This window comes from Janthinobacterium sp. OK676 (genome assembly GCF_900103595.1).
Taxonomy (GTDB): Bacteria; Pseudomonadota; Gammaproteobacteria; order Burkholderiales; family Burkholderiaceae_D; genus Janthinobacterium.
Genome location: NZ_FNHA01000001.1, coordinates 390,394 through 503,441, shown reverse-complemented (window position 1 = coordinate 503,441; position 113,048 = coordinate 390,394). Strand labels below are relative to the sequence as shown.

Sequence of the window (113,048 nt, the reverse complement as noted above, 5' to 3'; positions counted from 1 at the left end):
GCGCAGCGCAAGGTCAGCTTCAGCGGCGAGGCAGGCAGCCTGGACCTGAAGGTCGACGCCAGCGCGCTCAATACCCTGGGCAGCAAGGAAAAGCAGGCGAAGGCGCTGGGCAGCTACATGAAGCAGTTCGACCAGGCGGCGTCGCGCGGCCATGGCGATGCGGGCCTGGTGGCCATGCTCAAGGATAGCTTTACGGCCTTGCACAGCAATACCGCCGCACCGCAGGTGGCCACGGACAGTCCCGAGACGGGCAAGTGGCGCCTGGCCGCCGAAGACAAGTCCATCATGACGGGGCTGGCCGATTTCAGCGCTTCCGTGTCGCAAGCCGTCAAATTCAGCAACCCGATGCGCAGCTCGGAAAAGGACGGCTTCAATTATGAAGTGTCGCAAAAGACGTCGCAGACCGGCGCCAGCCAGGATGCGCGTTCGCTCAGGCAGCAGCAGCAATCGAAGCTGAGCGCCAGCTTCCATGAGACCTTGGTCCCCGGCGTGCCGCTGCGCCTGACGGCCGCCACGGAATCGCAGAACTATACCTACCACCAGATCGAGGATACGGCCAGCAGCGATGCGCAGGTGGCCTACAAGGATGGCAAGATGGTCAAGGCGAGCTTGCGGCAGGAGGGCAATCAGTCCGAACATGTCATGAAGTATTTCCTGGGCAAGCTGGAATCGGACAAGACCACGCCAGGCAACTATTCCGTGCTGCGCGACCTGCTGCCCGTGCTGGGGCCGTACAAGACGGACGAGCTGGGCATGACTCCAGAGAAAAAGGCGGAGCAGCGCCAGCAGGCGATGCTGGCCTTGAGCGACGACGTGCTGCTGCAGTCGTATGCGGGCATGACCATCAGTACGTGGCGGGCCGATGTGTCGCCGGAAGAGGGCGGGGCCGCCGCCGCTTAGAAACGGCTGCCTCCAATGCAAAAAGCCCGTCTGCGAAGACGGGCTTTTTGTTTGCCGATGGCAAAATACGGCGCAAGCCTATGCCTTGGCCTTGTTTTGCTTGATCCAGTAGCCGATGCCCAGCGCGGCCAGCCACACGGGGATCAGGTAGACGGAAATGCGCAGACCCGGCGTCAGGTACATGATCACCAGGATGCCGGCCAGGAAGACCAGGCACAGGTAGTTGGTGAACGGGTAGCCCAGGCTCTGGAACAGGGTCGTCTTGCCCTCGGCCTTTTTCTGTGCGCGGAAGCGCAAATGGATCCAGCTGATCATGGCCCAGTTGATGATCAGGGCCGACACGACAAGGCCCATCAGCACTTCGAACGCTTCGCCCGGCATGAAGTAATTGACCACCACGCAGGCGCCCGTCGCCAGCGCCGATACGCCCAGGGCCACCAGCGGCACGCCGCGGCGGTTCAGGTGCAGCAGCGCGCGCGGCGCATTGCCTTGCTTGGCCAGGCCGAACAGCATGCGTGTGTTGCAGTACACGCCGCTGTTGTACACGGACAGGGCGGCCGTCAGCACCACCACGTTCAGGGCCGTGGCCACCAAGTTGCTGTCGAGCGCATGGAAGATCAGCACGAAGGGGCTGCCGCCGGTGACGACGTTTTGCCACGGGTACAGCGACAGCAAAATGCCCAGCGCGCCGATATAGAAAATCAGGATGCGGTAGATGGCCTGGTTGGTGGCGCGCGGGATCGTCGTGCTCGGGTCATCCGCCTCGGCCGCCGTGATGCCCACCAGTTCCAGGCCGCCGAACGAGAACATGATGACGGCCATGGCCATCACCAGGCCCTGCCAGCCATTCGGGAAGAAGCCGCCATGCTGCCACAGGTTGGCCACCGACGCCTGCGGGCCAGCGTCGCCGGAAGCGAGCAGGTAGGCGCCAAAGACGATCATGCCGATGATGGCGACCACCTTGATGATGGCGAACCAGAATTCCATCTCGCCGAAGGCCTTCACATTGAGCAGGCTGATGGCGTTGATGGCGCAAAAGAAGACGAGGGCCGAGACCCAGGTGGGCACGCCCGGCCACCAGTACTGCACGTAGATGCCGACGGCCGTCAGTTCGGCCATGCTGACGAGCACATACAGTACCCAGTAATTCCAGCCCGACAAAAAGCCGGGCAGGTGGCCGCAGTACTTGTCGGCGAAATAGCTGAAGGAGCCGGCGACGGGTTCGTCCACCACCATCTCGCCCAGCTGGCGCATGATCAAAAAGGCGATGACGCCGGCGATGCCATAGCCGAGCAGCACGGAAGGTCCGGCCATCTTGATGGTTTGCGCGATGCCCAGAAACAGGCCGGTGCCGATGGCGCCGCCCAGGGCGATGAGCTGGATGTGGCGGCTTTTCAGGCCGCGCTTGAGCTCTTGTGGTTCGGTATTCCCGACTGCCGTCATATGTTTTATCCTGTTTTTACGGGGCTGAGGTCGCTGATTCTAAAGCATGGACGGGCAAAGCAGGAGCGAAATGCATGTTGCACTGCGGAGGCGCAAGAAATGCCCCGCATCTTCGCCGAACGGCGCGCAAAACGGTGGCCTAGTCGTCTGCGCGCAGCGCGCCGGCCGCGACGATGGCCGGTTCATACACGGCCAGGAATTCCGGCGGCAGGCGGCGCGCGCGGCCGCTGCTCAATTCGATGCAGATCAGTTCCCAGCGCCCGCGCACGACGGTGGCGCCGTCGCTGTCGCGCACCAGCTGGAAGCGCCGCTCCATGCTGGAACGGCCGTCGCTGGCGCACAGCCAGGTGGCCAGGGTCAGCGCTTCGCCGGCGCGCGTCGGCAGCAGGTAGTCGTATTCGCCGCGGCGTATGGCCATGGCGCGGTCCAGGCGCCGGTAATCATCGAGGTCCAGTCCCAGGCTGGCCGAATGGTGCCAGGCGATATGTTCGCACCAGCGCACGTAGACGGCGTTGTTCGTGTGCTGCAAGCCGTCGATGTCGCTTGGCTCCGGCGTGACGGGCAGGGTGTGGGCGTGCGGGTAATCCCAGTTCAAGTGCGTTCCTTTCGATACGGTGGCGGCTGATTGTACGTGCTTGCGCTGTTTTCTGCCTGTTCCTGCCTGCGGCGCACGCCTGGGAAAACACTGTTTTTTTCTCTTGATGTATGATGCATCATAATTTTTCGAACATCAAAAACAGCCATGAGCCACCAACTGGACAATCTGCTGCACGTCAACCTGGGCAAGTCCGTGTATGCGATGCTGCGCGACGCGCTGGCGGCCGGGCGCTACCAGCCCAACGACCGGCTGCGCATCCGCGACCTGGCGCTGCAGCTGGGCACCAGCGTCACGCCCGTGCGCGACGCCATGCTGCAGCTGGTGCAGGAAGAGGCGCTCGTGCTGCGCTCGCCGCGCGACTTCCGCGTGCCCGTGCTCAGCGTGGCGCGCTACCTGGAAATCCGCGCGCTGCGCCTGGAACTGGAAGGGCTGGGCGCATTCGAGGCGGCGCAGCGCATCGACGACGCCACCCTGGCCGACCTGGAACGCTTGCTGCAGGCGAATGAAGACGCTATTGCGCGCCACGACCTGGCGGCGGCACTGCAATGCAACCAGGCGTTTCACCTGGGCCTGGCGCAGGCGGCCGGCATGCCGACCTTGAAACGCTTCGTCGACCATCTGTGGATGCAGACGGCGCCCCTGATCGCGGCCGGCTACGCGAGCTTTTCGCCCGACATGCGGGTGGGCCACCACCACGCCATCATCGATGCGCTGCGCCAGCGCGACGGCCCGGCCGCGCGGCACGCCATCGAACAGGACATCCTTGACGGCGGCACGCAGATGCTTGCGTACGTGATGCGCCAGGAGCGCATGCATGCCGGTGCAACACAGAAAGAAATGGACGAGGAAGAACATGAAGCACAAGACTGAACAGAAAACCGCCATCGTCACGGGCGCCAGCCGCGGCATCGGCCATGCGGTGGCGGAGCGCTTCCGCAGCCTGGGCTGGCGGGTCATCACCGTGTCGCGCAGCCCGATTCCCGGCGGCTGCCCGCGCGGCCAGGAGCACAACACGCATGTGTGCATGGATTTGTCGGACCTGAGCCAGATCGGGCAAATGGTCGACACCTTGCGCCCCATGCTGGGTGATTCCAAGCTGCATGCGCTGGTGAACAATGCGGGCGTGTCGCCGAAGGGGCCGGGCGGCGCGCGCGTCAATTCGCTGACCACCGACATGCAGACGTGGCAGGAAATGTACAACACGAATTTCTTTGCACCGCTGGCCCTGACGCGCGGCTTCGCGCAGGAATTGTCGAACGCGCATGGCTCCGTCGTGAACCTGTGCTCGATCGCCGGCTACCGCGTGCACCCGTTTGCCGGTTCCGCCTACGCCAGTTCGAAGGCGGCGCTGGCGTCGCTGACGCGCGAAATGGCCAACGACATGGCGCCGCTGAACGTGCGCGTGAACGCCATCGCGCCGGGCGAGATCGACACGGCCATCCTGTCGCCGGGCACCTCGCACATCGTCGACACGCAAATCCCCCTGCGCCGCCTGGGCACGACGGCCGAAGTGGCGGATCTGGTGGAGTTTTTGTGCAGCGAGCGCGCCTCGTACATCACGGGCGCGGAAATTCCCATCGACGGCGGCCAGCGCATTTAAGCGGGGAGGCATGAGCAAGCATATCGGCATCGTCGGCTGTTCGGCCGCAGGGGCGGCCCCGTGCTGCCGCACGATCTGTGAAGAGGGTGCGCATGCGCCGGGGGCGGATGAACACCCGGAAGTATCGATGCACACGCCGGCGCTGGCTGCCTGACTATTTGCCCAGCTGCGCCTGCAAGGCAGCCACCACGAGCGCGTGGTCGTCGGCCTGCGCCAGGCCGGACACGGTCACCGTGCCGACCAGTCCCACGCCGCGTATCAGCAGGGGGAAAGCGCCGCCGTGGCCCGCGTACTCGATGTCGTCGAGGTATTTCACGTCTTCGAAGGTGCTGCCGCGGCTTTTATACGAGATGCCCATGTAGTAGGAACTGCGGCAAAAGCGCTGCACCGTGTTGTTCTTGCGGCGTATCCAGTCCGCCTGGTCCGCCGTGGCGCCCGTCATGGCGTGGTGGAACAGGACTTGGCCGTTGCGCGTGATGTTGACGGTGACAGCCTTGCCCCGCTTGCGCACTTCCTCGACGATCCACAGGCCCACGGCCAGTGCGGCATCGTTGTCGAAGCGTTCGAATTGCAGGGATTCTTCCTGTTGCGCCAGGGTTTGCAGCAAATCGGCGTAATGATCCATCGTAGGGGCAGGTGATAGTGGCTGGAAGCGCTACTGTAGCGCACCATGGGACAGCCGCGCGCGCTTTTTCCATGGCGCGGCTAAAATAGACGGCATGAACCTGTCCCTGTTCGCCGATGAAGAGCAAGTCCCGGCCGGCCCCGTGCCGCTGGTGCCAGGCTCGTCCGCGTCCATCCTGCTGCGCGGTTTTGCGCTGCCTTACCTGGACGAGATGCTGCCGGCGCTGGACGCCATCGTGCTGGCGGCGCCCCTGCGCCACATGGCCACGCCGGGCGGCTTGCGCATGTCGGTCGCGATGAGCAATTGCGGCGCCCTAGGCTGGGTCACGGATGGACGGGGCTACCGCTATGCGCGGCGCGATCCGGACAGCGGTCTTCCCTGGCCGCCCATGCCGCCCGTCTTCCTGCGCCTGGCGCAGGAGGCGGCGCTGGCGGCCGGCTATCCCGGCTTCGCTCCCGACGCCTGCCTGGTCAACCGTTATGCGCCCGGTGCGCGCATGGCCCTGCACCAGGACCGCGACGAATGCGATTTCAACGCGCCCATCGTTTCCGTCTCGCTGGGTTTACCCGCTATTTTCCTGTTCGGCGGCGCCGAGCGGGCCGACAAGGCGGCCCGCATCGGCCTGCTGCATGGCGACGTCGTGGTATGGGGTGGCCCCGACCGCCTGCGCTTTCACGGCGTGGCGCCGCTGAAGGAGGGCCAACACGCGCTGCTGGGCGCGCAGCGCATCAATTTGACGTTTCGCAAGGCTGCCTGAGCTGGCGCCATGGCGTACCTGGCTTGCGTACGTATTGGGCATGCACATAGCGCCACGGAATGGCCAGGTAGACGAGCACGACGAACGACATCTCGAAGACATATTGCGCGGTGGCGGGATCCAGGCCGCCGTGCAGCCATTGCGGCAGCGCCACGAGCAGCAGCCACAGGGTCTTCCACAGCGCTTCCCACAGCAGCACGGGCAGCATCTGCAGCGGATAGCGCAAGCCCAGCAAACACAGCAATGAAAACGCGGCCAGCATGCAGTTCACGGTGCCGCGCATCAGTTCCCACGGCGCGTGCGGGGTGACGATGCCGGGCCACAGCACGCTGCCGAGGCCCGCGACGACCAGCAGATACATGGCGCGCAGCGCATACAGACGGGCGGTCGATACGGTATTCATGGTGCGGTCTCCAAGTCGTGTTAGGGCAAAGGGATTATTCGACTTCCTTGAGGATGGTTTCCAGGCTGCCCAGGCGTGCCTGGATCTGCGCCACGGATGCGCTCAATGCGGCCAGCGACGCTGCCGTTTCCACCTGGGCGGCGGCCATCGATTTGGCCAGCTCCTGGTAGGCGCCGTCCTGCGCCAGCCTGGCGCGCGCCTGCACGATGCCGGACGTGTATTTGAGGGCGAAGATGATGACGGCGGCCGTGCAGGGAAAGAAGAAGGCGGCAAAAAAGATATTTTCAGACATGATGGCCTCTACAGTTCAGGATTGATCCGGGGTGGGGGTGAGCGAGGACGCCGCCGTGGCGATGCTGGCCGGCGTCAGCCGCAATTCAAATGGGCTGGCCTCGAAATAGTTGAGGGCCTTGCCGTCATGCGACAGCTCCAGCTGGCTGGTGACCAGTCCCGCGTGTTCCAGTTTTTGCAGGTGCAAATGCAGCAGGGGCCGGCTGATGCCCAGGTCGCGCGCCAGCTGGCTGATGTAATTGCGCCCGCCGCTGGCCAGCGCCGCGATGATGCGCAGTCGGTGCGGGTTGTCGAGCGCCGCCAGCATGAGCAGCAAGCGCTCGCCCGTCAGTGGTGTGTTGATATCTGTCATGTGTCAACATTATCTGACATGTGTTAGCTAGTCAAGAAAAATATCGCATCACTTTAATGCAATATACTTGCAAATATGGCGGCTTTTCTCCATGATATGCAACTTGTTTGCATATGGAGCCATGACCATGAAGCGCGATTCGATTTCCTCTCCCTTGCCCGACGTGGCGGCCGGCCCCCATCTGGGCAGTCCCTTGCCGCTCGAGTGGGTGGGCATGCAGGGCATCGCCTTGCCCTTGTGGCTGGAAGAGGGCGGGCAGGCGCAGCAAGTCCATGCCTGGGCCGACGTGCAGGTCGATCTGCCCGATCCGGCAGTCAAGGGCATCCACATGTCGCGTTTGTATCTGCTGCTCGATGCGTTTGCCGCCGCGCAGCCGCTCGATGCCAGCGCGCTGGCCGCCTTGCTGCGGCGCATGGTGGACAGCCACGCCGATTGCGGCAGCACGCAGGCGCGCCTGGCGTTGGCGTTTCCCGTGCTGCGGCGCCAGCCGGCGCTGCTGACGGCGGGGCTGGCGGGCTGGAAATCGTATCCCGTGCGCCTGCAGGCCAGCTGCTCGCCGCAGGGCTTCACGTTGTCGCTGACGGTGGAGATCGGCTACTCGTCGACCTGCCCCTGTTCGGCGGCGCTGGCGCGGCAACTGCTTGCCGACGCCTTTGCGGCGCGGTTTGGCGCGGGCGAGATCGATGGCGACGCCGCGCGCGCCTGGCTGCAGCACCACGCGAGCCTGGCCACGCCGCACAGCCAGCGCAGCACGGCGACGGTCACCGTGCCATTGACGCAGCAGGCGGAGCTGGACCTGTTTCCCCTGATCGACCTGGTGGAGGCGGCGCTGGCGACGCCGCTGCAGACGGCCGTGAAACGGGCCGACGAGCAGGCGTTCGCGCGCTTGAATGGTGCTAATCTGATGTATGTGGAAGACGCGGCCCGCCGCGTGCAGGCGGCGCTGGCGCCATACTGTGCGCAGGCGCGTGTTACCGTACGGCATATGGAGAGCCTGCATCCGCACGATGCCGTGGCGCAGACGGGCAAGCTTGCCTGAACCTTTTACTCAAGCACCGTGGAGGAAGACAGCATGCCGGAGAAAATCGAGCGGGAAGTCGACGACGACAGCCTGGAAGCGGAACTGGAACGCGAACGGCGCGACCATGCGCTGATCGACGAGGAAAAGCTGGGCATGGACGAGCTGGAAGAGGAGCGGCTGAAGCGGGAACGCCAGCCGGGTGGCCACTAGCGTCAAGGTGCGAGGGGCAGGGCGATGCATCCGCGCTGGCATCGCGCCGCGCCGCCCGGTACAATTTCGCCTACTCCCCCCACTCCCCCAACCCCGGAGGCCCATGAAATATCGCGCATTCTTCCAGTTCATCCTCGGCCTGACAGGCGCCGTCCTGGCCGCCTCGCAAGCCCATTCCGCCACCCTCTGCACGGCCATGGCCGACGCCAGGACGGGCACGGTCTTGCTGCAAGAGGGCAATTGCCTGGACCGCGTCACGCCCGCGTCCACGTTCAAGATCGCGCTCAGCCTGATGGGCTATGACGCCGGTTTCCTCAAGGACGAGCACAAGCCCAGCCTGCCTTACCGCCAGGGCTATGTGGACTGGGGCGGCGATGCCTGGCGCCAGGATACGGACCCGTCGCGCTGGATGCAGTATTCCGTCGTCTGGTATTCGCAGCAGATCACGCAGGCGCTGGGCGCCGAGCGCTTCCAGAAATACGCGAAGGCTTTGCGTTATGGCAATGCGGACGTGTCGGGCGACAAGGGCAAGGACAATAGCCTGGAACGCTCGTGGATCAGCTCTTCGCTGAAAATCTCTCCGCTCGAGCAACTGGGCTTCCTGCGCAAGCTGGTCAACGATCAATTGCCCGTGTCCAAACAGGCGATGGAACAGACGCGGCGCCTGACGCGCCTGGCGGACGTGGACGGCTGGCAAGTGCATGGCAAGACGGGCGCGGCCTTCCCGCGCAAGGCCGACGGCAGCTTTGATGAAGCGCATGGCTATGGCTGGTTCGTGGGCTGGGCCAGCAAGGGCGAGCGCAGCATCGTCTTCGCGCGACTGGTGCAGGACGAGCAGAAGGGCCAGCAGTCAGCAGGCTTGCGCACGCGCGAAGCGATGCTGAAAGAATTGCCTGCCCTGCTGGAGCAGGCGCAGAAGTGACGGCCAGCATCGTCTCCGCCACCTTCATCGCTTCCGACGGCGACTACCTGGAAGCCGTCATCGAGGTGGCCGGCCAGCGCCTGCACGTGATGGACGAATTCGGCGGCGGACGCATGGCCGCCGGCACGCAGTTCCAGGCCGAACTGTGGCCCATGCCCGGCGAAATGGACGACTGGGACGCCATCTTCCGCGCCAACCCTGGCCAGGAAAAGCGCTTGCTGCGCCTGGATGGCTGGCGCTACCTGGCGCTCGGCGTCGTGACCCAGGTCGACCCCGTCATCTGCGATTGCGGCCTGCTGCAGCTGGAAAACCCGTTTACGACGCACGATGCGCGCTGCGTGGGCGCCTATGTGGGCGTCACCGTGGCGCGCCTCGATGCTTGCCTGGCGTAAAATCCGGCCCGCTTTGTTGCCCGCCCTATATACTTGCTGAAACGGATTTTCCGGCATCAGACAAGGTTATAGGCATGGCATCAGGCATGGAGCAGTTTCAGGAAAAAGCAAGACAAGTATGGACATGGACGCGCGCGCAGGCCTTGCGCGTGGTGGGCGTGGCATGGGCGAGGGCGGTGGCGCTGTACCGGCGCGGCCACGCGCACCTGATGACCTTGCCCCCCCTGCGGCGCGCGCTGGTGCTGGGCTTGTGGTCATTCCTGGCCCTGCTGGCGCTGATGGCCTTGTACATGCTGCTGCTGATCCCCTTGACGCCCAGCATCCATGACTTGCGCCAGGCGCGCGCGGCCGCGCCCAGCACCATGGTCAGCGCGGACGGCAAGGAGCTGGCCCGCTTCGATCAGGGCTTGCAGGAGCGTGTCACGTTAAAACAGATTTCGCCGAACGTGATCAGCGCGCTGATCTCGACGGAAGACCACCGTTTCTACGAACACCACGGCGTCGATTTCACGCGCACGGCGGGCGCCATCGTGCACACGGCGAGCGGCAACCCGCAGGGCGGTTCCACCATCACGCAGCAGCTGGCGCGCAATATGTTCCCCGAGGAAATCGGCCGCTCGCGCAACCTGAACCGCAAGCTGAAGGAGCTGATCACGGCCCTGAAAATCGAGGCGACCTACAGCAAGACGGAAATCCTCGAAGCGTACCTGAATACGGTGCCTTTCCTGTACAACACCTACGGCATCGAGATGGCGGCCCGCACCTATTTCGACAAGCCCGCGTCGCGCCTCGATATCCTCGAAAGCGCCACCCTGGTCGGCATGCTCAAGGGCACGAATTACTACAATCCCGTCGGCAATCCCGAGCGCTCGCTGCAGCGTCGCAACGTGGTGCTGGGGCAGATGCGCAAGCACGACGTCATCGACGAGGCGCGCTACAAACAGTTGATCAAGCGTCCGCTGCGTCTGCATTTCGAGCGCCAGAGCGAGCGGGCGCAGTCGGACAGCCATTTCACGGCTTATGTGCGCAAGTGGCTGATCGACTGGGCCGACGAAAACGATTACAACCTGGAACTGGACGCCCTCGTGGTGCACACCACGCTCGACTACGACCTGCAGCAGGCGGCCGAGCGCGCCGTCGAGCGCCAGGCCAACGCCTTGCAGGCCATCGCCGATGTGGAATGGAGCCGCGCCGGCGTGCCGTCGTCCACCTCGACGGGCATGTACGCGGGCATGCAGGGCGGCAGCGTGGCCTTCGATTATTTCTGGAAGTCGCATCCGGCCCTGCTGGACGCCTTCGTGCGCGAATCGGCCGACTACCGCAAGCTGACGGCGGCCGGCGACACGCCCGAGGCGGCGCTGGCGCAACTGAAGGGCGACCGCGCCTTCATGGCGGCCCTGCGCAAGTCGAAGACGCGCCTGGAAGCGGGCTTTACGGCCATGGACCCGGCCACGGGCGCCGTGCGCGCCTGGGTGGGCAGCCGCGACTTTGCGCGCGAACAGTTCGATCACGTATCGCAGGCGGCGCGCCAGCCCGGCTCCACCTTCAAGCCCATCGTGTACGGCGCGGCGCTGGAAAAGGGCTTGAGTCCCGACCACGTCTACCGCGATGCCGTGATGGATATCAAGGCGGCCGACGGCACGAAATGGCGCCCGACGGACATGAGCGGCACGACGGGGCGCGACATGACCATGCGCGACGGTCTCGTCTACTCGAAAAACACCATCACGGCGCAAGTGATGCAGGACGTCGGCTTGCCGCCGATCATCAAACTGGCGCGCGCGCTCGGTATCCGCGACAGCAAGCTGGAAAAAGTGCCGTCGCTGGCGCTGGGCACCAGTCCCGTCACCTTGCTGGAAATGGTCAACGCCTACGCCAGCATCGCGGCCCAGGGCGAAGCGCGCCTGCCATTCGTCGTCACGCACATCACGGACCGCGAAGGCAAGGTCATCGCCCGCTTCGGCGAAGACAAGCCCAAGCGCGCCATGCAGGCGGCATCGGCCGCCACCCTGACGGACATGATGCGCGGCGTCATCGACCGCGGCACGGGCACGGCCATCCGCAGCCGCTTCGGCATTCGCTCCGACGTGGCCGGCAAGAGCGGCACGACGCAAAACAATGCGGACGGCTGGTTCATCCTCATGCATCCGGAACTGGTGGGCGGCGCCTGGGTCGGTTTTAATGATGCGCGCGTCACCATGCGCAGCAATTACTGGGGCCAGGGCGGCCACAACGCCGTGCTGGTGGTGGGCGACTTCTTCAAGACGGCGCTCGACACGGGCAAGTTGTCGCGCGATGCCATCTTCCCCGGCGGCAAGCCACCGCCACCGCTGCGCCACGTTGAACCGGTCGAGGAACCGCAGGACGAGCCGGTGGAAGAGCCGGGAGACTTGCTGCAAGAAGGCGCGCCAGCCGCGCCGCTGGCCATGCCGGCCGAAGGCGACGGCGGGCAGGAGTCGCATGGCAAGGCGGTGCCGGAGCCTGCGCCCGCGCCGGCACCACAGCCCGCTCCTGCGCCAGTGCCTGCACCACAGGGCTGATGGGAAGTACCGGCTTGGCCAGCAGCCATGATGCCTGATTGATGCGCATCAAACCTGTCCGCACAGACGATGATTACCGCGCCGCGTTGCGGGAAGTCGAGTCTTGAGCCGATGACAGGGCGCCTGAATCGCGTGTACGAGATTCTCAATGGCACGCGTCAGCTGACCCTGCCGATGATTCGCCGCCTGCATGAGGAACTGGGCATCCCTGCCGAAGTGTGGATACGGCAGGCGGCCCAGGCCTAGCTGGCCAGCCTGTCTTTCGCACTTTATTTCACTGCCGTATTGCTCAAGGTTTCTTCGCAGGCAAGCACAGGCAGGGCTGGAAAACGTGCCGCGTGCGCCGGCAGCCTTCCTACCATTTGGGCTCGCGTGACCAGCGCAGCACCTTGGCAAGCCTGATCTTCACCGTATAGTCCTCTCCCGTTTCATGCTCCAGCCACAGGATGCCGTCTTCGATGCTGACCCAGGCATCGACTATACGCGTGTCGAACGGCATCGCCGTGTCTTTGATATCAATCTTCACCCGTCCAGACTCAACATTGAGCGACCTTAATACCCGCGTCGTTCGTTGCGTAAACTCGATGACGTATGAAGTGCTTGTTTTTTTTATCATCAGGAATGCTCACCCAGAATGCTTTGAATATTTTTTTTAAATATTACTATATAAAAATTTTCCCTAGCGCACGAAGGAAACATGTCAATAAACGCAGGCATATAAAAATTTCTGCAGAGAAATTTTTATTATTTTTAATAAATAAAAGTTCCAGGGGTGAAGTAATGGTTATTCTTGGCGCATTAACAAACGGTATCTTGTAAATTATTTCTCAAATGAAATTCAATTTAATTTTTTATAATATTAAGTGTCTTGCATTATCCCTGTTGATATAAGTCAATGTTTTTTGTGTATTGCTTTCAGAATATATTCTTGCTGCTAGGATATGAGGTCAACTGTGGCTTCATTGTGCGATGAATGCTTTAAGGAAATTAAAATTACTCTTAAGAAAATTATTCTGTTGATGCTGTATCGGAATTTCATGCGCCACATGGTAATTGCCAGAACTGCATAAACAATATGCTCAGTTATTCCATTCATCGCGGGAAAATATTGATGACGTGATGCGGCTTATATTTCGAAATGTATTTCAGTGATTTAAAAACGGGTGTTTATGTTTCAATTTGATGGCGAGGAATAATATCAAAGCCGATTATTGCAATGTGGGAGGAATCGAGTTCGATTAATTTGATTAATCGTTCGGATGCTGGAAAAGGATCAATGAATGCGGCCTGCCGATTTGCGGTAGTCCGAAGCGGGAGCATACGGTGCTTGTCCCATACTCGGCATGAATTTACATGGTAAATAAAAATTACATCGGTGGCCTCGCGCAGGTGGCGCTTGATCATCCCAGGCGGATCGATGCATTGACAGCACAAAAAATAGATGTGGCGATTATTTTCCAGGAAATGCTTGGTACCGCTGTGGCCGCTAAATATTTGCATACCAATGGCGTACCGCTATCCGTCGCATTGCGCGTATTGGTATGCGAGCGCAGAAAAGACCCGTCGCCGCCAAAAATGATCGGAATTGAAAAAGGGTAGTTCCATTGCACCGGTTCAGGCTGCTTGCGTGTCAGACCGTATTGCGCCGCAAGCCAGCTTCCCGCACCAACACCTGCAGCGCCGGCATGGTTTGGTGATGCAGTGTTTGCAGTTCCGCTCTCAGCGCGGGCGGGATGGTCAGGCTGCCGTTCGCTTGTTTGCGCACGGGCAGGCCCAGTGCCTGCGCCATTTCGACGGGATAATTCGTGAAGTCGCCGTAGGGCCGCTTGCCGTCGACGGACGGCGTGGGCCAATAGCCTTCGGCCAGGTAGTCTTGCGCACCCATGCCCAGCATTTCCAGCGGCATCCACGATTGCTGGCGCAGCAGTATCAGATGGCGGGCCGTCAAAGTGAAGGGCGTCTTGCCGTTGGCATAGCTGCCCGGTTTCAGGTCGGCCATCTGCACGAAGTGGGGCAGCAGCAGCGCCGCTTCCATCAGGCGCTGGGCGGCCAGCGCCGCATCCTTGCTGGCAATCGCTTGCGTGGCCAGTTCCACGGTATCGCCTTTGCCCAGCGGGTGCGCCGGGTTGAGCATGGGCGCGCCGCTTTCCACGGGCGACCAGCCGATATGGAAGCGCCGTATCAGCGCCAGATGGTGCACATTGAGCACCTTGGGCAGCGGTGCGTCGAGCGTGGCCACGATGCGCTGGCGCACGGCGCGCGGCAGGCCGTTGTTGGCCGCGCGCGCCAGCACAGGCGAGCATAGCAGGGCGCCAGCGAGACGCAGCAGCTGGCGCCGCAGCGGTTGTAGCACGTGCTCCATCACTTTGCCGTCACGTCCTGGCGCTGGAATTCGATGCGGTTTTCCTGGTAGTCCCACTTGGTGTAGGGCCCGAACACGCGCCGGTTTTCCTTGCTGTCGGCATTCGACTGCTCGCGCTTCATGCGCCGCACGAGGGCGGGGTCCGTGAGCGGCTCGGTTGTTGCGCCGAATACTTCGTGGCGTACGCTTTGCTTGGCGTCGGCGCCGCGCGAAATGATGGTGAGCTTGCGCGAAGCGGGGTCGAAGTACAGGCGCATGGCAAAGGTATTCATATCCTGCAGATACAGGCCGTTGTCGCGCCACTGGGCATAATAGTAATCGCCGCAGACGGCCTTCGGTTCGCGTTTCCATTCGCAGGAAAGGAGGATCAGCAGGTGATGCTCATCGAGCTGCTTGATCGAAACACGGCCCTTGGAATAGCCCCAGTTGCTGGGCGGCACGGTCGTCGACGAGAGCAACTTGTAGTCGCCAACGAGGTTGGGCATGGGCGCTTGCGCCGAGGCGCCAGCGCAAAGAAAAACGGCTGCCGCTGCGGCGCCGCGTATCGCGGAAAATGGAGTCATGATGGCCATAAAGAAAAGTTGCCATATTATAGATGGCAACTTGCCAAGATGGCCACGCGCTTGCACAGCGCGCCGGCCTTACTTCAGCTTGCTCAATTCCGCGATATCGATCTTGACGACCTTGTCGCCCACGGCGGCGACCAGCGTCTTGAAGTGGGGCGTCGCTTCATGCGCCGTGTGGCCTGCCTTGTCCGTCCATTCCTCCAGCATGATGAAGCGGGTAGGAATCTTGTTGTCGAGGTGCAGTTCGTAGCGCAGGCAGGCGCTTTCCGCGCGGCTCGGTGCTACGACGGTTTCCAGGGCGGCGCGCACGGCGTCGATATGTTGCTCTTGGGCATCGATGGTGGCGACGATGATCAGGGTCATGGTGGTCCTTGTGGTTGGGGTTCCGGCAGCTTAGCGTATCCGGCGCATTCTTGCCGGCCATCCCTTACGCGGCTTGCCGTGCGCCGATCTGCTCGAACGCGCCCGTCAATGCCTGCGCCCTGGCCGCATCGCTGATCCTGACCTTGCGCGGGCTCGGGCGTGACGGCCTGGTGACGCGCACCGTGTTTCCCACGTCCGGGCGAGACGAACATCAGGAAACCGATCACCTCGTCGTCGCAATACACGGCGCGCGCATGCATGGTGGCGGGATAAAAGCTGGCCTGCGCGATGGAATAGTCATTGCTGGTCAGATAGTCGCGCTGCTGGGGCAGCAGGGGCAGTTCGCTGATGACGTCGAAATTGTCGGCCGTGACGGCGCGCAGGCGGATGGCCATGTTCAAGGCGGTGAAAAGGCAGGACGTACGAGCATGGGAAAAACTTACTCAAAAGGCAATGCCGTTCCATCGCCCGCCCCGAACAGTTGCGCCATCGTCTGGCGCAGCCAGCGGTTCGACGCATCCTGGTGGTAGCGCTCGTGCCAGTGCTGCTTGACTGAAAAGCTGGGCAGTTGCACGGGCAGGGGCAGGATGCGGAACGCTTCGTGGTCCTGCATCTGCAGCGCGTAGCGGTACGGCACCGTGACGACGTGCTCGGTTTCGGCGACGATGCGCGACACGCCCAGAAAGCTGGGCAGTTTCAGCACGATGCGCCGCTGCACGCCGGCCGCCGCCAGCACTTTTTCCACGATGGAATGGCCCGTGCCCGAGCTTTTCACTTCGATATGTCCCTCGTGCAGGAATTGTTCCACAGTCAGCGTTTCGCGGATGCGCGGGTGGCCGCTGGCCACCAGGCAGACAAAGTGCTGGTCGAACAGTTTTTGCTGATAAAACCCCGATTCCAGGTGCGGCATGAAGCCCACGGCCAGGTCCACTTCGCCTCCTTCCAGGCGCTCCGGGGTGTCGGTGGCGATCTTCGACACGTCCAGCGTGATGCCGGGTCCGATCTGCTGCAGGTGGTTGAGCAGGGTGGGCAGCAGCACGATTTCACTGATGTCCGTCATGCAGATGGCAAATTCGCGCGTGCTGGCGGCCGGGTCGAACACGGGCTGGTCGGCCAGCGCATGCTGCCAGGCGGCGATGGCGGCGCGCACGTCCTGCACGGCGTTCTGCGCGCGCGGCGTCGGCTCCATGCCTTTCGAGGTGCGCGCGAACAGGCGGTCGCCGAAATGCGTGCGCAGCTTGCCCAGGCCGATGCTCACCGTCGATTGCGGCAAGCCCAGGTTTTCCGCCGCCCGCGTCACGTTGCGGCTTTTATAGATCTCGTCAAAGATGAACAGCAGTTCGATATCGAAGCGTGACATGGGACTCCACCATTATTTAAAAAATTGATTGTAGCTATTGTATTCCATCGCTTTACCAAATATTGACCTGTCGGCACACTGATTGCCATACCAAGAGCACAGCAAACGCAAGCACACGGATCAATTGGAGGAGAGAAATGGAACATACGCAAAAGCCGTCGGTATTGATCGTCGGCGGCGGCATCGGCGGCATGGCCGCCGCGCTGTCCCTGTCGCGCCTGGGGCTGGCCGTCACCGTGCTGGAACAGGCATCGACCCTGGGCGAGATCGGCGCCGGCATCCAGCTGGCGCCCAATGCCTTCGCCGCGCTCGACGCGCTGGGCGTGGGCGAACGCACGCGGGCCCGCGCCGTCTTCACGGAGCGCCTGGTGATGATGGACGCCGTCGACGCCAGCGAAGTGGGCACCTTCGTCGTCGACGCGGCCTTCCGCCAGCGCTTCGCCAATCCCTACGCCGTCATCCACCGCGCCGACATCCACGGCGCCATCCTCGACGCGGTGCGCACCTCGCCGCTGATCACGTTTGTGACGTCGTCGCAGGTGACGGATGTGGCGGAGGACGACGCGGGCGTCACCGTCACGGACGCGGCGGGGCGCAGCTTCCGCGCCGATGTGCTGATCGGCTGCGATGGCGTCAAGTCCGTCATCCGCGAGCGCATCGTCGGCGACAAGGTCCGCGTTTCCGGCCACGTGGTCTACCGCGCCGTGGTGCCGGCGGCCGACATGCCGGCCGACTTGCGCTGGAACGCGCCCGTCGTCTGGGCCGGGCCGAACTGCCACCTCGTGCACTACCCGCTGCGCAATGGCGAGCAATACAACCTGGTGGTGACTTTCCACAGCCGCGAGCAGGAAGCGTGGAGCGTCACGGATGGCAGCAAGGAAGAAGTGCTGTCCTACTTCGACGGCGTGCACGCGCAGCCGCGCCAGCTGCTGCACAAGCCGACCAGCTGGCGCCGCTGGAGCACGGCCGACCGCGACGCCGTCGCCAACTGGAGCACCAAGCGCATGACCCTGCTGGGCGACTCGGCCCACCCGATGCTGCAATACCTGGCGCAGGGCGCCTGCATGGCGCTGGAAGACGCCGTGACCCTGGGCGAGGCCGTGCGCGCCTGCGATTTCGACATGGCGGCCGCCTTCCAGCTGTATCAAACCTCGCGCATCGCCCGCACGGCCCGCGTGGTGCTGTCGGCGCGCGAAATGGGCCGGCTGTACCACGCCCACGGTGTTGAACGCCTGGTGCGCAACGACCTGTGGCGCGGCCGCACGCCCGCGCAATTCTACGAGGCGCTGGCCTGGCTGTATGGCTGGACGGCGCAAACCTGCCTGGCCACCACCGAAAAGGAGGCAGCATGACTTCCCATCAAACGCCAGAACGCGAGGCTTTATATGCAGCCCTGAGCGGCATGCATCTGTCGCCGCTGTGGCAATCCTTGCACACGCTCGTGCCGCCGCACCCTGCGGCGCCGTATGCGGCGGCCCTGTGGCGCTATGCCGACATCGCGCCGCAATTGGCGCGTGCCGGCGAAGTGATCACGGCCCACGAAGCCGTGCGCAGGGTCCTCGTGCTGGAAAACCCGGCCTTGCCGGGCCGCTCGTCGATCACGCAATCGCTGTATGCGGGCTTGCAGCTGATCCTGCCCGGTGAAGTGGCGCCCTCGCACCGCCACAGCCAGTCCGCGCTGCGCTTCGTCGTGAGCGGGCAGGGCGCTTACACGACCGTGGCGGGCGAGCGCACCACCATGCACCCCGGTGACTTCATCATCACGCCGTCGTGGACCTGGCATGACCATGGCAACCTCGGTGTCGACGGCGTCTGCGAACCGGTGGTGTGGCTCGATGGCCTCGACATTCCCATGCTGCGCTATTTCGATTCGGGCTTCGCGGAAAACGACGCGGAAGACAGCCAGAGCGTCACCCGTCCGGAAGGCCAGAGTTTCGCCCGCTACGGCTACAACATGGCGCCCGTCAAATCGCTGCACGAAGGGGCCACGTCGCCCATCTTCAACTACCCGTACGCCCGCTCGCGCGAGGCGCTGGACCTGCTGTCGCGCACGGACGCCATCGACGCCTGGCAGGGCTACAAACTGAAATACGTGAACCCGCTGACGGGCGGCTCGCCCATGCCCACCATGGCCACCTTCATGCAGCTGCTGCCCCAGGGTTTCAAGGGCAAGCGTGCGCGCAGCACGGACGGCACCGTCTACAGCGTCGTCGAGGGGCACGGCCAGGTGACGATCGGCGGGCAGGTGTTCGACTTCGCGCCGCGCGACACCTTCGTCGTGCCCTCGTGGGCCGTCGTCTCCTTCGATTGCCCGCAGGACGATGTCGTGCTGTTCAGTTTTTCCGACCGCCCCGTGCAGCAGGCCATGGGCGTGCTGCGCGAGCAGTTTTTGACCGATTGATTTTTCTGACAGGATTTCACCATGACCAACTTCATCTTCGCCCCCCAAGCCATCGCCGGCCTGCCCATCGTCGGCACGGATGCGCAGTTCCCCGTGCGCCGCATCTACTGCGTGGGCCGCAACTACGCCGCCCATGCGCGCGAAATGGGTTTCGATCCGGACCGCGAACCGCCATTCTTCTTTTGCAAGCCGAATGACGACAAGTCCGTCGTGCCCGTGCCGCCCGGCGTGACGGTCACCGTGCCGTATCCGGCGCAGACGTCGAATTACCACCACGAGATCGAACTGGTGGTCGCCATCGGCAAGGGCGGCAGCAATATCGCGCTCGACGACGCGGCCGCGCACATCTTCGGCTATGGCGTGGGGCTGGACATGACGCGGCGCGACCTGCAGATGCGCATGCGCGAACAGGGCCGCCCGTGGGAAATCGGCAAGGCTTTCGACTATTCGGCACCCATCGGCGCGCTCACGCCGATGGCCGACAGCGGCGAAATCACCACGGGCGAGATCGTGCTGGAAGTGGATGGCAAGGTCGTGCAGACGAGCGACCTGACGCATCTGATCTGGTCCGTCAATGAAGTCATCGCCAACCTGTCGACCCTGTTCGAGCTGCAGCCGGGCGACATCATCATGACGGGCACGCCCGAAGGCGTGGGCGCCGTCAGCAGCGGCCAGACGATGCAAGCGCGCATCGCCGGCCTGACGCCGATCACCGTCGCCGTCCAGTAAAACCACCGGGCCAGCGCGGCACAGACCGCGCAGCCCAAGCGAACAATAACAACGGAGACAAGACCATGACCACCCACGCAGGCACCGACGTCCAGCAATTCCTCGATACCCAGCCGTTTTCCCGCTACCAGAAGCTGATCCTCTGGCTATGCTTTTTGATTGTCGCCATCGACGGTTTCGACACGGCCTCGATCGGCTTCATCGCGCCCGCCATCCGCGCCGAGTGGGCTTTGTCCCCCGCCGCGCTGGCGCCCCTGTTCGGCGCTGGCCTGTTCGGCCTGATGGCGGGCTCGTTCCTGTTCGGCCCCCTGGCCGACCGCTACGGCCGCCGCCCCGTGCTGATTGTCTCCGTCGCGTTTTTCGGCGCCGCCAGCCTGCTGTCGGCCTGGTCGACGGATCTGACGATGTTGCTGGTGCTGCGCTTCTTGACGGGCCTGGGCCTGGGCGGCGCCATGCCGACGTCGGTGACGATGACGTCCGAATACTGCCCGCAGCAGCGCCGTTCCGGCCTCGTGACCATGATGTTCTGCGGCTTTACCATCGGTTCCGCGCTGGGCGGCCTGGCGTCGGCGCAGCTGCTGCACCTGATCGGCTGGCGCGGCGTGCTGATGCTGGGCGGCGCCTTGCCGCTGCTGCTGGTGCCCGTGCTGCTGCTGGCGCTGCCGGAATCCCTGCGCTGGCTGGTCTTGAAGGGGCGCGACGGCAGCGAGACCATCATGCGCCGCATCGCGCCCAGCCTGGCCGCCTTGCCGCGCCTCGTCGTCAGCGATAAAAAACTGGCCGGCTCGCCGATGGCCGAGCTGTTCCGCCCCGGCGTGATCGGCGGCACCTTGCTGCTGTGGTCCACGTTTTTCATGAGCCTGTTGATCATCTATCTGCTGTCGAGCTGGATGCCGACCCTGTTGAATGGCAATGGCCTGTCCCTGTCGAACGCCTCGCTGGTGACGATGATGTTCCAGGTGGGCGGCACGGTCGGCGCCATCCTGTTGGGCCGCTGGATGGACCGCTACAGCCCCCATAAAGTCCTGAGCATCGCCTATCTGGCGGCCGCCGGCTGCATCGTCGTCGTGGCGCTGTCGGGCAGCAGCCTGGCCCTGCTGGTGTTGGCCGTCTTTGGCGTCGGCTTTGGCGTGAGCGGCTCGCAAGTCGGCGCCAATGCGCTGGCCGCCGCCTTTTACCCGACGTCGAGCCGTGCCACGGGCGTCAGCTGGGCCGCCGCCGTGGGGCGCAGCGGTTCCGTGCTCGGTTCCATGGCCGGTGGCCTGATGCTGACCCTGAAGCTCGATAACGAAACCATCTTCTTTTTGCTGGCCATTCCCGCCGTGCTGGCGTCCCTGGCCCTGCTGGCCATGGGCCGGCTGATGCGTGCCCGGACCGCCGCCAGCGCCATTCCCGCTACCCTGAAAGAGAGCACAGTATGAAATTGCATGGCTATTACCGCAGCTCCGCCTCCTACCGCGTGCGCATCGCGCTGAACCTGAAAAACCTGCGTCCCGACACGGCCTATGTGCACCTGAGCCGCAATGGCGGCGAGCAGTTCATGCCGGCGTTTTCCAGCCTGAACCCGCAGCACCTGCTGCCCGTGCTGGAGGACGGCGGCGCCGTGCTGACCCAATCGCTGGCCATCATCGAGTACCTGGACGAGACGCTGCCCGGCCCGGCGCTGCTGCCGCAGGACGCCCCGGGCCGCGCCCGCGTGCGCCAGCTGGCCATGGTCTGCGCCTGCGACATCCATCCGCTCAACAACCTGCGCGTGCTCAATTACCTGACGGGTCCCCTGGCCCTGTCGCAGGAACAGAAGAACGCGTGGTACCGGCACTGGACCCATCTGGGCCTGGCCGCGCTGGAAGCGGAACTGGCGCGCAGCCCGCACACGGGAACGTTCTGCCATGGCGACACGCCGACCCTGGCCGATTGCTGTCTGGTGCCGCAGGTCTACAACGCGCGGCGCTTCCAGTGCGACCTGGCGCCGTATCCCACGATCCTGCGCATCGTCGCGCACTGCGAAGCGCTGCCAGCCTTTCAGGATGCGCATCCTGACAGACAGCCAGACGCCGAATAGAAACACCATAAAAATCAGGAGACAAACATGAAAAAACACAAGGCCATCACCATGGCGCTGCTGGGCGCGTGCGCCTGCGGCGTGTCCATAGGCGCCCACGCGCAAAGCGGTGTCACGCTGTATGGAGTGCTAGACAGCTCGCTGGCCTACACGACGAATGCCAACAAGGCCGGCGACAGTGTGACTAAAATGCCCACCTTGACGGGTTCATTGCCCTCGCGTTTCGGCTTGAAGGGTGTGGAAGAACTGGGCGGCGGCTTGCAGGCCATCTTTGCGCTGGAATCGGGCTTCGGCGTCGACACGGGCATCGCGGGGCAGGGAGGAAGATTGTTCGGCCGCCAGTCGTGGGTGGGCTTGAAGGGGCGCTATGGCAGCGTGATGCTGGGGCGACAAATGAATATGTCGTTCTGGGCCACGCAAAAATCCGACATCATGGGGCCGGCCCTGTTTTCCATCAGCAGCCTCGATCTCTACCTGCCGAACGCCCGCAGCGACAACGCCATCGGCTACATGGGCAGGTTCTCGAACGTGACGGTGGGCGCCACCTACAGTCCGGGGCGCGATGCCTCGGCGGCGGGCGGACCGGCGGCCACCGGTTGCGCGGGCGAAGTGGCGGGCAACGCGAAAGCCTGCCGACAGATCACGGCCTTGCTGGGCCATGACACGGGGCGCTACGGCGCCACGGCATCGTACGACATCCTGTATGGCAATGCGGGCGCGGCCAACGGCCTCACGTCCAGCCGCAACTTCGACCGCCGCGTGATCGCCAGCGGCTACGCCATGCTCGGCCAGCTAAAGATTGGCGGCGGCATCATCGACCGCACGATCCGCGCCGCCACCGGCTCCGTCGACTCGCAACTGCTGTATGTGGGCGCCGCCTATCCGCTGGCCCCCGCGCTGGTGCTCGATGGCCAGCTCGCGCGGCTGGCCGTCAAGGATAGTCCGAACGACAGCACCCTGGCCACGGCGCGCCTGACGTATCACCTGTCGAAGCGCACGGCCATCTACGGCGCCGCCGGCCGCATGAATAATGGCGGCACGGCCGCCGTGGCACTGGACGCGGGCGGTACCGTGGGCGCGGGGCGCAATCAGAATGGCGTGATGGCGGGGATGCGGCATTTCTTCTGACGCGGCACCTTACCGGGCGGCCACCGCCGCCGTCCCCGCCAGCGGCGCCTGCCAGCCGCCACCCAGCGCCCGGTAGGTGGCGACGGCAGCGCGCGCCGATGCCGTTTGCGCCTGCGCGCGCGCATCCGCCGCGCGCAGCAGCCGGGTGTCGGCCTGCAGCACATCGAACCGGCTGACCGCGCCCTTGTCGTAGGCTGCCTGCGAGGCGGCGCGGGCGCGCGCTAGCGATTCCACGCCTTGCGCCAGCAAGGTGGCTTGCTCCTCGTGGCGCAGCAGGGCCGAGCAGGCGTTTTCCACGTCTTCGACGGCGTGCAGCGCGGCGAGCCGGTAAGCGGCCAGCAACTCGGCTTCCTGGCCGCGGGAAGCTTGAATCTGCGCGTCGATGCGGCCGAAATCGAACAGGCGCCAGCGCAAGCCCAGCATGCCGGCGGCCTGGCCGGAACCGCTGCCGAACAGGGCGCCGCCGGCCGTGGCGCTGCCCAGCAGGGCGCCCAGGCTCAGTTTCGGGTAGTACTCGGCGACGGCCGCGCCCGTGCGTGCGCTGGCGGCGGCCAGGCGCCGTTCGGCGGCGATCAGGTCGGGCCGGCGCCGCAGCAGCTCGCCCGGCGCGCCGCCGGCCGTGATGTGCGGCGCGCGCGCCATCACGCCGGCGGCGGCCATCTCATCGCCGTAGGTGCCGGGCGCGGCGCCCAGCATCACGTCGAGCGCATGCAGCGCCACCTCGCGCGCCGTGTCCAGGCCGGGGATGACTGCGCGCGCCTGCGCCAGCGACGCTTCGGCCTGCCGCAGCGCCGGCTCGTTCACCAATCCCTTGTCATATAGCTGCGTGGCCAGTTCCAGCAGCGCCGCGTCGGTGTCGGCCTGGCGGCGCGCCAGCTCGAGCCGCGCCTGCAGGCCCTGGATCGTCAGGTACAGGTCGGCCGTTTGCGCCGCCACGGCCAGGCGCGTGGCGGCCCATCCCGCTTCGCTGGCTGCGTAATCGGCCTGCGCCGCTTCGCGTTCGCGGCGCAGGCCGCCGAACAGATCGAGTTCCCACGATGCCTGCAGATTCAGTTCGCGCGCGCTGCCGGCGCGGTCATGGCCTGGCGTGGCGTTCAAGACCTGGCCCAGCGGCGTTTGCACCGACTGGTAGGCGCGCGCCGCCTGGCCGCCCAGGCTGGCCGACGGCAGCAGCGCCGCTTCGGCCGCACCGGTGGCCGCGCGCGCCTGGCTGACCCTGGCCGCCGCCTGCGCCAGGTCCAGGTTTTGCGCCAGCGCCACCGTCACCAGGCGGGTCAGGCGCGGATCGCCAAAGCTCGTCCACCATTGCCGCAGTTCGGCAGAGTCAGCGTCCTGGCGCGTACCGAGCGCCGCCTGGTGCAGATACTGGGCCGCTTGCGGCAGCTCGGGCGGGCGGTAGTCCGGGCCGGTGGTGCAGCCGGTGGCGGCCAGGCTGGCGGCGATCAGCATGAGGGGCAGGCGCAGGCGGGGGAATGGCATGGTGGTCTTCCTGGTCATCAAATGAATAATGTGTGACTATAATACATATTGGTCACTTATTGTGCATTCCGGCGCGGCGCGTTAAGCTGTCGCCATGAATTCCACCACACCTGACACCCCCAGCCCCGCGCGCGGCCCCGCCGGCCACGACGTGCGCGACCAGATCGTTGCCGCCGCCACCGACTACTTCAGCCGCTACGGCTATGAAAAGACGACCGTTTCCGACCTGGCCAGGGCGATTGGTTTTTCCAAGGCCTATATCTATAAATTCTTCGAATCGAAGCAAGCCATCGGCGAGCATATCTGCGGCAACTGCCTGCGCCAGATCGAGACCGAGGTCAAGGCTGCGGTCGAGGCGGCCGGCCAGCCGCCCGAGAAGCTGCGGCGCATGTTCAAGGCCAGCGTCGAGGCCAGCTTGCGGCTGTTTTTCCAGGACCGCAAGCTGTACGACATCGCGGCATCGGCCGCCACCGAGCGCTGGCCATCCGTGCAATCCTACGAGCTGGCGATGGGCGCCTTGCTGCAGGATATCTTGCAACAAGGGCGCAAGAGCGGGGACTTCGAACGCAAGACGCCGCTCGACGAGACGGCCAGCGCCATCTACCTGGTGATGCGTCCCTACGTCAATCCCTTGCTGCTGCAATACAGCTTCGACAGCAGCGACACGGCAACCGTGCAGTTGTCCAGCCTGGTGTTGCGCAGTTTGTCGCCATAGCCGCTTCAATGATAAGTGACTGTTGACTTAATTGGTCACTAGTACCAGAATGAGAACCCTGATCACTCATTCATGGGATTCCTATGCGCTGGCGCCGCCTCGCTTCATCTGTTGTCATTTCCACTTTACCCCTGGTGCTGGGCGCCTGCGGCGACAAGGCGCAGGCCGATCCGCGCACGGCCACGCCGCTCGTGCGCGCCGTCGCGGTGCAGGGCGCCGAAGCGGGCGCGCGCAGCTTTACGGGCGTGGTCGCGCCGCGCGTGCAGAGCGATCTCGGTTTTCGCGTGGCGGGCAAGGTCAGCGAACGGCTGGTCGACGCCGGCCAGGCCGTGCGCCGCGGTCAGCCGTTGATGCGCCTCGACGCCGACGATTTGCAGTTGCTGGCGCAGGCGCGCCAGGATGCCGTCACGGCCGACCGCGCCCGCGCGCGCCAGGCGGCGGATGAAGAAGCGCGCTACCGCGACTTGCGCGGCACGGGCGCCATCTCGGCGTCAAACTACGACCAGGTGAAGGCGGCGGCTGACGCGGCCGGCGCCCAGCTCAAGGCATCCGAAGCCCAGGCCGGGGTGGCGCGCAATGCGCTGCATTACGCGGTGCTGCTGGCCGATGCCGACGGCGTCGTGATGGACACTCTGGCCGAACCGGGCCAGGTGGTCGCGGCCGGGCAGGTGGTGGTACGCCTGGCCCATGACGGCCGGCGCGAAGCGGCGATCCAGCTGCCGGAAACCTTGCGCCCCGCGCTCGGTTCCACGGGCCAGGCCACCCTGTTCGGCAGGCCGGGCGCCGGCGTGCCGGCCACCTTGCGCCAGCTGTCGCAGGCGGCGGACCGGCAAACGCGCACCTTCGAGGCGCGCTACGTGCTCGATGCGGCGCTGTCGAACGCGCCGCTGGGCGCCACCGTCACCTTGCGCCTGCCCGGTGCGCAAGCGGCCGGCGACGCCGTGCAAGTGCCGCTGACGGCCCTGCACGACGCAGGCAAGGGGCAGGGGGTGTGGGTGATCGCCGGCACGCCGGTCCAGGTGAGTTGGCGACCCGTCAAGGTGCTGGGCTTGCACGACGACGGCGCCGACGTGAGCGGCCTGAAGGCGGGCGAGCGCATCGTCGCGCTGGGCGCCCACCTGCTGCGCCAGGGCGAGCAGGTCAGGATCGAACAGGCGCCAGCGGCAGCCGCCGCGGGAGCGCATCCATGAGCGCCGCGGGCTTCAACCTGTCGGCGCTGGCCGTGCGCGAGCGTTCCGTCACCCTGTTCCTGATCTGTCTCATTTCGCTGGCCGGCCTGCTGTCGTTCTTCAAGCTGGGGAGGGCGGAAGATCCGGCTTTCACGGTCAAGGTGATGACCATCGTCACGGCCTGGCCAGGCGCCAGTGCGCGCGAAATGCAGGACCAGGTGGCCGAAAAGATCGAAAAGCGCCTGCAGGAGCTGCGCTGGTATGAGCGGGCCGAGACCTACACCCGCCCCGGCCTGGCCTTCACGACCCTGACCCTGCTCGACGGCACGCCGCCCGACCAGGTGCAGGCCGAGTTTTACCAGGCGCGCAAGAAGGCGGGCGACGAGGCGGCCAATTTGCCGGCCGGCGTGATCGGCCCCATGATCAACGACGAATACGCGGACGTCACCTTTGCCCTGTATGCGCTCAAGGCCAAGGGCGAGCCGCAGCGCCTGCTGGTGCGCGAGGCGGAAACCCTGCGCCAGCGGCTGCTGCACGTGCCGGGCGTGAAAAAGGTCAATATCATCGGCGAGCAGGCCGAACGCATCTACGTGGAGTTTTCGCAGGAGCGCCTGGCCACCCTGGGCGTGCGGGCGCAGGACGTGTTCGCGGCGCTGAACGGCCAGAACGCCTTGAGCCCGGCCGGCTCGGTCGAGACGCGCGGGCCGCAGGTATTCATCCGCCTCGACGGCGCGCTCGACGCGCTGCAAAAGATACGCGATACGCCCGTGGTGGCGCAGGGGCGCACCCTGGCCCTGTCCGATATCGCCACCGTGCGCCGTGGCCAGGAAGACCCGGCCAGTTTCATGGTGCGCAATGGCGGCGAACCGGCGCTGCTCTTGGGCGTGGTCATGCGCGACGGCTGGAACGGGCTGGACCTGGGCAAGGCGCTGGACCGTGAAGTGACGGCCATCGGCACCGCCATGCCGCTGGGCATGAGCCTGGCCAAGGTCACCGACCAGGCAGTCAATATCGGCGCGGCCGTCGACGAATTCATGCTCAAGTTCCTCGCCGCGCTGCTGGTGGTGATGCTGGTGTGCTTTGTCAGCATGGGCTGGCGGGTCGGCATCGTGGTGGCCGCCGCCGTGCCATTGACCCTGGCCGTGGTGTTCATCGTGATGGCGGCCACCGGCAAGAACTTCGATCGCATCACCTTGGGTTCATTGATCCTGGGCCTGGGCCTGCTGGTGGACGACGCCATCATCGCCATCGAAATGATGGTCGTGAAGATGGAAGAGGGCTACAGCCGCATCGCCGCCTCCGCCTACGCCTGGAGCCACACGGCCGCGCCCATGCTGGCCGGCACCCTGGTGACGGCCGTCGGCTTCATGCCCAACGGCTTTGCCCGTTCCAGCGCCGGCGAATACACGAGCAATATGTTCTGGATCGTCGGCATCGCGCTGATCGCCTCGTGGGTGGTGGCGGTGGTGTTCACTCCCTATCTGGGCGTGAAGCTGCTGCCCGAATTGAAACGCGTGGCCGGCGGCCATGACGCGCTGTACGACACGCCGCGCTACCACCGCTTTCGCCGGCTGCTGGGAAGCGTGATCGCCCGCAAATGGCTGGTGTTCGCCACCGTCATCGGCCTGTTCGTGCTGGCCGTGCTGGGCATGGCCGTCGTCAAGAAGCAGTTTTTCCCGATCTCCGACCGTCCAGAAGTGCTGATTGAAGTGCAACTGCCGTACGGCAGCGCCATCGGGCAGACCAGCGGCGCGGCGGCCAAGGTGGAAGCGTGGCTGGCGCGCCAGGGCGAGGCGAAGATCGTCACGGCCTATGTGGGCCAGGGCGCGCCGCGCTTTTACCTGGCGATGGGGCCGGAATTGCCCGATCCCTCGTTTGCCAAGATCGTCGTGCGCACCGACAGCCAGCAGGCGCGCGACGCGCTCAAGCAGCGCTTGCGCGAGGCCGTCGCCGCCGGGTTGGCGCCCGAAGCACGCGTGCGCGTCACGCAACTGGTGTTCGGCCCGTACTCGCCGTTTCCCGTCGCCTACCGGGTCAGCGGCCCCGATCCCGAGGTCTTGCGCGGCATCGCCGGCCAGGTGCAAGCCGTGATGCAGGCCAGCCCGATGATGCGCACCGTGAATACCGACTGGGGCACACGCACGCCGACCCTGCATTTCAGCCTGCAGCAGGAGCGCTTGCAGGCGATGGGATTGACGTCGGCCGCGGTGGCGCAGCAGCTGCAGTTCCTGCTCAGCGGCGTGCCCGTCACGGCCGTGCGCGAAGATATCCGCACGGTGCAGGTGGTGGCGCGCGCGGCCGGCGACGTGCGGCTCGATCCGGCCCGCATCGCCGACCTGACCCTGGCCGGCGCGAATGGCCAGCGTATCGCGCTGTCGCAGGTGGGCAGCGTCGAGGTCCGTTCGGAAGAACCGGTGATGCGCCGGCGCGACCGCCAGCCGACGATTACCGTGCGTGGCGACATCGCCGAAGGCCTGCAGCCGCCCGACGTCTCGGGCGCCATCACGACCCAGCTGCAAGCCATCGTCGACAAGCTGCCGGCCGGCTACCGCATCGAGCAGGCCGGCTCCATCGAGGAATCGGCCAAGGCCACGCAAGCGATGCTGCCGCTGTTCCCCATCATGCTGGCATTGACGCTGTTGATGATCATCCTGCAGGTGCGTTCGATCTCGGCGATGGTGATGGTGTTCCTCACCAGCCCCCTCGGCCTGATCGGGGTGGTGCCCACCTTGCTGCTGTTCCAGCAGCCGTTCGGCATCAATGCGCTCGTTGGCCTGATCGCGTTGTCGGGCATTTTGATGCGCAATACCCTGATCCTGATCGGCCAGATCCACCAGAACGAGGCGGCCGGACTGGCGCCGTTCGACGCCGTGGTGGAAGCGACCGTGCAGCGCGCGCGTCCCGTGATCCTCACGGCGCTGGCGGCCATGCTGGCGTTTATCCCGCTGACCCATTCGGTATTCTGGGGTACCCTGGCCTATACCCTGATCGGCGGCACGTTTGCCGGCACGGTGCTGACTTTGGTGTTCCTGCCCGCCATGTATGCGATCTGGTTCCGGATACGGGGGCAGGCAAGGGCTGCGCCGCAGGTTTAATCTGGCGCGGCGGGATCGGCAGCGGCGTGCGCCAGGCGTGCGCGCCGCAGTTCGGCCCATTCGATCAGTGCCTGCATCGACGGTCCCAGCGCATGGCCGATCTCGCTCAATGCATATTCCACCCTGGGCGGTACCTGCGCATAGACCTTGCGCACGACGATACCGTCCTTTTCCAGCTGCTTGAGCTGCTGGATCAGCATTTTCTGGTTGACTTCCTCGATCAGGCGCTCCAGGTCGGAAAAGCGCAAAGGCGCCTTGGCCGCAAACAGCTGGCACAGGATGATGATCTTCCATTTGCCTTCGAGTACGCGCAAGGTCTCGGTGGTGGCGTCGGCCCAGTCTCGGCGATTTTGCGGATCGCCACAATTCCATTCCCGTTGTTCTGTCATGATATGTGGGTTACTTACTTTTTGGTGGGTACTTCCAATTATTGCATAAGGCTCCTAAAATCACAGCACATTGGACGATCAACGACACGGAGCTCATGAACATGAAGATAGGAATTATTGGAACGGGAAATATCGGCGCAACCCTGGCGCGCAAGCTGCTGTCCGCCGGCCATGAGGTGAAGATAGCCAATTCCGGCGGTGTCAAAGGCGTGCAAAGCGTGGCCGACGACATCGGCGCGGTGCCGGCCGATGTGCATGGCGCCGTCGATGGCGTGGATGTGGTGGTGCTGGCCATTCCGCTGCCGGCCATGGCCAGCCTGCCTGCCGGCCTGTTCGACGCGGTGCCGCCGCAGGTCACCGTGATCGACACCAGTAATTATTATCCTGGCATGCGTGACGCGGCGATTGCGCAGATCGATGCGGGCATGGCCGAAAGCATCTGGGTGTCAGCCCAGCTGGGGCGCCCGGTGGTCAAGGCCTTCAACAATGTGCTGGCGCATACGCTGGCCGCGCTGGGCCAGCCTGCAGGCACGCCGGGCCGCCTCGCCATTGCCGTCGCCGGAGATGACCCGATGGCCATGCAGACGGCGATGGCCTTGGTGGAGCAGGCCGGATTTGACGCGGTCGATGGCGGCACCTTGGCGCAGTCCTGGCGCCAGCAGCCCTGTACCCCCGCCTACTGTTGCGACCTTGAGGCGCCCGCCATGGCCAAGGCGCTTGCCGCGGCGGTTCCCGGCAAGGCGGCCGCGATACGCGACCGGATGCCGGCGCAGTTCGCCAAGCTGGGCGCGCATGCCAGCCATGACGACATCGTCGCCATGAACCGGCAACTGAACGTCTAGGCTCCGGCGGCGTCCTGCCGGTAGCGCGCCGGCGGCAGTTCGAACTGGTTCTTGAAGAAGCGGGTAAATGCGCTTTGCGAGGAAAAGCCCAGGCGGTCGCCGATTTCCGCCACGCTCAGGCTCGTTTCGCGCAGCAAACGGCGCGATTCGCGGCTTTTCGCGCGCAGTTCCAGTGCGCGGAATGAGGTCTGTTCCTGCTGCAGCTGGCGCTGCAGGGTCCAGCGGTTCATTGCCAGGCCGTCGCACAGGGCCGGCAGCAGCGAGGCGCCGTCGGCATCGCCTGCGCCTTGCCGGCCCAGCAGGTCGATGATGGCCTGCTCCACGCGGGCCGAAAACAGCTGCGCACCCTGCAACTGCTGCAATTGCCCCTGCGCGTGCCGTAGCGCGTGCGGCGCCAGCATGGCGTTGAACTGGGCGAAGGGCCGGTCCAGCGCCGGTGCGTCGAACGTCAATGTATTGCGCGCCTGGCCAAAGGTGGCGGCGGCGCCGAAGCACTCGGAAATGGCTGGCGCGAACCATGGCGCCTTGCCCTGGAAGCCGGCACGGAAGGCGGTGGGCGCGCCATCGTCGTAGGCGCGCGCCACCAGCGACAGCATGCGGAAATTGGCCAGCGCCTGCATGGCGCCGCCCGACGGGCAGAACTCGGACAAGTATTCGATCTCGATGCGCGTGCCATTTTCGCTCATCAGCATGAAATCGAATTCGCCGATCAGGCCCCGCAAGTGCAGCAGCTCGTGCAGCGCGCTGCGCAGGGTGGGGCGGTTGAAGCAGACGTGGGCGATGCCCGAGTAATGCGCGAACCAGTGCGTCACGTCGAGGTCGAGCAAACCGCGGTGCTGCGGCAGTTGCTGGGCGTAGGCCGTCATGCGGCGGTGCCGCTCGGCGTTGATGCGGCCGCCCGGCTCGTCCAGCTGCGCCGGCGTGATGCCCGTATGGCGAAAAAAGTCGGCGGGGTCGTGGCCATCGGCCTGCATGGCGCGCGCGCATTGCTGCGCGATCCGGTTCGAAACCGTGCGCGTGTCGGGTTTGTGCAAGGCTGTCTCCTGCTTATTCTGCTTGTTGTAGTAATTTTTCACAAATATTAGCACTTTGTAGGAGATTGTTGGTTGTTGTGTCATCTAACCAAAAATTGTTCTCGCGGGTATAAAACGCGTGCTGCGCGGTCAAGAAACTCACGCATTCTCACGCTATATTGTTTCGGCCGGCCTTGCTGCCGCGCCTTGATACCTACAAAAACAGTCTTGGAGATAATGATGAATTGCACTTTGAAACCGATGGCCCGCCTGGTCGCGGGCTGCGTCGCCACGCTTGCCCTGGCCGCCTGCGGCAACAGCGACTCAGGCAGCGCGGGATATACGCAACCCGTGTTCGGCGCCACCACCTACGCCCAGCTCAAGGGCGACGGTTATACCTTCAAGGACATGAACCGCAACGGCAAGATTGACCCGTACGAAGACTGGCGCCTGCCGGCCGAGGACCGCGCGGACGACCTGCTGTCGCGCATGACCCTCGATGAAAAGGCCGGCCTGATGATGCATGGCACGGCACCCACCGTGGCCGACCCCACCGGCATCGGCCAGGGCGGCGCGTACGACCTGACGGCCCTGCAAGACCTGATCGTCAAGCAGTACGTCAACACCTTCATCACGCGCATGGCGGGCGACACGGCCAATATGGCTTCCCAGTACAACAAGGTGCAGGCCCTGAGCGAAACGTCGCGCCACGGCATCCCTGTTTCCATCAGCACGGACCCGCGCCACCATTTCCAGTACACTGTGGGCGCCAGCGCCGGCACGAAGGGTTTCTCCCAGTGGCCTGAAACCCTGGGCCTGGCCGCCATCGGCGACGATGCGCTGGTGCGCCGCTTCGGCGACATCGCGCGCCAGGAATACCTGGCCGTCGGCATCACGCAGGCGCTGTCGCCGCAGGCCGACCTGGCCACCGAGCCGCGCTGGTCGCGCATCAACGGCACCTTTGGCGAAGACGCGGACCTGGCCAAGCGCATGGTGCAGCACTATATCGAGGGCTTCCAGGATGGGAACACGGGCCTGCACGACGGCAGCGTGGTGGCCGTCGTCAAGCACTGGGTCGGCTATGGCGCCACGAAAGAGGGTTTCGACGGCCACAATTACTACGGCCGCTACATGACCTACCCGGGCAACAACTTCGCCTACCACGTGAAACCGTTCGAAGGCGCCTTCACGGCCAAGGCGGCTTCCGTCATGCCGACCTACGCTCTGCCGGACGGCAAGATCACCATCGACGGCATCACCCTGGAACAGGTGGCGGCCGGCTTCAGCAAGACCATGCTGACGGATCTGCTGCGCGGCAAATACGGCTTCGAAGGCGTCATCCTGTCCGACTGGGGCATCACGTCCGACTGCGACGCCAACTGCCGCAACGGCACGGCGCCCGGCGTCGCGCCTTCCTTCATGGGTTTTGGCACGCCGTGGGGCATGGAAGACGCCACCAAGGCAGAGCGTTACGTGAAGGCCGTGACGGCGGGGATGGACCAGTTTGGCGGCGTGACGGAAGCGCCGTACCTGACGCAGGCCGTGCAGCGCGGCCAGCTGACGGAGGAGCGCATCAACGCTTCGGCGCGGCGCATCCTGATCCAGAAATTCAAGCAGGGCCTGTTCGAGCATCCGTTCGTCGATGCGGCCAAGGCGGCCAGCACCGTGGGCAAGGCGGAGTTCATCGAGGCGGGCCTGGATGCGCAGCGCCGCTCGCTGGTCCTGCTGGAAAACAAGGACAAGGTCTTGCCGCTGGCGGCCACCGTCAAGAAAGTCTACCTGTACGGCATTGATGCTGCCGTGGCCAAACAGTACGGCTACACGGTGGTCGCCACGCCGCAGGAAGCGGACGTGGCCCTGCTGCGCGTGGCCGCGCCGTATGAAACCCTGCACCCGAACTACATCTTCGGCAGCATGCAGCACGAGGGCCGCCTCGATTACGTGGATGGCAATGCAGACTACGAGGCGATCAAGAACGCGGCAAAGTTCGCGCCGAAGACGGTGGTGACCGTGTACCTGGACCGCCCGGCCATCCTCGGCAACGTGCAGGACAAGGCCAGCGCCATCCTCGCCAACTTCGGCGTGAGCGACGGCGCGCTGTTCGATGTCCTGACGGGCAAGGCCAAGCCGCAGGGCAAGCTGCCGTTCGAGCTGCCATCGTCGATGGCCGAAGTGCAGGTGCAGAAGTCGGACGTGCCGTATGACACGGCCCATCCGCTGTACAAGTTCGGTTACGGCCTGGCGTACTAAGAACGCCTAACGTACTAACAACGCCTAACAAAACCGTAGCGAGCGGAAGGGAGTTGCGGTCGAGAAGCGCAACTGTACGAAGGTACAGTGAGCATCGCAGGCCGTAAATCACGACGCGCAGCAGGTTTTGATAGGCGTTCAACGCAGGGAAATCCAGCTGCGCTCCTGCACGGAGCGCAGCGCGGCGGCTATCAGCCGGTCCACCTCGTAGCCGTCGCGGAAGGTGGGCCAGACGGGCTGGCCGCCGGCGATGGCCTGCAGAAAGTCGCGCGCTTCGATGACGATCTGCTCGTTGTAGCCGGTGCCGTGCCCGGCGCCCTGGCTGAACGCCAGGTAGTCGGGGTGGGCGGGCCCCATCAGCAGGCGCTGGAAACCCTGGCGCTGCGCGGGGCGGCCGGCGTCGTACAGCCATAATTCGTTCTGGTTTTCCTGGTCGAAGGCGAGCGCGCCTTTCGTCCCCGTGATGCGGTAGGTGTATCCCATCTTGCGCCCGGCCGCCACGCGGCTGAAGGTCAGGGCGCCCAGCGCGCCGCTGGCAAAGCGCAGCATCACATTTCCCTGGTCGTCATTTTCCACCGCTTCCATGCCATTCTGGCCCTGGCGTTGCGCATGTACCGTGTTCATGTCGGCCACGAGAGAGTCGACGGGGCCGCCCAGGCGCAAGGCCAGGTTGAGCAAGTGCGAACCCACGTCGGCCAGCGCGCCGGCACGCGTTGCCGTCGCCTCGCGCGTGCGCCACGAGGCAGGCGCGCGCGGGTCGTGCAGATAGTCTTCCACGTGTTCGGCGGCGACGTGGATGATCTCGCCGATTTCGCCCGATTCGATGATGTGCCGCGCCAGCTGGCTGGCCGGCGTGCGGATGTAGTTATAGCCCACCATGTTGGCCACGCCCGCGCTTTCCGCCGCCTGCGCAAGCTGCAGGGATTCGGCGGCCGTCATGCCCAGCGGCTTTTCGCAGAACACGGGCTTGCCCAGGGCCAGTGCGGCCAGCACGATGTCCTTGTGCGTGGCCGGCGGCGTGGCGACGATGATGGCGTCGATGGCGGGGTCGGCCACCAGCGCGTGCCAGTCGCCCGTGGAGCGGTTCCAGCCCAGTTCCTGAGCGCTGCGGGCGGCGCCTTCCGCGCTGCTGGTGCTGATGCATTCGCATACGGGATTGAGGGCGGTGGGAAAAATGCTGCGCACGGCCTTGTAGGCGATGGTGTGGGCCTTGCCCATGTAGCCGGCGCCGACCAGGCCGATGTTGATGTTTTGCATAGGGAGTCTCCGAGGGTGTCGCGATAGGGGATCAAGCTTGCTGGCGCCAGGCATGGCTGTCCAGGGCGTCGAGGAAGCGGGCGGCGGGCCAGTGCTGCGCCAGCGCTTCGTGCATCAGCTGCTGCTGCGTGGGCGGCGCCATGCCGTCTATGGGCTGGTCGCGATCGAGGTTGCTGGGGAAGGCGTAGCCTTCGGCGCAGGCGGCAATCGCGTGAACAATGCCATCGCTGGACAGGGTTCCCACTGCCCGCAAGGCCTGCAGGGCCGGATACAGGGCGGCGCTCATGGCGCGGCGGTCCAGCGCTTCCATGGCGCGTCCGAATGGCGACGACACTTGCAGCAGATTGGCCATGCGGCGGATGTCGGACGACCGGTTATGGCCCGCCGCGTGGAACAGGGCGGGATTGAAGAAGACGGCGTCGCCTTGGGACAGCGGCAGCTGCACGCAATGCCGGGCGAAATAGTCGCGGAAGGGCGGCTGCTGCCAGGCGAGGAAACCGGCCTGGTAGCGCTGCGAATACGGCAGGTACAGCGTGGGACCGGATTCGACCGGCATGTCGCAGTGGGCGACGGCGCCCTGCAAGGTCAATAGCATCGACATCTGGTGCACGGGCGCCGGGTAGGCGGCGCAGCTGGCCGCACTCTGGAAACCCAGGTGATAGTCGCGGTGCGGCGCCTGGGCCGCACCGCCCGGGTTGACGACGTTCACTTGCGCCGTCATCTGGTAGGCGGGCCCGAGCCAGGCCTCGGCGATCCATGCGAAGACGGGATTGGCGTAGTAGCGCGCGAACGCCTCGGGCGCGCGCAGACACAGTTTTTGCTGGGCGTTCCAGATGCGGTCGTTCGCCCCCGGTTTGGCGAAATGGTCGCCGCCCGCCTGGCCGCTCGCATGCTGTTCGGCGATCAGCGCGCGGAAGACGTCGCTGACCTGTTCCAGCGTCGCCATGTCGTCGACGGCGCGCTGGAGCACGATCAGGCCGGGACCATCCATCAAAGCCTTGCCCCATTCGGCCTGCAGCGCGCGCAGCGATGCGGTACTGGCGGCCAGCGCACGCACCTGGTCGCAGTCGTAGACGAGGATATTGTTCTCCACCGCAGCGGCGTGGGGATAGTCGGCCAGTGTCGTGCCTTGGCTGACGGTGGCGATGAAATCATCGAGCTGGCAATCTTGCGGCGACAGCCAGAAGGGGGCGGGCGGCGCGGCGTCTGTGGTGGTCATGCGGTGTCTCCTGATGTTTTAAGTTGTAGAATCAGTATAGGGATGAAGGTCCGCATTTTTCATCAGGAAAACCATCAAAAAACCATCAATTGCCATGGACATCGCATGACGCATCCGTTTCCCGTCAAGGTCGTGGCGCTGCAGGCTGGCGTCAGCGCGGCGACCGTCGACCGCGTGATCAGGCAGCGCGGGGGCGTGCATGCGAATACCGTGCGCCGCGTGATGCAGGCGCTCGACGAGCTGGCGCGGCAAAGCACGCAGGTGGGCCTGGCCGGCAGGAAGTTCATGCTCGACGTATTGATGGTGGCGCCTCGCCGCTTTACGGATGCCGTGCGCGCCGCACTCGAATCGGAACTGCCGTCCCTGCATCCGGCCGTGCTGCGTTCGCGCTTTCACCTGCGTGAAACCCTGGAAGTGGCGGGCATCGTCGAGCAGCTGGAACGCATCCGCAAGAACGGCAGCCACGGCGTGCTGCTGAAAGCACCGGACTTGCCGTCGGTGGCCGAGGCGGTAGGCCGGCTGGTGGCGGCCGGCATTCCCGTCGTGACCCTGGTGACGGATTTGCCAGCTTCCGCGCGCCGCAGCTACGTGGGCATGGATAACCGCGCGGCGGGCGAGACGGCGGCCTGCCTGATCGGCCAGTGGCTGGGAGCTGGCAAGCGGCCCAGGAAGCAGCAAGTGCTGGTGACCCTGAGCAGCAACCGTTTTCATGGCGAGGAAGAGCGCGAGATCGGCTTTCGCCGCGCGCTGCGCGAACGGCACCGCCATTTATCCATCGTCGAAGTGAGCGAAGGCCACGGCATCGACGGCGCCACGGGTGCGCTGGTGCGTGAAGCACTGGCTACGCATCCAGGCATCGCCGCCGTGTATTCGATCGGCGGCGGCAATGCCGCCATCGTGCAGGCATTCGCGCAGGCGGGTCGGCCTTGCCAGGTCTTCATCGGCCACGACCTCGATGCGGACAACGTGGCGCTGCTCAAGTCGGGCGCCATCCAGGCCGTGCTGCACCACGACCTGGGCCAGGACATGCGCCGCGCGTGCCAGGAAATCCTGCGGGCGCAGGGCGCGCTGCCGGCCCTGGCGCAGACACCGCCCTTGTCCGCCATCCAGATCGTCACGCCATGGAACCTGCCCGCACGGAACGGTGTGAATTGACAGGCATGCGAGGCTGGCCGATACTCGCCGCTTCGCTCATCGCTCACCTCAGGAAGGAATCCCCCGATGTCCGTTACTCCGCAATTGTGCAAGACCGTGCTGGTAGCCGCGCTTGCAAGCGCGCTGGCCATGCCGGCCCTGGCCGCCGTCCCTGCAACTGTCGGCGCTTCATCGGCCTGGGTTGAAGCGAGCAACCGCAACGCGGCCATCGTGCTGGCGGCGCAGGCGCAGTTCTCGCCCGAAGACGCCTCCGATACGGGCCTGGTCCAGTACGACGGCCTGGCCGCCGACCTGGGACCGAATATCGTCGAGCGCCAGGTGGCGGCGCTGCAGCAGGCGCGCGCGCAATTGCAGCAAAAGCTGGAACTGGAACGCGACGAGCGCATACGCCAGGACCTGGAAATCCTGATCGGCGCCGTCGACCAGCAAATCATGGGCACGCAGCTGGAAGCCAAGTACACCCTGCCGTGGGTCGACGTGCCGCAAATGGTCTTTGGCAGCATGCAAAGCCTGCTGCAGGAGCAGCGCCCGGCCGCGCGCCGCGCCAAGGCGCTTGAACGCCTGCGGCGCTACGTGGGCCAGTTCCCGGGCAGCACGCCGATTACGCAGCAGGCCAGGGCGCGCTTCGCGGAAAAGATCGGCCAGCCTGGCCTGGCGGGCCCCGTGCGCCTGCAGGTGGAGCAGTCGCTGGAAAACGTGCCCACGTATATTGCCGGCATCCGCAAGCTGTTCGCCGACATGAAGATCACGGGCGCGGAAAGCGCGCTGGCGGCCATGGAGCAGCAGCTGAACGAATACGCGGCGTGGGAAAAGCAAGTGGTGCTGCCCCTGTCTCGGACGGATTTCCGCATGGCGCCCGAGCTGTATGCATTTCGCCTGAAACAGGTGGGCATCGACATCGCGCCGCGCGCATTGGTCGAGCGGGCGCAGGTGGCCTACCTGGAAACGCGCGCCGCCATGCAGGCGCTGGCGCCCGTGGTGGCGGCCAAGCTGGCGCTGAAGGGCGTCGACGGCACGGATTACCGCCAGGTGCTGCGTGCGCTGAAAGCCGATTCCATCCCGAATGAGCAGCTCGAGGCGCACTACAAGGGCGTCAATACGCAGCTGGAACAGCGCATCGCCCGGCAGCGCGTGGTCGATATTCCTGCGCGCGCCATGACCATGCGCCTGGCCTCCGCCGCCGAATCGGCGGCCCAGCCGGCGCCGCATATGCGTCCGCCTCCGCTGATCGGCAATACGGGAGAACACGGCCAGTTCGTCCTGCCCGTCAGCAATCCGGCCGCCAGCGGCAAGGGCGAAGCGTATGACGATTTCAATTTCGCGGGCGCCGCCTGGACCCTGAGCGCGCACGAAGGCCGCCCCGGCCACGAGCTGCAGTTCAGCGCGATGGTGGAGCGGGGCGTGTCGCAGGCGCGCAGCCTGTACGCGTTCAACAGCGTCAACGTGGAAGGCTGGGCGCTGTACGCGGAAGCGGAGATGATTCCGTACGAGCCGGCCGAAGGGCAGTTCATCGCGCTGCAGTTCCGCATGCTGCGCGCGGTGCGCGCCATGCTCGACCCGATGCTGAACCTGGGGCAGGTCACGCGCGAGGAGGCGGGGCACATCCTGACGGATGAAGTGATGCTGTCGAAACCGATGGCGCGCCAGGAGCTGGACCGCTATACCTTCAACATGCCGGGCCAGGCCGGCAGCTATTTCTATGGCTATACGCGCATCCTGCAACTGCGCGCGGAAACGGAGCTGGCGCTGGGCGATAAGTTCGACCGCCTGGCCTTAAACAACTTCCTGCTGGGGCAGGGCTTGCTGCCGCCGGAGCTGCTGGCCAAGGCCGTGCGCGAACACTTCATTCCCGAGCAGAGAAAAGCGAAGGGCTGACGCCACGGCACGGGAGCGGCAAGGAAGGGGAATTTTGCCGCGCCTCTTCTCTTGCCAGTCGTATAATGACGCTCATTGTGCCGGCCACCCAGGAGTTCCACTTGCAGCTACCGATCCGTTATCCGAACATGCCGCAACTGCTGCTGAAGGCCCGCGACAGCCTGCTCCAGCATTTCCGCCCCATCCTCAATCACTTCGGCGTGACGGAGCAGCAGTGGCGCATCATGCGCGCGCTGAATGAAAGCCCGACCCTGGAACCGCGCGAGCTGTGCGAGATCTGCCAGATTTCCAGTCCCAGCATGAGCGGCATCCTCGCGCGCATGGAAGAAATCGGCCTGATCGGGCGCAGCAAGTTCGAAGGCGACCAGCGCCGCCGCAAGGTGCACCTGTCGGAAGCGGGCGCCAGCCTGCTGATGCAGATGGGTAAACTCATCGACCTGCAATATGCCCACCTGGAAGCGGCTTACGGCAAGCAGGTGTTCGAAGACATGCGGCGCGCCCTGGAAGCGTTCATTGCCCTTGAAGCCTTGCCGGTGGCGCCCGCCATCCTGCGCTGAGCGGCAACCCCTCCCATCTCCCCGTTCCGAACGCCATCGGGCGCGTGTTTTCAGCATGCGCCGCCGCTGCTTTTCCCATGCCTGTCCCTGTGATTTCCCCGTGCTGAGGGGCGTGCGCCATCACGTCCGCCGGTTTTGCTATAAGACTACGCCCGACAGTCAATCACTTACATGTGAGTAAATAAGCGTATAATTTGTTCCACTTGATCCAAATCAAGAAGAACAGCGGACGCCCGTATCCATGGATGGGGCGGCAACGCGGCGCCACGCCCGTATTTCGCCAGATAAAACAGCAAAGTCAGGAAAAAAATGAACACACCATGCATGCGCGCTGCGGCGCTGGCCGTCTCCACGCTCGTTGGCGCAAACGTTTGCGCCCAAAGCAATGTCACCATTTACGGCGTGGTCGACGCGGCCACCGCCTACGCGAGCAACCAGGGCGGCAACTCGAATACCTATATGCGCAGCGGCAGCTTGTCCGCCAGCAAGATCGGCTTCCAGGGCGTGGAAGACCTGGGCGGCGACCTGAAGGCGCTGTTCCTGCTGGAAAACGGCTTTGAAAGCGATACGGGCGCGCAAAGCTCGGCCAGCTCGCTGTTCAACCGCCAGGCTTACGTGGGCTTGCAGTCGGCAGCCTACGGCACCGTGACGGCCGGGCGCCAGTACACGCCGTACTATCTGCTGGTCGGTTCGCTGGCGTCGAGCAATGTCTTGACGGGCGCCACCGGCGCCCACCCGGGCGACATCGACGGCCTCGACACGACCGTGCGCATCAGCAATTCCGTCACCTACAGCATGCCCGCCTGGCGCGGCTTGCAGGCCAGCGCGCAATACGGCTTTGGCGAAGCGGCCGACGGCAATGCCGCAGGCAGCAGCTTCAGCGCCGCCGTCAAGTACAGCGCGGCGCCAGCCGAATTCGCGCTCGGCTATCTGAAATTGAAAAACGGGCAGAATGGCGCCGGCTGGAGCGACAACGCCTCGGGCAGCTTCGGCATTTCCGCCATCAACCGGGGCTACGCCTCGGCGGAAAGCATTGCATTCATCGCCGCCAGCGCGCGCTACACCATGGGCAAGTGGATGGTGGGCGCCAATGCCAGCAACGTGCAGTACGAGGCCGGCAGCCGCTCGGCCTTCCGCGACACGGCCATCTTCAACACGGCCGGCCTGATCTCGAGCTGCCAACTGACGCCGCAGTGGTTCCTGTCCGCCGGCTACAGCGATACCTTCGCCAGCCACGCCAACGGCATCGCCGACCGCGCGCGCTACCGCCAGCTGTCGTTCGAACAGAATTACGCACTGTCGAAGCGCACGGCGATCTACCTGATCGAAGCGCGCCAGCTGGCGCGCGGCCAGACCCTGGGCCAGGACGGCGCCATCGTCAATGCCGTCGCCTCGGTCGGCGATTCGCAAAACGGCACGCCGTCGTCGAACGGCGGCCAGACGGTGGTGATGGTCGGTCTCAAGCATTCTTTCTGAACGGTTGCTGAACTCACGGGAGCTTCAATTGGACGCTACACACAATAAGGAGGGGCGCGGCCCCCTGAATCCCGGCCGCCGCATGGTGCTGGCCGGCTTGCTGTCGGCGTCGGCCGCGGCGCTGATTCCCTGGGCGCTGGCCGAACCGGTCGCCAATGCGGAGCAGGGCGCCTTCCTCGGCGTGTCGGCCATGCTGGTGGGGCGGCAAGTGCTCGACCCCGTGCTGGCCACGCGCCTGTATGACGCGCTGGCGGCGCAGGACGCCGCCTTTCCCGCGAAGGTGCGCGCGCTGCTGGCCCTGATCAATGCGCAGGGCTTGCAGGCGGCGGGCCTGCAGGAAGCGCTCGACGGGCTGGACCCGGCCCAGTCGGCGCTGGCGGCCTTGCCGCGCCAGATCGCCAGCGCCTGGTACCTGGGCATCGTCGGCACGGGCGAGGCGGCCGTCTGCGTCGCCTACGAGCAGGCCTTGAACGCGGCCGTCGTCGCCGACGTGCTCAAGCCTCCCACGTATTCCTACGGCGCCTACGGCAGCTGGGCCAGAAAACCAATTTAAGGAGCCATCATGGCTGAAGAACTCTCCGCCGATTACCTCGTGATCGGCTCCGGCATCATCGGCTCCCTGGCCGCGCGCAAGCTGGCGCTGGCGGGCGCCTCGGTGCTGATCCTGGAAGCGGGCCCGCGCGTGTCGCGCGGCGAAATCGTCGCCCGTTTCCGCAACACGACGCGCCGCAGCGACTGGATGTCGCCGTATCCATCGGTGGCCACGGCGCCGCACCCGATCTACCAGCCGAAGGACAACGGCTACCTGGTGCAGGCCGGCCCGTATCCGTACCCGGCCGAATACATCCGCCAGCTCGGCGGCACTTCGTGGCACTGGGCCGCGCAGGCGTGGCGCAACGTGCCGAACGACTTCCGCATCCATACCCTGTATGGCGTGGGCGTCGACTGGCCGATCAGCTATGCGGACCTGGAGCCGTTCTATCAGGAAGCGGAAGACATCATGGGCGTCTCCGGTGCCGACAATACGGGGTCGCCGCGCCAGCTGCCGTTCCCGATGGACCTGGTGACGGAGCCGTACGCCATGCGCCGCATCCGCGAGCGCCTCGACCCCGCATATAAAGTGGTGGGCAACACGGTGGCGCGCAACAGCGTCAGCTACGATGGCCGCCCGGCCTGCTGCGGCAACAATAGTTGCCAGCCTATCTGTCCCATCGACGCGCAATACCACGGCGGCATCGCCGCGCTGCAGGCGGAAGCGGCCGGCGTCAAGATCGTCTGCAACGCCAACGTCTACAAGCTGGAACACGATGCGCAGGGCCGTATCACGGCCGCCCTGTACTACGACGTGGACAAGAACAGCCACCGGGTCACGGCCAAGACCTTTATTCTGGCGGCCAACGGCATCGAAAGCCCACGTTTGCTGCTCGTTTCCGCTTCGGACAAATACCCGAACGGCCTGGCCAACAGCAGCGACATGGTGGGCCGCAACCTGATGGACCACCCGAGCACCTCGATCACCTTCGACGCCGATGAAGACCTGTGGCTGGGCCGAGGCCCGCAAAGCCCCAATTCCATCAACACCATGCGCGATGGCGATTTCCGCAGCCGGCATTCGCCGTACCGGCTCGATTTCACGAACATCTCGAGAGTCGATGGCGCCACCAGGGAACTGATCGGCAAGGGTGTCTTCGGCGAAGCATTCGAACAGCAACTGCGTTTCCGCTCGGCCCGTGAAATGAGCCTGAAAAACGTGCTGGAAGTGCTGCCGAACCGGGAAAATCGTATCACCCTCAGCAGCGAAAAAGATGCCTTGGGCATTCCCAAGCCGCAGGCGCATTATGCGATCGACGAGTACACGAAGCGGGGACACGAGCGCTCGAAGCAGGATTTCGAGCGCATCGCCAAACTGATGGGCGGCACCAATTTGCGTCACAGCAAGGAAGGCGTGTTCGCCAACAACCAGCACATCTGCGGCACCCTGTCGATGGGTTCCGATCCGGCCAAGGCCGTGTGCGACCAGTGGGGCCGCACATTTGATCACGCCAACTTGTTCCTGTGCAGCACGGGCGTGCTGCCCACGTCCGGCACCTGCAATTCGACGGAAAACGGCCTGGCCGTGGCGCTGCGCACCGTCAAGCACATCCTCGACGAACAACAGGGAGGAACGGCATGATGGCGATCTTCAGACTGGCGGCCGGCGCCGCCTTGCTGTCCCTGGCCTTGCCCGTGCTGGCGGCGCCAGCGCCGGGTGCGGACGTGCAGGCGGTCGAACGCGGCCGCTACCTGGCCACGGCCGGCGACTGCATCGCCTGCCACAGCGTGCCTGGCGGCAAGCCGATGGCGGGCGGCCTGGCCCTGGCCACGCCGCTGGGCGCCATCGTTGCCACCAACATCACGCCATCGAAAACGCATGGCATCGGCAACTACACGCTGGCGCAGTTTTCCGCCGCCGTGCGTCACGGCGTGCGGGCCGACGGCGCCAATCTGTACCCGGCCATGCCCTACACGGCCTACGCCAAGGTGACGGATGACGACACGGCCGCCCTGTACGCCTACTTCATGCATGGCGTGGCGGCGGTGGATACGGCGCCGGCGCACAAGACGGACTTGCCGTTCCCGTTCAATATCCGTTTGTCGATGGCGGGCTGGAACCTGCTCTTCCTCGACAAGAAGCCGTTCGTGGCCGATACGTCGAAGAGCATGGAGTGGAACCGTGGCGCCTACCTGGCGCAAGGCCTGGCCCACTGCACCACGTGCCACACGCCGCGCAATGCGCTGATGGCGGAGCAGCTGTCGAAGGAGCTGGGCGGCGCCGACCTGGGCACGTGGTACGCGCCGAACATCACGTCGGACGTCAACAGCGGCGTGGGTGGCTGGAGCCAGCAAGACCTGGCCGGCTACCTGCGCACGGGCCGCGCCGCGCACCGGGGGCAGGCGGCCGGACCAATGGCCGAAGCCATCGACCATAGCCTGAAGCACCTGAGCGACGCGGACTTGAACGCCATCGCGCACTACATCAAGAGCGTGCCCGCCATCCGCGACAAGGCGGACGTGAAACCGGTGACGCAATGGGGCCAGGCTGGCGACGAGTTGAGCAGCATCCGCGGCGTGCCGCTGCCGCAAAACCTGAACACGATGTCGGGTGCGCAGCTGTACGATGCGCAGTGCGCCAGCTGCCACCAGACGAAGGGCGAGGGCAGTTTCGACGGCAGCTTGCCGCCGCTGTTCCACAACTCGGCGACGGGCCGCGGCAACAGCAACAACCTGGTGATGGCGATCCTCGATGGCGTGGAACGGCAGGACGGCAAGGGTAGCCATGCCGGCCACCTGATGCCCGCCTTCCGCCAGACCCTGTCGGACGAGCAGATCGTCACCCTCGGCAATTACGTGCAGCGGATGTACGGCAATCCCGCCATCAAGGTGACGGCCGAGCAGGTGACGACCTTGCGCAATGGCGGCGCGCCGTCGAACCTGATCGGCCTTGCCCGCGCGGGCATCATCGTTGGCGTGCTGGTGCTGCTGGCCTTGCTGCTGTGGTGGCGGGGACGGCGGCGCAGGGAAGCATCCGCAGCGTAAAAATACACCCTGAAGCAAAGGCCGGGGTCAGACCCGACAGGGTCTGACCCTTTTTTTACGCGGAATTTTGCAACTGGTTTGCATCTGCCGGAATTATGTACTATCATTAGTTACATGAGGCGCGACAGCAAACTATCATCGATCCTCCATGTGCTGCTGCACATGGCCCATGCGGGACGCCCGATGACGTCCGAGGAACTCTCCGCTTACCTGGACACCAACCCTGTGCTGGTGCGGCGCGTGATGGCCGGCTTGCGCGAGCGCGGCTACGTGGCGTCGGACAAGGGCCATGGCGGCGGCTGGCGCATCGTCTGCGACCTGCACCAGGTGACCTTGCAAGATACCTACGTGGCCGTGGGGTCGCCCACCATCTTCGCCATGGGCAACCGCGTCGATCAGCCGGGCTGCCTGGTCGAGCAGGTGGTCAACCAGTCGCTGGCCGGCGCCTTCGACGAAGCCGAGGCGCTGCTGATCCGGCGCCTTGGCGCCGTCACCCTGGCCGACCTGGCCGACCGTTTCAGCCAACAATACGCCACACACAAAGGAGCACCGCATGCACATTCCTGAATCGCCTGGCATTCCGTTCGATGCCATCATCATCGGCGGCAGCTACGCGGGCCTGTCCGCCGCCACGCAACTGGCGCGCGCCCGCCGCCGCGTGCTGGTGATCGACGGCGGCCAGCGCCGTAACCGCTACGCCAGCCATTCCCACGGTTTCCTGACCCAGGACGGCAGCGGCACGGCCGCCATCGCGGCCGAGGGCAAGGCGCAGCTGATGGCGTATGCCACCGTCACTTGGCGGGACGGCATGGCCGTGCAGGCGGCGGCCAGCGGCGATGGCGATGGTTTTGATGTGACCCTGGCGGACGGTCATGTCGTGCACGGCCGCCGCCTCGTGCTGGCCACCGGCGTGATCGATGAACTGCCGCCCGTCGACGGCCTGGCCGAGCGCTGGGGCGGCAGCGTCTTTCACTGCCCGTACTGCCACGGCTATGAACTGGAGCAGGGTGCCATCGGCGTGCTGGCCACCGGCCCCCTGTCCATGCACCATGCCTTGATGCTGCCCGACTGGGGCACGGTCACTTTTTTCCTGAATGGCGCGTTCGAGCCTGATGCGGCGCAGCTGGCGCAACTGGAGGCGCGCGGCGTAACTTTGGTACGCGCGCCCGTGGCGCGGATCGACGCGGTGGCCGATGTGGTCATGGCGGACGGCAGCCGCCACGCGATGGCCGGCCTGTTCGTGGCGACCCGCACGCGCCTGGCCAGTTCCCTGGCCGGCGAATTGGGCTGCGCGCTGGAAGAGGGACCCATGGGGCCGTTCGTGCGCACCGACGAGCAAAAGGCCAGCAGCGTGCCTGGCGTCTTTTGCTGCGGCGACGCGGGCCGCACGGCGGGCAGCGTGGCGTTCGCGGTGGCCGATGGCGCCATGGCCGGCGTGGCGGCGCACCGTTCGCTGATGTTCGGACTCGATCAGGCGGCAAAACCGCCGTCGATCTTCAGCCCGGCGCCCGTGACGAACGCCGCTTCCGCGCTGGTCAGGTAAGCGACCATGCCGGCGATTTCATCGGCCGTGCCGTGGCGGGGCAGGGCCATCAAGCCGTGCATCAGGTCGGCGAAGTCGCCCGTCGGCGGGTTCATGTCCGTGGCGACGGGGCCCGGTTCCACGTTGTTGATGGTGATGCCGCGCGGGCCCAGGTCGCGCGACAGGCCTTGCGTCAGGCCGCTCAGCGCCGATTTGCTCATGGCGTAGGCGGCCGCGCCGCCGAACGGCATGCGGTGCGCATTCGTGCTGCCGATGTTGATGATGCGCCCGCCCGTCGGCATGTGCGCCACGGCCGCCTTGATGGCGACGAACACGGCGCGCACGTTGACGTTCAAGGTCTTGTCGAAGTCTTCCAGCGAAAAATCGTCGATGGCGCCGGGCAGGAACACGCCCGCATTGTTGACGAGGATGTCGACACGGCCAAACTGCGCCGCCACCTTGGCGATGGCCGCCGTCAGGGCGGTGGCGTCGGCCGCATCAGCCTGCACGCCCAGGGCCTTGCCGCCGGCCGCTTCCACCTTGGCGGACAGCGCCTGCGCTTCGGCGGCGGAACTTTGATAGGTGAAGACGACGTTGGCGCCCTGGCTGGCAAGGCGGCGCACGATGGCGGCGCCGATGCCGCGCGAGCCGCCCGTCACGAACGCGATCTTGTCTTGCAGTGGCAAAGAGGTGCTGGTGGAGGCTTGGGTTTGCATGATGAGCTTTCTAGGTAAGAAGTTGAGGAATTCAGTATCTGCCTTTCATTCCTGCCGCGCTAGCCATGAATCGCTACAATCACTTTCAACCATTGCTATCAAATGAGCGGGTAGAATAGGCATATGGAAGCCCTCAATCACTTGCAATCGTTTGTGCTGTCTGCCGAGCTGGGCAGCTTTTCGGCGGCCGCGCGCCGCCTGGGACTGACGCCGGCCGCCGTCAGCAAGAACGTGGCGCGCCTGGAAGCGAGTCTGGGGCTGCGGCTGTTCCAGCGCAGCACGCGCCGCCTGACCCTGACGGAAGGGGGCGAGCGTTTCCTGCAGCAGATCGGCGGCGCCCTGTCCACCTTGCGCGAGGCGATCGCCGGAGTGGCGGAAGAGGGCGGCCAGCCGGCCGGCATACTGAAAATCAGCATGGCGCCATCGTTCGGACGCAGCTACGTGGTGCCCCTGTTGGGCGACTTCATCGCCCGCTACCCCGGCGTCATCCCCGACTGCCATTTCGACAACCGGCAAGTGGACCTGGTCGGCGAAGGGTTTGACGTCGCCATCGGCGGCGGCATCGAACTGACGCCGGGCGTGGTGGCGCGCGAGCTGGGCCACGCCCACATCGTCGCCACGGCGTCGCCCGCCTTCATGCGGGGCAAGGCCATGCCCGTGCACCCGTCTGACCTAGCGCACTTCGACGGCGTGGCGCGCCGCTCGGCCGGCAGCGGCAGATTGCGCAGCTGGATACTGCGTGACGGATCGGGCGGCGAAGGCGTGGCCGAATGCCGGCCGCGCGCCATCTTCGACGATCCGGAAGCGATGGCGCAGGCGGCCATCCTCGGTGTCGGCGTGGCCCTGCTGCCCATGCCGCACGCGCTGGCCCATTTGCGCAGCGGCGCCCTGATCCGTTTGCTGCCCGGCTGGCATGCCGACTCCGGCCCCTTGTCCGTGTACTATCCGAGCAAGAAACTGCTGCCCGCGAAGACGCGCGTGTTCGTCGATTTCCTGCTGGAGCAGTTCCGCCAGCGCGATTTCGCCGCGCAGATACGGCCCGATTAAACAATGAAAGATCGTATGCCTGACAACTACAGCCTGTTTTATACCTACGACGCCGATCAGCCGGCCCGCTTCCAGGAGGCGCGCGTCTTTGGCACGACCGTGTGGACGGCCAGCGGCGCGGCCATGACCTGGGGTGCGGAGACGCGCACGCAGTATGCGAGCGTAGCCGAAGCGCAGGCCGCCTATCTGTCCCATTGCGATGCGGCTGTCGCCGGTGGCCATACCCTGGCGCGCGCCATGCTCGTCGACCCTGCCGTCTTTGATTTCGCGCTGCTGCAAACACTGGTGGCGGACGCCGCGCGCCTGGCGTTTGGCGCCGTGCGTCGTGCCCATCCGGAGCGGCACATCAACGCTTACGCGCTGGTCAGCGACGACAGCGCCATGACCATCGGCCCGGCGGCCAACAGCCGCGAAGCGCTGGCAGCGTCGGAATACGGCGAAGAGATGTTGTGGAATCCGGCCGAATGGGCGTTTGAGGATGGGGTCGCGTATTTCGACGGCGCCTACCGCTTGCTGCTGCAGGCGCACCGCGACTTGCCGTTCGACGTCGATTTCGGCGCCTTCCGTAGCGGCGTGTTTGACGCCTGCATCGCGGCGCTGGCGCAGCTCGATGCCGAAGGCTGTTTTGGTGCGGGTGCGCAGCGCGACGATTTCGTGCTGCTGTTCGAGGTCAGCGACAGCGAAGCGGTGGAAGGCGCGATGGAGCGATTGAATCCGCCTGCCGTGGCGGCGCGTTTCGCGGCGTGGATGGCCAGCTGGGAGGAGTGAAGCTTACGCCGCCACCAGCCTGAGCCTTGTAATCTCCGCCGGCGCGCCGATGCGTTTCGGCGGGCCCCAGTAACCGGTGCCGCGGCTCACATAAATCCACAAGCGGCCTTGCCGGTGCAGGCCCGCCACATACGGCTGCTGCAGCGGCACGAACAGATTCCAGGGCCAGAACTGCCCGCCGTGCGTATGGCCCGACAATTGCAGGTCGTAGCCGGCCGCTTCGGCCTCGGGCGCGCTGCGCGGCTGGTGCGCCAGCAGGATGCGGGGGATGTCGGCGGGGGCGCCGGCGATGGCCGCTTGCGGGTCGCTCTTTTGGGCCGGGTCGAAGCTGCCCGCATTGAAATCGGTGACGCCGGCCAGGGCCATGCGCGCGCCGTCGTGCTCGAGCACCGTGTGTTCGTTCATCAGCACGCGCAAGCCCAGGCGGCGGAACTCCGCCACCCACGGCGCGGCGCCCGAATAGTATTCGTGGTTGCCCGTGACGAGGAAGACGCCGTGGCGCGCGCGCAGCTCGCCCAGCGGTGACGTGTGGCTGGCCAGCTGCGCCACCGTGCCGTCGACCACGTCGCCCGTGATGGCGATGATGTCCGCCCGCAGGCCGTTGGCGCGCGCGACGATGGCTTCCACGTAGGCGCGCTTGATGGTGGCGCCCACGTGGATGTCGCTCAATTGAACGATGGTCAATCCCTGCAAGGCGGCCGGCAGGCCGGCAATCGGCACCGTCACTTCGCGCACGCGCGCCACACGGCGGGCGTTGATGAAACCGACGGCGGTGGCCAGCAGCGCCAGAACGAGGACGGCTACGGCGGACGCCTGCGCGTGCGGGCGGGCGGCGGGAATCAGCAGGGTCAGTTCGCGCAGCACGGTGAGCACGAACAGCGAGGAAAAAAAGCCCATGCACAGCGAGCCGGCCCAGCTCAAACGGTCGGCCAGGCGCGCATCGTTGGTGACGGCGCGGGCGAAGATCGTCATCGGCATGAGCATGGTCGAGGCCAGCAAGACGGCGCCGCCCAGCAGCCAGCCGGCCAGGCCGACAGGCAGGGAAGGCAACAGCAGCCAGCCCAGCAGGGCGTGCAGGGCGCCCAGTATCATGGTGATGCGCAGCAGCGGCGTGCGGGTTTTCATGTCATGGTTCCAGAGGTGAGGCGGCCGCCGATTATAGCGGACGCCCAGGCAACACGCAGCCGCCACCGCGCTCACGGTGCGATATGCAATCCCAGCATGGCCAGCTTGCCGAAATCGACGGGCTTGGCGAAGTGCTCATTGAAACCCGACGCCAGGGCCGCCTGGCGGTCGTGTTCCTGGCCATAGCCGGTCAGCGCGACGAGCAGGAATTGCTGCGGTATCGGCAGCTGGCGCAGTTTGACGGCCACGTCGTAGCCGCTCATGTCGGGCAGGCCGATGTCGAGAAAGACGATGTCGGGCTTGAATTCCAAGGTGCGCTCGGTCGCTTGCGTCCCCGTGTAGGCCGTGCGCACCGTGTGGCCGTACATTTCCAGCAGTTCGGCCAGGGTGTCGGCCGCATCGCAGTTGTCGTCGACGACGAGAATGCGCTGCTTGCCGCCGGTGGCCGCCTGCGGTGCTGGCACGGCCGGCAGCGGCACGTTGGCGTCGAGCGGCAGGATGACTTCGAAGGTGCTGCCCAGCCCAACGCCGGGACTGCGCACGCTGACCTGGCCGCCGTGCAAGGTCACCAGGTTGCGCACCAGCGACAGACCGATGCCCAGCCCGTCCTGCACCCGGTCGGGCGAGTGGCCGCTCTGTTCGAACAGGCCGAAGATGCTGTCGATGCTGGCGGCGGCGATGCCGATGCCGTTGTCGCTGAGGCGGATGCGCACGTTGTCGCCTTCGCGCGCGGCGGCAATGGCGATGCGCCCGCCCGGCGCCGTGAACTTGGCCGCGTTGAGCAGCAGGTTGGCGACGATCTGCGACAGGCGCACGGCGTCGCCGCAGACCCATAGTTCTTCCTTGGGCAGGTTCACGTCCAGCGCATGGCCGCGCGCCTCGACGCTGTGCGAGCTCGTTTCCAGCGCGCTGCGAATCACGCTGGCCAGGCTGACGCTTTCCCATTGCAGCGAGATTTTTCCCTGCGAGATGCGCGACACGTCGAGCAGGTCGTCCACCAGGCGCACCAGGTGGTCCGTGTGGCGGCCGATGGTGCGGCGCGCGTTGTCCTGCACGGCCGGCACGACGGGGTCGAGCTTGCACAGCAGGGCCAGCGCCGTGCGGATGGGGCCCAGCGGGTTGCGCAATTCGTGCGCCAGGGTGGCCAGGAATTCATCCTTGCGGCGGTCCACGTCGCGCAGCGCGCGCTCGACCCGGCCCAGGCGCAGCAGCGCCTTGACGTTGGCGACCAGTTCATCGGCCTCGATGGGCTCGACCAGGTAATTGTCGGCGCCGCCGTCCAGGGCGCGGATCTTGTCGGCCGAGCCGATGCAGGAGGCCGACGTCTGCAGCACCAGGATGGTGTTCGTTTCGGCGCCGCCCTTCAATTGGCGGCACACTTCGAGGCCGTTGATGTCGGGCAGCTTGACGTCGAGGAGGATCAGGTTCGGGCGGTCCTGGCGTGCGCGCAGCAGCGCGTCACCCCCGTTCGACGCTTCGATGACCTTGAAGCCGGCGCGTTTGAGGATGCGCGACTTGGCGTAGCGTGCGCCGTCGCTGTCATCGACGTTCAGGATCAGAGCATCGCTGTTGTTATCCGGTAGCATGCGCATTGTCCCAGGTGGTTGTGCCTTGCGGCGGAGCCGGCTCTTGCCGGTGGTGTTGGTTGCCGATCAGCGCGCGCAGGGTGGCCAGCAATTGCTGGCGCGACAGCGGCTTGACGTAATAGGCGTCGGCGCCCAGAGCCAGGCCCTTGCGCACGTCGTCGATTTCGGTGGCGACGATGACGGGCACCTGGCGCCGCAGCGGATCGTTTTTCAGCTCGGCCAGCCAGTGCCAGGCTGTTTCGCCGTGCAGCAGGATGTCGAGGATGATGGCGGCGGGACGCTGCTGTTCCCAGCGCTCCTGCGCTTCGCGCACGCTGCGCGCGGGAACGACGCGAAATTCGCTGCCGGCCAGGAATTTTTCATACAGCAGCCGCACGGGCGGATTGTCTTCCACCACCAGCACGCCGATGCGCTGGTCGTTGCCATTGTCGTTGGCCGGCGCGCTCGGCGGCAGGCTGCCTTCGGGCGCATGGTAGCTGGTGGGCAGGACGACGGAAAACAGCGAGCCTTCACCCGGCGTGCTTTCCACGCTCACCGTGCCATTGAGCAGGGTGGCCAGGTTGCGGCACAGGGGCAGGCCCAGACCCGTGCCCTTGACCTTGCGCTGCATGTGGTTTTCCACCTGGCTGAATTCCTCGAAGATCAGCTGCACGTCCTCGGCATCGATGCCCAGGCCCGTGTCGGAGACGGAAAAGCGGATGGCGTCCTGCTCCGGCAAGGGCGTGGCGCTGACGATGATGGCGCCCGCTTCCGTAAACTTCAGGGCGTTGGCGATGAAGTTGCGCAGGATTTGCGACAGCTTGCCTTCATCCGTGTGGATGTGCAGCGCCGGGTCGGGGTCGATGAAGGTCAGGGTCAGCGACTCGGACACCAGCAGCGGGCGCAGCATGCCGCGCAGGGCGCTGAACAGGTCGGCCACCTGGAAGCTGTTGGCGTGCACGTCGACCTTGCCCGCCTCGATCTTGGCCAGGTCCAGCAAGTCGTTGACCAGGTCGCTCAGGCTGACGGCGCTTTGCAGGATGAACAGCACCTGCTTTTCCTGTTCCTCGGACAGCTCGCCGTCGATGCGATCGAGCAGCAGCTTGGACAGGGCGCGGATGGAACTGAGCGGCGTGCGGAATTCATGGCTCATGTTCGACAGGAAGCGCGATTTCATCTGGTCGGCGCGGCGCAGGTGGTCGGCCTTTTCATCGAGTTCCGCGAACAGCGCCACCACGCCCCGGTTGGTGTCTTCCAGTTCGCGCGTCAATTGCAGCAAATCGTCCTGGCGCGTCTTCAGTTCGGCCAGGGTGGTGAGCAGCTCGCGGTTCTGCTGCTGCACTTCGGACAGCGTGATATCGGAGGGCAGCGCCTGCAGGCTGCCGGACAGCGCGCCTATCATGCCCCCGTCGAGCAGGGGGGCGTCGCGCGGGAACAGCTTGTGCAGGGTGATCTGCGTGCCTTCGCCCGGCGTGCTGCGGATGTGGCAGCGGTCCATCAGGCGCTGCGCACCCAGGATGCCCTGGCCCATGCCCGTCGGCGAGCGGTAGGTGCCGGACAATATGCGGTCGAGCTGTGCGATGCCGGGGCCCTGGTCCTCGATGCGGATGCTGAGCACCTGCGGCGCCGTCTGGCCGTCGATGGCGAAATGCACCTTGCCGCTGCCGGCGTAGTTGTAGACGTTGCGCGCCAGTTCCGACACGGCCGTGGCGATGCGCACCTGGTCCTGCACGCCGAAACCGCACAGGGCGGCGATCTGCCGCGCATGCTGGCGCGCTCCGACCACGTCGAGTTCACTGCCGATATGGGCCGTCAATATGCGTTGCGTCATGGCGTGTCGTTCCTTTCCGCACCGGCTGGCCGGTGCTCCTCGTGTTCGCGCAGCACCACCACCGTGACGTCGTCGCGCCCGCGCGCAAAATCGCGGTACAGCACGGCGGCGACGAGGCTGGGGTGGCAATGCGCCAGGCCCGGATACTGTTCCAGGTCCCAGCGCGTGTGCAGGCCGTCGCTGTGCATGATCAAGGTCGTGCCCAGCTGCCACGGATAGCAGAATTCCTGCACCTTGCGCAGATTGCTGCCGACGATGCCGTTATGCGACAGCAGATGCCGGCGCTGCTGCGCGTCGAAGGCGCAGGCGGCGATGTTGCCCACGCCCGCATAGCGCAGTTCGCGGCGCGCGCTGTCGATGTGGGCCACGGCCAGGGCCGCGCCGCGCGTCGTGCGCAGGGCGCCGTGGGCCAGTTCGATGAAGGGGGCGGGCAGGGGCGGCAGGCCGGGCGTGTCCTGTTCCAGCAGGGCGCTGGCGCGTTCGGACGCGCGCGCCGCCAGCGGGCCGTGGCCCAGGCCGTCGGCCACCATCAAGCTCAGTTCATGGCCTTCGCAAACGACGTTCCAGGCATCACCGCACACCTGTTCCGACGCCAGCGGCAGGCATACGGCGCCGACCTGCCAGTTCGGATGGGCGGGAATGGCGCTGCTGGCGTGCTGCCCCCAGACCACGACCATCAGCACGGTGCCCTTGCCGGGCGCCGTGTACAGGTCGAATTCCTGGCCCAGGCGGCGTATCGCGCCCAGGCCCACGCCGTAGGTGCCCGTGGTGGAATGGCCGTCGGCCATGTGCTGGCGCACGTTGCCCATGCCGGGGCCATTGTCGATGGCCAGCACTTCGATGCCGCTGGTGCCGCCGCGCAGCACCTTGCGCAGCAGGATCTCGCCGCGCTGCGCGTGCTTGACGATGTTGGTCGCCGCCTCGCTGATGATGATGGCCAGCTGGCCCGCGCGCACGTCGTCGAAGCCGATGCGGCGCGCCAGCTCGTTGCCGGCGCGCCGGGCGGCGGCGATTTCGCTCGGCTCGCTGATGGGAAAACTGCGTTGCCTGGCGATGTCAGGGGCTTGCTCGATGTGGTTCAAAACAGCTTCCATTTCGCGATGGTGACGGTGGTGCCCGCGCCGGGCGCCGTGTCGATGTGAAATGCGTCGGCCAGGCGCTTGGCGCCGCCCAGCCCCAGTCCCAGTCCGCCGCCGCTGGTATAGCCATCGGTCAGCGCCAGGGGAATATCGTCGATGCCCGGTCCCGCATCGACGAAGCGCAGCTCCAGCCCCTGGCGCGTGCCGTCGCAGACACGCGCGATGCGCGCTTCGCCCCCGCCGCCGTAGCGCAGGGTGTTGCGCGCCAGCTCGCTGGCCGCCGTGATGATCTTGGTCTGTTCGATCAGGCCAAATCCCATGGCGACCATGCTGTCGCGTACCTGCTTGCGCAAGCGCACGACGTCCTCGTCGCTGTGCAGGGGCAGAATCTGCGGCATCTGCTGCATCCCAGCCTGCGCACGTTCCTGTGCCTGCGCGCCTAGCATGGCGCCCCCGTCATGCGCATGCGCCGCCCCGTTCCAGCAGCTTGATGCCCAGCTCCACGTTGAGCGCCGTGCTCACGCCCTCGAGCGCCAGGCCCAATTCCACCAGGGTGATGGCGACGGCCGGCTGCATGCCGACGACCACCGTGTGTGCGTCGAGGATTTTCGCCATCGCCGCCGTGTTGCTGATCATGCGGCCGATGAAGGAGTCGACGATGTCGAGCGCTGAAATGTCGATCAGCACGCCCGTGGCGCGGTCCGTCACGATGCGGGTGGTCAGGTCGTCCTGCAAGGTCATCGCCAGGCGGTCGTGCATGTCCACCTGTATCGTCACCAGCAGCAGCCGGCCCATGCGTAAAATGGGGATTCTCTCCATAGGCGCCTCAGTGTTGTTGCTGCTGGTAGGTGATGCTGGAACCCGTGCGTTTCAGGGCCACGACGAAGGCGTCGGCCAGGGTGGCCTTGGTCATCACGTCTTCCAGGTTGACCCCCAGGTGCACGATGGTTTGCGCGATCTGCGGGCGGATGCCGCTGATGATGCAGTCGGCCCCCATCAGGCGCGCGGCGGCGATGGTCTTCAGCAGGTGCTGCGCCACCAGGGTGTCGACGGTGGGCACGCCCGTGATGTCGATGATGGCGATCAGCGCGCCCGTGTCGACGATCTTTTGCAGCAGGCTTTCCATCACCACCTGCGTGCGCGCGCTGTCGAGGGTGCCGATCAGGGGCAGGGCCAGCACGTTTTGCCACAGCTGCACCACGGGCGTGGACAGCTCCAGCAATTCCTGCTGCTGGCGCAGGATCACCTGTTCGCGCGCCTTCTGGTAGATGGCGATGGTCAGCAGGCCCAGCTCGTCGAACAGCTTGCTGGTGCTGACGATGGCGTCGCCCAGCTGTTCCGGCTGCGCCGTGATTGCCTTGCGCAGGTAGCCGAACAGCGGCTCCTTGAGGGCGAACATGAAGCTGGCCGTGTCGATCGGCGAATAGCCCTGGCGCACGCGCGACTGCGATATTTCGGCAAGCAGCTGGCGCGTGTCGTCCCAGGCGCCGCCTTCCGTGTCGAACGAGTCGCCGCTTTCCAGCGCGCCCGCCAGCAGCGGCAGAAATTGCGACGCCTGCTGGCGCAGCTCGTTTTCCGCGATCTTGTCGCGTCGCACGAGGCGTCCGATCAGGCCGGCCATCCATCCGTCCAGCAGTTCCGCGTGGTGCTCGTTGATGATGCCGGCCAGTTGCTGCGCCTGGCCCGTGCCCGTCTTGTTTTTCATGCTTATCCTTGGTTCGAGTGGAGGGTGCGGCACGGCCGCAAGCGGGCACGCGCTGTGATGAGCAAATTATAGGCAGGCATGGCCGTAGCTTGTGTTCTGTGCCGCACATAGTGGCGCATGTCAATTTACATTCCTGCAGGAAACTTTGAAGTTTTAAAGATGTATATTATTTGCATGTTTAAGCGAATTCCACTACACTGGCGGCACTCAACAAGAGAAACACGCCATGAATATCGACAAATTCAAACAGCAGCACCTGGCCATCCTGGCCGCCATCGATGACTTGCGCCAGCTGGCGCGCGGCGGCGTCGCCGCGCAGGCGCAAGCCATCGCCGAACAGATCGTCGCCATGAGCGGCTTGATCAAGCTGCACCTGGCCGTCGAGCAGCGCTACCTGTATCCGGCCGCGCAAGCGTCGGGCGTGGCCGAGGTGGCCCGGCTGGGGCGCCAGTATGAAAACGAGATGCACGGCATCGCCGGCGCCTACCTCGATTTCGCCGGCCGCTGGAATACCCCGGTGCGCCTGGAAGCCGAACCGGACGCCTTCCGCAGCGAAGCCAACACCGTGCTGCACGCCCTGTTCCAGCGCATGCGGCGCGAAGATCATGAGTTATATCCAGCTGTCGAGACGCTGGCCTGATACCGCTTACCCATATCCACACAGGAGTTTTACATGCTGACCCAAGAACAACGCGCCATCATCACGGCCACCGTGCCCATCCTCGAGCAGGGCGGCGAAGCGCTGACGCGCCACTTCTACAAGAATCTGTTCCGCGACCATCCCGAAGTGCTGCCGTACTTTAACCAGGCGCACCAGCACAGCGGCGACCAGCAGCGCGCGCTGGCCAATGGCGTGCTGATGTATGCCAGGCACATCGAACAACTGGATGCGCTGGGCGACCTCGTGTCGAACATCGTCAACAAGCATGTGGCCCTGCAAATCCGCGCCGAGCACTATCCGCTCGTGGGCGCCAGCCTTCTGCAGGCGATACGCGAAGTGCTGGGCGCAGAGGTGGCCAGCGACGCCGTCATCGACGCCTGGGGCGCGGCCTACGGCCAGCTGGCCGACATCCTGGCCGGCGAGGAAGGGCGCATCTACAAGGCGCAGGCGGCCGCACCGGGCGGCTGGAGCGGCGCGCGCGACTTTACCGTGCGCAGCAAGACGGTGGAAAGCGGCGAGATCACGTCCTTCCTGCTGGCGCCCGCCGATGGCCGGCCCGTGCTCGACTTCGCGCCAGGCCAGTACATCGGCGTGGTGGCCACGGTCGATGGCGTGCCCATGCGCCGCCAGTACTCGCTGTCGGCCGCCAGCAATGGCCAGACCTACCGCATCAGCGTCAAGCGCGAAGCGGGCGGCAAGGTGTCGAACCATTTCCACGATCACGTGCAGGCGGGTGACACGGTCCAGCTGACGCCGCCATCGGGCGACTTCGTGCTGAGGGACAGCGACAAGCCGCTGGTGCTGATCAGCGGCGGCGTGGGCATCACGCCGACCCTGGCCATGCTGACGGCGGCCCTGCGCGGCAAGCGTCCCGTGCATTTCATCCACGCGGCGCGCAACCACGGCGTGCATGCGTTCCGCCGTCAGATCGACGAACTGGCCACGCAGCACCCGCAGTTGCAGCGCTATTACTGCTACGCGGAACATGGCGATGAACAGGACGCGCCGGATGCCGTCGGCTTGCTCGATAAAGAGCAGCTGAATGACTGGCTGCCGGCCTCGCGCGACGTCGACGCCTACTTCCTGGGGCCGCAGCCGTTCATGCGGGCCGTCAAGCAATACCTGCGCGAGCTGGGCGTGCCGGAACAGCAGACGCACCATGAATTCTTCGGGCCGGCCGCCGCGCTGAATTGATCTCGTTGCAAGTGACGTGTTGCCACGGCGAGAAATTCCTCTCGCCGTAAGGGGCCGGTAAGGCTGGCCCCGTATTGTGAATGCAAGCTCGAAAACAAAAGAGCAGCTTTTTACAATAACGGAGGCAATATATGCATGACGATCTGGTTCAAAAAATCAAGAGCGACCCCAGCTACCATCAGCTGGTCAAGGTGCGTTCCCGCTTCGGCTGGGCGCTGACGGGCCTGATGATGCTGGTGTACTACGGCTACATCCTGCTCATCGCCTTCAACAAGGAATTCCTGGCCACGAAAACGGGCGCCGGCGTGATGACCTGGGGCATGCCGATCGGCCTGTTCGTCATCGTGTTTACCGTGCTCGTCACCGGCATCTATGTGCGCCGCGCCAACAAACAATTCGACGACCTGACCAGCGCCATCCAGGCACGGGTGCAAGCATGAGCGCCGCCAAGCATGCGCTGCGCGGCGTGTCCTGTCTGAGCGCCTTGGCCTTGCTCGGCGCCAGCAACGCCGCGTTCGCGGCCGGCGCCGACCTGGGCCAGGCAGTCAAGCAACCGACCAACTGGACGGCGATCATCATGTTCGCTGCCTTCGTCATCTTCACCCTGTTCGTCACCAAGTGGGCGGCCAAGAAGACCAAGTCGGCGTCCGATTTCTACACGGCCGGCGGCGGCATCACGGGCTTCCAGAACGGTCTGGCCATCGCGGGTGACTATATGTCGGCCGCATCGTTTCTCGGTATTTCCGCCGCCGTCTTCCTGAACGGCTACGATGGCCTGATCTACGCCATCGGCTTTCTCGTCGGCTGGCCCGTCATCACCTTTTTGATGGCCGAGCGCCTGCGCAACCTGGGCCGCTTCACCTTTGCCGACGTGGCCGCCTACCGCTTCAAGCAGGCGCCGATCCGCATCTTTTCCGCGTCCGGCACCCTCGTCGTCGTGGCGTTCTACCTGATCGCGCAGATGGTGGGCGCGGGCCAGCTGATCAAGCTGCTGTTCGGCCTCGAATACTGGATCGCCGTCGTTCTCGTCGGTACATTGATGATGATCTACGTGCTGTTCGGCGGCATGACGGCCACCACCTGGGTGCAGATCATCAAGGCCGTGATGCTGCTGGGCGGCGCCACCTTCATGGCAGTGGCCGTGCTGGCGCAATTCAACTTCAGCCCGGAAGCGCTGTTCGCCAAGTCGGTGGACGTGCATGCCACCAAGGAAGCCATCATGGGTCCCGGTTCCTTCATCAAGGATCCGATCTCGGCCATCTCCTTCGGCATGGCGCTGATGTTCGGCACGGCCGGCCTGCCGCACATTTTGATGCGTTTCTTCACGGTGCCGAGCGCCAAGGAAGCGCGCAAATCCGTGTTCTGGGCCACCACCTGGATCGCCTATTTCTATATTCTGACCTTCATCATCGGCTTTGGCGCCATCGTGCTGGTAAGCACCAATCCCGAGTTCAAGGATGCGGCCGGCAAGCTGCTGGGCGGTAACAACATGGCGGCCGTACATCTGGCCAAGGCCGTGGGCGGCAACGTCTTCCTCGGCTTCATGTCGGCTGTGGCATTTGCCACCATCCTGGCCGTCGTGGCGGGCCTGACCCTGTCGGGCGCGTCGGCCGTGTCGCATGATCTGTATGCCACCGTCATCAAGAAGGGCAAGGCCACGGGCGCCAACGAATTGAAGGTGTCGCGCGTGACGACGATCGTGCTGGGCATTATCGCCGTGGTGCTCGGTATCGCCTTTGAAAAGCAGAACATCGCCTTCATGGTGTCGCTGGCCTTCGCCATTGCCGCCTCGGCCAACTTCCCCGTGCTGTTCATGTCGGTGTTGTGGAAGGATTGCACGACGCGGGGCGCCACCATCGGCGGCTTCCTGGGCTTGATCACGGCCGTCGCGCTGACGGTGGTGTCGAAGTCCGTATGGGTCGATGTGCTCGGCCATGGCGAAGCGCTGTTCCCGTATGCCTCGCCAGCGCTGTTCTCGATGACGGCCGGCTTCGTCGGCATCTGGCTGTTCTCGGTGCTCGACAAGAGCCCCCGCGCGCGCATCGACCGTGCCGGCTACGAAGCGCAGCAGATGCGTTCGGAGACGGGCATCGGTGCGGCAGGCGCCAGCGCGCATTGAGGTTTTGGATAGTTGCAGCAGGAAACAATGCCCGGTTCGCCGGGCATTGTTGTTTTTGTGCGCTTACTTTGCCACGCGCAGGGGAATCACGCCGGCCGCCAGCGCCGGCACGCCTGGCGTCGCTTCGAGTATCGATGCCAGGGTCACCGTGTCGAGCACGGCCAGGAAGGCGGCCGTGGCCTGGCCCAGCTTGGCTTTCAGCAGGCAATCGGGTGTCAGCGGGCAGGTATTGTTTTCCTTGTTGAAGCATTCGGCCATGAAAAAATCGCTTTCCGTCTCGCGCACGACGGTGCCGATATTGATCTCGGCCGGGTCGCGCGCCAGGCGCAGGCCGCCATTGCGTCCGCGCACCGTTTCCACGATGCCGGACAGGCCCAGCTGGTGCACCACCTTCATCAGATGATTTTTCGAGATGGCATGCAGGTCGGCGATGTCCTGGATGGTCACGAGGCGGTCGCGGTGCACGCCCAGGTACATCAGGGTGCGCAGGGTGTAGTCGGTGTAGGCAGTCAGTCGCATGGGCTTCGTTCATAAAGATGTGGAATACATCCTTGTTTCAGCCGCCAGCATACAGGAGAGCGTGTATTCGCCGCCACCGCGATGTGTGTTGCGCCGCCACTTTTCACCCTCGAAAGACAAAAGTTGATTGCCTTTCGCTTAAATGCGTAGTAAATTTTCATATTGTTGCCCTGGCAAACAGCTCGTTAGCCCTTATTGGCCCTTTGAATACGGTTTTTATTGATGGAAATCAAGAGGATGGTGAGACAATAAGGTAAATTTACTACAAATTCGACGATGGGCGTTTCCCGGGCCGGGAAGCGCGAACTACGCAATCTGTGCGGTACCGCCGGTGGCCGCCCCAGGAAATGAATACCATGCAAATGAATGAAGTGAAAGACGAGCTGCTGAGCAGCGATATCCGCCAGTTGGGCCGTCTGCTGGGCGACGCCATCCGCAACCACCTGGGCGATCCCGCCTTCGAGCGCATCGAACACGTGCGCCAGCTGGCCATCCGTTTCCGCCGCGACAATGATGAGGCGGCGCGCGCGCAGCTGTCGGACGCGCTGCAAGCGCTGTCGCAGCAAGAAACCACGCAATTGACGCGCGCTTTCAGCTATTTCTCGCTGCTGGCCAATATTGCGGAAGACCAGCATCACATTCGCCGCACGCGCGCCCATTTGATCGCCGGCTCGCCGCCGCGCCAGGGTAGCCTCAGCCATGCCGTCGGCAACGTGTTTGACGCGGGCAAGGCCGATGCATTGGAAACCTTCTTTGAAGATGCGTTCGTCAGCCCCGTGTTCACGGCCCATCCGACGGAAGTGCAGCGCAAGAGCATCCAGAATTGCCAGATGGCCATCGCCCGCCTGTTGAGCGAACGCGACCGCGTGCAGATGACGCCGGAAGAGGCGGAACAGAACGAAGAAGCGCTGGGCCGCGGCATCGTCACCCTGTGGCAAACCCGTTTGCTGCGCACGAGCAAGCTGTCCGTCATGGATGAAGTGGCCAACGGCCTGTCGTTCTACGACCACACGATTTTGCGCGAACTGCCGAAATTGTATTCTTCGCTGGAAACCATGCTGGCCCAGCGCGATGCCCGCTGGGAAGATGCGGAATTGCCGAATTTCATGAAGGTCGGCAGCTGGATAGGCGGCGACCGCGACGGCAACCCCTTCGTCACGGCCGACATCCTGCGCAGCACCCTGCAAACGCAGGCGGACAAGGTGCTCGACTTTTACCTCGGTGAATTGCGCAAGCTCGCTTCGCAATTGTCGCTGGCGCAAGTACTGAATGCCTGCAGCGAGCCGCTGCGCGCGCTGGCCGAGCGCTCGGCCGATGCCTCGCCGCACCGCGTGGACGAGCCGTACCGTCGCGCCCTGCATGGCATCCATGCGCGCCTGGAAAATACGCGCGTGGTGCTTTCCGGCAAGGGCAAGCAAGCCGACGGCGTGCAGCCTTACGCTGCCGCCGTTGAACTACTGGCCGACCTGGACGTGGTCCAGCATTCGCTCGTCAGCAATGGCTTGCGCGCGCTGGCCCGTGGTCGGCTGCGCCAGCTGCGCCGTGCCGTCAAGGTCTTCGGTTTTTCGCTGGCGCCGCTGGACTTGCGCCAGAATTCCGATGTGCATGAGCGCGTCGTGGGCGAACTGTTCGCGGGCGCCCAGCCGGGCCTCGTCTACCTGGACCTCGACGAAGAGCAGCGCATCAGCTTGCTGTTGGCCGAGCTGGAATCGCCACGCCTGCTGACCTCGCCATATGCGCAATATTCGGAAGAAACGACGTCCGAACTCGACATCTTCCGCGCCGTGCGCGAAGCCCATGCCAAATACGGCCGTGAATCGGTGCCTAACTGCATCATCTCGAAGGCGGCCAGCGTGTCGGACTTGCTGGAAGTGGCCTTGCTGCTGAAAGAAGTGGGCTTGCTGCGCCAGGACAGCCGCGAAGTGGACGTCAACATCATCCCCCTGTTTGAAACGATCGATGACTTGCGCGCCGGCCCCGCCATCATGGCGCGCGCCTTCGGCTTGCCGTTCTACCGGGGCTTGCTGGCTTCGCGCGCGGACCAGCAGGAAGTCATGCTCGGTTATTCCGACAGCAACAAGGACGGCGGCTTCCTCACGTCCGGCTGGGAACTCTACAAGGCAGAGATCGAGCTGGTGACCGTCTTCAAGGAGTATCAGATCAAGCTGCGCCTGTTCCACGGCCGCGGCGGTTCCGTGGGACGCGGCGGCGGCCCCAGCTACGAAGCCATCCTGGCCCAGCCGGCCGGCGCCGTGCAGGGACAGATCCGCCTGACGGAGCAGGGCGAAGTCATCACGGCCAAGTATGCGAACCCGGAAGTGGGGCGCCGCAACCTGGAAGTGCTGGTGGCCGCCACCATCCAGTCGACCCTGCTGCCGCAGGCGCAGCTGCAGCCGAAGGCTTCGGCCGGCGCGGGCCATCTGGCCGCGATGGAAGAGCTGTCCGGCACGGCCCTGAACGCCTACCGCGACCTGGTGTATGGCACGGAGGGCTTCGAGCAGTATTTCTGGGAATCGACGGTGATTGCCGAGATTGCCGCGCTGAATATCGGCAGCCGTCCCGCCTCGCGCAAGAAATCCACGTCCATCGAGGATTTGCGCGCCATTCCCTGGGTCTTGAGCTGGGCGCAATGCCGCTTGATGCTGCCGGGCTGGTTCGGTTTCGGTTCCGCCGTGCAAGCCTACCTGGCCGCCCATCCGGCCGATGGCGCGGATGTGCTGCGCGGCATGTACACGGACTGGCCATTCTTCACGTCCCTGCTGTCGAACATGGATATGGTCCTGGCCAAGAGCGACATCGCCATTGCCGGCAAGTATGCGGAACTGGTCAAGGACAAGGCCTTGCGCGACGCCATCTTCACGCGCATCCGCGCCGAATATGCGGCCACCCTGGACGCCTTGAAACTGATCACGGGCCAGGAAGAGTTACAGCAAGCCAATCCGCTGATGCAGCGTTCGATACGCAACCGTTTCCCCTACATCGACCCGCTCAATCACGTGCAGGTGGAGCTGCTGAAGCGTTTCCGCGAAGGCAAGCAGGATGCGGCGGCGCGCACGGGGATACATTTGTCGATTAATGGGATTGCGGCGGGGTTGCGGAATAGCGGTTAATGAAAATCAAGCCCAACAGCTAAGGCTGGGGTCGTACCCTCAGGGTACGACCCCGGTACTTGCACTTGGGTTGGCTTTACGAACTCAGCAGAAAACATCAAGGAGACAGCATGACCATCAAAGTTGCCATCAATGGCTATGGCCGCATCGGCCGCAACGTCTTGCGCGCGTTTTATGAAGGCGGCAAGCAGCAGGATATCGAAATCGTCGCCATCAATGATCTGGGCGACGCCAAGTCGAATGCGCATTTGACGCGCTACGACACGGTGCACGGCAAATTTCCCGGCGTCGTCACCATCGACGGCGACAATATGCTCGTCAATGGCGACCGCATCCGCGTCTTCGCGCAGCGCGACCCGGCCCTGATCCCGTGGGGCGAACTCGGCGTCGACGTGGTGCTCGAATGTACGGGTTTCTTCACGACCAAGGAAAAAGCGTCGGCCCACCTGAAGGGCGGGGCGAAAAAAGTCATCATTTCCGCGCCGGGCGGCAAGGACGTGGACGCCACCATCGTGTTCGGCGTCAACCAGCACGTGCTGAAAGCCACGGATACCGTGATTTCCAACGCTTCGTGCACGACGAATTGCCTGGCGCCACTGGTCAAACCGCTCAACGACGCCATCGGCATCGAATCGGGCCTGATGACCACGGTACACGCCTATACGAACGACCAGGTGCTGTCCGACGTCATGCATGAAGACTTGCGCCGCGCCCGCTCGGCCACGCATTCGATGATCCCCACCAAGACGGGCGCGGCCGCCGCCGTCGGCCTGGTTTTGCCGGAACTCAATGGCAAGCTCGATGGTTTCGCCATCCGCGTGCCGACGATCAACGTCTCGCTGGTCGACCTGTCCTTCATCGCCAAGCGCGATACGACGGTGGAAGAGGTGAATGCCTTGCTGAAAACGGCGTCGGAAGGCGCGCTGAAAGGCATTTTGACGTACCAGACGGAACCGCTTGTTTCCATCGATTTCAACCACAACCCGGCTTCGTCGAATTTCGATTCGACCCTGACCAAGGTTTCGGGTCGCCTCGTGAAAGTGTCGTCGTGGTACGACAACGAGTGGGGCTTCTCGAACCGCATGCTCGACACGACGGTCGCCCTGATGGCGGCCAAGTAGGAACGTAGTACCGCTGATCCAGCGCACCAGGACGGCCGGCCCACAAGGCTGGCCCTTGTAGCAACTTATTTTAGAAAGCAGCAACCATGACCATGCAAGTACAGCAACGCGCCACCAAGATCGTTTCCACCATCGGCCCCGCTTCGAACGATATCGATACCCTGGTCCGCATGTTCAAGGCCGGCGTCGACGTCGTGCGCCTGAACTTTTCGCATGGCAAGGCGCAAGACCATATCGATCGCGCCCGCATGGTGCGCGAAGCGGCAGCCCTGTGCGGCCGCGAAGTGGCCATCATGGCCGACTTGCAAGGCCCGAAAATTCGCGTCGGCAAGTTTGAAGAAGGCAAGATTTTCCTGGAAAACGGCGCCTCCTTCATTCTCGACGCGAAATGGGGCGAGAATGGCGAGCTGGGCAACATCGAGCGCTGCGGCCTCGACTACAAGGAGCTGCCGCGCGACTTGCGCGCTGCCGACGTATTGCTGCTCAACGACGGCCTGATCGTGCTGACGGTCGACAAAGTCGTCGGCAGCGAAATCCACACGACCGTCAAGATCGGTGGCGAGTTGTCGAACAACAAGGGCATCAACCGCCAGGGCGGCGGCTTGTCGGCGCCGGCCCTGACGGCGAAAGACATGGAAGACGTCAAAACGGCGATGAGCTTCCAGGCCGATTACGTGGCCGTCTCGTTCCCGAAAAACGCCACCGACATGGTCATGGCGCGCCAGCTGGCCAATATCGCCGGCGAAGCATGGGACCACAAGCCGATGATGATCGCCAAGATCGAACGCGCGGAAGCCATTCCTGCGCTGCAGGAAATCCTCGACGCGTCCGACGGCATCATGGTGGCCCGTGGCGACCTGGCCGTGGAAGTGGGCAATGCAGCCGTGCCGGCCCTGCAAAAGCGCATGATCAAGATGGCGCGCGCGTCGAACAAGCTGGCCATCACGGCCACGCAGATGATGGAATCGATGATCGTCAACGCCGTGCCGACCCGCGCGGAAGTATCCGACGTGGCCAATGCCGTGTTGGACGGCACGGACGCCGTCATGACGTCGGCGGAAACGGCCTCGGGCCGCTATCCGATCGAAACGGTGGAAGCGATGGCCGCCATCTGCCTGGACGCGGAAAAGTGGGATACCTGCAAGCTGGATGCCGATTTCCTCAACGCCACGTTCTCGCGCATCGACCAGTCGATCGCCTACGGCGCCCTGTTTACGGCCCATCACCTGCGCGTGAAAGCCATCGCCACCCTGACGGAATCGGGTTCCACGGCACTGTGGATGAGCCGCTGCAACATCGACATCCCCATCGTTGCCCTGACCCCGAGCGTGGGCACGCGCCGCAAGCTGGCCCTGTACCGCAACGTCAGCACGCTGGAACTGACGTCCGGCACCGACCGCGACAAGGTCTTGCAGCAGGCGGAAGATTTGCTGGTCGAGCATAAAGTCGTGGCCAAGGGCGACACCGTCGTGCTGACCTGGGGCGAGCCGATGGGCAAGGTCGGCGGCACGAACGCGCTGAAAATCATGAAGATCGGTCAGCACTGATCGTATTGGACCCGTATCCACCGCAATGGCAGATGCCCGATCTGCCATTGCGGCGGCCGCATTTCCGTGTCAGCATGGTTTCCTGCCTGCCAAGGCGCATCCGGAGTTCATGATGACTGCATACCTGCCTGCCTTGATCTGGTCCCTGTCGGCCTTCGCCTGCCTGTTCATCGCCAAACGCCGCGCCTTGAAAACAACGGCCGTGCGCGCCATCCTGGTGACTTTCCTGGGGCCGTTTGCCATCCCCTTCGTGCTGGCCGCGAGGCCCGGGATGCACGGCTAAGCGTGCGGCCTGCGCGCATTCCTCTTTGCTATATTCAAACTTTTAGCTGAAGGAAAGCCCATGAAGCGCAACGCGACCTTGATTCTGATGACTGTTTTCCCCCTGTGTGCGGCCACGTTCGCTTCGGCGGCCGAGCCGGCGCAGCGCTTGCAGCGCGCCACGGGGTTGTGGAAAGTGACGCCCGCCACCTCGCCATTTTCCTGGGAAATCTGCGTCGACCACGCGCGCGACCGCCTGATCGACGACGACCTGTGGTCCGGCTTCGAGCAGGAATGCAAGATCGAGTCGCACAGCCGCCAGGGCGACAGCTATCAATTCGAATCCAGCTGCCCGGACGCCAGGCTGGCCGCTACCTTCAAGGGCGACCTGGCCAAGGCCTATACCCTGAGCGCCGACACCACCGTGCAAGTCAATGGCAAGAGCGAAGTGCAGCGCACTGAACTGGCAGCCGTGTTCCAGGGCGCCTGCCCGGCGGGGCTGGCGCCGGGCGCGAAGAAAATGCGCGGCGGCATGGTGATGAAGAGCTTGTACACCGACCGCTAAGCGCCAGCAGCCACGCTGAAACAACAGTTTCCAGGGATAGGCAGGCACCGGCATTGACGCCGAAGGCCATGATTTGTGATAATGAGAATTATTATCAATTAGACGCGCCTTGCCTGGCGCGCATCGGAGTCCCCAGTGAACATTGCGCAGTCCAGCGAATCGATAGCCGGCATCTACAGCCACCACCATGGCTGGCTGATGCGCTGGCTGCGCGCCAAGCTGCAGTGCGCCGACCATGCGGCCGACCTGGCGCACGATACCTTCGTGCGCCTGCTGATGGCGCCGCCGGAGAACCGGCAAAGCTTGCGCGAGCCGCGCGCCTACCTGACGACCGTGGCGCAGCGCCTGCTGATCGACCATTACCGGCGCCTGTCGCTGGAGCAGGCGTGGCTGGAAACCCTGGCGCAGCAGCCTGAATTGCTGATGCAGTCGCCGGAAGAGCGGCTGCTCGTGCGCGAAGCCTTGCAGCGCATCGACGCCATGCTCGACGGCTTGCCGCCGCTCGTGCGCAGCGCCTTCCTGCTGGCCCACGTCGATGGCCTCGGCTACGGGGAAATCGCCCGGCGCCTGGCCGTGAGCGAGCGCAGCATCAAGCGTTACATGGTGGAGGCGTTCGAGCGCTGCATCCTGCTGATCCTGTGACCGCTTCCATCGATCCCCGCGCGGCGCGGGCGGCGGCGCAATGGCTGGTGCGCCTGCACGGCGGCACCTTGACTGCGGACGAGCAGCAGGCGTTCCAGGCCTGGCGCGCCAGCGATCCCGCCCATGAAGCGGCCTGGCAGCGGGCCGAGCTGGTGTGCAGCACCCTGGCCAGCGTGCCGCCCGCGCTGCGCCAGACGGCGGATACGGCGCCGCAGTCGCCGCAGCGGCGCGCCGTGCTCTACGGCCTGGCCGGGCTGATCGCGGCCGGACCGGCCCTGTGGCTGGCCAGCCAGTCGACGCCCTGGCAAGCGTGGCGCGCCGGCATCCGCACGGCCAGGGGCGAGATCCGCCACATGACATTACCCGACGGTACGCAACTGGTGCTCAATACGGACACGGCCATCGACGTGCGCTTTGACGGCGCGGCGCGGCAGGTCTTGCTGCATGCGGGGGAAATCCACGTCGCCACGGCGTACGACGCAGCCGTGCCCGCGCGCCCGTTCCTCGTGCGCAGCAGCAATGGCGCCGTGCGCGCGCTGGGTACGCACTTCAGCGTACGCCACCTTGGCAGCGTGCTGGCGCCGCGCACGCAGGTGAGCGTCAGCGAGGGCGCCGTCGAGATCCAGCCTGGCGAAGTTCCCGGCGCCCTGCGCAGGATCGATGCGGGCTGGCAGGGCAGTTTCGATGACCGTGCCGTTTCTGTCTTGACGCCGCTGGCGCCGGGTGCCGCCGGCTGGCTTCAGGGCGTGCTGATCGCCGAGCGCATGCCGCTGGGCGCGGTGCTGGAACAGGTGGCGCGCTACCGCTATGGCGTGCTGCGCTGCGATCCCGCGCTGGCGGCCATGCCCGTGGACGGCATCTTCCAGCTGAACGACCCGGACAACATCCTGCTCTTGCTGCAGCGATCCTTGCCGATCCGGCTGGTGCCCCGCACGCGCTACTGGATCAGTGTCGAGGCGGCTTGAGCTGGTCGGCTTACGCGCGGCTGCGCCCCGCTAAGCCGACCTACGGTGTTCCATCTAGCAAACAAGCGCCACTATTTACATTTTCCTTGTCCCTTTTTGCGGATTGCTTCGTCATACAAGGTAGAGAACGAACAATCCGAACCATCGAAAGGGTCTACATGGCTTTGCAGCACCGTAACTTTACCGCAGCACGCATGACGCTCCACCCCACCACCGGCGCCGTGCGTGCCGCGCTGGTTCTGCTCCTCGCCGCGGGCGCGGCCGGCGCCGGCTTGCCGCACATGGCGGTGGCGGCCGAGTCCAGCCCGGCCGCCACCATGCGTGACTACAGCATTCCCGCCGGCAGCTTGCGCAGCGCGCTGGCCTCGTTTGCCATCGCCGCCGGAATCAACCTGTCCACCCAGGGCGTGGCGCTCGACAGTCTGGCCACGCCGGGTTTGCAAGGCCGCCATGGGGTCACGGCCGGCCTGCAAAAACTGCTGCAGGGCAGCGGCCTGGAAGTGGCGGACGGCGGCAATGGCAATTACCTGTTGCGCAAAATGAATACCGGCACGGCTGATGGCGGCCTGGCCAGCATGCCGGCCGTCGTCGTCAGCGCCGAGGCCGACCGCGCCACGGAAGGCACGGGTTTATACACGTCGAGGAATATGTCGACGGCCACGGGGCTGAATTTGTCGCAGCGCCACACGCCGCAAACGGTCAGCGTCATTTCGCGCCAGCAAATGGAAGATTTCGATTTGACCACCTTGCAGGACGTGGCGCGCGCCACGCCCGGCATCTATGGCAAGACGCAAGGCGTGTCCGACCAGGAAACCACGTATTTCGCGCGCGGCTTTGCCTTGAGCCACGTCAACGTCGATGGCTTGCCGCTGGACGTCACGGGTTTCAATGAACGCAACGTCTCGGCCGACATGCTGATGTACGACAGGGTGGAAGTGGTGCGCGGCGCCACGGGCCTGATGGAAGGGGCGGGCGCGCCGTCGGGCAGCATCAACATGATACGCAAGCGCCCCACGGCCACGCCCCTGCTGAACACCTCGGCCCACCTGGGCAGCTGGAAGGACAGGCAATTGACGGTGGACGCCAGCAATGCGCTGAATGCGTCGGGCAGCGTGCGGGGCAGGGTGGCGGCCAGCTGGCGCGACAGCGACAGTTTTGTGGACGTGGTCAACAACCAGAACAGCACCGTGTATGCGATCGTCGAGGCGGACCTGACGCCGTCGACCACGGCCGGCATCGGCTTTTCGCGCCAGCACAGCCGCACCGATGGCGTCTTCGTCGGCTTGCCGACCATGCTTGACGGCCGTCACATGGACTTGCCCCGCTCGACCTTCCTGAATAATGCCGACTCGGTCCAGAAGCGCGACAACAACGTCGTCTTCGCCGACCTGGAAACAAAGCTGGAGCAGGGCTGGCGCAGCCGCTTTGCCATCACGCGCATCGAGGCCTCGTCGAGCACGCGCAACACCACCAACAGCCGCATCGATGGCGAAATATACAAGCTGAACCAGTCGGAAACGGGCTGGAAGTACAACACGGAGCAAGTGGTGGCCGACTGGCGCCTGAGCGGCCCGGTCACCTGGTTCGGCCGCCAGCACGACGTGATCGTCGGCGCCAGCTACCGCCATGACGACTCCGACGCGGGCCAGAGCTGGGAAGGCGCCGGTACGCGCGTGATCGATATCCGCCAGTGGAATCCCTACGCCTATCCGATGCGCGGCGCGCCGTTCGAGCCGTACAACTGGGGCCGCAAGACGGACGAGAAGGGCATCTATGCGGCCGGCAACTTCAGCCTGGCCGATCCGCTGCGCCTGGTGCTGGGCGGGCGTTTCGGCTGGTATGCGCAGGACGTGACGGGCTGGTATTCCAGCAACCCCGCCTGGCGCCGCGGCCTGACGGAAAACGCGAAATTTACGCCGTACGCGGGACTCGTCTACGACGTGGACCGGCATCACTCCGTGTATGCGAGCGGCACGCAGATATTCGAGCCGCAAAGTTCGCTGGACGTGCGCGGCAACACCTTGCCGCCCTTGAGCGGCACCAACCTGGAAGTGGGCGTCAAGGGCGAGTATTTCGGCGGCAGGCTCAATGCCAGCGGCGCCCTGTTCCGCATCCGGCAAAACAACCGCGCCATGGCCGATGAGCTCAATTGCCCCACGGGCGGCGCCATCTATTGCGCCCGCGCGGCCGGGCAGGTGCAAAGCGAAGGCATCGATCTGCAATTGTCGGGTTCGCCCTTGCCGGGCTGGCAGATATCCGGCGGCTACACCTATGTGCTGGCCAAGTACACGCAGGACAGCGTGGCGGCGAATATCGGCCAGCGCATCGCCACGGACGAACCGAAGCAGTTGTTCAAGCTGATGACGAACGTACAGCTGGGCGGCGGCCTGGCGCAATGGAATGTGGGCGCTTCCATATATGCGCAAGACAAGATTGAGCGCCGTGACACGGCTTACCTGACGCGGCAGGGAGGCTACGCCATCGTCGGGCTGACGGCCGGCTACCATATCAGCGAGCAGCTGCAACTGCGCCTGAATATCGACAACGTGCTCGACCGCCGCTATTACCAGGCGCTCGGCTATTCCTGGTCGGGCGGGCTGGAGCGTTACGGCGCGCCGCGCAGCGTGCTGCTGTCCTTGCACTACAAGATGTAGCCGTCGTGCCAGCGGAGCGCGCCTGGGCGGGCGCCTCTGCTACACTGCCGCCGTCCTTATCTTTTCACTTTGCCATGACCGCTACTCCTGTCCTCACGCCCCTGAAAAACGCTTTCCAGCAATCGCGCGCCGAAAACAACATCGAGCTGATCCTGCCCGAACTGCTGGCCGCGCAATTGCACGTCGTTATCGGCGGGCAAAGCGAACAGATCGACCTGTTCCTCGTGCCGTCGCCCAATCCCGAGCGCCAGTGCGTGACGGTGGCGGAAGACCCGGCTTTCCTGGCCGGCATCGCGTTTCCGAAGATTCCCGTCACGGGCGCGCAACTGGTCGCGTCGATTCCGGCCGAGATCGAAATCGTCATCCTGCATGGCGATGGCGCCAATTATCTGACGCGCGAGCAACTGGCATGGTTCCGTGGCATGCTCGTGCAGAAAGAATGATCGCCAGCGCTGCCTTGACCCTGCGACCCGTATGCGCGGCCAACGCCGAGGCCGTCATCGGGCTGCCGCTGCATGCGGCGCAACGCGATTTTATTGCCAGCAATGCCGATTCGCTGGCGCTGGCCGCCAGCCACGCCAACATGCACCCGCGCGCCATCCATGCCGGTGACGAACTGATCGGCTTTGCCATGTACGCGCTGCCGGGCAGTGCGGGGCGGCAGGATACGCACGTGCTGTACCGCCTGATGATCGCGGCGCCGTGGCAGGGGCAGGGATTTGCCCGCGCGGCCCTGGCCCTGCTGCTGGACGAGATGCGCGCGCGTGGCGCGGGCAGGGTGGTGCTCTATTACGTGCCCGCCAATGTGCGCGCCCGGCAGCTGTACGCGCACGCCGGTTTTGTCGAGACAGGACTCGACGACGATGGCGAGATGATGGCCGAGCGCCTGCTTTCCTGAGTCTGTGGCATCGAGGCAGCAGAATATTCTTCTTTTGGCAATTGTATTGCTGAAGTCCTATGAATATTTTCGTAAAGCAACTATACTCATGGCTCTTTAAAAAATCATCGTCACGCTGGCGGCCAGCCATCCGCGCCAGAGTTCGTACGCATTCCGCTTTTTCACTCTGTAAAAAGCACCTTTCCCCCGCGCGGCAGGCGCGGGCGTGATGACCGAGCCTTGCCCTGGTCGACTGCTACCGTTGTCATTTCCGCTGTATTGCCGCTTTACTAAAAAGCCTGGCGACGGCGCGCGGTGTGCCGTCATGTTTTGCGACGTTAGGTTTCACTCTCTTATGCCACGACAGTATGTTTAGTTCCATCTTTGCCGTATCGGCCGATACCACGCAGTACATCTATGGCACACACAATGCGTGGCTGGTGCTGTTTTCCATCGGTATCGCCATCTTTGCCTCGTTCATGGCCTTGCAGATCGCCGGCATGGCGCGCAGCAGCGAGCGCGGCTTTCAGCGCCAGACGGCCATCATCACGGGCGCCATCGCGCTCGGCGGCGGCATCTGGTCGATGCACTTCATCGGCATGCTGGCCTTCGACATCTGCACGCGCGTGTCCTTCGATCCGGGCCTGACCTTGCTCTCCATGCTGCCCGGCATGGCCGCTTCGTGGGTGGCGCTGCACATGCTGGCCCGCCCGAGCATCAACTGGCGCCAGCTGGTGGTGGGCGGCGTGCTCGTCGGCGTGGGCATCGGCTCCATGCATTACAGCGGCATGGCCGCCATGCAGACGTCGCTGGCCCTGCGCTACGAGCCATGGCTGTTCGCCCTGTCGCTGCTGGTGGCCGTCACCATGGCCATGCTGGCGCTGTGGGTACGCTTCGGCCTGAATGCCATGCGCCAGCGCTTGAGCCCGCTGGCATCCTTGCTGCTCAGCAGTGTGGTGATGGGCCTGGCGATTTCCGGCATGCATTACACGGGCATGCTGGCGGCGCGCTTTTCCGGCACGCCCACGGCAGGCGAGAACACGATCACCGTGCAAGCTTCGTTCGTGGCCCTGGCCGTGGCCCTGATCACCGTCACCCTGACCGTCTTCGTGGCGGCCGCGAACGGCTTGCTGCGCTACCGCCAGCTGCTGCGCCACGCCAGCGTCAGCGAATCGCGCCTGCGCGCCATCGTCGATACGGCGGCCGATGGCCTGATCACCATCGATGGCCAGGGCAAGGTACGCTCCTTCAATCCCGCCGCGGAAAGCCTGTTCGGCTGGCGCGAAGCGGAAATCGTGGGGCGCGACGCCAGCGTGCTGCTGCAGCCGGCCGATGCGGCCCAATACGAGGGCTATCTGCGCGATTATCTGGAAACGGGCGCCTCGCGCATCCTCGACAGCGGACGCGAACTCGATGGCCGCCACAAGGATGGCGCCGTGCTGCCCATGCGCGTGGCGATCGGCAAGATCGATACGCCGGGCCAGCCCCTGTTCGTGGCCTTTGTCACGGACATGCGTTCCTCGCGCAGCATGGAGCAGGCGCTGAAAGACAGCGAGCGCCAGTACCGCACCCTGATCCGCAACATCCCCGGCGTGTCTTTCCACTGCAGCTTCGCGCCCGAATGGAAGATGATTTTCATCAGCGACGCCGTCTTCAACCTGACGGGCTGGATGCCGCAGGACTTCGTCGAGGGGCGCGTGCGCATCTTCGACCTCGTGCATCCGGACGACCGCCAGCGCGTCAACGACACCTGCGTGCAGGCGGCCGGCGAACGGCGCGATTTCGAGAACGTCTACCGCATGATCCACCGCGACGGGCGCGAGCGCTGGGTGCGCGAAAGCAGCGGGCCCGTGCTCGATAACGACGGCGTGGTGCGCTGGATCGACGGCGTCATCCTCGACATCACCGAAAGCGAATTGCGCAATGCGGAATACGAGGGCAAGGTGACGGCCATCTCGCGCGCGACGGCCGTCGCCGAGTTCGACCTGCAGGGACGCATCCTGGCGGCCAACCAGAATTTCCTCGACCTGACCGGCTACCAGCTCGAGGACGTGCTGGGCCTGCACCACAGCGTGTTCTGCGAGCCGCGCTACGTGACCTCGCCCGACTACGTCGCGTTCTGGCAGCACCTGGCGCATGGCGAATTCAATACGGGCGAGTACAAGCGTCTCGGCAAGGATGGCCGGGAAGTGTGGATACAGGCTTCGTACAACCCGATCTTCAACACGGACGGCAAGCCGTTCAAGGTGGTCAAGCTGGCCACCGACGTGAGCGAGCGGCGCGCCATGCAGGAAAACCTGCGTGCGGCGAAAGACCGCGCCGAACTGGCCGCCGAATCGAAGACCAGCTTCCTGGCCAACATGAGCCATGAAATCCGCACGCCCATGAACGCCATCATCGGCTTTACGGAAGTGCTGCTGGGGACAGCCCTGGACAGCCTTCAGCGCCGCCATCTGGGCACGGTGCGCCAGTCGGCCCGTTCGCTGCTGGAACTGCTCAACGACATCCTCGACATGGCCAAGCTGGAAAAAGGCGCCACCGAGCTGGAACTGGTGGACTTTTCGCTGCCGGACCTGGTCGACCACGTGGCCGCGTCGCTGCGCATCACGGCGCAGGCGCGCGACCTGGTGCTGCATGTCGACGTCGATCCCGGCATGGGCCAGTTCTTCCTGGGCGACGCGCGCCGGGTGCAGCAGGTGCTGACGAACTTGATCGGCAACGCCGTCAAGTTCACGGAAGTGGGCCACGTGCGCGTGGCCGTCGGCATGCAGGGCGAGAAAGTGCATATCGCCGTGCACGACACGGGCATCGGCATTCCCGCCGACCGCCTGGACAAGATCTTCGCTCCGTTCACGCAAGCCGATTCCTCGATGAGCCGCCGCTTTGGCGGCACGGGCCTGGGCACGACGATTTCGCTGCAGCTGGTCGAGCTGATGGGGGGCACCATCACGGTGGAAAGCACCCTGGGCGTGGGCAGCGTGTTCCACGTACTGCTGCCGCTGGCGCCGGGCAAGGCCGTGTCGCGCCGTAGCGAGCAGCCCGTGGTGGCCTTGCCGCCGCTGCGCATCCTGGCGGCCGACGACGTGCCGCAGAACGTGGAGCTGCTGCTGATCAGCCTGGGCGCGGCCGGCCATCAGGTGATCGCCGCCAGCGATGGCGAGAGCGCCGTGCGCGAGTTCAGCAAGGGCAGCTTCGACGTCGTCCTGATGGACGTGCAGATGCCGCGCATGGATGGACTGGAAGCGACGCGCCTGATCCGGGTGTACGAGCGCGAGCAGGGCTTGAAGGCGACGCCCATCATCGCCCTGACGGCCAGCGTGCTGGAACAGGACCGGCGCGCCGCGCAGACGGCCGGCATGAACGGCTTTGCGTCGAAGCCGCTGGAAATGCACAAGCTGACGGCGGAGATCGCGCGCCTGCTCGACATCGCCGTGGCCATGCCGCCGCCAGCGGCCGGCGCGGCGGCGCGTGCCGCCACCGGCCAGGTGGACTGGCAGCGCGGCATCGCCCTGTGGGGCGGCCGCGAAGCCTTGCAGCGGGCGATTGGCCGCTTCGTGCAGGCCAATGGCGACTGCGCCGCCATGCTGGCGGCGGAACTGGAACGGGGCGGCGGCAGCGTGGCCGGCCACCTGCTGCACCGTATCAAGGGCGCGGCGGGCAACCTGTGCCTGGTGCAGGTCGAGAGCCTGCTGGGCCGCATCGAGCAGGCGATCGCGCGCCAGTTGCCGGCGACCGAATTGCTGGTGCAGCTGGCCGCCGCCTTCATGGCGCTGGCCGGCGAACTGGAAGAATCGGGCATGCCGGCCGTGGCCGTGGGTACGCCGGTTGCCGGTGTGCCGCTCGATGCGCCCGCCTTTGGTGCCTTGCTGCGGCAAGCCATCGCCAGCCTGGAAGGCGGGCAGCTCGACGACGCCCTGATGGCGCAGATCGCGGCCATGCTGGCGCCGCACGGCCAGCAGCCGCGCCTGCAGGCGCTGACCAGCGCCATCGACGACTTTGAATTCGCGCGCGCCGCGGGCGTGCTGCGCCAGCTGCTGGCATGGCTGGAAACGCCAGCGCCTGCCGACCTTTCCTGATATTGGGCTTACGATGACCTTACACGAAGACAAACCGATCCTGCTGCTGGTCGACGATGAAGCGACGAATCTGCAGGTGCTGCGCCAGATTTTGCAGGACGATTACCGCCTGCTGTACGCCAAGGATGGCGAGAAAGCGCTGGAACTGGCGCAGAACAATCCCGTCGAACTGATCCTGCTCGACATCATGATGCCCGCCATGACGGGCTATGAAGTGTGCCGCCAGCTCAAAGCCATGCCGGCCACCGCGCCCATTCCCGTTATTTTCGTCACCGCCCTGTGCGACGTGAAGGACGAGGCGGACGGTTTTGACGCGGGCGCCGTCGATTACATCACCAAGCCGGTCAGCCCGCCCATCGTGCGCGCCCGCGTGCGCACGCACTTGTCGCTGGTGGACGCCGAGGAATTGCGCCGCTCGCGCCTGCAGGTGATCCAGACCCTGGGCCAGGCGGCCGAATACAAGGATAACGAGACGGGCATGCACGTCATCCGCATGAGCTATTACGCGCGCCAGCTGGCGCTGGCGGCCGGCTACAGCGCGGGCAGGGCGGAAGACCTGCTCAACGCGGCACCCATGCACGACGTGGGCAAGATCGGCATCCCCGACGCCATCCTGCAAAAGCCGGGCAAGCTCGATGCGGACGAATGGCAAGTCATGCGCAGCCACGCGGCAATCGGCGCGGCCATCATCGGCGAGCACGCAAGCGGCCTGTTGAAAATGGCGCGTACCATCGCCCTGACGCACCACGAGAAATGGGACGGCAGCGGCTATCCGCAAGGATTGAAGGGCGAGGAAATCCCGCATGAGGGCCGCATCGTCGCCATCGCCGACGTCTTCGACGCCCTCACCAGCGAGCGTCCGTACAAGCGCGCCTGGACGATTGACGAAGCCATCGCCACCATGCAGCGCGACAGCGGCACGCACTTCGACCCGGAGCTGCTGGCGCTGTTCATCGAGCAGTTGCCGGCCATGCTGGAGATCAAGGACAAGTGGCGCGAGCCGGTGTGAACGGGCTGCGTGCCAGCCTGGCAGGTCGGATTAGCGAGGCAAAGCCCCGCGTAATCCGACAACGTTGTTGGCGCTGCCCAAAGTGAAGCTAACAATGTTGTCGGATTACGGCTCCGCCTAATCCGACCTACGGTTGCCAGCCCAGCCATTGGCACCAGTCGGGTAGGTTGGCTTAGCGCGGAGCGCGTAAGCCAACATCACCATGGGCGTGGCCAATAATATTGTCGGATTACCGCCTGCGGCCTCGGCGGCCCCGCCTAATCCGACCTGCGGTAGCTAATCCGCCAGCCGCAGAATCCGCCGTATCTCCAGAATCGCCTGCGGGCTTTCCTGCACGCTGTGCCACGACGGGATGACTTTTTCCGACTGCGCGCCGTCGAGGTGGGCGCTGGCGTAGGGCACGACGCCGTCGCTCGATTCCGCCAGCGGCAGGTCCGGCGTGTCGTTGCCCATGATGGAGTAGTAGCGCACTTTCGGGTTGATGGGCAGGTCGGCCACCAGGCGCACGAACGGGTCCTTGTCGCTGAGGTTATCGATGCTGTTGGGGATGCGCAGCGGCTCGCTGCTGCCCGTGTCGAGCTGCGCCAGGCTCCCGGCCGCGTCCGACAACTGGTCGAGCATGGTGATGGGCAAGGTGACGAGGTTGGCGATCCAGCGCGCCACCTTGTGGTTGGCGAACGAGGTGCCGCGATGCGGCGCGGCGATGAAGATGGCGCGGTTCACCTGCGGCATGGCCGTGAAATTGAGGTAGGGCGCCAGTCCGGCGCGCACTTTTTCCGCCTTCTTGCCTTTCAAATTGTATTCTTCCGTGATGGCGTCGAGCAGGGTGTTGCTGGCGTCGGAGACCATCAGGCGCGCCAGTACGCCGCCCATGCTGTGGCCGATCAAGACCATGTCGTTCGCGGCCGTCGCCTTGGCCGCAGGGTCGAATTGCGCCAGGGTCGCGTTCAGCGCCTTGCGGATGGCGGCGTTGTTGGCCGCCAGCGGCGCGTTGCTCGGGTAGTACACCTGCCAGATCTGGTAGCGGCGGCGCAGCTGTTCGTCGCCCATCAGTTCATTTGCCACGTTGATCCACGCTTCCGGGCTGCTGGCCAGGCCGTGCAGCATGACGATGGTGCGCTTGTTCGGGTCGTAGGGCTGCATCAGGTGCACCTGCGGGCGCGAAATGCCGTCGGCGCTGCCGAACAGGGTGCGCAGCGCCTGCACGCCGAAGCCGGAGCGGGCCAGCCACAGGCCATAGCCGGCCGTGAAGTTGGCCGCCACGGGCAGCTCCTGGCCGGCCATGCGCGTCGATTCGCTGCGTGTCGGGTCGACCAGCATCACCAGCAACTGCTGCGTGGCCAATACCTCTTGCAGGCTGTTGCCACCGAAGCGTATCAGCGCCGTGACGACGGGGAAGCGGCTTTCCTGGAAGGCCGCGTCCCTGGCTCCGGCGGGCTTGGGCATGACGGCCACGAGGTCGGCGCCGAAGCCGTCGCGCCGGTACACATTGCGCAGGCCGGAAAACGACAGCGAGGTGGCCGGCAGCAGTTCTTCGGGCAAGGTGCCGTCTTCGGGCAGGCGCAGGGCCGACAATTCGCTGTCGATCTGCCAGCCGGCGACGCGGATCACATTGCCGTCCGGGCGGTATTCGCCACGGTGGCGGAACAGGTTGCCGACGGCTTTTTGCACGGCATAGTTATAGTAGTCGCGGATTTGCGTCTGGCGTTCCTCGAAGGCGCGCTGGCCCGGCGTGCGCGTCGTGTAGAACAGGTAGGCATACGCGTAGCGGGCCGACTCGAGCCAGGCGGCCAGCGTTTCGGCACTCGGGTGGCCGCCCTGTTTTTCTTCCGCCAGCGCGCTTTCCAGCCACAATTCGGACAGGGTGGCCAGGCGCTGCTCGTCGCTGAGCAGCTCGGAGCGGGCCAGGTCGGCGCGGCAGCTGCCCGTATTGGCTTCGCAGGCGGCGATGTCGCTGCCGATGATGCGCAGCACTTCGCTGGCCGAGGCGCTCAGTTTGCCCGTCGTGAGGATGTCGCCGCGCCGCTGCTGCAGGTAGTCGGCCGGCGAGATCGCGCTGACGGTGACGGCGGCGCAGCCGCTCAGCAGCGCCGCCGCGCACAGCAGGGCGCCCAGGCGCAGGCGCCGCATCAGCGTGGCCGGCATCTCAGAACGAGTAGACCAGGGTCAGCGACGTTTGCGTATCCGTGTTCTTCTTGTCGTCCGGTACGCGCGTGTCGTTGCGGGCGCTGAAGGCGGCCTTCATCTGCATGGTGCCATTGATCTTGGTGCTGAGGGCCGTTTCGGCGATCGAGTGGGTGTTCGAGGTGCCCCGCTCCACGCTCACCGTCTGGGTGAACATGGCCGACTGGCTGATCTTCCACTTCATGGCGGCCGCGCCGCGTACCGTCAGGCCGTGTTCCGATTCGCCCGTGTCGTTGGTGCCGCTGAAATAGCCGGGACCGAATTCCACGTCGACGCTCTTGTCGGTCGACTGGTACCAGCGCGAGCCATGACCGACGGCCAGGGTCGAGTACTTGGTGTAGGCGCCGAACTTGTCGTTCACGTGCGAGGCCAGCACGAACAATTTTTCATGGTCGGCCATCAGCTTGTAGGCAGCCTTGGCGGAGGCGGAAAAGCGTTCGGCCGAGCGTTCGCGGATCTTTTGTCCCTCGTCGTTCGTCGTCTCGTCTTCCTTGAAGTAGCCGCTGAAGATGTACTGGTTGCTCCAGTCGTCGAGTTCCTGGCGCGCGTCGATCTTGCCCGTGACGGAGGTGCCGACCGTGTTGCCCGAGGTGGTGATGGCGCCCAGCTCGGCGGAAGTGCTCCAGCTGCCGATGGGGATTTCATCGAATAGCATGCTTTGTTTGGTGTCTTTGGCGGCGGCGCTGCCGCAAGCGATGGCCATGGCCAGCGCCAGGGCGAGAGAGTGGGTCGATTTCATGGCTGTATTGGTCTGTGGCGCGCGCCGGGCGCGCCCGATGTTCGTTAGTGGCAGTGGTGGCTATGGAGGCCGCGGCAAGCCGGGAGGCGCCGATAAAACAGGGGCGCGGGCGCGCGGCCAAACAATGTCGAGGCTGTATTGTACCCGACCCTGTCATCGCGCGCCGCACGCGGCGGGACTGGCAAGTGGCGCGCGCCTGGCGTATGCTGCGCATGTTTGCTGTCCCGATCTTTACAAGGAATTCCCGTGCGCTGCCTGGTCATCGAAGACGAAGCCGAAACTTCCCGCTATATCTGTGCCGGCCTGCGCGAGGCGGGCCACGACGTCACGTCCTGCGACAATGGCATCGACGGCATGCGCCTGGCCTGCGGCGAAGACTGGGATGCGCTGGTGCTCGACCGCCTGCTGCCTGGCGAGATCGATGGCCTGGCCATCGTCGCGCGCCTGCGCGGCATGGGCCGCAACACGCCCGTGCTGGTGCTGTCGGCCCTGTCCAGCGTCGACGAGCGCGTACGCGGCTTGCGCAGCGGCGGCGACGATTATCTGTCGAAACCGTTCGCCATCGCCGAACTGCTGGCGCGCATCGAGGCGCTGCTGCGGCGTGCCGCGCCCGTGCCCGAAGCGACGCAGTTGCAGGTGGCCGACCTGGTGCTCGACATGCGCACCATGCGCGTGACGCGCGCCAACCGGCAAATCGCCCTGCAGCCGCGCGAATTTCGTTTGCTCGAATACCTGATGCGCCACCAGGGCCAGTCCGTCACGCGCGCCATGCTGCTCGAAGCCGTGTGGGACTACCATTTCGACCCGCAGACGAACGTCATCGACGTGCAGGTAAGCCGCTTGCGCACCAAGGTGGACAAGGAATTCTCGCCGCCGCTGATCCACACGGTGCGCGGCGTCGGCTACACCCTGGGCGTGATCGACAGTGCGTAACTGGCACCGCTCGATCGCGGCCCGGCTGGCGCTCGGCTATGGCGTGCTGGTGGTCGTGTCGATCAGCATCGTCTGCGCCGTGTTCTATTTCGGCACCATCGGCGTGCTCGATCGCAGCGTGGACCGCAAGCTGGTCCTGCTCTCGGAGCGCCTCGCCGCGCTGTACGAGCAGGGCGGCAGCCGCCGCACGACGGCGGAAATCGGCCATTTGCTGACCGACCGCACCGACAGCGACACGGAGATCTTTTTGCTGGTGGATGCCGATGGCCGCCGCGTGGCGGGCAATCTGACGTCCTGGCCCGACACGGGCAGCCCGGCGGGCCGCTTGCTGCACCGCGACGTTACGCGCGAAGGACGCCGGGTGCCCGCGCGCATGCTGATCCGCGACCTCGATGGCGGTGCGCGCCTGTTCGTCGGGCGCGACATGGAGGAGGGCAGGTCGATCCGCGCCCTGGTGCTGCGCTCGCTGGCCTATGGCGCCGGGGTGGCGATCCTGCTGGTGGTGGCGGGCGCGTGGCTGTTCCGCCGCCAGCTCGAGGCGCGCATCGGGCAGATCCGCCGCACGGCGGGCGAAATCGAGGCGGGAGACCTGAGCCGGCGCATTCCCGTGTCCAGCGAAGATGAATTCGGCTTGCTGAGCCGCGACATCAACCGCATGCTCGACCGCATCGAACACCTGATGGAAGGCGTGCGCCACGTGTCGAACGCCATCGCGCACGACCTGCGCACGCCGCTGGCGCGCATCCGCAACAAGCTCGATGGCGCCTTGCGCCAGCAGCCGGGCGTGGCCGGTTACGAAAGCGCGGCGCAGGCAGCCATCGATGACATCGACGACCTGACGCGCGTGTTCGACAAGCTGCTGCAGATCGCGGCGGCCGAATCGGGCATGCGTCCCGAGAATTTCGACGACATCGACCTGCAGCAGATCGGCGCCGACATCGTGGAAATGTACGAGGCGACGGCCGACGAGCAGGGCGTGCTGCTGGTGCAGATGTATGGCGAAGGCGTGCCCGCGCGCGGCGACCGCAACCTGCTGGGCAGCGCCCTGGCCAGCCTGGTCGACAACGCCATCAAGTATGCGGGGCCGGGCGCGACGGTGGAAGTGTCGGCCGGCAGCGACGCGCAGGGCAGCTGGCTGGCCGTGCGCGACAACGGCCCCGGCGTGCCTGCCGAGGAATTGCCGAAACTGACGCAACGCTTCTACCGCCTCGACAAGAGCCGCCATTTGCCCGGCAACGGCCTGGGCCTGTCCATCGTGGCGGCCATCGCCGTCCTGCATGGGGGCAGCCTGGAGATTGAGGATGCGGCGCCGGGATTGCGGCTGAGGCTACGCCTGCTCAACTGAGTGCCCCGGCTTGCGCCTGACTCGCGAGGCGCGGCCCTTCCGGTGACACCATCGCCCTGGGAATTGTATATTTTGCATTTTAATATTACATCATGTTATTATGCGAATAATGTATAAATGTTATTTCATTTGACAGAAATGCAGTGCCACGGGCATATGGCCTAGCTGGCATTGATCATGGCGTTCAGGCCTCCCCCCTTGCTGTTCTGTCCGTACAGTTCGGTAAACGATAATCAAGCGAAATCGAAATGGTTGATGCAAGTGTCCAGCGTCAGGATGATGGACGTATTATTTCCCTCGATGCCATGCGCGGGATTGCTTCCCTCGTGGTGGTGGTATATCACTTGCCGTATATCTACGGTTTCAAGATGCAGTACGCCTATCTTGCCGTGGAGTTCTTCTTTATCCTCTCGGGCTGGGTCATGGCACACAGCTATGAAGAGCGTATCGGCAACGGCTTGCCGTTCAAGAATTTTGCCTTGAACCGTTTGGCGCGCCTGTATCCGCTCTATCTGTGCGCGACTTTGTTCGGTTTCCTCGTCATGCTGGTAAAGATGCGCTTTGGTACTCCGTCGGCCAATCTGGCCTGTCTCGTGCCGAATGCTTTCTTATTACCCTGCATAAATCCCGTTGGCACGGCGTTCCCCCTGAACGGGCCAGCCTGGTCGATCTTTGTGGAAGTGGCGGTCAATATCCTGTGGTTTTTTGCAGTGTGGCTGGGCCTGTCTGCATTGCGCTGGAAATTCGCCTTGCACCTGTGTTTTACGGTATTGCTATGGGGAACTGCTATCTACAGCCACCGCTATATGGGCGGTTTCAATCCGAATGATTTGCATGAAGGTTTGTACCGGGGGCTGCTGGGGTTTTCCGGAGGGATTTTGCTCTTCAGTTTCCGCCGCCAGCCATGGATACTCGTCTATTTTGCGATAGTGACTATCGCCGTCCTCCTCGCTTTCGGCTTGCGCGGCGACAGCGGCGGCGTCACGCCGCTGGCCTTTGTCGTCATGGGCCTGCTGCCCGTGCTCGTGTGGCTGGCAGCGTGGTGGCGCCCAGCCATGTTGGAAAACAGTTTCTGTGCTTATCTTGGCGATATCTCTTATGCCGTTTATCTGCTGCATTTGCCTTTGGCAATCCTGTTGCAAAAACCACTGAGGTTGCTGCTGCCGGGGCCCGGGATTTCCAGCATCGCGCTTAAATCCCTGATCTTTAGCGCGCTGTTGATAGTGCTGAGCACTGCCAGTTTCCGGTGCCTGGAAATGCCGGCCCGCCGCTGGCTGTTGCGCCGGTTCCGCAATGGTGACAGGCAACAGCTTTCTTTTCCGGCCCGCTAGCGGCCTGCTACTCGTCATATTCAATGTAAAAATTATCTTTTCGTATATTTTAAAAGATATTAATTACCTTTTTTTGCATCTATATGGAATAGTCTGATGCGAGGCTTGACCGCCGTCGGAATCTACCGCGCCGGAGCTTTTCATTCGTAGGGGTGTGAGATGGGAAATGCAGTGCCGGATGGTGCGATGGCAGGCAGCCGCGTCGTATCGCTCGATGGCATACGGGCATCGCCGCCCTGCTTGTCATGGTGTACCACCTGCCGATCATTTTCGGTTTTCATGTTCCTCATGCCTACCTGGCGGTCGACCTGTTTTTCATGCTCTCGGGCTGGGTCATGGCTTATAGCTACGAGGAACGCATAGGCCAGGGAATGGCATTCCGGCAGTTTGCATTGCAGCGCTTTGCGCGCTTGTACCCCTTGTATGGCGTGGCGCTGGCCCTGGGATTCTCGTATGCATTGGCCAAATACCTGTTTGGCACGCCGACGACCGCTACACTGGCTTGCATCGTGCCAAATAGCGTCATGTTGCCCTGCATGCTGGATGACACTCAAAACTTTCCATTGAATCGCCCCGCCTGGAGCATTTTCGTCGAAGTGGTCATCAATCTCGGCTGGTATTTTGTCGTGCGTTTCGGAATGCGCACCATGCGTTGGAAATTCGCCTTGCATCTGGGCTCAGTGCTGCTGTGCTGGGGCACGGCCTATATGGTCGAGCGTTTCTTGCGCGGTTATACGCCCGCGGATGTGACTGAAGGGCTGCTGCGCGGCCTGGCGGGCTTTTCGGGTGGCGTGCTATTGTTTTATTGCCGCAAGCAAGCCTGGATACTCGCCTATTTTGCGGCGCTGTCCCTGGCCATCCTGCTGGTCTTTGGCCTCAAGGGGCTCAGCGTCGAGCTGATGCTGCTTGCCTTCGTGGTCATGGCCTTCTTTCCGGCGCTGCTGTGGCTGTTGGCCGCCCTTCGTCCGGCTGTCCTGGAAGGCAAAATATCCGCCTTCCTCGGTGACATTTCCTATGCCGTCTATTTATTGCATGTTCCCCTTGGCCTGTTTCTTGTCAATCCCTTGCTGCGCCTGGTGCCGGGCGCCGGCTTGGCGCCGACCGCCATCCGCGCCGCATTGTTCACCGGAGTGCTGATCGCCGTTTGCAGCCTCAGCTACCATTGGCTGGAAAAGCCCGCGCGGCGCTGGCTGGTGGCCCGTTACGGAAAGCCGGGCCGGCCGATGGGCGCTGCGGCGGCACCCTGAGCGCCCAGGCTCGCCAGCAGCACATTACCAACTTGTAACCCCCCTCGTTTTCACCTCCCCCTATCATCCGCACTACCCGGTGTAGAGCGCCTGCCAGAGTGCAGGCGCCTGTTCCGGGCTGCCTGCGGCGTCGCCGCGTCCCGTTCATCAGACCCGTCGTAGAGCCGTTCGCATGCATACTTTTACCGCCACCGGCGACAGCGCCGCGCAGCAGCAGGCGCCACTGCGCCAGCATGGCCACCGTATCAAGGCCGCGCTGGGCGCCATCGTCTTCCCCGCGCAGCGCGCGCGCTGGCAAGCTTTCGTTGCCGCGACGCCGGGCCTGGCGGCACTGGCGCAAGTCCATCCCAGCCTGCTGTACAAGATTTATCGTCCCTACGCCAGTCGCCGGTTCGGCTGTGCTGCGCGGGTGGACCTGCTGCGCGGGCATTACCGCTTCCTGTGGCAGGCGGGCGCGCGGCCGCTGGTGGAATACGCGGCGCACCGCCCGCTGGTGCTGGCCGCCATCGAAGGCAAGGATGGCGCCACCTACCGCTTGCAGCTGACGGCCATCCACGACAGCCACCGCGAAGGGGATCTGTGCCTGCGCCTGACGCGCGACGGCGTGCCGCTGTACCTGGCCAGTTTCCTGTTCCGGCCGCAGCCCGGCGGCGCCGCCATCCAGCTGGGCGCCTTGCAGGGTTTGCGCTCGCAGGCGGGCGCGCAGGCGGTGAAGGAAGCCACGCGGGCGCTGCATGGCTGCCGGCCGAAAAACCTGATGGTGGCCGCCTTGCGCGACCTGGGCGACTTTTTCGGCTGCGGCCATCTGGACCTGGTCAGCAACGCCAACCGCATCGCGCTGAACTGGCGCCGGCGCCGCCATATCTCGTGCGATTACGACCTGGCGTGGCGCGAGCTCCATGCCCAGCCCACCAGCGACGGCAATTACCGCCTGCCATGCGGCCCTTGCCGGAGGCCGGACCTGGAGCTGGTGCCGTCGAAAAAGCGGGCGGACGCGCGCCGCCGCGGCGACATGCTGGTGCAGGTGGCGGCCGACATGCGCTGGCAAGTGGCCGCCCTGCTGCATGCGCAATGAAGGCGCAGGGCTGGGTTTCTTGACTTGCGCGGCTTTTTTGCCGGGCGGCCCGGCGCAAGCGGCGCGATCGGCGTATACTGATCGGCGTTGTTAACCTGAAGCCAGTCAACCCATGCCAGCACAATTCCCCACTTCGCGCATGCGCCGCCTGCGCGCGACCCCGCAACTGCGCGAGCTGTTCCGCGAAACCGAGATCAATCCGCGCGACCTGGTCCTGCCGATCTTCGTCGACGAAGGCAGCAGCGATTTCATCGACATCAAATCCATGCCCGGCGTGCGCCGCATTCCCGAAGCGAAGCTGGCGCAGGAAGTGGAGCGCTACGCGCGCGCCGGCCTGCGCTCCGTCATGACCTTCGGTATTTCGCACCACAAGGACAGCCACGGCACGGACACCCTGAACCCGGACGGCCTGGTGGCCCGCATGTCGCGCATCATCAAGGACGCCGTGCCGGAAATGGTCGTCATGTCCGACACCTGCTTCTGCGAATACACGGACCACGGCCATTGCGGCATCCTGCATGGCGACACGGTCGACAATGACAGCACGGTGCTCAACCTGGGCAAGCAAGCCGTCATCGCCGCGCAGGCGGGTGCCGACATCATCGCCCCGTCGGCCGCCATGGATGGCCAGGTGGCGGCGATCCGCAGCGCGCTGGATGCGGCCGGCTTCCACGACACGCCCGTGATGGCGTATTCGACCAAGTTCGCCTCCGGCCTGTACGGTCCGTTCCGCGACGCGGCCGGCAGCACCCTGAAGGGCGACCGCAAGACCTACCAGATGGACCCGATGAACCGCCGCGAAGCCGTGCGCGAGTCCTTGATCGACGAAGCCGAAGGCGCGGACGCGCTGATGGTCAAGCCGGCAGGCGCCTACCTGGACATCATCCGCGACCTGCGCGAAGTGACGCGTCTGCCGATCGGCGCCTACCAGGTCAGCGGAGAATACGCGATGATCAAGTTTGCCGCGCAAGCCGGCGCCATCGACGAGCGCCGCGTGGTGCAGGAAACCCTGGGCGCCATCAAGCGCGCGGGCGCGGACATGATCTTTACGTATTTTGCGATGGATGTGCTGAATAATCCGTATTGAGGTTTGTCTCTGGCGCGCCGTTAGCGTCCTTTTGCACCCCAAAAGCAAGAGCTGGGGTCGGACCCTCAGGGACTCGGCGTCCCCGTCCGACCCCGGCATTTGCGCCGTTGGGTTCTCTTCGATTTCCCCATGCCCCTGAAAATCTCCCGCATCCTGCACGCCGGCTATGTCTTCGAATGCGAAGGCACGGCCATCGCTTTCGATCCCATCGTCGAAAATCCGTTCAGCCGCAACTGCCATGCGTTCCCGCCCGTGCGCTTCGACCTGGACGCCGTGCGGCAGCTGCGCTGGGATGCCGTCTTCATCTCGCACTTCCACGACGACCACTGCTCGCTCGACAGCCTCGACGTGCTCGACCGCGCCACACCCATTTATCTGTACTGCGTCTTCGACGAGCTGTTCGCCATGATCCGCGCGCTGGGGTTTACGCAGGTGCGGCGATTGCACGTTGACGTGCCCGTGCAGGTGGGCAGTATCGAGGTGATTCCGCGCCGCGCGCTGGATGACGATGTCGACTCGCTGTTCCAGGTGCGCGCGGGCGGGCTGAACGTGCTCAATGTCGTCGATTCCTGGATCGGCCCGGAGACTTTGGCACAGCTGGCCGCGTTTGCACCATGGGACATGGTGCTGTGGCCATTCCAGACCATGCGCGAGATCGCCGTCATCGCGCCGTCGCAGGCGCAGCCTGGCCCCGTCGAACTGCCCGACGACTGGGTGCCGCAGCTGCGCGCGCTGGCGCCCCGGTACATCGTGCCCAGCTCCTGCCAGTTCGTGCAGGAAGACTGGTCCTGGTACAACCACGCGATGTTCCCCATTACCTATCGCCGGTTTGCGCAGGAGATCGGCACCGCGCTGCCGGAGGCGCACATCTTCCGCCTCGATCCGTCCACGTCCGTGCTGCTCGACGCGCACGGCGTGACTGACTCCGAACCCTTGTCCTGGGTGATACCCGTGGGCCCGCAGGATGTGGATTTCGATTACCGTCCCGATGCGCCGCCGCCCGCCACGGCGGACATCGCGCGCCGTTTCGCGCCCTTGAACGATGCCGACGCGGCGCTGGCGCTCGACTTTTGCCGCAAGGGCTTGCTTGAACGCTACCGCGACATGGAGCTGCCCGAGGACAGCTATTTCCAGCAACCGCGTTTGTGGCGCCTGTCCCTGTACGGCCATGACGGTGCGGCCACCGTGCTCCATTACCGCACGCATGGCGACGTGATCGACCTCGTGCCGGAGCCTGGCGAGGCGCCAGGCTGGACGACGGAGCTGCCTCTCGTGAAATGCCATGCGGCGCTGGTGCTCGGCGAATCGCTGACGTCGATGTACATGCGCATCAACGATGGCCCTTTCGATACCGCCGCGCGGGCGGAACTGGAGGAGGCCGACATCGTCGACGACCCCTTGATCCGCTGCCTGTTCAACGACGCCATCGGCGCCTACCAGGCGGCGCAGCTCAAGCGCTTGCTGGCCCGCTGAAGAAAGTCGCGTGACAGGGTAAGATAGCTGCTTCTGACTAGAACGGGAAAGACACCATGGCACAAGACTATGCACAAGGCAATGAAACGGCGATCCTGGCCGGCGGCTGCTTCTGGGGCGTGCAAGACTTGCTGCGCCGCTATCCGGGCGTGATCGCCACGCGCGTGGGCTACAGCGGCGGCGACGTGGCCAACGCCACCTACCGCAACCACGGCACGCATGCGGAAGCGATCGAGATCATCTTCGACCCGAAGGTCATCAGCTACCGCAAGATCCTGGAATTCTTCTTCCAGATCCACGACCCCAGCACGGAAAATCGCCAGGGCAATGACCGCGGCACGAGCTACCGCTCGGCCATCTATTACACGAGCGACGAGCAAAAGCGCATAGCCGAGGACACCATCCGCGACGTTGACGCCTCCGGCCTGTGGCCCGGCAAGGTGGTGACGGAAGTGGCGCCGGCCGGCCCGTTCTGGGAAGCGGAACCGGAGCACCAGGATTATCTGCAGCGCTTGCCGCATGGCTACACCTGCCATTACATCCGGCCGGACTGGGTCTTGCCGCAGCGCGGGCAGTAAGAAAGCCGATATGCGTTACTGGCGCGTCGAGCGGCGGCAGGCGGAAGGGCAGCTGGACTTCGGGCGTACCCTGGAGCTGATGGCTGCCATCGGCCATGCCGACGTGAATGCCGTCGCCGGGGCCATCCTGAAAACGGTCAGCACGGTCGCGCCCATAGCCCAGTGCACGATCTTTGCCTATGAATTCGGCAACCGTCCGCGCACCGTGGCCGTGGCCGACCGGCGCGGCGGACGTTTCCTGCAAGATATTGCCGACAGCTATGCGCGCCACTATTACGCGCTCGATGGCAACCAGCGCGTGATTGCGCCCGTGCCGGGGCGGAAAATCGATCCCGCCATCGTGCTGCATCAGCAAGCCAGCGACGAGATCGACCATCCCGGCTACCGTGCCGTCTGCTATCAAAAACCGAATGTGTCGGACCGCTTGTCCCTGCTGGTGCAACCGGCCGGCGATATCTGGCTGTCCGTCAATTTTTACCGCGACAGCAGCCAGGGCCAGTTCCTGCCCGGCGAAGTGGCCAGCATCGAGACCCTGTCGCCGCTGTTTGCGCATGCCGTCAAGCACCATTACAGCCTGAACGGCCAGAATACGCAGGGCGTCGCGCCCATGATGCTGGCCAGGCTGCGCCAGCATTGTCCCGCCTTGAGCAAGCGCGAACTGGACGTGCTGCGCTGCGTGCTCGAAGGCCTTACGGCCGTGGAAATCGCCGAGATCATGGGCGTGCAGCCGTCCAGCGTGACGACGTACCAGAAGCGCGCCTATAAACGCCTGGGCATTTCCAGCCAGCGCCAGTTGTTCGCGCTGTGCATGGCACCAGCGCCTTAGTACTTTTGGCGTAGCAATGGCTCCGCCTTTCTGACTGGTTTAGCCGCAAAACGTCCCCAAAATAGGGACAGCCGCCGGCATCGCCGTCTGCATACTGTGTTTCAAGCCGGGATCACCCGGCCGCTCTCACCCAATAAAAACAGCAAGGGGAGGGCGACACCTTATGGAGACAAGCATGATCATCGCCAAAGCGGCCACCCCCGCCACTGCGCCCGTTCCTGACGCGGCCGCCAATCAACTGGAACAGCAGGTGATGCGCAAGGTATCGCGCCACCTGCTGGGATTTCTGTTCCTGCTGTTCGTGTTTTCCTTTCTCGATCGCATCAATATCGGCTTTGCCGGCCTGACCATGATGCAGGACCTGGGCCTGTCCGGCACCCAGTTCGGCTTTGCCACCACCCTGTTTTACATCGCCTACATCGCGTGCAGCATCCCCAGCAACATCGTGCTGGCCCGCATCGGCGCGCGTAAATGGATAGGCAGCATGATGATCGCCTGGGGCCTGGCCTCGACGGCGACCCTGTTCGCCAGCGGTCCGGCCAGCCTGTATGCGCTGCGCTTTCTCGTCGGCGTGACGGAAGCGGGCTTTTTGCCCGGCATGTTGCTGTACCTGACGTACTGGTTTCCCAGCGCCTACCGGGCACGCGCCAATGCCCTGTTCATGATCGCCATGCCCGTGACGGCCGCCATCGGTTCGGCCTTGTCGGGCCTGATCCTGGGCCTTGATGGGCACTGGGGCTTGAAGGGCTGGCAATGGCTGTTCTTGCTCGAAGGCATGCCATCCGTGCTGCTGGGCCTGGCCGTGTACGGCTACCTCGACGACTCGCCCAACAAGGCGAACTGGCTGAGCAGGCTGGAACAGCAGGTGCTGGCGCGCATGCTGGCGGCCGAGCACAAGCCGGTGGCGTCCCAGCAGAAGACTTCGGTTCTGACGGAAATGTTGTCGCCCACGGTATTGAAATTCGGCGTCGCCTATTTCTGTCTGGTCAACACCCTGGCCATGGTGGCCGTGTGGACGCCGCTGATCGTGAAAAGTTTTAATAGCAATGCCAGCAACACGCAGATCGGCTTGCTGGCGGCCATCCCGCAAGTGTGCACCGTCATCGGCATGATCGCCTGGGGCCGCCGCTCGGACCGCTTGCAGGAGCGCCGCTGGCACATCGTCTGGCCGATGCTGCTGTCGGCCGGCGGCTGGCTGTTGACCGCATATTCCGGCAATCCTGAGATGCAACTGCTGGGCGTATGCATGGCTTCGACGGGTGCGTACACGGCCATGTCCGTCTTCTGGACGACACCGGACCGCGCCCTGAGCCTGGGCGCGCGCGCCATCGGCATCGCCGTCATCAACGCGACGGGCAATATCGGCTCGGCCCTGAACCCCGTTGTCGTGGGCTGGCTGAAGGATTTCACGCACAGCTTTGCCACGGGCTTGCTGTACGCCAGCGTGCTGCTGGTGGCGGGCGCGGCCATCGTGCTGACCCTGCCCATCGCCCGTGGCGGCAAAGAACAATCTTGATTGAAGAGGACCCATCATGAGCGACACGTTTCATCCATATCCCCATGTGCCGAAAGTCTATCCGCCTGGCAAGCCGGCGGGCGCATCGACGCAGCACGTCCCGGTGCTGATCGTCGGCGGCGGCCCCGTGGGGCTGGCCACGGCCCTGGGCCTGGCCCGTCACGGCGTGTGCAGCGTGCTGATCGAAGCGGACGATGGCGTGTGCACGGGCAGCCGCGCCATCTGCATCTCGCGGCGCAGCCTGGAAATCATAGCCCGCCTGGGCGCGCTCGACGGTTTTATCAGCAAAGGCTTGCCGTGGGCAGGTGGACGCAGCTTTTACCGCGAGGAAGAAGTACTGCATTTCACGATGCCGCAAGATGCGAACCAGAAGCTGCCGCCCATGCTCAACCTTGCGCAATACCATATCGAGCAATTCCTGCTGGACGCGGCCGAACGCCAGCCCGAACTGATCGATATCCGCTGGCAAACGCGGGTGACGAACGTGGACAGGCACGCCGATGGCGCCACCGTCACGGTCGCCACGCCCGATGCAACCTACCGTATCGAGACGGACTGGCTGGTGGCGTCCGATGGCGGGCGCAGCGTCGTGCGCGAAGCGCTGGGCCTGAAACTGCAGGGCACCAGCTATGAAGGGCGCTATGTCATCGTCGACATCCACCTGAAAAGCGACCGTCCGACGGAGCGCCTCGCGTATTTCGACCCGCCGTCGAATCCCGGCTCCACCGTGCTGGTGCACAAGCAGCCCGACGATATCTGGCGCATCGACTACCAGTTGCGCGACGACGAGGATGCGCAGGCGGCCGTGCTGCTGGAAAACGTGGCGCCCCGCGTCGACAGCCTGCTGGCCATGATGGGGGAGACAAAGCCGTGGCATCCCGTGTGGATCACTATCTATAAAGCCAACGCATTGACCCTGGAAAAATACCGGCACGGCCCCGTGCTGTTCGCTGGCGATGCGGCCCACCTCGTGCCCATCTTCGGCGTGCGCGGAGCGAACTCGGGTATCGACGACGCGGACAACCTGGCCTGGAAGCTGGCCTACGTCGTCAAGGGACTGGCGCCGCAGGCCTTGCTGGACAGCTATTCGGACGAGCGCGTGTACGCCGCCCATGAAAACCTGCGCCACGGCACCAAAAGCACGGAATTCATGGCGCCTCCCACGTTTGCCTTCGATCTCATGCGCACGGCCGTGCTGGGACTGGCGGGCAAGCACGCGCACGTGCGCTCCCTGATCAACCCGCGCCAGACGAGCGCCATCGCGTATGCGCAGTCGCCCTTGAATGCGCTGGAATCGGATGTGTTTGCAGAAGGCCCTGCGCCGGGCACGGTCTTGCCCGAGTGTCCGCTGGCGCTGTCGCACAACGGCGGACAAAAAGCCGGGTATATTACCGATTTGGTGCAGCGCGCCGATGGTCATTTCACGGGGCTGTATTTCAGCGACGATGGCGCCGTGCCTGCCGAACTGCTGGCGCTGTGCGATATATTGCCGTTGACGACCGTGGCGATCACCCGCAGCGGGGCGCAAGGGGGCGCCTGGGACCACACGGCGCAGGTATTTTCGCTGTTCGACGCGCAGCCTGGCAGTTTTTACCTCGTGCGCCCGGATGGCCATGTGCTGGGGCGCTGGCGGCAAGTGCAGGCGGGGCAGGTGGTTGCTGCTTTGAAACGGCTATTGTGTTGAGCCAAACCCAATCGCAAATTCTGGGGTCGGACCCTGAGGGTCCGACCCCGGCTCTTTCGCTTTTCGGGTTAGCGAAGGAAGAACACTGGAAATCAGGAGATCATATGACCGACATCGAACTGGACAATCTTTACACCGAGCTGTGCCACACCATGGGCGGCCTGGGCGAACAGCGCTCGCCCCTGTTCCTGGCCCGCTTTGCCTTGCTGGCCATGGGCGCCATCGGCAAGGCTGACGTGGTGCAGGGCTTGCTGCGCGACGCGGCCGACGGCCTGGCGGAGCCGGCATGATAGGCGCCGGCTACCAAAGCGGCTTCGGCAACGAATTTGCCACGGAAGCCATCGCCGGCGCCTTGCCGCAGGGGCAGAATTCGCCACAGCAGGCGCCGCTGGGCCTGTATGCTGAGCAACTCTCGGGCACGGCCTTCACGGCGCCGCGCGCGCAGAACCGGCGCTCGTGGCTGTACCGCATCCGTCCCGCCAGCCAGCATCCGCCATTTACCTTATTGGCCAACACGCGCATCGTCAGCGATTTCCACGCCATGCCTTTCACTCCGCCGAACCAGCTGCGCTGGGACCCGCTGCCGCTGCCCGACAGCGCGACGCCAACGGACTTCATCGATGGCTGGCAGACGATGGCCGGCAATGGCAGCGCCGAAACGATGAGCGGCTGCGCCATCCACGTGTACGCGGCAAACCGCTCGATGCAGCGTTTCTTCTATTCGGCCGATGGCGAACTGCTGGTCGTGCCGCAGGAAGGCCGGCTGGCGATTGCCACGGAACTGGGCTTGATCGAGCTGGAACCGCAGGAAATCGCCGTGATCCCGCGCGGCGTGCGCTTCCGCGTGACCCTGTCCGACGGCGCGGCGCGCGGCTATGTGTGCGAAAACTTCGGCACGGCCTTCCGCCTGCCGGACATGGGCCCCATCGGCTCGAACGGCCTGGCGAACGCCCGCGACTTCCTCACGCCGCACGCGGCCTACGAGGATATCGATGGCGAGTGCGAACTGGTGGCCAAGTTCGGCGGCCATCTGTGGCGCACGATCTTGGACCATTCACCGCTGGACGTGGTGGCCTGGCATGGCAATTACGCGCCCTACAAATATGATCTGCGCCGCTTTAATGTCATCGGCTCGATCAGCTACGATCATCCGGATCCGTCGATCTTCCTCGTGCTGCAGGCACCGAGCGAAAATCCGCTGCTGGGCGCCATCGACTTCGCCATCTTCCCGCCCCGCTGGCTGGCGGCCGAACACACATTCCGGCCGCCCTGGTTCCACCGCAACGTGGCCAGCGAATTCATGGGACTGATCCATGGCGTGTACGACGCCAAGGCGGCCGGTTTCGTTCCGGGCGGCGCCAGCCTGCACAACTGCATGTCCGGCCATGGCCCCGATGCGCAGACGTTTGAACGCGCCTCGCACAGCGACACGAGCGCGCCCGTGAAGGTGGCCGACACCATGGCCTTCATGTTCGAGACGCGCACCATCCTCAAGCCGACGCCGTTCGCCTTGAACGGCGAACTGCTGCAAAACGACTATTTCGAGTGCTGGCAAGGCTTGCGCAAGCATTTCGATCCGGACCAGGCTTAGTCGAACCGCGCTCACGCGGCCCGCGCCAGCGTATGCGGGTTGGCAGGCGACATTGCCGGCTCCCTTGCCGCAGCAAGGTTCGGACCAACGCCCCGCATATGCAAAATCCGGATAAGCTAGCGCGGCACCATTCGTTCACGCCTGCGGATGGAGCGCGGTATAGTCGGCCCATGGAACTCTTAGCCCACAATTTCAGCAGCGATTTCGCGCGCAGCGCCCACCTTGCCCGGGGCGCCGGCGATGACGGCGACAGCGAGGCGCTGGTCGCCTTCCGCGACCCGCAGCAAATGAGCTTGCTGGTGCGCGCCACGGCCTTTGTCTTTGCCGATCCCCGCTCGCGCCAGTTGCACGAACTGATCGAGCGCATCGCGCCCAGCGAGGCGACGGTGCTGATCACGGGCGAAACGGGAACGGGAAAAGAGCTGATCGCGCGCCATGTGCACGGCTTGAGCGGGCGCGCCGAACAGACGTTTGTGGCGATCAACTGCGGCGCGTTTTCCGAAACCCTCGTCGAGAGCGAGCTGTTTGGCTATGAGAAAGGCGCGTTTACGGGCGCGCTGCAGGGTAAACCTGGCTGGTTCGAGACGGCCAGCGGCGGCACCCTGTTCCTCGATGAAATCGGCGACTTGCCGCTGGCGATGCAGGTCAAGCTGCTGCGCGTGCTGCAGGAGCGCGAAGTGGTGCGCCTGGGCGCGCGCCGCGCCATCTCCATCGACGTGCGCCTGATCGCCGCCACCAACGTGGACCTGGCCGAAGCCGTGCGGGCCGGGCGCTTCCGCGAAGACCTGTATTACCGGCTGCAGGTAATCGGCCTGCCGCTGCGCCCCTTGCGCGAGCGTCCGGGCGACATCATGCCGCTGACGCGCCACTTCATGGCCATCTATGCGCAGCGCCTGCACCTGGGAGAGGTGGAACTGGGCCTGGACGCGCAGCAGGCCTTGCTCGGCTACCCGTGGCCGGGCAATATCCGCGAACTGGAAAACGTCATCCACCGCGCGCTGCTCGTGTGCCGCAGCGGCGTCGTGCGGGCCGAGGACTTGAGCTTGTCGGGCTGGCACCGCGCGCCTGCCGCCGCACCTGTCTCTGCGCCTGTTCCCGACGCCTGGGCCGGCGGCGCCGACATCGCCTACGCGGCCCATGGCGCGGCCTGCCAGGACGATATGCTGGCCGCCGAGCGTTTTGCCCGCGCCTGGCAAGCCTTGCTCGACTCGGGCGAAGCCGTGGAATTCGAAGCGATGCAGCAGGAACTGGTGCGCGCCGCGTGGGAGCGCAACGAGCGCAACCAGGTGCGCACGGCCAAACACCTGAACCTGAGCCGCAACATCCTGCGCACCTTCCTGAAAAAGGCGGGCGCCATCGACTAGGCGCATGATGGACTTCCCGGAGCCGGACCCGCAGCGATGCGGCTCCGGCTTTTTTCATGGCTGTTGCGCGCGCAGCACGCTGCTGCCGGCGGTGCAGCCGATTGCTGCGCAAGCAGCAGCTTCGGGCCTCGATGGGCGTCCAGCGCATGGCATGTTTTCTGCGAGGAGGGAAGGGCAGGTCGCCACGCACGATGCGCCGCGGCCTTTTCTTCGACCCACGACAGGAGTCCATGCATGACCATCGAATTCATCTGGCAATTGCCCACCGGCGGCGACGGCCGTTACGCGGCGCCCGGCATTTTTCGCCGGGGCGAGCGAAGCGCCGGCGCGCCCAGTCCTTTGCAGGCGGGCGTGGGCGACCCGCGCGGCGTGCGTCCGCCCTTCAATTATTTCGATTACCTGCACCAGATCGCCCGCGCGGCCGACCTTTCCGGCTTCGACGGCATCCAGATACGCCACGATACGCAGGGCGATGAAAGCTGGATCGTCGCAGGGTATTTGGCGCGCAGCACGCGGCATCTGAAACTGATCGCCGAATTCGACGCGGCCTGGGGTTCTGCCGTGTATGCGGCAAAGAACGCCGTCAGCTTCCAGCGCTTTACGGGCGGGCGCTTCGCCTGGCAGATCGGCCACGGCGGCGATGCCGCGGCGCGCCGGCGCCAGGGCGATGCCGCAACGGACGCTGACATCTTGCCCCGCATCGATGAATTCATCACGGTGGCGCGCGGCGTGCAAAGTACTTCGCCGTTCAGCTTCAAGGGCAAGTTCTTCGAGGTGCAGGACGGCGGCTTCAAGGGGCCGCTGGCGAACCATCCCATTAACACCATTTACCTGAATGGGGACAGCCCGGAGGCGTTGGCCCTGTCGGCGCGCCAGGCCGACGTGCACGTGTTCGACGCGGCGCCCGTGGCGGACCTGCAGCCGGCCATCGCCAGCCTGCAAGCGCAGGCGCGCCAACTGGGCCGCACGGTGGCGGCGGGCGTGCGCATCGACGTGCTGGCCCGTGAAACGTTCGAGGAAGCGTTGCGCGACGCGCGCCGCTACCGCAGTGGCGCGGGACTGGCCGACGATGCGCCATTCGATGCCGGTGCCGCCGCCTTCTGGCCCGGCTTTGCGCAGGCGCAGACGGGCGCCCGCGGCGCCCTGGTTGGCAGCTATGCACAGGTCAGCGCCGCGCTGCAAGCGTATGCGCAGGCGGGTATCTCCAGCTTCGTGCTGGCGGCCATCCCCCATTTCGAGGAAGCCTACCGCATCGGCGAGCACGTGCTGCCGCTTGTGCGGGCGGCTTTGTACACGCAACGGCAAGCGGCCTGAATCCCCTAATTTGAAGGAGTACCACTACATGGCAATCGACTTTTTCTGGCGCATCCCCACGCATGGCGAACCGAGTTCGCACCGCGCCCGCACGCCGTTTCGCGGCGACTGGTTTCCCGGCAATGACAACCTGCGCCAGGCCGGCCTCGGTGGCGGCGGCGCCGACGGTTTTACGTATATCGACTACCTGGCGGAAATCGCCCGTGCGGCCGAGCTGTCGGGTTTCCAGGGCGGTTTGATTCCGTCTTTCCCAATGACGGATGAACCGTGGGCCATTTCCGCGCTGCTGGCGCGCGAGACGAGCACCTTCCGCTTCATGATCCCGTTCCAGCCCGGTTTTTTGAACCCCGTCGTGGCCGCGCGCATGACGGCCAGCCTGCAGCGGGCCACGGGCGGCCGCGCCCTGTACAACGTGATCACGGGCGGCGGCGGTCCGGCGCAGCTGTGGTGGGGCGATTCGGCCGGCCACGACGACCGCTACACGCGCACGACGGAATTTCTCGACGTGGTGCGCGGCGTGTGGCGCGGCGGGCCGTTTTCCTACCAGGGCAAGTTCTACCAGGTGGAAGACGCGGGCCTGGCCACGCCGCTGTCGGAGCAGGATTTCCCCGAGATTTATTTTTCCGGCTCGTCCGACGCGGCCCTTGGTTCCGCTTCCAAGCATGCCGATTACTACCTGACGTGGCTGGAACCGTTCGAGCAGCTGCGCGAGAAATTCGCCCGCGTGCATGAAAAGACGGCGCTCTTGGGCCGCAAGATCAAATGCGCCGTGCGCGTCGACATCGTGGCCCGCGCCACGGAAGAAGAAGCGTGGGACGAAGTGCGCAAGGGCTTTGACGCCGTGGACCCCGCCACCTTGCGCCAGTTCCTCGGCGCCGATGGCGGCGACTCCGTGGGCGCGGCGCGCCAGCGGGGCAACCGCCCGACCACCCTGAACAGCTACAAGGACTTGATCACGGCGCCGAACATCTGGTCCGGTTTCAATTTGCTGCGCGGCGGCCAGACGCAGGGCATCGTCGGCAGCTACCAGCAGGTGGCCGAACGCCTCGACGAACTGGTGCAACTGGGCGCCGACGCCTTCATCCTGGCCAGCACGCCGCATCTGGAAGAAGCGTACAGGGTTGGCGAGGAAGTGCTGCCGCTCGTACGGGGACACACGTCGGCGCTCCTGCGCGCCGCCTGAGTATCACCTGTTGCCGCGACAGCAGCGTTACCGCCTGCTGTCGCGCAGGCAGCACGCGGCAGCGTCGCTGCTGCCAAATCAACAGCACTATCATGACGATAGTCTTCCTTTGAAATCAATCACTTAAGAACGATTTTTCTGCGCTGCGGCAGCGGGCATGCGCCTTGCAATACAGGTCATCACCATCTCGCGTTTTGACTTTACTCAAGGATAATCACCCATGCGCCGTTCGACTGCCTCCGCCGCCGTTTCTTCTTTCCCCTTTCATTTGACGCCAGTGCGCCGCGCGCTGCGCTCGGCCTTCGCCGTCGGCGGCCTGATGCTCGCTTCGAGCATGGTCCATGCGGAAACGCCTGGCGCCGACGCCATTGCCGCCGTCGACGCGAACGGCGGGGGCGAGGGTGCATCCCTGCAATCGGTGACGGTGACGGCGCAAAAGCGCGAGGAGTCGGCGCAAAAGGTACCGAGCGCGATCACGGTCCTCGGTGGCAAGGAACTGCTCGACACGGGCATCGGCCGCTCGGCCAGCGAGATCCTCAACTACGTGCCGAACGCTTCGGCCGGCACGCAGCAGCATGGCCGCCCGCGCTGGTGGATACGCGGCGTGGGCGCGGGCCAGCAGCAAATCGATTTCCCGAACCCCGTCGGCTTCTACCTCGACGACGTCTATATCAGCAATTCCAGCGCCACGGGCTTTCCCCTGTTCGACCTGGACCGGGTGGAAGTGCTGCGCGGCCCGCAAGGTACCTTGTGGGGCAAGAATACGACGGGTGGCGCCATCAACGTCATTTCGCGCAAGCCTTCGTTCAAGTCCAGCGGCTACGCCAAGCTTGACTACGGCAGCTACGACACCAAGCTGGCCGAAGGCGCCATTGGCGGCGCGCTCGTCGACGAGGTGCTGGCGGGGCGCTTGTCCTTCCATACGGAACAGCAGGACAGGGGCCGCTTCCACAACCGGTTTACGGGCGAGCGCGATGGAAAACTCAAGGACAGCGCCATCCGCGGCCAGCTCAAGGCCCTGATCGGGCGCGACCTGACGGCGAACCTGAACCTGCATTACCGCGACTACACGACCAAGGGCGCCACGACGACGGTGGCCAGCTATGGCGCGAATGGCGTCTACCGCAATGGCTACATCCCCAGCACCAATCCCGATGACGTGAGCACGAATGCGCCGGCCGACAGCGACGTGAAACAGGGCGGCGCGCAGCTGAACCTGGAATACGCGCTGGGCGAGCTGACCCTGACGTCGATCACGGGCTATGAAAATTTCAGGAACGAGGCGACGGGCGACAGCGACAACACGCCGCTGGAAGTGGGCCGCAGCCGCTCCAAGGCCAGCAGCCGGCAAGTGTCGCAGGAGCTGCGCCTGACGTCGCCGCAAAACGGCACCGTGAGCTGGGTGGCGGGCCTGTTCTATTTCAATGAAAAGATCGATTCCGACTCGGCCGGCGCGCGCCTGCCCAACGGCACGGTGCCGGCGCTGGCGGGCAGCACCCAGCCCGTCGGCTACAACCGCACCATCTACCGGCACAAGGCGCGCAGCGCGGCCATCTTCGGCAGCACGACCGTCAACTTCAGCGAGCAGTTCCTGTCCACCTTCGGCCTGCGCTGGACGACGGAAACCAAAGACCTCGATTTGCAGCGCGTGCAGGCCGCATCGAACACGGTGACGTTTGGCGATGCGGCCAGCTGGTGGGACACGGTCCGGGGCGGCAATTACGCGGCCGCGTCGGTCGCCAACAACAACTTCACGTCGAATCCCTCGACCACGTGGAATGCGCTCACGTATGACGTGACACCCGAATACCGCTTCAGCCGGACCCTGCGCGGCTATTTGAAATACGCGCACGGCATCAAGTCGGGCGGCTACAACACGAGCGCCACGGACGTGCGGGCCCTGAACACGGTGAAACCGGAAACCCTGAATTCGTTCGAGGCGGGCATCAAGTCGGAATGGCTGGACGGGCGTTTGAATTTCAATGCCAACGTTTTTCACTATGATTACAAGAACGTGCAGGTCAATATTACGGGCGTGTACAACGGCGACCCCACGCAAAGCGTCAATTACCTGCAGAACGTGCGCAAGGCCCACGTGAATGGCGCGGAATTCGAGATCGAGGCGCAGCCGACGGACAATCTGCACATCAACGCCAACGTGGGCTTGCTGCGCACGGAATTCGACGATTTCGCCATCCAGAACAATGGCGGCGACCGTTCGGGCAACGAATTCGTGCGCTCGCCCCACGTGACGGCCTTGCTGGCGGCCGATTACCGCTACCCGCTGGGCAATGGCGCACAGCTGGTCTTCAGCGGCGACGTGCGCTACACGTCGAAGCAGTACTACTATGTCGACCCGCAAAACGCCGCGCGCGACTTGCTGAACCAGGGCGGCTTCGCGCTGGCCAATGCACGCCTGTCGTACGTGCTCCCGGGCGGCAAGCAGCGGATCACGGCCTATGCGAACAACCTGGCCGACAAGGTCTACCGCAACCACACCCTGACCAGCTTCGTGCCCGGTGCCGTCAACGGCGACACCGTCATCATCGGCCAGGGCCGCACGGTGGGCGCGTCGTACACCATCCAGTTCTGATGGCGATTGATTGATGTGAAGCCGGCAAACTCGCCGGCCATTTTTTTGATCAGGTAGGCCGGCCTGGCGCAGCGGTAGGTCGGCTTAGCGCAGCGTAAGCCGACAACACCACCACCGCATCAAGCCGCCACCCGCAACAACGCCTCCAGCCGCCGCTGCGCCTCCTCCAAAGGCCTGCGGTCGATCCAGCTTTCGATATCCACGTCGCGATCGAGGAAGCCGTGCTGCAGCTGAAAATCCTTTTGCTGGCGGAACAGCGCCACCTTGTCGTAGGACAGGTCGGGCGCCAGGGTCAGATGAAAACCGTCCCGATAAGCTTCCGCCACGGCGTCGGCGCCGGCCCGGGTCTCGCCCTGCAGGATGGCCAGCACGTCGGCCTGGTGGCTGCGGGCCCAGTGCGCGGCGCGCAGGGTCTGCGTCAAAAAGCGCACGACCAGCTCGAAATGCTGTTCCAGCATCGTTTCATGCACGGTGATCGGGCGCGGCGTGCCGTTGTTCACGCGGAAGCGCCGGTCCGGCAGGGCGTCGATGTCGATGCCCACTTCCAGCCCCGCCGTGCGGGCCGCTTCGGCCGCCGCCGCGCCTTTCACGTAGACGGCGTCGACTTCGCCGCGCAGCAGCGGCGCGATGCCTTGCCACAGGCCCGCGCCGAGATTGGCCGAGGGCTGGGCGTCGGCACCCACTTCCACCAGCCGTACATCGTCCAAGGTGAGGCCGGCCGAGGCCAGCACGCCCTTGTAGCCGGCCAGGCTCATGCCGCGCGCGATGCTGCGCCCGCGCCGGTTTTCGCGCAAGTCCTCGGCGCGGAACACGGGCAGCGCCAGGCGCTTGCCCTGCAGCTGCGCCGGCGTCGCGATGCCGGAGCCGGGGCGCACGAGGATGGCTTGCCATTCATCGATCCACGTCAGGCCGATCAGGCGCGTGGGCGCCCCTTGCGCGCGCGCGGGCAGGGCCAGCAGGTTGCCGCCTTCGCGCACGAGCGTGGACAGGCCGTGGTCGTAATGGTGGCGCGCCAGTTCGCCGCCCACTTCCTGCAGGGTTTTCAGGGCGATGCCGTCGCGGGCGAATTCCTCGTCCAGCCAGCCCAGTTTATAGGCCAGGCCCGTGGCCGTGGGCACGGGGCAGCGGGTGAACCAGACGGTATCGACGGCGGGGGATGTTGCGGTAGTCATGGGATTCCTTGGTGGTGGGTGAAGCCTGGAACCGTGCAGGAAACGTGCCCGCGCCGCTTGCTGGCTTGCCGACAGCGCGTGTGCAAGCTCCTGCTGCCATGCCAGCAGCCGCTGTTGCGCAGGCAGCAGTGCGCCACCATTTTCGGAGCCCCAGGGCTGGCACGCGTCTTGCGAAAGTAGAGGCATGACTGACCCGTATTCCAACTCAAGCAAATGGAGCATGACATGACAGACGTGGCACAAGCGGAAGCACAACAAGTACAGGCGCAGGACCTGACGGCGGCCGAACTGGCCTTCGTCGAGCAGGTGCGGCGCGACGCGCAGATCGCCTTCGACGGCTTGCGCGAGACGGGCAGCCTGACGGCCAACGGCACGGTGGGCTTTGTCGAGCGCACGCCGGGCGGCGACAAGGCCGTGGTGGTCAACGATCCGGGCCCGTTCCGTCGCGGCCAGCCATTGAAGGCGGCCGTGCTGGCGCTCGATGGCACGGTGATCGTCGGCGACGCGAATAACGGCGGTGCGCGCTATTTAAAGCTGTTCCGCGAACGGCCGGAAGTCACGTCGATCTCGCACGTGCACTCGCCATCGCTGGGCGCCTGGGCGCAGACGCACCGCACGCTGCCGATCCGCTACGTGCCCGTGCAGCGCTTCCAGCTGATACGCGAAATTCCCATCTATATCGACCGCCGCCAGCCGGAAGTCGATTTCATCCTCGGCGAAATCGCGCGCAATACGCATGCGACGGCCATCCTGGAAGCGAATGGCGGCGCCACCGTGTGGGGCAAGCAGGGCTTGCTGAAGCTGGCCGAGTTCATCCTGCTGCTGGAAGAGGGCGCGCAGATACAGATCGCGGCCGAAGCCATCGGCGGTTCGCGCGACTTCGGCCCCGGCGTGCTGCTGCAGCAATGGAAGATGAGCAAGCTGATCGACACGGCGCGCGCCTTGTCGTTATTGCCCGCCACCGACTTGGTATAAACCGTTCAAGAACAGGCCCACGATGTCATTGAAATTCTTACGTTTGCACTGGCGCGCGCTCGTCTCCGCCGCCTTGGCGGCCAGCCTGCTGGCGCCAATGATGGCCGCCGCCGAACCGTTGCCGGCCGCCGTGCGCATCGCCGTCGTGGCGCGCACGGCGCCGTCCGGCAAGACCGTGTTTGCCGGCTCGGCCGCCCAGGTGGCCTCGCAAGGCTGGCTGGCGGCCGAGCTGGGCAAGCTGGGCGTGAAGCTGGAATGGGTGCCCGTCACGACCAATTCCGTGGCGACGCAAGTCAACGAGGCGTTTGCCAACCACTCGATCGACCTGGCGCAGTATGGCGATCTGCCGTCGATTATCGCCAATGCCTCGGACTTGCGGACGCGGCTGATCTTGCCCGGCGGCAGCGCCAACAACACCTATCTGGTGGTGCCGAACGGCTCGACGGCCAGGTCGATCAAGGATTTGAAGGGCAAGAAGATCGCCCTGCACCGTGGCCGGCCGTGGGAATACCCGTTCGCGCGCCTGCTGGAAGCGAACGGCATGAGCTTGCGCGACGTGAAAATCCTCAACCTCAATCCCCAGGCGGGCGCGGCGGCCGTGGCGACCGGTGGCGCGGACGCCTTCTTTACCCTCAGCGACGCTTTCCTGCTCGAAGATAAGAGGGTGGGCAAGATCATATGGGCCAGCAAGGCGCCGCCGCAGGACTGGAAGATGCGCGCGGAACTGTGGGCCGACAGCGGTTTCCTGCAACGCTATCCGCAGCTGGCCCAGCTGGTGGTGACGGCCTATGTGCGCGAGCACCACCGGGCCGCCGGCGCCGGCGGCGAAGATGAATACGTGCGCACCGAGGCGGCCGCGGGCCAGGTGGAAAGCGTCGTGCGGCGCGAACTGGCGGGCGATCATACGCCGTGGCAGGCGCGCTGGTCGCCCCTGTTTACGGCCAGCCTGCGCCAGCATTACGTGGGCGAGGCGGCGTATGCGAAGAGCGCGGGCCTGATAGCGCGGCCCTTGCAAGTCGACAGCCTGTTCGCGCCCCAGTTCGTCAACCAGGCGCTGGCGCAGCTGAAATTGCAAACTTACTGGGCGCCATGACTTCCCTCACGATCACCCTGCCGCGCGCCCCCGCGCCAGCGCGTGCGGCTTCTGTTCCCCGGCTGCGGCGCTTTCTGCGCTCGCCCTGGTCCGTGTGGGCGTCGCCGCTGGCCTTGCTGCTGCTGTGGACGGCCGCCACCACCTTCGAATGGATGCCTGCGCACATTTTGATGTCGCCATGGCAAGTGCTGCTGACGGCGCGCGACCTGGCCGACAGCGGCGAACTGGGCCAGCACCTGGCCATCAGCCTGTTCCGCCTGCTGAGCGGCTTTGGCCTGGGCGCCAGCGCGGGCCTGGCGTTTGGCGTCGTACTGGGCTTGTCGCCAGGCTTGCGCAGCTATGTCGACCCCACCTTCAATGTCTTGCGCCAGCTGCCCACGGTCGCCCTGATCCCCCTGTTTATCTTGTTGTTCGGCATAGGCGAGAGTTTCAAGGTGTTTATCGTGGCCAAGGCCAGTTTCTTTATCGTCGCGCTGGCCGTGCATGACGCCATCCGCAACCTGTCGCAGCGCTACTTTGAAGTGGCGCAAGTGTATTGCTTTTCGCGCTGGCAGCGCATCCGCCTGATCGTCCTGCCCGCCATCGTGCCGGCCGCACTGACGGGCATGCGCATCGCCCTGTCGCGTTCGTGGATGGTGCTGGTGGGCGCGGAATTGCTGGCCGCCGACAGCGGCCTGGGCCAGATGATGGAAATGGGCCGGCAAATGTTCCGCCTCGACGTGGTGATGGTGGGCGTGGTGCTGACGGGCGTGATCGGCTTCGGCCTGGACCGGCTCTGCCATGCGCTGGAAGCACGGCTGATGCGCTGGAAACGGAATGGAGAATCTGCATGAAGCAGCGTTTGGTACTGATCATCAAGGGTGCGCTGCTGCCGCTGGCCTTGCTGGGCGCCTGGCAATGGGCCTCGGGCCAAGGCGCGGCGGCCGCCTATATCTTTGTCTCGCTGGGCGACCTGGCGCACAGCTTGCGCGACCTGGTCTTGACGGGCGAACTGTGGGTGCATTTGCGCGCCAGCCTGGGCAGGACATTGGCCGGCTTGCTGCTGGGCGGCAGCGCCGGCATCGTCACGGGCGCGCTGATGGCGCAGTCGCCGCTGGCGGACCGGCTGATCGGCCCGCTGTTCCACAGCATCCGCCAAGTCCCGCTGCTGGGCCTGATCCCCTTGTTGGGCTTGTGGGTGGGCAATGGCGATGGCGCCAAGCTGCTGGTGATCGCCATCGCCGCCTTTTATCCCACCGTGCTCAACACGTATGCGGGCATGCGGCAGGTGGAGGGGCGCTTGCGCGAAGTGGGGCAGGTGCTGACCCTGACGCGCACGCAGACCCTGCGCCAGATTCTGTTGCCGGGCGCCATGCCGGCCATCGTCACCGGCGTCACGCATGCGCTGGCGTTCGCCTGGCTCGCTTGCCTGGGTGGCGAACTGCTGTTTTCGGCTGGCCCCGGCATGGGTTCCTTGCTGCTCAATGGCGAAGTGTCGGGCCGCATGGACGTCGTCCTGCTGGCCGTGCTCGTGATCGCCTTGCTGGCGCAAGCGATGAACGTGGCGTTCGCGCGGCTCGCGCGCCTGTTGGTGAAGGGGCGCAGCAGTGAGTGAATCCTTGCCATTCCAGTCAGACGCGGCCGTCACCGCCCGCGAAGGCGAGCTGCGCGCCTTCCTGCTGCGCTTTATCGGCTTGACCTTGTTGTCTGGCGTGACCATCGGCATGAACAAGGTGCTGGCGACCCTGCTGGGGTTACATTTGCACGTGAGCAATTTCCAGCTGGCCGCGATCAGCAGCGCGGAAACCCTGGCCATGGCGCTCGGTACCATTCCGGCCGGCTATATCTTGTCGCGCGGTAATCCCAAGCATTTGTACGCGGGAGTGAGCCTGAGCCTGGCGCTGGCCTTTTGCGTGCTGCCGTGGCTGCCGGGCTGGCAATGGGTGGCCCTGCTGATGTTCTTGGTTGGCCTGTGCATCTCGCTGCGCATCGTTGCCATGAGTACCGTGTTTCTCGTGCGCCTGCCGGAACTGGGCCAGGGCAAGGCGGGCTGGTACAAGGGGACCTTGATCCTGGGCATGCAATTCCTCGGACCCTTGTGCGGCAATTACCTGATCGCGCAGCTGGGGCTCAAAGCAGGCTTTTTGATTTCCGCCCTGATGTTCGCCATCCTGGCCGTGCTGGGCTGGCAAGTGTTGCCCAGCAATACGGCGCCGCGCAAGCTGGAGGGCCAGGCTTTGTTGCCCGGCGCGGCCAGCCTGCGCGAACTGCTGCGCCTGCCCATCGTGCGCAGCACGTATCTGTTCGAGATCCTCGCCAGCTTTACGGCGTCCAGCGTGGGCGTGTTTTCCATCTTGCTGGCCATCCGCGTGCTGCACTGGCCTGCGCATCACTCCGTCTGGCTGATGGCCGTGCAGGGCTTGAGTTGCGTGCTGGTGCTGCTGCTCCTGGGGCGCTTCGTGCTGGCCAGCCGCTACCGTGAGCAACTGTATGGCGGCGCCCACCTGGCCATCATGGCCGCCTTGCTGATCCTCGGCCTATGGCCTTCCAGCATCGCCTACCTGGCCGCCTCCATGCTGCTGGGCCTGGGACTGGGCGTGAATAACCTCGTCAATACGGACAATATCGCCCGCGCGCCCGTCGACAAGGCCAGGGTCTCGGCCCACTTGACCCTGTTCGGCATGGTGGGTGGCACGGCCGGCGCGCTGGCGGCGGGCCGCCTGGCCGACCTGACGGGCTTGCGCAATGTGTTCCTGATCTGGCTATTTCCCTGGCTGGCCGCCTGGCTGGTGTTCCACGGCAGCCGCTGGCTGCGCCGGGCGCCGCCCGCCGCCATTCCTTCCCTCGCCCCCACCGCAGAGAGTGCGCCATGAATGATTTCGTTTCCCCATCGACCTTGTCGCCGCAACAGCAGTACCTGAGCGGCGGCTTGCAAGTGCAGCACGTGAGCAAGTCGTTTTCGCTGAAAGGCACGCCGCTGCCCGTGCTCGACGATATTTCGCTGACCATCGCGCCGGGCGAATTCGTCGCCATCGTGGGCGCGTCCGGCTGCGGCAAGTCCACCTTGCTGCGCCTGCTGGCGGGCCTCGATACGGATTACACGGGCTTGCTGCTGCACGATGGCGTGCCGATACGTGGCACGGATCTGCGCCGGGGCCTCGTGTTCCAGGACCACCGCCTGTTTCCCTGGCTGACGGTGCAGCAGAACGTGGCCGTGGCCTTCAGCAATACCAAGGTGCCGCTGGCCGAGCGGGCCGCCCGCGTGGCGGCGGAAATTGCGCGCGTGGGCCTCGATGGCTACGCGGATGCCTACCCGCATCAGTTATCGGGCGGCATGTCGCAACGGGCGGCCATTGCCCGCGCCCTCGTCGGGCGGCCCGACGTGCTGCTGCTCGACGAGCCGCTCGGTGCGCTCGACGCGCTGACCCGCTTGCGCTTGCAGCAGGAGTTGCGCCGCTTGTGGCAGGACGAGGGCATCACCATGGTCATGGTCACGCATGACATTGATGAAGCCGTCTATCTGGCCGACCGTATCGTCGTGCTCGACGCCCGCCCGGGCAAGGTGCGCCGGGTGCAGGACGTGCCGCTGGCCCACCCGCGCCAGCGCGGCTCGCCCGGTTTTGTGTCCATCCGCGATGGCTTGCATGCGGATTTCAGCGACCTCGACGAATCGCATGCGCCCGTGGTGCAGGAAGAACACCCGAGCAGCTTGTGGGATGGCAATGAATGGGCGCGCAGGATGGCGCTGTAGTTTCCTTTTTGACTGGTCCACCCACTCTGGAGATACAAGATGAACAATGAAAATCAAGTAGCAAAGCAAGCACTCGACACCCTGTGGTACACGCGCTGCCCCGTCCCCACAGGCTTGGGGATCGCCCTGCAGCAAGGCTGGCTGGAAGACGCCTTGCGCGCCGACGGCACCAGCTTGCGCTCCTTGCGCGAATCCGACCAGGAAGCCGTGCGCGAATCGCATTTTGACCATACCTTGCAAAATTCCGTGCGTCACGGCGGCAATATTCCCGCCCTGTGGGCACGCGCGGCGGGGCGCGAGACGCGCGTGATCGGCCTGTCGTGGTCGGACGAGACGCAGTTGATCTTGACCTTGCCCGACAGCGGCATCCAGACCGTGCGCGACCTGAAGGGGCGGCGCTTCGGCTTGCCCTTATGGGCCAAGGCGCAGATCGATTTTGCGCGCGCACAAGCCTTGCGCGGGCTGGAAAACGCGCTGAGCCTGGAAGGGCTGGTGGTTGCCGACGTGGAACTGGTCGATTATGTGGTCAACACGGGCCAGAGCGAAACGGCGCCGGAGCAGGGCGCGGCGACGAATCTGTTCAGCGGGGCGCGGCGCGGCGGCCAAAGTCCGGAATTGCTGGGACTGCTGCGGGGCGAGGTGGACGCCGTCTTCCTGAAAGGCGCTTCGGCCGCCCAGCTGGCGCAGCAGTTCGGCTTGCACACGGTGATCGACACGGGCATCCATCCGGAACCCCTGATCCGCGCCAACAACGGCACGCCGCGCACCCTGAGCGTCGACGCGCACCTGCTCGACAGGCATTTCAATTCCGCCGTGACCCTGGTCGACCAGGTGCTGCGGGCCGAAGCGTGGGCGCGCGGCCATGCGGACGAGACGCGGCGTTTCCTCGCGCGCGAATCGAATGCCAGCGAGCACTGGGTGCAAGTGGCGTACGGCAAGGATGCCCATCTGCGGCTGGACACGGACCTGGCGGAAACGTCGGTCGCGGGTTTGCAGGATTTCAGCGACTTTTTGTTCCGTTGGAATTTCTTGCCCAGCAAGGTCGACGTGCGCGCCTGGATCGATCCCCGTCCTTTCGAAGCGGCGCTGGCGCAGACGCGCCGGGCGGCTTGAGCGGCAAGCACGTCAACAGTGGCCATGTTCGATGATGAGGAGAATGCGATGCGGCGACGCACGGTGATGGGCGGGCTGGCCTTGCTGCCCCTGGCGGGACAGGCGGTGTCGGCGGTGTCGGGGGCGAAAGCGGGGGCGCCGCCGGCGGCCCTGCGCATCGCCTCGACGGGTTTTGCGGAAAACGGCAAGGCGGAACTGGGCGGCATCGCTTACCGGGTGCAGCAGGAAGGCTGGCTGGCGCGCGAACTGAAGCAGCGGGGCGTGCGGCTGGAATGGCTGCCCGTCACGGGAGACACGGGCGCGACCATGAACGAGGCGTTCGCCAGCGGGCGCATCGACATGGCCGCGTATGGCGACTTGCCATCCGTCATCCTCAACGCGGGCGGCGTGCGCACCCAGGTGATCGTGCCGGCGGGGCGGGGCACGGACCAATTCCTGCTGGTGCCCACGAGTGCGCGCGCCACGTCCCTGGCCGAGCTGAAGGGCAAGCGCATCAGCGTGCACCGGGGCCGGCCGTGGGAACTGGGCTTGCGCCAGCTGATCGCCGACCAGCGCATGTCACCCACGGATTTCCGCTTGATTAACATGGATTTGAAACCGGGCACGGCCGCGCTTGCCACGGGCGCCGTCGACGCCTTGTTCATGATCAATGGCTATCCGCTGGAAGACAAGGGCATCGGCCGCATCATCTGGTCCAGCAAGGGGCTGCCGGAACGCAAGATGCGGGCGGAACTGTGGGCGCGGCGCGACTTTACGCAAGCCCATCCCGACATCGCCGAACTGGTGGCCACGGCCTGGTTGCGGGCCCAGCACTGGGCGGCGCTCGATGGCAACCGCGAAGCGATCATCAAGGATGGCACGCGCAATGGCACGCCGGACAGCGTGGTGCGGCGCAGCTATGACGATCCGGGCCTGCAGTGGAAGGAGCGCTGGTCGCCCCTGTACGACGACGCCGTGTACCGACATTACCGCCGGGTGCTGGCGTTTGCGCAGGAACAAAAGCTGATCCGCCAGCCCTTGACGGCGGAAGAATTGCTGGAACCGCGTTTTGTCGCGGCAGGCCTGAAAAAGCTGGGCCTGGCCAATTACTGGGAACCGGCCAAGGTGTAGTGTGGCCGTGGGGCGTGGCTTAGCTTAATGCGGCAGGCACACGCGCCCCGCCACATTGACCACGTCGTCACCCGCATGCGCGCGCAGTTGCAGCAGCATCAGGGCCACGCCCAGCATCAGCGCCGCGGCGCAGAGTTTCTTGTGCATCGTCTTTCCTGTTCGTACGTTCGATGGAGGTTTGCCAGCATATTATTGCCCAAATTCAGCGTGCGGATGAGTAAATTGCCAAGTGTGCTCTACAATTATGCATCTGCGCATCCGCGCCATCCGAATTCTATGCATAGTATGTGAAGGGAATGACAAGCCTGTGACTTCCAAGCCGATCAAGATCGCCGCCACCGTCGTCGTGGCTCTCGCCGCTGGGGCCGGCATCTATACCTACACCCGCCCGGCCGCCACCGACGCTCCCGGCGCTCCCGGCGCTCCGGTCCCGGCCAACCCGGCCGCCGCACCGCAATCGACCGTCGATACGGCCGCCGTGGCCGCTCAGTTCCGCGACTTGCTGGGCAATTTCCGCAAGATCATTGTGCTGCTGGCTGACGAGCAAAGCTTGCCCGAAGGCGCGCGTGACGAAGCCCGCAAGGTGGGGCAGGCGCTGTTCCATGAAAACCAGGAACGCATCGCCAAGCTCGATCTTGCGCTTGATCAATTGATTGCGCCCACCAATCCTGGCCGCTTCGAGGCGCTCGACAGCCTGTTGACGTATATCGAATCCGATCCCGGCCTGTACGACGCGGACCGCCTGGCGTTCCGCGAACTGCTGCAAAGCATGCTGGCCGACGTGGCCAAAGACTCGTCCTTGCCGGCGATCAAGCTGCACAAGCGCATTTCCGAAGACCTCGACGCGCTGGGCGAGATCGAGCGCAATTATGAGAAGGAAATCCGGCAAATCTTCGGCAACCTGGGCCAGCGCGCCATCGAACTCAAGCGCGAACGGTGGGACGATTACGTGGCGCAGCTGAAAAAACTCTACAGCCGCGAACAGATTTTGAAGGAAAACGGCATCGTCGTGCCGTATGCGGTGCCGCCGGCAGGTTCCGTGCCCGAAGCCAAGCCGGCACCTAAAAAAGACGAAGCGGAAATCTTTGGCCTGGGCTTGCCGAAGAAAACCATCGTGCTGACCTTCGACGACGGCCCGCACCGGCGCTACACGGAAGAAATCAGCGCCATCCTGAAACAATATGGCGTGCCGGCCGTGTTCTTCAACGTGGGCCGCAACCTCGGTTCGCTCGATGCGGAAGGCCACGCCAAACTGGGCGCGGGCGCGGAAGTGAGCCGCAAGCTGATGAAAGAGGGCTATGCCGTGGGCAACCACAGTTTCAGCCACGCACAGCTGTCGAAACAGACGGGCGACAAGCTGAAGGGCGAAATCCTCGGTACCGACACTTTATTAAAGGCCATCAGCCCCGAGCGGGCTGCGCTGTTCCGCTTTCCGTATGGCGCGCGCAACAGCGAAGGCATGGCCGCGCTGGCCGATGCGCATCTGAAATCCGTGATGTGGAATATCGATTCGCTGGACTGGGCCGACCCCGTGCCCAGTTCCATCACGAACCGGGTGCTGGCCTCCGTCGACAAGGCGGGACGCGGCATCGTCCTGTTCCACGACATCCACGAACGCACGGTGAAAGCCTTGCCGGCCGTGCTCGACAAGCTGATCGCCGAAGGCTATCAATTCGCGGGCTGGGATGGCACGAGCTTCCAGGTGGCGAAAAGCACGGCGCCCGCGCCCGAAAAAGTGCCCGTGACCACCGGTTACGCCAATTCCTGGGCCGTGGTGATCGGTATCGACGATTATGCCAAGTGGCCGAAATTGCAATATGCGGTGCGCGATGCGCAAGGCATCCGCGAAACGCTGATTGAAAAGTTTGCGTTTGCGCCCGAGCGTGTCGTGACCCTGAAAAATGGCGAAGCGACGCGCAACAATATCCTGGCCGCCTTCCATGACAAGCTGGCCCATGGCGGCGTGCAAAAGAATGACCGCATTTTTGTGTTCTTCGCCGGCCACGGCGCCACGCGCAAGCT

105 protein-coding genes and 1 pseudogene (2 of these 106 only partly in view) are annotated in these 113,048 nt (G+C 64.9%); 76 read left to right on the top strand and 30 right to left on the bottom strand.

The features are described from left to right. Window positions 1-900, top strand: the 3' portion of a protein-coding gene (locus tag BLU39_RS02380) for a hypothetical protein (protein WP_139178127.1). Its footprint begins 723 nt before the window's first position; only the last 900 of its 1,623 coding nucleotides appear in the window; its start codon lies off the left edge, out of view; its stop codon occupies window positions 898-900. A gap of 78 nt (window positions 901-978) precedes the next feature. On the opposite strand, the gene BLU39_RS02375 is transcribed toward BLU39_RS02380, so the two are convergent. Beyond that, window positions 979-2,343, bottom strand: a complete 1,365-nt coding sequence (locus BLU39_RS02375) for an amino acid permease (RefSeq protein WP_092709140.1) — start codon at window positions 2,341-2,343, stop codon at window positions 979-981. A 139-nt stretch (window positions 2,344-2,482) separates the two neighbouring features. After that, window positions 2,483-2,938, bottom strand: coding sequence for an acyl-CoA thioesterase (locus BLU39_RS02370; protein WP_092709137.1), 456 nt, complete (start codon window positions 2,936-2,938; stop codon window positions 2,483-2,485). A gap of 147 nt (window positions 2,939-3,085) precedes the next feature. Here BLU39_RS02370 and BLU39_RS02365 point away from each other — a divergent pair, with 147 nt between their 5' ends. The 3 genes and pseudogenes from BLU39_RS02365 to BLU39_RS02355 all read left to right on the top strand — a co-directional run. After that, window positions 3,086-3,811: a GntR family transcriptional regulator gene (locus tag BLU39_RS02365; RefSeq protein ID WP_092709133.1), complete on the top strand. Its 726-nt coding sequence runs from the start codon at window positions 3,086-3,088 to the stop codon at window positions 3,809-3,811. After that, a complete protein-coding gene (locus BLU39_RS02360; RefSeq protein ID WP_175539185.1) occupies window positions 3,795-4,541 on the top strand; it encodes an SDR family NAD(P)-dependent oxidoreductase in 747 nt (248 codons plus the stop codon). The genes BLU39_RS02365 and BLU39_RS02360 overlap by 17 nt, the downstream gene beginning before the upstream one ends. 10 nt (window positions 4,542-4,551) lie before the next feature. Then, window positions 4,552-4,689, top strand: a pseudogene (locus BLU39_RS02355) (aspartate racemase); the annotation flags it as partial. A gap of 6 nt (window positions 4,690-4,695) precedes the next feature. Here the strand turns inward: BLU39_RS02355 and BLU39_RS02350 are convergent. Beyond that, window positions 4,696-5,166, bottom strand: a complete 471-nt coding sequence (locus BLU39_RS02350) for a heme-degrading domain-containing protein (protein ID WP_092709126.1) — start codon at window positions 5,164-5,166, stop codon at window positions 4,696-4,698. A 94-nt stretch (window positions 5,167-5,260) separates the two neighbouring features. Between BLU39_RS02350 and alkB the strand changes: the two genes are divergently transcribed. Further along, window positions 5,261-5,923 (top strand): DNA oxidative demethylase AlkB, encoded by a 663-nt coding sequence (gene alkB, locus BLU39_RS02345; protein WP_092709123.1) that lies wholly within the window; start codon window positions 5,261-5,263, stop codon window positions 5,921-5,923. On the opposite strand, the gene BLU39_RS02340 is transcribed toward alkB, so the two are convergent. The 3 genes from BLU39_RS02340 to BLU39_RS02330 are packed head-to-tail and all read right to left on the bottom strand — an operon-like array spanning window position 5,895 to window position 6,969. Then, entirely contained in the window at window positions 5,895-6,326 is a 432-nt protein-coding gene (locus BLU39_RS02340) for a hypothetical protein (protein WP_092709120.1), read from the bottom strand. The two genes, alkB and BLU39_RS02340, sit on opposite strands and share 29 nt — an antisense overlap. 34 nt (window positions 6,327-6,360) lie before the next feature. Continuing rightward, entirely contained in the window at window positions 6,361-6,618 is a 258-nt protein-coding gene (locus BLU39_RS02335; RefSeq protein WP_046682902.1) for a hypothetical protein, read from the bottom strand. A 15-nt stretch (window positions 6,619-6,633) separates the two neighbouring features. Next, window positions 6,634-6,969, bottom strand: a complete 336-nt coding sequence (locus tag BLU39_RS02330; protein ID WP_092709117.1) for an ArsR/SmtB family transcription factor — start codon at window positions 6,967-6,969, stop codon at window positions 6,634-6,636. 121 nt (window positions 6,970-7,090) lie between these two features. Between BLU39_RS02330 and folE2 the strand changes: the two genes are divergently transcribed. The 6 genes from folE2 (at window position 7,091) to BLU39_RS29135 (ending at window position 12,300) form a co-directional block, all read left to right on the top strand. After that, complete coding sequence (gene folE2 / locus BLU39_RS02325; protein WP_092709114.1) at window positions 7,091-8,008, top strand: GTP cyclohydrolase FolE2; 918 nt, start codon at window positions 7,091-7,093, stop codon at window positions 8,006-8,008. A gap of 33 nt (window positions 8,009-8,041) precedes the next feature. Continuing rightward, window positions 8,042-8,200 carry a hypothetical protein gene (locus BLU39_RS28490; RefSeq protein ID WP_157808754.1) on the top strand — a complete coding sequence of 53 codons (159 nt, stop codon included), beginning with the start codon at window positions 8,042-8,044 and terminating at the stop codon, window positions 8,198-8,200. A gap of 103 nt (window positions 8,201-8,303) precedes the next feature. Next, complete coding sequence (gene blaOXA, locus BLU39_RS02320; RefSeq protein ID WP_092709110.1) at window positions 8,304-9,122, top strand: class D beta-lactamase; 819 nt, start codon at window positions 8,304-8,306, stop codon at window positions 9,120-9,122. Further along, window positions 9,119-9,514: a hypothetical protein gene (locus BLU39_RS02315; RefSeq protein WP_092709106.1), complete on the top strand. Its 396-nt coding sequence runs from the start codon at window positions 9,119-9,121 to the stop codon at window positions 9,512-9,514. The genes blaOXA and BLU39_RS02315 overlap by 4 nt, the downstream gene beginning before the upstream one ends. A gap of 74 nt (window positions 9,515-9,588) precedes the next feature. Beyond that, window positions 9,589-12,054: a penicillin-binding protein 1A gene (locus BLU39_RS02310; protein WP_092709103.1), complete on the top strand. Its 2,466-nt coding sequence runs from the start codon at window positions 9,589-9,591 to the stop codon at window positions 12,052-12,054. A 111-nt stretch (window positions 12,055-12,165) separates the two neighbouring features. Next, complete coding sequence (locus BLU39_RS29135; protein ID WP_269799989.1) at window positions 12,166-12,300, top strand: hypothetical protein; 135 nt, start codon at window positions 12,166-12,168, stop codon at window positions 12,298-12,300. A gap of 109 nt (window positions 12,301-12,409) precedes the next feature. On the opposite strand, the gene BLU39_RS28075 is transcribed toward BLU39_RS29135, so the two are convergent. Beyond that, window positions 12,410-12,670: a hypothetical protein gene (locus tag BLU39_RS28075; protein WP_139178125.1), complete on the bottom strand. Its 261-nt coding sequence runs from the start codon at window positions 12,668-12,670 to the stop codon at window positions 12,410-12,412. Between the two features lie 737 nt (window positions 12,671-13,407). Here BLU39_RS28075 and BLU39_RS02300 point away from each other — a divergent pair. Then, window positions 13,408-13,653 carry a hypothetical protein gene (locus tag BLU39_RS02300; RefSeq protein WP_092709100.1) on the top strand — a complete coding sequence of 82 codons (246 nt, stop codon included), beginning with the start codon at window positions 13,408-13,410 and terminating at the stop codon, window positions 13,651-13,653. Window positions 13,654-13,684: 31 nt separating this feature from the next. Here BLU39_RS02300 and BLU39_RS02295 read toward each other — a convergent pair whose 3' ends face one another. The 5 genes from BLU39_RS02295 to BLU39_RS02275 all read right to left on the bottom strand — a co-directional run bounded on the left by BLU39_RS02295 (window position 13,685) and on the right by BLU39_RS02275 (window position 16,705). Then, on the bottom strand, window positions 13,685-14,407 hold the full coding sequence (locus tag BLU39_RS02295; protein WP_139178123.1) for a hypothetical protein: 723 nt from the start codon (window positions 14,405-14,407) through the stop codon (window positions 13,685-13,687). A gap of 8 nt (window positions 14,408-14,415) precedes the next feature. Further along, entirely contained in the window at window positions 14,416-14,979 is a 564-nt protein-coding gene (locus BLU39_RS02290; RefSeq protein ID WP_092709881.1) for a hypothetical protein, read from the bottom strand. Between the two features lie 78 nt (window positions 14,980-15,057). Beyond that, on the bottom strand, window positions 15,058-15,345 hold the full coding sequence (locus BLU39_RS02285; RefSeq protein WP_092709094.1) for a putative quinol monooxygenase: 288 nt from the start codon (window positions 15,343-15,345) through the stop codon (window positions 15,058-15,060). Continuing rightward, entirely contained in the window at window positions 15,342-15,740 is a 399-nt protein-coding gene (locus BLU39_RS28485; RefSeq protein ID WP_092709091.1) for a hypothetical protein, read from the bottom strand. Before BLU39_RS28485 ends, BLU39_RS02285 begins: the two co-directional genes overlap by 4 nt. 44 nt (window positions 15,741-15,784) lie before the next feature. Beyond that, the gene (locus tag BLU39_RS02275; protein ID WP_092709087.1) at window positions 15,785-16,705 is read right to left on the bottom strand and encodes a LysR family transcriptional regulator; all 921 of its coding nucleotides are present in this window, start codon (window positions 16,703-16,705) and stop codon (window positions 15,785-15,787) included. Between the two features lie 137 nt (window positions 16,706-16,842). On the opposite strand from BLU39_RS02275, the gene BLU39_RS02270 reads away from it, so the two are divergent. From BLU39_RS02270 to BLU39_RS02245, 6 genes are all read left to right on the top strand, one after another. Beyond that, window positions 16,843-18,057: a 3-hydroxybenzoate 6-monooxygenase gene (locus tag BLU39_RS02270; RefSeq protein ID WP_092709084.1), complete on the top strand. Its 1,215-nt coding sequence runs from the start codon at window positions 16,843-16,845 to the stop codon at window positions 18,055-18,057. After that, complete coding sequence (gene gtdA / locus BLU39_RS02265; protein WP_092709081.1) at window positions 18,054-19,106, top strand: gentisate 1,2-dioxygenase; 1,053 nt, start codon at window positions 18,054-18,056, stop codon at window positions 19,104-19,106. The genes BLU39_RS02270 and gtdA overlap by 4 nt, the downstream gene beginning before the upstream one ends. Before the next feature lie 21 nt (window positions 19,107-19,127). After that, window positions 19,128-19,835 (top strand): fumarylacetoacetate hydrolase family protein, encoded by a 708-nt coding sequence (locus BLU39_RS02260; RefSeq protein ID WP_092709078.1) that lies wholly within the window; start codon window positions 19,128-19,130, stop codon window positions 19,833-19,835. Between the two features lie 65 nt (window positions 19,836-19,900). Further along, window positions 19,901-21,256: an MFS transporter gene (locus tag BLU39_RS02255; protein ID WP_092709075.1), complete on the top strand. Its 1,356-nt coding sequence runs from the start codon at window positions 19,901-19,903 to the stop codon at window positions 21,254-21,256. After that, the gene (gene maiA / locus BLU39_RS02250) at window positions 21,253-21,897 is read left to right on the top strand and encodes a maleylacetoacetate isomerase (RefSeq protein WP_092709072.1); all 645 of its coding nucleotides are present in this window, start codon (window positions 21,253-21,255) and stop codon (window positions 21,895-21,897) included. The genes BLU39_RS02255 and maiA overlap by 4 nt, the downstream gene beginning before the upstream one ends. A gap of 27 nt (window positions 21,898-21,924) precedes the next feature. Next, on the top strand, window positions 21,925-23,025 hold the full coding sequence (locus BLU39_RS02245) for a porin (protein ID WP_092709070.1): 1,101 nt from the start codon (window positions 21,925-21,927) through the stop codon (window positions 23,023-23,025). A gap of 9 nt (window positions 23,026-23,034) precedes the next feature. Here BLU39_RS02245 and BLU39_RS02240 read toward each other — a convergent pair whose 3' ends face one another. Then, window positions 23,035-24,504, bottom strand: coding sequence for an efflux transporter outer membrane subunit (locus BLU39_RS02240; RefSeq protein ID WP_092709067.1), 1,470 nt, complete (start codon window positions 24,502-24,504; stop codon window positions 23,035-23,037). Between the two features lie 94 nt (window positions 24,505-24,598). On the opposite strand from BLU39_RS02240, the gene BLU39_RS02235 reads away from it, so the two are divergent. The 3 genes from BLU39_RS02235 to BLU39_RS02225 all read left to right on the top strand — a co-directional run bounded on the left by BLU39_RS02235 (window position 24,599) and on the right by BLU39_RS02225 (window position 29,483). Beyond that, window positions 24,599-25,219 carry a TetR/AcrR family transcriptional regulator gene (locus BLU39_RS02235; RefSeq protein ID WP_092709064.1) on the top strand — a complete coding sequence of 207 codons (621 nt, stop codon included), beginning with the start codon at window positions 24,599-24,601 and terminating at the stop codon, window positions 25,217-25,219. 83 nt (window positions 25,220-25,302) lie between these two features. Further along, window positions 25,303-26,409, top strand: a complete 1,107-nt coding sequence (locus BLU39_RS02230) for an efflux RND transporter periplasmic adaptor subunit (protein ID WP_092709061.1) — start codon at window positions 25,303-25,305, stop codon at window positions 26,407-26,409. Then, a complete protein-coding gene (locus tag BLU39_RS02225) occupies window positions 26,406-29,483 on the top strand; it encodes an efflux RND transporter permease subunit (RefSeq protein ID WP_092709058.1) in 3,078 nt (1,025 codons plus the stop codon). Before BLU39_RS02230 ends, BLU39_RS02225 begins: the two co-directional genes overlap by 4 nt. Here BLU39_RS02225 and BLU39_RS02220 read toward each other — a convergent pair. Further along, entirely contained in the window at window positions 29,480-29,872 is a 393-nt protein-coding gene (locus BLU39_RS02220) for a winged helix-turn-helix transcriptional regulator (protein ID WP_092709055.1), read from the bottom strand. The two genes, BLU39_RS02225 and BLU39_RS02220, sit on opposite strands and share 4 nt — an antisense overlap. Window positions 29,873-29,877: 5 nt before the next feature. Here BLU39_RS02220 and BLU39_RS02215 point away from each other — a divergent pair, with 5 nt between their 5' ends. After that, the gene (locus tag BLU39_RS02215) at window positions 29,878-30,714 is read left to right on the top strand and encodes an NADPH-dependent F420 reductase (RefSeq protein ID WP_368087014.1); all 837 of its coding nucleotides are present in this window, start codon (window positions 29,878-29,880) and stop codon (window positions 30,712-30,714) included. Here BLU39_RS02215 and BLU39_RS02210 read toward each other — a convergent pair. Then, window positions 30,711-31,748, bottom strand: a complete 1,038-nt coding sequence (locus tag BLU39_RS02210) for a helix-turn-helix transcriptional regulator (protein ID WP_175539184.1) — start codon at window positions 31,746-31,748, stop codon at window positions 30,711-30,713. The genes BLU39_RS02215 and BLU39_RS02210 overlap by 4 nt on opposite strands. Before the next feature lie 216 nt (window positions 31,749-31,964). On the opposite strand from BLU39_RS02210, the gene BLU39_RS02205 reads away from it, so the two are divergent. After that, on the top strand, window positions 31,965-33,977 hold the full coding sequence (locus BLU39_RS02205) for a glycoside hydrolase family 3 protein (protein WP_217635040.1): 2,013 nt from the start codon (window positions 31,965-31,967) through the stop codon (window positions 33,975-33,977). A 138-nt stretch (window positions 33,978-34,115) separates the two neighbouring features. On the opposite strand, the gene BLU39_RS02200 is transcribed toward BLU39_RS02205, so the two are convergent. Next, complete coding sequence (locus BLU39_RS02200; RefSeq protein WP_092709042.1) at window positions 34,116-35,234, bottom strand: Gfo/Idh/MocA family protein; 1,119 nt, start codon at window positions 35,232-35,234, stop codon at window positions 34,116-34,118. 31 nt (window positions 35,235-35,265) lie between these two features. Further along, the gene (locus BLU39_RS02195; RefSeq protein ID WP_092709039.1) at window positions 35,266-36,453 is read right to left on the bottom strand and encodes a phytanoyl-CoA dioxygenase family protein; all 1,188 of its coding nucleotides are present in this window, start codon (window positions 36,451-36,453) and stop codon (window positions 35,266-35,268) included. Between the two features lie 105 nt (window positions 36,454-36,558). Here BLU39_RS02195 and BLU39_RS02190 point away from each other — a divergent pair, with 105 nt between their 5' ends. The 9 genes from BLU39_RS02190 (at window position 36,559) to BLU39_RS02150 (ending at window position 46,635) form a co-directional block, all read left to right on the top strand. After that, window positions 36,559-37,608, top strand: coding sequence for a LacI family DNA-binding transcriptional regulator (locus BLU39_RS02190; protein WP_092709878.1), 1,050 nt, complete (start codon window positions 36,559-36,561; stop codon window positions 37,606-37,608). A gap of 66 nt (window positions 37,609-37,674) precedes the next feature. Beyond that, window positions 37,675-39,483: a DUF885 domain-containing protein gene (locus BLU39_RS02185; RefSeq protein WP_217635039.1), complete on the top strand. Its 1,809-nt coding sequence runs from the start codon at window positions 37,675-37,677 to the stop codon at window positions 39,481-39,483. 101 nt (window positions 39,484-39,584) lie between these two features. Beyond that, window positions 39,585-40,040: a homoprotocatechuate degradation operon regulator HpaR gene (gene hpaR, locus BLU39_RS02180; RefSeq protein ID WP_254788862.1), complete on the top strand. Its 456-nt coding sequence runs from the start codon at window positions 39,585-39,587 to the stop codon at window positions 40,038-40,040. Between the two features lie 309 nt (window positions 40,041-40,349). Further along, the gene (locus BLU39_RS02175; protein ID WP_254788861.1) at window positions 40,350-41,516 is read left to right on the top strand and encodes a porin; all 1,167 of its coding nucleotides are present in this window, start codon (window positions 40,350-40,352) and stop codon (window positions 41,514-41,516) included. A gap of 28 nt (window positions 41,517-41,544) precedes the next feature. After that, entirely contained in the window at window positions 41,545-42,069 is a 525-nt protein-coding gene (locus BLU39_RS02170) for a sorbitol dehydrogenase family protein (RefSeq protein ID WP_254788860.1), read from the top strand. 9 nt (window positions 42,070-42,078) lie between these two features. Then, entirely contained in the window at window positions 42,079-43,689 is a 1,611-nt protein-coding gene (locus BLU39_RS02165; protein ID WP_092709030.1) for a GMC family oxidoreductase, read from the top strand. Continuing rightward, complete coding sequence (locus tag BLU39_RS02160) at window positions 43,686-45,092, top strand: cytochrome c (RefSeq protein ID WP_092709027.1); 1,407 nt, start codon at window positions 43,686-43,688, stop codon at window positions 45,090-45,092. The genes BLU39_RS02165 and BLU39_RS02160 overlap by 4 nt, the downstream gene beginning before the upstream one ends. A 114-nt stretch (window positions 45,093-45,206) precedes the next feature. Beyond that, window positions 45,207-45,659, top strand: a complete 453-nt coding sequence (locus BLU39_RS02155; protein ID WP_092709024.1) for an RrF2 family transcriptional regulator — start codon at window positions 45,207-45,209, stop codon at window positions 45,657-45,659. Further along, window positions 45,646-46,635, top strand: a complete 990-nt coding sequence (locus BLU39_RS02150) for an NAD(P)/FAD-dependent oxidoreductase (protein WP_092709021.1) — start codon at window positions 45,646-45,648, stop codon at window positions 46,633-46,635. The genes BLU39_RS02155 and BLU39_RS02150 overlap by 14 nt, the downstream gene beginning before the upstream one ends. Here BLU39_RS02150 and BLU39_RS02145 read toward each other — a convergent pair. Beyond that, window positions 46,563-47,330: an SDR family oxidoreductase gene (locus BLU39_RS02145; protein WP_092709018.1), complete on the bottom strand. Its 768-nt coding sequence runs from the start codon at window positions 47,328-47,330 to the stop codon at window positions 46,563-46,565. The genes BLU39_RS02150 and BLU39_RS02145 overlap by 73 nt on opposite strands. Before the next feature lie 123 nt (window positions 47,331-47,453). On the opposite strand from BLU39_RS02145, the gene BLU39_RS02140 reads away from it, so the two are divergent. Next, window positions 47,454-48,377: a LysR family transcriptional regulator gene (locus BLU39_RS02140; RefSeq protein WP_092709015.1), complete on the top strand. Its 924-nt coding sequence runs from the start codon at window positions 47,454-47,456 to the stop codon at window positions 48,375-48,377. Window positions 48,378-48,392: 15 nt separating this feature from the next. Next, a complete protein-coding gene (locus tag BLU39_RS02135; RefSeq protein WP_175539183.1) occupies window positions 48,393-49,145 on the top strand; it encodes a DUF4303 domain-containing protein in 753 nt (250 codons plus the stop codon). Between the two features lie 3 nt (window positions 49,146-49,148). On the opposite strand, the gene BLU39_RS02130 is transcribed toward BLU39_RS02135, so the two are convergent. From BLU39_RS02130 to BLU39_RS02100, 7 genes are all read right to left on the bottom strand, one after another. Next, window positions 49,149-50,270, bottom strand: a complete 1,122-nt coding sequence (locus BLU39_RS02130; RefSeq protein ID WP_092709009.1) for a metallophosphoesterase — start codon at window positions 50,268-50,270, stop codon at window positions 49,149-49,151. A 71-nt stretch (window positions 50,271-50,341) separates the two neighbouring features. Continuing rightward, the gene (locus tag BLU39_RS02125) at window positions 50,342-51,856 is read right to left on the bottom strand and encodes an ATP-binding response regulator (RefSeq protein ID WP_092709867.1); all 1,515 of its coding nucleotides are present in this window, start codon (window positions 51,854-51,856) and stop codon (window positions 50,342-50,344) included. Next, window positions 51,843-53,666 (bottom strand): ATP-binding protein, encoded by a 1,824-nt coding sequence (locus BLU39_RS02120; protein WP_092709006.1) that lies wholly within the window; start codon window positions 53,664-53,666, stop codon window positions 51,843-51,845. The genes BLU39_RS02125 and BLU39_RS02120 overlap by 14 nt, the downstream gene beginning before the upstream one ends. Further along, window positions 53,663-54,760, bottom strand: a complete 1,098-nt coding sequence (locus tag BLU39_RS02115) for an ATP-binding SpoIIE family protein phosphatase (protein ID WP_092709003.1) — start codon at window positions 54,758-54,760, stop codon at window positions 53,663-53,665. The genes BLU39_RS02120 and BLU39_RS02115 overlap by 4 nt, the downstream gene beginning before the upstream one ends. Further along, window positions 54,745-55,143, bottom strand: coding sequence for an ATP-binding protein (locus BLU39_RS02110; RefSeq protein ID WP_314606372.1), 399 nt, complete (start codon window positions 55,141-55,143; stop codon window positions 54,745-54,747). Before BLU39_RS02110 ends, BLU39_RS02115 begins: the two co-directional genes overlap by 16 nt. 58 nt (window positions 55,144-55,201) lie before the next feature. After that, a complete protein-coding gene (locus BLU39_RS02105; protein WP_092708997.1) occupies window positions 55,202-55,564 on the bottom strand; it encodes an STAS domain-containing protein in 363 nt (120 codons plus the stop codon). A gap of 7 nt (window positions 55,565-55,571) precedes the next feature. Beyond that, complete coding sequence (locus BLU39_RS02100) at window positions 55,572-56,450, bottom strand: STAS domain-containing protein (RefSeq protein ID WP_092708993.1); 879 nt, start codon at window positions 56,448-56,450, stop codon at window positions 55,572-55,574. Between the two features lie 226 nt (window positions 56,451-56,676). On the opposite strand from BLU39_RS02100, the gene BLU39_RS02095 reads away from it, so the two are divergent. The 4 genes from BLU39_RS02095 to BLU39_RS02080 all read left to right on the top strand — a co-directional run bounded on the left by BLU39_RS02095 (window position 56,677) and on the right by BLU39_RS02080 (window position 60,424). Beyond that, window positions 56,677-57,090, top strand: a complete 414-nt coding sequence (locus tag BLU39_RS02095) for a hemerythrin domain-containing protein (RefSeq protein ID WP_092708990.1) — start codon at window positions 56,677-56,679, stop codon at window positions 57,088-57,090. A gap of 33 nt (window positions 57,091-57,123) precedes the next feature. Continuing rightward, window positions 57,124-58,305: an NO-inducible flavohemoprotein gene (gene hmpA / locus BLU39_RS02090; RefSeq protein WP_092708987.1), complete on the top strand. Its 1,182-nt coding sequence runs from the start codon at window positions 57,124-57,126 to the stop codon at window positions 58,303-58,305. Between the two features lie 131 nt (window positions 58,306-58,436). Continuing rightward, window positions 58,437-58,745: a DUF485 domain-containing protein gene (locus tag BLU39_RS02085; RefSeq protein WP_046682872.1), complete on the top strand. Its 309-nt coding sequence runs from the start codon at window positions 58,437-58,439 to the stop codon at window positions 58,743-58,745. Beyond that, window positions 58,742-60,424, top strand: a complete 1,683-nt coding sequence (locus tag BLU39_RS02080) for a cation acetate symporter (protein WP_175539182.1) — start codon at window positions 58,742-58,744, stop codon at window positions 60,422-60,424. The genes BLU39_RS02085 and BLU39_RS02080 overlap by 4 nt, the downstream gene beginning before the upstream one ends. A gap of 63 nt (window positions 60,425-60,487) precedes the next feature. Here BLU39_RS02080 and BLU39_RS02075 read toward each other — a convergent pair whose 3' ends face one another. Continuing rightward, complete coding sequence (locus BLU39_RS02075; protein WP_092708984.1) at window positions 60,488-60,943, bottom strand: RrF2 family transcriptional regulator; 456 nt, start codon at window positions 60,941-60,943, stop codon at window positions 60,488-60,490. A 356-nt stretch (window positions 60,944-61,299) separates the two neighbouring features. On the opposite strand from BLU39_RS02075, the gene ppc reads away from it, so the two are divergent. The 12 genes from ppc to BLU39_RS02015 all read left to right on the top strand — a co-directional run bounded on the left by ppc (window position 61,300) and on the right by BLU39_RS02015 (window position 77,770). Beyond that, window positions 61,300-64,053, top strand: coding sequence for a phosphoenolpyruvate carboxylase (ppc, locus tag BLU39_RS02070; protein ID WP_198511156.1), 2,754 nt, complete (start codon window positions 61,300-61,302; stop codon window positions 64,051-64,053). Window positions 64,054-64,163: 110 nt separating this feature from the next. Then, complete coding sequence (gene gap / locus BLU39_RS02065; RefSeq protein WP_092708981.1) at window positions 64,164-65,174, top strand: type I glyceraldehyde-3-phosphate dehydrogenase; 1,011 nt, start codon at window positions 64,164-64,166, stop codon at window positions 65,172-65,174. 86 nt (window positions 65,175-65,260) lie between these two features. Further along, the gene (gene pyk / locus BLU39_RS02060; RefSeq protein WP_092708978.1) at window positions 65,261-66,721 is read left to right on the top strand and encodes a pyruvate kinase; all 1,461 of its coding nucleotides are present in this window, start codon (window positions 65,261-65,263) and stop codon (window positions 66,719-66,721) included. Window positions 66,722-66,830: 109 nt separating this feature from the next. Continuing rightward, entirely contained in the window at window positions 66,831-67,004 is a 174-nt protein-coding gene (locus tag BLU39_RS28480; protein WP_157808752.1) for a hypothetical protein, read from the top strand. 60 nt (window positions 67,005-67,064) lie between these two features. Beyond that, entirely contained in the window at window positions 67,065-67,547 is a 483-nt protein-coding gene (locus tag BLU39_RS02050) for a DUF3617 domain-containing protein (RefSeq protein ID WP_092708970.1), read from the top strand. 135 nt (window positions 67,548-67,682) lie between these two features. After that, window positions 67,683-68,189: a sigma-70 family RNA polymerase sigma factor gene (locus BLU39_RS02045; protein WP_092708967.1), complete on the top strand. Its 507-nt coding sequence runs from the start codon at window positions 67,683-67,685 to the stop codon at window positions 68,187-68,189. Beyond that, window positions 68,186-69,154: a FecR domain-containing protein gene (locus BLU39_RS02040; RefSeq protein ID WP_232731097.1), complete on the top strand. Its 969-nt coding sequence runs from the start codon at window positions 68,186-68,188 to the stop codon at window positions 69,152-69,154. The genes BLU39_RS02045 and BLU39_RS02040 overlap by 4 nt, the downstream gene beginning before the upstream one ends. Window positions 69,155-69,348: 194 nt before the next feature. Then, window positions 69,349-71,808, top strand: a complete 2,460-nt coding sequence (locus tag BLU39_RS02035) for a TonB-dependent siderophore receptor (protein WP_232731096.1) — start codon at window positions 69,349-69,351, stop codon at window positions 71,806-71,808. A 74-nt stretch (window positions 71,809-71,882) separates the two neighbouring features. Continuing rightward, window positions 71,883-72,251 carry a hypothetical protein gene (locus tag BLU39_RS02030; protein WP_092708957.1) on the top strand — a complete coding sequence of 123 codons (369 nt, stop codon included), beginning with the start codon at window positions 71,883-71,885 and terminating at the stop codon, window positions 72,249-72,251. Next, window positions 72,248-72,706 (top strand): GNAT family N-acetyltransferase, encoded by a 459-nt coding sequence (locus tag BLU39_RS02025; RefSeq protein WP_157808751.1) that lies wholly within the window; start codon window positions 72,248-72,250, stop codon window positions 72,704-72,706. The genes BLU39_RS02030 and BLU39_RS02025 overlap by 4 nt, the downstream gene beginning before the upstream one ends. A 347-nt stretch (window positions 72,707-73,053) precedes the next feature. After that, the gene (locus BLU39_RS02020; protein ID WP_092708951.1) at window positions 73,054-76,761 is read left to right on the top strand and encodes a PAS domain S-box protein; all 3,708 of its coding nucleotides are present in this window, start codon (window positions 73,054-73,056) and stop codon (window positions 76,759-76,761) included. Window positions 76,762-76,774: 13 nt separating this feature from the next. Beyond that, window positions 76,775-77,770: a response regulator gene (locus BLU39_RS02015; protein ID WP_092708948.1), complete on the top strand. Its 996-nt coding sequence runs from the start codon at window positions 76,775-76,777 to the stop codon at window positions 77,768-77,770. A gap of 276 nt (window positions 77,771-78,046) precedes the next feature. Here BLU39_RS02015 and BLU39_RS02010 read toward each other — a convergent pair whose 3' ends face one another. Together BLU39_RS02010 and BLU39_RS02005 are read right to left on the bottom strand one after the other, a co-directional pair. Continuing rightward, a complete protein-coding gene (locus BLU39_RS02010) occupies window positions 78,047-79,915 on the bottom strand; it encodes an esterase/lipase family protein (protein WP_092708945.1) in 1,869 nt (622 codons plus the stop codon). Window position 79,916: 1 nt separating this feature from the next. Continuing rightward, window positions 79,917-80,693, bottom strand: a complete 777-nt coding sequence (locus BLU39_RS02005; RefSeq protein ID WP_092708942.1) for a DUF481 domain-containing protein — start codon at window positions 80,691-80,693, stop codon at window positions 79,917-79,919. A 246-nt stretch (window positions 80,694-80,939) separates the two neighbouring features. Here BLU39_RS02005 and BLU39_RS02000 point away from each other — a divergent pair, with 246 nt between their 5' ends. The 17 genes from BLU39_RS02000 (at window position 80,940) to BLU39_RS01920 (ending at window position 101,833) form a co-directional block, all read left to right on the top strand. Then, the gene (locus BLU39_RS02000) at window positions 80,940-81,626 is read left to right on the top strand and encodes a winged helix-turn-helix domain-containing protein (RefSeq protein WP_092708939.1); all 687 of its coding nucleotides are present in this window, start codon (window positions 80,940-80,942) and stop codon (window positions 81,624-81,626) included. Beyond that, window positions 81,619-82,971, top strand: a complete 1,353-nt coding sequence (locus tag BLU39_RS01995) for a sensor histidine kinase (protein ID WP_092708936.1) — start codon at window positions 81,619-81,621, stop codon at window positions 82,969-82,971. Before BLU39_RS02000 ends, BLU39_RS01995 begins: the two co-directional genes overlap by 8 nt. Before the next feature lie 248 nt (window positions 82,972-83,219). Continuing rightward, window positions 83,220-84,302, top strand: a complete 1,083-nt coding sequence (locus BLU39_RS01990; RefSeq protein ID WP_092708933.1) for an acyltransferase family protein — start codon at window positions 83,220-83,222, stop codon at window positions 84,300-84,302. Between the two features lie 206 nt (window positions 84,303-84,508). Continuing rightward, window positions 84,509-85,549 (top strand): acyltransferase family protein, encoded by a 1,041-nt coding sequence (locus BLU39_RS01985; RefSeq protein WP_368087016.1) that lies wholly within the window; start codon window positions 84,509-84,511, stop codon window positions 85,547-85,549. A gap of 172 nt (window positions 85,550-85,721) precedes the next feature. After that, window positions 85,722-86,624: a VirK/YbjX family protein gene (locus tag BLU39_RS01980; RefSeq protein ID WP_092708927.1), complete on the top strand. Its 903-nt coding sequence runs from the start codon at window positions 85,722-85,724 to the stop codon at window positions 86,622-86,624. Window positions 86,625-86,736: 112 nt separating this feature from the next. Continuing rightward, window positions 86,737-87,711, top strand: coding sequence for a porphobilinogen synthase (gene hemB, locus BLU39_RS01975; protein ID WP_035819309.1), 975 nt, complete (start codon window positions 86,737-86,739; stop codon window positions 87,709-87,711). Between the two features lie 129 nt (window positions 87,712-87,840). Then, a complete protein-coding gene (locus BLU39_RS01970; RefSeq protein WP_092708924.1) occupies window positions 87,841-89,184 on the top strand; it encodes an MBL fold metallo-hydrolase in 1,344 nt (447 codons plus the stop codon). 56 nt (window positions 89,185-89,240) lie between these two features. Then, a complete protein-coding gene (msrA, locus tag BLU39_RS01965) occupies window positions 89,241-89,762 on the top strand; it encodes a peptide-methionine (S)-S-oxide reductase MsrA (protein WP_092708921.1) in 522 nt (173 codons plus the stop codon). A gap of 10 nt (window positions 89,763-89,772) precedes the next feature. After that, window positions 89,773-90,588, top strand: a complete 816-nt coding sequence (locus BLU39_RS01960; protein ID WP_092708918.1) for a helix-turn-helix domain-containing protein — start codon at window positions 89,773-89,775, stop codon at window positions 90,586-90,588. Window positions 90,589-90,763: 175 nt separating this feature from the next. Beyond that, complete coding sequence (locus BLU39_RS01955; protein ID WP_254788859.1) at window positions 90,764-92,104, top strand: MFS transporter; 1,341 nt, start codon at window positions 90,764-90,766, stop codon at window positions 92,102-92,104. A 16-nt stretch (window positions 92,105-92,120) separates the two neighbouring features. After that, window positions 92,121-93,788, top strand: coding sequence for an FAD-dependent oxidoreductase (locus BLU39_RS01950; RefSeq protein ID WP_092708912.1), 1,668 nt, complete (start codon window positions 92,121-92,123; stop codon window positions 93,786-93,788). A gap of 104 nt (window positions 93,789-93,892) precedes the next feature. Continuing rightward, window positions 93,893-94,078 carry a DUF2783 domain-containing protein gene (locus BLU39_RS01945; protein WP_092708909.1) on the top strand — a complete coding sequence of 62 codons (186 nt, stop codon included), beginning with the start codon at window positions 93,893-93,895 and terminating at the stop codon, window positions 94,076-94,078. Next, window positions 94,075-95,379, top strand: a complete 1,305-nt coding sequence (gene hmgA, locus BLU39_RS01940) for a homogentisate 1,2-dioxygenase (RefSeq protein ID WP_092708906.1) — start codon at window positions 94,075-94,077, stop codon at window positions 95,377-95,379. The genes BLU39_RS01945 and hmgA overlap by 4 nt, the downstream gene beginning before the upstream one ends. A gap of 170 nt (window positions 95,380-95,549) precedes the next feature. Further along, a complete protein-coding gene (locus BLU39_RS01935) occupies window positions 95,550-96,743 on the top strand; it encodes a sigma-54 interaction domain-containing protein (protein ID WP_092708902.1) in 1,194 nt (397 codons plus the stop codon). 234 nt (window positions 96,744-96,977) lie between these two features. Continuing rightward, a complete protein-coding gene (locus BLU39_RS01930; RefSeq protein WP_092708899.1) occupies window positions 96,978-98,057 on the top strand; it encodes an LLM class flavin-dependent oxidoreductase in 1,080 nt (359 codons plus the stop codon). Window positions 98,058-98,085: 28 nt separating this feature from the next. Beyond that, window positions 98,086-99,240, top strand: coding sequence for an LLM class flavin-dependent oxidoreductase (locus BLU39_RS01925; protein WP_034755824.1), 1,155 nt, complete (start codon window positions 98,086-98,088; stop codon window positions 99,238-99,240). A 220-nt stretch (window positions 99,241-99,460) separates the two neighbouring features. Further along, entirely contained in the window at window positions 99,461-101,833 is a 2,373-nt protein-coding gene (locus tag BLU39_RS01920) for a TonB-dependent receptor (protein WP_092708896.1), read from the top strand. A 119-nt stretch (window positions 101,834-101,952) separates the two neighbouring features. On the opposite strand, the gene BLU39_RS01915 is transcribed toward BLU39_RS01920, so the two are convergent. Then, window positions 101,953-103,005: an ABC transporter substrate-binding protein gene (locus BLU39_RS01915; protein ID WP_092708893.1), complete on the bottom strand. Its 1,053-nt coding sequence runs from the start codon at window positions 103,003-103,005 to the stop codon at window positions 101,953-101,955. Window positions 103,006-103,230: 225 nt separating this feature from the next. On the opposite strand from BLU39_RS01915, the gene BLU39_RS01910 reads away from it, so the two are divergent. From BLU39_RS01910 to BLU39_RS01875, 8 genes are read left to right on the top strand one after another with little or no spacing between them, the layout of a single operon-like run. After that, the gene (locus tag BLU39_RS01910) at window positions 103,231-103,980 is read left to right on the top strand and encodes a class II aldolase/adducin family protein (protein ID WP_092709858.1); all 750 of its coding nucleotides are present in this window, start codon (window positions 103,231-103,233) and stop codon (window positions 103,978-103,980) included. A 22-nt stretch (window positions 103,981-104,002) separates the two neighbouring features. Then, entirely contained in the window at window positions 104,003-105,073 is a 1,071-nt protein-coding gene (locus BLU39_RS01905) for a PhnD/SsuA/transferrin family substrate-binding protein (RefSeq protein WP_092708890.1), read from the top strand. Next, complete coding sequence (locus tag BLU39_RS01900) at window positions 105,070-105,906, top strand: ABC transporter permease (protein ID WP_092708887.1); 837 nt, start codon at window positions 105,070-105,072, stop codon at window positions 105,904-105,906. Before BLU39_RS01905 ends, BLU39_RS01900 begins: the two co-directional genes overlap by 4 nt. Next, window positions 105,903-106,667 (top strand): ABC transporter permease, encoded by a 765-nt coding sequence (locus BLU39_RS01895; protein ID WP_092708884.1) that lies wholly within the window; start codon window positions 105,903-105,905, stop codon window positions 106,665-106,667. Before BLU39_RS01900 ends, BLU39_RS01895 begins: the two co-directional genes overlap by 4 nt. Beyond that, entirely contained in the window at window positions 106,660-107,925 is a 1,266-nt protein-coding gene (locus BLU39_RS01890) for an MFS transporter (RefSeq protein WP_139178121.1), read from the top strand. The genes BLU39_RS01895 and BLU39_RS01890 overlap by 8 nt, the downstream gene beginning before the upstream one ends. Next, window positions 107,922-108,803 carry an ABC transporter ATP-binding protein gene (locus BLU39_RS01885; RefSeq protein WP_092708878.1) on the top strand — a complete coding sequence of 294 codons (882 nt, stop codon included), beginning with the start codon at window positions 107,922-107,924 and terminating at the stop codon, window positions 108,801-108,803. The genes BLU39_RS01890 and BLU39_RS01885 overlap by 4 nt, the downstream gene beginning before the upstream one ends. A gap of 39 nt (window positions 108,804-108,842) precedes the next feature. Beyond that, window positions 108,843-109,916 carry an ABC transporter substrate-binding protein gene (locus BLU39_RS01880; RefSeq protein WP_092708875.1) on the top strand — a complete coding sequence of 358 codons (1,074 nt, stop codon included), beginning with the start codon at window positions 108,843-108,845 and terminating at the stop codon, window positions 109,914-109,916. A 48-nt stretch (window positions 109,917-109,964) separates the two neighbouring features. Continuing rightward, window positions 109,965-111,026, top strand: coding sequence for an ABC transporter substrate-binding protein (locus BLU39_RS01875; RefSeq protein WP_157808750.1), 1,062 nt, complete (start codon window positions 109,965-109,967; stop codon window positions 111,024-111,026). A gap of 24 nt (window positions 111,027-111,050) precedes the next feature. Here BLU39_RS01875 and BLU39_RS29130 read toward each other — a convergent pair whose 3' ends face one another. Continuing rightward, window positions 111,051-111,173, bottom strand: coding sequence for a hypothetical protein (locus BLU39_RS29130; protein WP_256267169.1), 123 nt, complete (start codon window positions 111,171-111,173; stop codon window positions 111,051-111,053). 160 nt (window positions 111,174-111,333) lie between these two features. On the opposite strand from BLU39_RS29130, the gene BLU39_RS01870 reads away from it, so the two are divergent. Next, a protein-coding gene (locus tag BLU39_RS01870) for a polysaccharide deacetylase family protein (protein ID WP_092708870.1) crosses the window boundary here: on the top strand, window positions 111,334-113,048 show its 5' portion. The gene runs 988 nt beyond the window's last position; only the first 1,715 of its 2,703 coding nucleotides appear in the window; its start codon is at window positions 111,334-111,336; its stop codon lies beyond the right edge, outside the window.

Excerpts from the sequence above, each read along its gene's own strand:
- BLU39_RS02110 (WP_314606372.1), bottom strand. The coding sequence starts at position 55,143 with ATGCCGCAGATTCTGCCCCTGCACAGCGACGAGGACGTCGTGCGCTTG.
- BLU39_RS02125 (WP_092709867.1), bottom strand. The coding sequence starts at position 51,856 with ATGCTACCGGATAACAACAGCGATGCTCTGATCCTGAACGTCGATGAC.
- BLU39_RS02365 (WP_092709133.1), top strand. The coding sequence starts at position 3,086 with ATGAGCCACCAACTGGACAATCTGCTGCACGTCAACCTGGGCAAGTCC.
- msrA (WP_092708921.1), top strand. The coding sequence starts at position 89,241 with ATGGCACAAGACTATGCACAAGGCAATGAAACGGCGATCCTGGCCGGC.
- BLU39_RS02105 (WP_092708997.1), bottom strand. The coding sequence starts at position 55,564 with ATGGAGAGAATCCCCATTTTACGCATGGGCCGGCTGCTGCTGGTGACG.
- BLU39_RS01885 (WP_092708878.1), top strand. The coding sequence starts at position 107,922 with ATGAATGATTTCGTTTCCCCATCGACCTTGTCGCCGCAACAGCAGTAC.
- BLU39_RS02330 (WP_092709117.1), bottom strand. The coding sequence starts at position 6,969 with ATGACAGATATCAACACACCACTGACGGGCGAGCGCTTGCTGCTCATG.
- BLU39_RS01945 (WP_092708909.1), top strand. The coding sequence starts at position 93,893 with ATGACCGACATCGAACTGGACAATCTTTACACCGAGCTGTGCCACACC.
- BLU39_RS02035 (WP_232731096.1), top strand. The coding sequence starts at position 69,349 with ATGACGCTCCACCCCACCACCGGCGCCGTGCGTGCCGCGCTGGTTCTG.
- alkB (WP_092709123.1), top strand. The coding sequence starts at position 5,261 with ATGAACCTGTCCCTGTTCGCCGATGAAGAGCAAGTCCCGGCCGGCCCC.
- BLU39_RS02360 (WP_175539185.1), top strand. The coding sequence starts at position 3,795 with ATGAAGCACAAGACTGAACAGAAAACCGCCATCGTCACGGGCGCCAGC.
- hmgA (WP_092708906.1), top strand. The coding sequence starts at position 94,075 with ATGATAGGCGCCGGCTACCAAAGCGGCTTCGGCAACGAATTTGCCACG.
- BLU39_RS02175 (WP_254788861.1), top strand. The coding sequence starts at position 40,350 with ATGAACACACCATGCATGCGCGCTGCGGCGCTGGCCGTCTCCACGCTC.
- BLU39_RS02220 (WP_092709055.1), bottom strand. The coding sequence starts at position 29,872 with ATGACAGAACAACGGGAATGGAATTGTGGCGATCCGCAAAATCGCCGA.
- BLU39_RS01925 (WP_034755824.1), top strand. The coding sequence starts at position 98,086 with ATGGCAATCGACTTTTTCTGGCGCATCCCCACGCATGGCGAACCGAGT.
- BLU39_RS01970 (WP_092708924.1), top strand. The coding sequence starts at position 87,841 with ATGCCCCTGAAAATCTCCCGCATCCTGCACGCCGGCTATGTCTTCGAA.
- BLU39_RS02350 (WP_092709126.1), bottom strand. The coding sequence starts at position 5,166 with ATGGATCATTACGCCGATTTGCTGCAAACCCTGGCGCAACAGGAAGAA.
- BLU39_RS02150 (WP_092709021.1), top strand. The coding sequence starts at position 45,646 with ATGCACATTCCTGAATCGCCTGGCATTCCGTTCGATGCCATCATCATC.
- BLU39_RS29130 (WP_256267169.1), bottom strand. The coding sequence starts at position 111,173 with ATGCACAAGAAACTCTGCGCCGCGGCGCTGATGCTGGGCGTGGCCCTG.
- hmpA (WP_092708987.1), top strand. The coding sequence starts at position 57,124 with ATGCTGACCCAAGAACAACGCGCCATCATCACGGCCACCGTGCCCATC.
- hemB (WP_035819309.1), top strand. The coding sequence starts at position 86,737 with ATGCCAGCACAATTCCCCACTTCGCGCATGCGCCGCCTGCGCGCGACC.
- BLU39_RS02115 (WP_092709003.1), bottom strand. The coding sequence starts at position 54,760 with ATGGAAGCTGTTTTGAACCACATCGAGCAAGCCCCTGACATCGCCAGG.
- BLU39_RS02300 (WP_092709100.1), top strand. The coding sequence starts at position 13,408 with ATGGTAAATAAAAATTACATCGGTGGCCTCGCGCAGGTGGCGCTTGAT.
- BLU39_RS02190 (WP_092709878.1), top strand. The coding sequence starts at position 36,559 with ATGACGCATCCGTTTCCCGTCAAGGTCGTGGCGCTGCAGGCTGGCGTC.
- BLU39_RS02135 (WP_175539183.1), top strand. The coding sequence starts at position 48,393 with ATGCCTGACAACTACAGCCTGTTTTATACCTACGACGCCGATCAGCCG.
- BLU39_RS02340 (WP_092709120.1), bottom strand. The coding sequence starts at position 6,326 with ATGAATACCGTATCGACCGCCCGTCTGTATGCGCTGCGCGCCATGTAT.
- BLU39_RS02010 (WP_092708945.1), bottom strand. The coding sequence starts at position 79,915 with ATGCCGGCCACGCTGATGCGGCGCCTGCGCCTGGGCGCCCTGCTGTGC.
- BLU39_RS02085 (WP_046682872.1), top strand. The coding sequence starts at position 58,437 with ATGCATGACGATCTGGTTCAAAAAATCAAGAGCGACCCCAGCTACCAT.
- folE2 (WP_092709114.1), top strand. The coding sequence starts at position 7,091 with ATGACCATGAAGCGCGATTCGATTTCCTCTCCCTTGCCCGACGTGGCG.
- BLU39_RS02020 (WP_092708951.1), top strand. The coding sequence starts at position 73,054 with ATGTTTAGTTCCATCTTTGCCGTATCGGCCGATACCACGCAGTACATC.
- BLU39_RS02160 (WP_092709027.1), top strand. The coding sequence starts at position 43,686 with ATGATGGCGATCTTCAGACTGGCGGCCGGCGCCGCCTTGCTGTCCCTG.
- BLU39_RS28485 (WP_092709091.1), bottom strand. The coding sequence starts at position 15,740 with ATGGCCATCCGCCTGCGCGCCGTCACGGCCGACAATTTCGACGTCATC.
- blaOXA (WP_092709110.1), top strand. The coding sequence starts at position 8,304 with ATGAAATATCGCGCATTCTTCCAGTTCATCCTCGGCCTGACAGGCGCC.
- BLU39_RS02260 (WP_092709078.1), top strand. The coding sequence starts at position 19,128 with ATGACCAACTTCATCTTCGCCCCCCAAGCCATCGCCGGCCTGCCCATC.
- BLU39_RS02290 (WP_092709881.1), bottom strand. The coding sequence starts at position 14,979 with ATGACTCCATTTTCCGCGATACGCGGCGCCGCAGCGGCAGCCGTTTTT.
- BLU39_RS02285 (WP_092709094.1), bottom strand. The coding sequence starts at position 15,345 with ATGACCCTGATCATCGTCGCCACCATCGATGCCCAAGAGCAACATATC.
- BLU39_RS02255 (WP_092709075.1), top strand. The coding sequence starts at position 19,901 with ATGACCACCCACGCAGGCACCGACGTCCAGCAATTCCTCGATACCCAG.
- BLU39_RS02130 (WP_092709009.1), bottom strand. The coding sequence starts at position 50,270 with ATGAAAACCCGCACGCCGCTGCTGCGCATCACCATGATACTGGGCGCC.
- BLU39_RS28490 (WP_157808754.1), top strand. The coding sequence starts at position 8,042 with ATGCCGGAGAAAATCGAGCGGGAAGTCGACGACGACAGCCTGGAAGCG.
- BLU39_RS01895 (WP_092708884.1), top strand. The coding sequence starts at position 105,903 with ATGAAGCAGCGTTTGGTACTGATCATCAAGGGTGCGCTGCTGCCGCTG.
- BLU39_RS02310 (WP_092709103.1), top strand. The coding sequence starts at position 9,589 with ATGGCATCAGGCATGGAGCAGTTTCAGGAAAAAGCAAGACAAGTATGG.
- BLU39_RS02275 (WP_092709087.1), bottom strand. The coding sequence starts at position 16,705 with ATGTCACGCTTCGATATCGAACTGCTGTTCATCTTTGACGAGATCTAT.
- BLU39_RS02140 (WP_092709015.1), top strand. The coding sequence starts at position 47,454 with ATGGAAGCCCTCAATCACTTGCAATCGTTTGTGCTGTCTGCCGAGCTG.
- BLU39_RS28075 (WP_139178125.1), bottom strand. The coding sequence starts at position 12,670 with ATGATAAAAAAAACAAGCACTTCATACGTCATCGAGTTTACGCAACGA.
- BLU39_RS02235 (WP_092709064.1), top strand. The coding sequence starts at position 24,599 with ATGAATTCCACCACACCTGACACCCCCAGCCCCGCGCGCGGCCCCGCC.
- BLU39_RS28480 (WP_157808752.1), top strand. The coding sequence starts at position 66,831 with ATGATGACTGCATACCTGCCTGCCTTGATCTGGTCCCTGTCGGCCTTC.
- BLU39_RS01880 (WP_092708875.1), top strand. The coding sequence starts at position 108,843 with ATGAACAATGAAAATCAAGTAGCAAAGCAAGCACTCGACACCCTGTGG.
- BLU39_RS02245 (WP_092709070.1), top strand. The coding sequence starts at position 21,925 with ATGAAAAAACACAAGGCCATCACCATGGCGCTGCTGGGCGCGTGCGCC.
- BLU39_RS01950 (WP_092708912.1), top strand. The coding sequence starts at position 92,121 with ATGAGCGACACGTTTCATCCATATCCCCATGTGCCGAAAGTCTATCCG.
- BLU39_RS01905 (WP_092708890.1), top strand. The coding sequence starts at position 104,003 with ATGTCATTGAAATTCTTACGTTTGCACTGGCGCGCGCTCGTCTCCGCC.
- BLU39_RS02025 (WP_157808751.1), top strand. The coding sequence starts at position 72,248 with ATGATCGCCAGCGCTGCCTTGACCCTGCGACCCGTATGCGCGGCCAAC.
- BLU39_RS02165 (WP_092709030.1), top strand. The coding sequence starts at position 42,079 with ATGGCTGAAGAACTCTCCGCCGATTACCTCGTGATCGGCTCCGGCATC.
- BLU39_RS02095 (WP_092708990.1), top strand. The coding sequence starts at position 56,677 with ATGAATATCGACAAATTCAAACAGCAGCACCTGGCCATCCTGGCCGCC.
- BLU39_RS02050 (WP_092708970.1), top strand. The coding sequence starts at position 67,065 with ATGAAGCGCAACGCGACCTTGATTCTGATGACTGTTTTCCCCCTGTGT.
- BLU39_RS01960 (WP_092708918.1), top strand. The coding sequence starts at position 89,773 with ATGCGTTACTGGCGCGTCGAGCGGCGGCAGGCGGAAGGGCAGCTGGAC.
- BLU39_RS02015 (WP_092708948.1), top strand. The coding sequence starts at position 76,775 with ATGACCTTACACGAAGACAAACCGATCCTGCTGCTGGTCGACGATGAA.
- BLU39_RS02005 (WP_092708942.1), bottom strand. The coding sequence starts at position 80,693 with ATGAAATCGACCCACTCTCTCGCCCTGGCGCTGGCCATGGCCATCGCT.
- BLU39_RS01935 (WP_092708902.1), top strand. The coding sequence starts at position 95,550 with ATGGAACTCTTAGCCCACAATTTCAGCAGCGATTTCGCGCGCAGCGCC.
- BLU39_RS02145 (WP_092709018.1), bottom strand. The coding sequence starts at position 47,330 with ATGCAAACCCAAGCCTCCACCAGCACCTCTTTGCCACTGCAAGACAAG.
- BLU39_RS01990 (WP_092708933.1), top strand. The coding sequence starts at position 83,220 with ATGGTTGATGCAAGTGTCCAGCGTCAGGATGATGGACGTATTATTTCC.
- BLU39_RS02100 (WP_092708993.1), bottom strand. The coding sequence starts at position 56,450 with ATGAAAAACAAGACGGGCACGGGCCAGGCGCAGCAACTGGCCGGCATC.
- BLU39_RS02195 (WP_092709039.1), bottom strand. The coding sequence starts at position 36,453 with ATGACCACCACAGACGCCGCGCCGCCCGCCCCCTTCTGGCTGTCGCCG.
- BLU39_RS01955 (WP_254788859.1), top strand. The coding sequence starts at position 90,764 with ATGATCATCGCCAAAGCGGCCACCCCCGCCACTGCGCCCGTTCCTGAC.
- BLU39_RS29135 (WP_269799989.1), top strand. The coding sequence starts at position 12,166 with ATGACAGGGCGCCTGAATCGCGTGTACGAGATTCTCAATGGCACGCGT.
- BLU39_RS02200 (WP_092709042.1), bottom strand. The coding sequence starts at position 35,234 with ATGCAAAACATCAACATCGGCCTGGTCGGCGCCGGCTACATGGGCAAG.
- BLU39_RS02080 (WP_175539182.1), top strand. The coding sequence starts at position 58,742 with ATGAGCGCCGCCAAGCATGCGCTGCGCGGCGTGTCCTGTCTGAGCGCC.
- ppc (WP_198511156.1), top strand. The coding sequence starts at position 61,300 with ATGCAAATGAATGAAGTGAAAGACGAGCTGCTGAGCAGCGATATCCGC.
- BLU39_RS01910 (WP_092709858.1), top strand. The coding sequence starts at position 103,231 with ATGACAGACGTGGCACAAGCGGAAGCACAACAAGTACAGGCGCAGGAC.
- BLU39_RS01930 (WP_092708899.1), top strand. The coding sequence starts at position 96,978 with ATGACCATCGAATTCATCTGGCAATTGCCCACCGGCGGCGACGGCCGT.
- BLU39_RS02335 (WP_046682902.1), bottom strand. The coding sequence starts at position 6,618 with ATGTCTGAAAATATCTTTTTTGCCGCCTTCTTCTTTCCCTGCACGGCC.
- gap (WP_092708981.1), top strand. The coding sequence starts at position 64,164 with ATGACCATCAAAGTTGCCATCAATGGCTATGGCCGCATCGGCCGCAAC.
- gtdA (WP_092709081.1), top strand. The coding sequence starts at position 18,054 with ATGACTTCCCATCAAACGCCAGAACGCGAGGCTTTATATGCAGCCCTG.
- pyk (WP_092708978.1), top strand. The coding sequence starts at position 65,261 with ATGACCATGCAAGTACAGCAACGCGCCACCAAGATCGTTTCCACCATC.
- BLU39_RS01920 (WP_092708896.1), top strand. The coding sequence starts at position 99,461 with ATGCGCCGTTCGACTGCCTCCGCCGCCGTTTCTTCTTTCCCCTTTCAT.
- BLU39_RS02270 (WP_092709084.1), top strand. The coding sequence starts at position 16,843 with ATGGAACATACGCAAAAGCCGTCGGTATTGATCGTCGGCGGCGGCATC.
- BLU39_RS02205 (WP_217635040.1), top strand. The coding sequence starts at position 31,965 with ATGATGAATTGCACTTTGAAACCGATGGCCCGCCTGGTCGCGGGCTGC.
- BLU39_RS02225 (WP_092709058.1), top strand. The coding sequence starts at position 26,406 with ATGAGCGCCGCGGGCTTCAACCTGTCGGCGCTGGCCGTGCGCGAGCGT.
- BLU39_RS01980 (WP_092708927.1), top strand. The coding sequence starts at position 85,722 with ATGCATACTTTTACCGCCACCGGCGACAGCGCCGCGCAGCAGCAGGCG.
- BLU39_RS01900 (WP_092708887.1), top strand. The coding sequence starts at position 105,070 with ATGACTTCCCTCACGATCACCCTGCCGCGCGCCCCCGCGCCAGCGCGT.
- BLU39_RS01915 (WP_092708893.1), bottom strand. The coding sequence starts at position 103,005 with ATGACTACCGCAACATCCCCCGCCGTCGATACCGTCTGGTTCACCCGC.
- BLU39_RS01875 (WP_157808750.1), top strand. The coding sequence starts at position 109,965 with ATGCGGCGACGCACGGTGATGGGCGGGCTGGCCTTGCTGCCCCTGGCG.
- BLU39_RS02120 (WP_092709006.1), bottom strand. The coding sequence starts at position 53,666 with ATGACGCAACGCATATTGACGGCCCATATCGGCAGTGAACTCGACGTG.
- BLU39_RS02375 (WP_092709140.1), bottom strand. The coding sequence starts at position 2,343 with ATGACGGCAGTCGGGAATACCGAACCACAAGAGCTCAAGCGCGGCCTG.
- BLU39_RS02030 (WP_092708957.1), top strand. The coding sequence starts at position 71,883 with ATGACCGCTACTCCTGTCCTCACGCCCCTGAAAAACGCTTTCCAGCAA.
- BLU39_RS02075 (WP_092708984.1), bottom strand. The coding sequence starts at position 60,943 with ATGCGACTGACTGCCTACACCGACTACACCCTGCGCACCCTGATGTAC.
- BLU39_RS02240 (WP_092709067.1), bottom strand. The coding sequence starts at position 24,504 with ATGCCATTCCCCCGCCTGCGCCTGCCCCTCATGCTGATCGCCGCCAGC.
- maiA (WP_092709072.1), top strand. The coding sequence starts at position 21,253 with ATGAAATTGCATGGCTATTACCGCAGCTCCGCCTCCTACCGCGTGCGC.
- BLU39_RS02230 (WP_092709061.1), top strand. The coding sequence starts at position 25,303 with ATGCGCTGGCGCCGCCTCGCTTCATCTGTTGTCATTTCCACTTTACCC.
- BLU39_RS02185 (WP_217635039.1), top strand. The coding sequence starts at position 37,675 with ATGTCCGTTACTCCGCAATTGTGCAAGACCGTGCTGGTAGCCGCGCTT.
- BLU39_RS02155 (WP_092709024.1), top strand. The coding sequence starts at position 45,207 with ATGAGGCGCGACAGCAAACTATCATCGATCCTCCATGTGCTGCTGCAC.